Annotated in this window: 106 protein-coding genes (2 of these 106 running past the window's edge); 46 read left to right on the top strand and 60 right to left on the bottom strand. The window is 68.6% G+C overall.

What is annotated here, in order from left to right; genetic code table 11:
• From clpB to ubiG, 3 genes are all read right to left on the bottom strand, one after another.
• Window positions 1-1771, bottom strand: partial view of an ATP-dependent chaperone ClpB gene (gene clpB / locus BLO63_RS14965; protein WP_091442025.1) — the 5' portion only. 848 nt of this gene lie to the left of the window's left edge; the window shows 1771 of its 2619 coding nt (coding positions 1-1771); its start codon is at window positions 1769-1771; its stop codon lies off the left edge, out of view.
• 175 nt (window positions 1772-1946) lie between these two features.
• Window positions 1947-3233: an MFS transporter gene (locus BLO63_RS14960; protein ID WP_091442023.1), complete on the bottom strand. Its 1287-nt coding sequence runs from the start codon at window positions 3231-3233 to the stop codon at window positions 1947-1949.
• 93 nt (window positions 3234-3326) lie between these two features.
• On the bottom strand, window positions 3327-4076 hold the full coding sequence (gene ubiG / locus BLO63_RS14955) for a bifunctional 2-polyprenyl-6-hydroxyphenol methylase/3-demethylubiquinol 3-O-methyltransferase UbiG (protein ID WP_091442020.1): 750 nt from the start codon (window positions 4074-4076) through the stop codon (window positions 3327-3329).
• Window positions 4077-4234: 158 nt separating this feature from the next.
• Between ubiG and BLO63_RS14950 the strand changes: the two genes are divergently transcribed.
• From BLO63_RS14950 to BLO63_RS14930, 5 genes are all read left to right on the top strand, one after another.
• Window positions 4235-5485 (top strand): aspartate kinase, encoded by a 1251-nt coding sequence (locus BLO63_RS14950; protein ID WP_091442018.1) that lies wholly within the window; start codon window positions 4235-4237, stop codon window positions 5483-5485.
• Window positions 5486-5566: 81 nt separating this feature from the next.
• Window positions 5567-7834: a phosphoenolpyruvate--protein phosphotransferase gene (gene ptsP, locus BLO63_RS14945; protein ID WP_091442015.1), complete on the top strand. Its 2268-nt coding sequence runs from the start codon at window positions 5567-5569 to the stop codon at window positions 7832-7834.
• 10 nt (window positions 7835-7844) lie between these two features.
• Window positions 7845-8942, top strand: a complete 1098-nt coding sequence (gene prfA / locus BLO63_RS14940; protein ID WP_091442012.1) for a peptide chain release factor 1 — start codon at window positions 7845-7847, stop codon at window positions 8940-8942.
• Entirely contained in the window at window positions 8939-9790 is an 852-nt protein-coding gene (gene prmC, locus BLO63_RS14935; protein ID WP_091442009.1) for a peptide chain release factor N(5)-glutamine methyltransferase, read from the top strand. The genes prfA and prmC overlap by 4 nt, the downstream gene beginning before the upstream one ends.
• A gap of 588 nt (window positions 9791-10378) precedes the next feature.
• A complete protein-coding gene (locus tag BLO63_RS14930; RefSeq protein WP_091442008.1) occupies window positions 10379-11539 on the top strand; it encodes a DUF4167 domain-containing protein in 1161 nt (386 codons plus the stop codon).
• Window positions 11540-11646: 107 nt separating this feature from the next.
• Here the strand turns inward: BLO63_RS14930 and BLO63_RS14925 are convergent, their stop codons facing one another.
• A complete protein-coding gene (locus tag BLO63_RS14925) occupies window positions 11647-12480 on the bottom strand; it encodes an MOSC domain-containing protein (RefSeq protein ID WP_091442006.1) in 834 nt (277 codons plus the stop codon).
• Window positions 12481-12650: 170 nt separating this feature from the next.
• Between BLO63_RS14925 and thpR the strand changes: the two genes are divergently transcribed.
• The 5 genes from thpR (at window position 12651) to BLO63_RS14900 (ending at window position 15736) form a co-directional block, all read left to right on the top strand.
• A complete protein-coding gene (gene thpR / locus BLO63_RS14920) occupies window positions 12651-13184 on the top strand; it encodes an RNA 2',3'-cyclic phosphodiesterase (RefSeq protein ID WP_091442004.1) in 534 nt (177 codons plus the stop codon).
• 79 nt (window positions 13185-13263) lie between these two features.
• Complete coding sequence (locus BLO63_RS14915) at window positions 13264-13674, top strand: YkvA family protein (protein WP_091442000.1); 411 nt, start codon at window positions 13264-13266, stop codon at window positions 13672-13674.
• A gap of 216 nt (window positions 13675-13890) precedes the next feature.
• Window positions 13891-14409 (top strand): invasion associated locus B family protein, encoded by a 519-nt coding sequence (locus BLO63_RS14910; protein WP_244517885.1) that lies wholly within the window; start codon window positions 13891-13893, stop codon window positions 14407-14409.
• A gap of 115 nt (window positions 14410-14524) precedes the next feature.
• Window positions 14525-15298, top strand: coding sequence for a hydroxyacylglutathione hydrolase (gene gloB, locus BLO63_RS14905; RefSeq protein WP_091441996.1), 774 nt, complete (start codon window positions 14525-14527; stop codon window positions 15296-15298).
• A gap of 3 nt (window positions 15299-15301) precedes the next feature.
• Window positions 15302-15736, top strand: coding sequence for a cupin domain-containing protein (locus BLO63_RS14900; protein ID WP_091441994.1), 435 nt, complete (start codon window positions 15302-15304; stop codon window positions 15734-15736).
• 56 nt (window positions 15737-15792) lie between these two features.
• Here BLO63_RS14900 and yddG read toward each other — a convergent pair whose 3' ends face one another.
• Window positions 15793-16683 (bottom strand): aromatic amino acid exporter YddG, encoded by an 891-nt coding sequence (yddG, locus tag BLO63_RS14895; RefSeq protein WP_091441992.1) that lies wholly within the window; start codon window positions 16681-16683, stop codon window positions 15793-15795.
• Window positions 16684-16839: 156 nt separating this feature from the next.
• On the opposite strand from yddG, the gene BLO63_RS14890 reads away from it, so the two are divergent.
• Window positions 16840-17097: a PepSY domain-containing protein gene (locus tag BLO63_RS14890; RefSeq protein WP_091441990.1), complete on the top strand. Its 258-nt coding sequence runs from the start codon at window positions 16840-16842 to the stop codon at window positions 17095-17097.
• 68 nt (window positions 17098-17165) lie between these two features.
• Here the strand turns inward: BLO63_RS14890 and phbB are convergent, their stop codons facing one another.
• Entirely contained in the window at window positions 17166-17891 is a 726-nt protein-coding gene (gene phbB, locus BLO63_RS14885; RefSeq protein ID WP_091441988.1) for an acetoacetyl-CoA reductase, read from the bottom strand.
• Window positions 17892-18025: 134 nt separating this feature from the next.
• Complete coding sequence (locus tag BLO63_RS14880; protein ID WP_091441985.1) at window positions 18026-19204, bottom strand: acetyl-CoA C-acetyltransferase; 1179 nt, start codon at window positions 19202-19204, stop codon at window positions 18026-18028.
• A 281-nt stretch (window positions 19205-19485) separates the two neighbouring features.
• Between BLO63_RS14880 and phaR the strand changes: the two genes are divergently transcribed.
• Complete coding sequence (phaR, locus tag BLO63_RS14875) at window positions 19486-20070, top strand: polyhydroxyalkanoate synthesis repressor PhaR (RefSeq protein ID WP_091441983.1); 585 nt, start codon at window positions 19486-19488, stop codon at window positions 20068-20070.
• A 162-nt stretch (window positions 20071-20232) separates the two neighbouring features.
• Here phaR and BLO63_RS14870 read toward each other — a convergent pair whose 3' ends face one another.
• From BLO63_RS14870 to mtgA, 3 genes are all read right to left on the bottom strand, one after another.
• Window positions 20233-21450, bottom strand: coding sequence for an alpha/beta hydrolase (locus BLO63_RS14870; RefSeq protein WP_091441980.1), 1218 nt, complete (start codon window positions 21448-21450; stop codon window positions 20233-20235).
• A gap of 239 nt (window positions 21451-21689) precedes the next feature.
• Window positions 21690-21875 carry a 50S ribosomal protein L32 gene (gene rpmF / locus BLO63_RS14865; RefSeq protein ID WP_018387408.1) on the bottom strand — a complete coding sequence of 62 codons (186 nt, stop codon included), beginning with the start codon at window positions 21873-21875 and terminating at the stop codon, window positions 21690-21692.
• A 152-nt stretch (window positions 21876-22027) separates the two neighbouring features.
• The gene (gene mtgA, locus BLO63_RS14860; RefSeq protein WP_091441978.1) at window positions 22028-22705 is read right to left on the bottom strand and encodes a monofunctional biosynthetic peptidoglycan transglycosylase; all 678 of its coding nucleotides are present in this window, start codon (window positions 22703-22705) and stop codon (window positions 22028-22030) included.
• Window positions 22706-22849: 144 nt separating this feature from the next.
• Between mtgA and BLO63_RS14855 the strand changes: the two genes are divergently transcribed.
• Both BLO63_RS14855 and BLO63_RS14850 read left to right on the top strand, forming a co-directional pair.
• A complete protein-coding gene (locus BLO63_RS14855) occupies window positions 22850-23776 on the top strand; it encodes a polyprenyl synthetase family protein (RefSeq protein ID WP_091441975.1) in 927 nt (308 codons plus the stop codon).
• A 97-nt stretch (window positions 23777-23873) separates the two neighbouring features.
• Entirely contained in the window at window positions 23874-24149 is a 276-nt protein-coding gene (locus BLO63_RS14850) for a hypothetical protein (RefSeq protein ID WP_091441973.1), read from the top strand.
• 136 nt (window positions 24150-24285) lie between these two features.
• Here BLO63_RS14850 and leuB read toward each other — a convergent pair whose 3' ends face one another.
• From leuB to BLO63_RS14790, 12 genes are all read right to left on the bottom strand, one after another.
• Window positions 24286-25395 (bottom strand): 3-isopropylmalate dehydrogenase, encoded by a 1110-nt coding sequence (leuB, locus tag BLO63_RS14845; RefSeq protein ID WP_091441959.1) that lies wholly within the window; start codon window positions 25393-25395, stop codon window positions 24286-24288.
• Between the two features lie 368 nt (window positions 25396-25763).
• Complete coding sequence (locus tag BLO63_RS14840; RefSeq protein ID WP_091441957.1) at window positions 25764-27335, bottom strand: GMC family oxidoreductase; 1572 nt, start codon at window positions 27333-27335, stop codon at window positions 25764-25766.
• A 15-nt stretch (window positions 27336-27350) separates the two neighbouring features.
• Window positions 27351-27887: a Twin-arginine translocation pathway signal gene (locus tag BLO63_RS14835; protein ID WP_091441953.1), complete on the bottom strand. Its 537-nt coding sequence runs from the start codon at window positions 27885-27887 to the stop codon at window positions 27351-27353.
• Window positions 27888-27956: 69 nt separating this feature from the next.
• Window positions 27957-28352 carry a VOC family protein gene (locus tag BLO63_RS14830; protein WP_091441949.1) on the bottom strand — a complete coding sequence of 132 codons (396 nt, stop codon included), beginning with the start codon at window positions 28350-28352 and terminating at the stop codon, window positions 27957-27959.
• A 383-nt stretch (window positions 28353-28735) separates the two neighbouring features.
• On the bottom strand, window positions 28736-29077 hold the full coding sequence (locus tag BLO63_RS14820; RefSeq protein WP_018387416.1) for a ribbon-helix-helix domain-containing protein: 342 nt from the start codon (window positions 29075-29077) through the stop codon (window positions 28736-28738).
• A gap of 85 nt (window positions 29078-29162) precedes the next feature.
• The gene (locus BLO63_RS14815) at window positions 29163-29549 is read right to left on the bottom strand and encodes a RidA family protein (protein ID WP_091441943.1); all 387 of its coding nucleotides are present in this window, start codon (window positions 29547-29549) and stop codon (window positions 29163-29165) included.
• Between the two features lie 46 nt (window positions 29550-29595).
• Window positions 29596-30201, bottom strand: coding sequence for a 3-isopropylmalate dehydratase small subunit (leuD, locus tag BLO63_RS14810; RefSeq protein ID WP_091442129.1), 606 nt, complete (start codon window positions 30199-30201; stop codon window positions 29596-29598).
• Window positions 30202-30323: 122 nt separating this feature from the next.
• Window positions 30324-30884 (bottom strand): cytochrome b, encoded by a 561-nt coding sequence (locus tag BLO63_RS14805; RefSeq protein ID WP_091441940.1) that lies wholly within the window; start codon window positions 30882-30884, stop codon window positions 30324-30326.
• Window positions 30885-30955: 71 nt separating this feature from the next.
• Entirely contained in the window at window positions 30956-31372 is a 417-nt protein-coding gene (locus BLO63_RS14800; RefSeq protein ID WP_091441938.1) for a metallopeptidase family protein, read from the bottom strand.
• 4 nt (window positions 31373-31376) lie between these two features.
• Complete coding sequence (locus BLO63_RS21445; protein WP_280138061.1) at window positions 31377-31511, bottom strand: hypothetical protein; 135 nt, start codon at window positions 31509-31511, stop codon at window positions 31377-31379.
• Between the two features lie 22 nt (window positions 31512-31533).
• Complete coding sequence (gene leuC, locus BLO63_RS14795; protein WP_091441935.1) at window positions 31534-32955, bottom strand: 3-isopropylmalate dehydratase large subunit; 1422 nt, start codon at window positions 32953-32955, stop codon at window positions 31534-31536.
• A gap of 89 nt (window positions 32956-33044) precedes the next feature.
• Window positions 33045-33236, bottom strand: coding sequence for a hypothetical protein (locus BLO63_RS14790; protein WP_091441932.1), 192 nt, complete (start codon window positions 33234-33236; stop codon window positions 33045-33047).
• 234 nt (window positions 33237-33470) lie between these two features.
• Here BLO63_RS14790 and BLO63_RS14785 point away from each other — a divergent pair, with 234 nt between their 5' ends.
• Together BLO63_RS14785 and BLO63_RS14780 are read left to right on the top strand one after the other, a co-directional pair.
• Window positions 33471-33713, top strand: a complete 243-nt coding sequence (locus tag BLO63_RS14785) for a hypothetical protein (RefSeq protein ID WP_091441930.1) — start codon at window positions 33471-33473, stop codon at window positions 33711-33713.
• A 113-nt stretch (window positions 33714-33826) separates the two neighbouring features.
• Complete coding sequence (locus BLO63_RS14780) at window positions 33827-34582, top strand: M15 family metallopeptidase (RefSeq protein WP_091441927.1); 756 nt, start codon at window positions 33827-33829, stop codon at window positions 34580-34582.
• Between the two features lie 80 nt (window positions 34583-34662).
• On the opposite strand, the gene rplS is transcribed toward BLO63_RS14780, so the two are convergent.
• From rplS to ffh, 5 genes are all read right to left on the bottom strand, one after another.
• Complete coding sequence (gene rplS / locus BLO63_RS14775; RefSeq protein WP_091441925.1) at window positions 34663-35082, bottom strand: 50S ribosomal protein L19; 420 nt, start codon at window positions 35080-35082, stop codon at window positions 34663-34665.
• Between the two features lie 111 nt (window positions 35083-35193).
• Window positions 35194-35913, bottom strand: coding sequence for a tRNA (guanosine(37)-N1)-methyltransferase TrmD (gene trmD, locus BLO63_RS14770; RefSeq protein WP_091441922.1), 720 nt, complete (start codon window positions 35911-35913; stop codon window positions 35194-35196).
• 179 nt (window positions 35914-36092) lie between these two features.
• Window positions 36093-36635: a ribosome maturation factor RimM gene (gene rimM, locus BLO63_RS14765; protein WP_091442127.1), complete on the bottom strand. Its 543-nt coding sequence runs from the start codon at window positions 36633-36635 to the stop codon at window positions 36093-36095.
• Between the two features lie 212 nt (window positions 36636-36847).
• Entirely contained in the window at window positions 36848-37222 is a 375-nt protein-coding gene (rpsP, locus tag BLO63_RS14760; RefSeq protein ID WP_091441920.1) for a 30S ribosomal protein S16, read from the bottom strand.
• Between the two features lie 176 nt (window positions 37223-37398).
• Window positions 37399-38940: a signal recognition particle protein gene (ffh, locus tag BLO63_RS14755; protein ID WP_091441918.1), complete on the bottom strand. Its 1542-nt coding sequence runs from the start codon at window positions 38938-38940 to the stop codon at window positions 37399-37401.
• A gap of 260 nt (window positions 38941-39200) precedes the next feature.
• On the opposite strand from ffh, the gene BLO63_RS14750 reads away from it, so the two are divergent.
• The gene (locus BLO63_RS14750; protein WP_091441916.1) at window positions 39201-40718 is read left to right on the top strand and encodes a pyruvate kinase; all 1518 of its coding nucleotides are present in this window, start codon (window positions 39201-39203) and stop codon (window positions 40716-40718) included.
• A gap of 25 nt (window positions 40719-40743) precedes the next feature.
• Here BLO63_RS14750 and BLO63_RS14745 read toward each other — a convergent pair whose 3' ends face one another.
• Window positions 40744-41154, bottom strand: a complete 411-nt coding sequence (locus BLO63_RS14745; protein ID WP_091441914.1) for a DUF930 domain-containing protein — start codon at window positions 41152-41154, stop codon at window positions 40744-40746.
• Between the two features lie 135 nt (window positions 41155-41289).
• On the opposite strand from BLO63_RS14745, the gene BLO63_RS14740 reads away from it, so the two are divergent.
• Genes BLO63_RS14740 through BLO63_RS14730 form a run of 3 tightly spaced genes read left to right on the top strand, consistent with a single transcriptional unit; the run spans window position 41290 to window position 42819 of the window.
• Complete coding sequence (locus BLO63_RS14740) at window positions 41290-42024, top strand: heme ABC transporter permease (protein WP_091441911.1); 735 nt, start codon at window positions 41290-41292, stop codon at window positions 42022-42024.
• 10 nt (window positions 42025-42034) lie between these two features.
• Window positions 42035-42205 carry a heme exporter protein CcmD gene (gene ccmD, locus BLO63_RS14735; RefSeq protein WP_091441910.1) on the top strand — a complete coding sequence of 57 codons (171 nt, stop codon included), beginning with the start codon at window positions 42035-42037 and terminating at the stop codon, window positions 42203-42205.
• Entirely contained in the window at window positions 42202-42819 is a 618-nt protein-coding gene (locus BLO63_RS14730) for a DsbE family thiol:disulfide interchange protein (RefSeq protein ID WP_091441907.1), read from the top strand. Before ccmD ends, BLO63_RS14730 begins: the two co-directional genes overlap by 4 nt.
• Window positions 42820-43011: 192 nt before the next feature.
• Here the strand turns inward: BLO63_RS14730 and BLO63_RS14725 are convergent, their stop codons facing one another.
• Genes BLO63_RS14725 through BLO63_RS14710 form a run of 4 tightly spaced genes read right to left on the bottom strand, consistent with a single transcriptional unit; the run spans window position 43012 to window position 45544 of the window.
• Entirely contained in the window at window positions 43012-43503 is a 492-nt protein-coding gene (locus tag BLO63_RS14725; RefSeq protein WP_091441905.1) for a DUF1178 family protein, read from the bottom strand.
• Complete coding sequence (locus BLO63_RS14720; protein ID WP_091441902.1) at window positions 43500-44414, bottom strand: carbon-nitrogen hydrolase family protein; 915 nt, start codon at window positions 44412-44414, stop codon at window positions 43500-43502. Before BLO63_RS14720 ends, BLO63_RS14725 begins: the two co-directional genes overlap by 4 nt.
• Window positions 44415-44428: 14 nt before the next feature.
• Window positions 44429-44686 (bottom strand): glutaredoxin 3, encoded by a 258-nt coding sequence (grxC, locus tag BLO63_RS14715; protein WP_091441899.1) that lies wholly within the window; start codon window positions 44684-44686, stop codon window positions 44429-44431.
• A 48-nt stretch (window positions 44687-44734) separates the two neighbouring features.
• Entirely contained in the window at window positions 44735-45544 is an 810-nt protein-coding gene (locus BLO63_RS14710; protein WP_091442125.1) for a ComF family protein, read from the bottom strand.
• A 122-nt stretch (window positions 45545-45666) separates the two neighbouring features.
• Between BLO63_RS14710 and BLO63_RS14705 the strand changes: the two genes are divergently transcribed.
• Window positions 45667-46563 (top strand): methyltransferase domain-containing protein, encoded by an 897-nt coding sequence (locus BLO63_RS14705; RefSeq protein ID WP_091441896.1) that lies wholly within the window; start codon window positions 45667-45669, stop codon window positions 46561-46563.
• Window positions 46564-46670: 107 nt separating this feature from the next.
• On the opposite strand, the gene mutT is transcribed toward BLO63_RS14705, so the two are convergent.
• Both mutT and argJ read right to left on the bottom strand, forming a co-directional pair.
• On the bottom strand, window positions 46671-47081 hold the full coding sequence (gene mutT / locus BLO63_RS14700) for an 8-oxo-dGTP diphosphatase MutT (RefSeq protein ID WP_091441893.1): 411 nt from the start codon (window positions 47079-47081) through the stop codon (window positions 46671-46673).
• Window positions 47082-47100: 19 nt separating this feature from the next.
• Window positions 47101-48339, bottom strand: coding sequence for a bifunctional glutamate N-acetyltransferase/amino-acid acetyltransferase ArgJ (gene argJ / locus BLO63_RS14695; RefSeq protein WP_091441891.1), 1239 nt, complete (start codon window positions 48337-48339; stop codon window positions 47101-47103).
• Between the two features lie 1579 nt (window positions 48340-49918).
• Between argJ and BLO63_RS14690 the strand changes: the two genes are divergently transcribed.
• The 3 genes from BLO63_RS14690 to gmd all read left to right on the top strand — a co-directional run bounded on the left by BLO63_RS14690 (window position 49919) and on the right by gmd (window position 53442).
• On the top strand, window positions 49919-50440 hold the full coding sequence (locus BLO63_RS14690; protein WP_091441888.1) for a TetR/AcrR family transcriptional regulator: 522 nt from the start codon (window positions 49919-49921) through the stop codon (window positions 50438-50440).
• A gap of 599 nt (window positions 50441-51039) precedes the next feature.
• A complete protein-coding gene (locus BLO63_RS14685; protein WP_091441886.1) occupies window positions 51040-52218 on the top strand; it encodes a glycosyltransferase in 1179 nt (392 codons plus the stop codon).
• A gap of 207 nt (window positions 52219-52425) precedes the next feature.
• On the top strand, window positions 52426-53442 hold the full coding sequence (gmd, locus tag BLO63_RS14680) for a GDP-mannose 4,6-dehydratase (RefSeq protein ID WP_091441883.1): 1017 nt from the start codon (window positions 52426-52428) through the stop codon (window positions 53440-53442).
• Between the two features lie 297 nt (window positions 53443-53739).
• On the opposite strand, the gene BLO63_RS14675 is transcribed toward gmd, so the two are convergent.
• The gene (locus tag BLO63_RS14675; protein ID WP_091441880.1) at window positions 53740-54759 is read right to left on the bottom strand and encodes a peptidylprolyl isomerase; all 1020 of its coding nucleotides are present in this window, start codon (window positions 54757-54759) and stop codon (window positions 53740-53742) included.
• A gap of 425 nt (window positions 54760-55184) precedes the next feature.
• On the opposite strand from BLO63_RS14675, the gene secA reads away from it, so the two are divergent.
• Window positions 55185-57980, top strand: coding sequence for a preprotein translocase subunit SecA (gene secA / locus BLO63_RS14670; protein ID WP_091441878.1), 2796 nt, complete (start codon window positions 55185-55187; stop codon window positions 57978-57980).
• Between the two features lie 9 nt (window positions 57981-57989).
• Window positions 57990-58382: a nuclear transport factor 2 family protein gene (locus BLO63_RS14665; RefSeq protein WP_091441876.1), complete on the top strand. Its 393-nt coding sequence runs from the start codon at window positions 57990-57992 to the stop codon at window positions 58380-58382.
• 17 nt (window positions 58383-58399) lie between these two features.
• On the opposite strand, the gene BLO63_RS14660 is transcribed toward BLO63_RS14665, so the two are convergent.
• The 4 genes from BLO63_RS14660 to BLO63_RS21140 form a co-directional block, all read right to left on the bottom strand.
• Complete coding sequence (locus BLO63_RS14660) at window positions 58400-60040, bottom strand: L,D-transpeptidase family protein (protein ID WP_091441874.1); 1641 nt, start codon at window positions 60038-60040, stop codon at window positions 58400-58402.
• Window positions 60041-60198: 158 nt separating this feature from the next.
• On the bottom strand, window positions 60199-61152 hold the full coding sequence (locus BLO63_RS14655) for an acetyl-CoA carboxylase carboxyltransferase subunit alpha (RefSeq protein ID WP_091441872.1): 954 nt from the start codon (window positions 61150-61152) through the stop codon (window positions 60199-60201).
• A gap of 117 nt (window positions 61153-61269) precedes the next feature.
• A complete protein-coding gene (locus BLO63_RS14650; RefSeq protein WP_091441869.1) occupies window positions 61270-62253 on the bottom strand; it encodes a site-specific tyrosine recombinase XerD in 984 nt (327 codons plus the stop codon).
• The gene (locus tag BLO63_RS21140; protein WP_162841817.1) at window positions 62250-62393 is read right to left on the bottom strand and encodes a hypothetical protein; all 144 of its coding nucleotides are present in this window, start codon (window positions 62391-62393) and stop codon (window positions 62250-62252) included. Before BLO63_RS21140 ends, BLO63_RS14650 begins: the two co-directional genes overlap by 4 nt.
• Before the next feature lie 234 nt (window positions 62394-62627).
• Between BLO63_RS21140 and BLO63_RS14645 the strand changes: the two genes are divergently transcribed.
• The 3 genes from BLO63_RS14645 to BLO63_RS14635 are packed head-to-tail and all read left to right on the top strand — an operon-like array spanning window position 62628 to window position 65647.
• Window positions 62628-63218: a shikimate kinase gene (locus BLO63_RS14645; protein ID WP_091441867.1), complete on the top strand. Its 591-nt coding sequence runs from the start codon at window positions 62628-62630 to the stop codon at window positions 63216-63218.
• On the top strand, window positions 63215-64363 hold the full coding sequence (aroB, locus tag BLO63_RS14640) for a 3-dehydroquinate synthase (protein WP_091441865.1): 1149 nt from the start codon (window positions 63215-63217) through the stop codon (window positions 64361-64363). Before BLO63_RS14645 ends, aroB begins: the two co-directional genes overlap by 4 nt.
• 9 nt (window positions 64364-64372) lie before the next feature.
• Window positions 64373-65647 (top strand): HlyC/CorC family transporter, encoded by a 1275-nt coding sequence (locus tag BLO63_RS14635; protein ID WP_091441863.1) that lies wholly within the window; start codon window positions 64373-64375, stop codon window positions 65645-65647.
• Between the two features lie 134 nt (window positions 65648-65781).
• Here BLO63_RS14635 and BLO63_RS14630 read toward each other — a convergent pair whose 3' ends face one another.
• Window positions 65782-66093 carry a BolA family protein gene (locus tag BLO63_RS14630; RefSeq protein WP_244517884.1) on the bottom strand — a complete coding sequence of 104 codons (312 nt, stop codon included), beginning with the start codon at window positions 66091-66093 and terminating at the stop codon, window positions 65782-65784.
• A gap of 238 nt (window positions 66094-66331) precedes the next feature.
• Here BLO63_RS14630 and BLO63_RS14625 point away from each other — a divergent pair, with 238 nt between their 5' ends.
• From BLO63_RS14625 to cobT, 3 genes are all read left to right on the top strand, one after another.
• The gene (locus BLO63_RS14625; protein WP_018387457.1) at window positions 66332-66952 is read left to right on the top strand and encodes a J domain-containing protein; all 621 of its coding nucleotides are present in this window, start codon (window positions 66332-66334) and stop codon (window positions 66950-66952) included.
• A 53-nt stretch (window positions 66953-67005) separates the two neighbouring features.
• Window positions 67006-67992, top strand: a complete 987-nt coding sequence (gene cobS, locus BLO63_RS14620) for a cobaltochelatase subunit CobS (RefSeq protein ID WP_091441860.1) — start codon at window positions 67006-67008, stop codon at window positions 67990-67992.
• Window positions 67993-68069: 77 nt separating this feature from the next.
• Window positions 68070-70049, top strand: a complete 1980-nt coding sequence (gene cobT / locus BLO63_RS14615; protein ID WP_091441856.1) for a cobaltochelatase subunit CobT — start codon at window positions 68070-68072, stop codon at window positions 70047-70049.
• Window positions 70050-70518: 469 nt separating this feature from the next.
• On the opposite strand, the gene BLO63_RS14610 is transcribed toward cobT, so the two are convergent.
• From BLO63_RS14610 to hemC, 4 genes are all read right to left on the bottom strand, one after another.
• Window positions 70519-72111 (bottom strand): heme biosynthesis protein HemY, encoded by a 1593-nt coding sequence (locus tag BLO63_RS14610; RefSeq protein ID WP_091441853.1) that lies wholly within the window; start codon window positions 72109-72111, stop codon window positions 70519-70521.
• On the bottom strand, window positions 72108-73526 hold the full coding sequence (locus tag BLO63_RS14605; protein WP_091441852.1) for a COG4223 family protein: 1419 nt from the start codon (window positions 73524-73526) through the stop codon (window positions 72108-72110). The genes BLO63_RS14610 and BLO63_RS14605 overlap by 4 nt, the downstream gene beginning before the upstream one ends.
• 94 nt (window positions 73527-73620) lie before the next feature.
• A complete protein-coding gene (locus BLO63_RS14600; protein ID WP_244517883.1) occupies window positions 73621-74337 on the bottom strand; it encodes a uroporphyrinogen-III synthase in 717 nt (238 codons plus the stop codon).
• Entirely contained in the window at window positions 74334-75263 is a 930-nt protein-coding gene (gene hemC / locus BLO63_RS14595; RefSeq protein WP_091441849.1) for a hydroxymethylbilane synthase, read from the bottom strand. Before hemC ends, BLO63_RS14600 begins: the two co-directional genes overlap by 4 nt.
• A gap of 179 nt (window positions 75264-75442) precedes the next feature.
• Here hemC and tsaD point away from each other — a divergent pair, with 179 nt between their 5' ends.
• The 5 genes from tsaD (at window position 75443) to acs (ending at window position 80987) form a co-directional block, all read left to right on the top strand.
• A complete protein-coding gene (gene tsaD / locus BLO63_RS14590; protein WP_091441847.1) occupies window positions 75443-76621 on the top strand; it encodes a tRNA (adenosine(37)-N6)-threonylcarbamoyltransferase complex transferase subunit TsaD in 1179 nt (392 codons plus the stop codon).
• Window positions 76621-77610 (top strand): NAD(P)H-dependent glycerol-3-phosphate dehydrogenase, encoded by a 990-nt coding sequence (locus BLO63_RS14585; RefSeq protein WP_091441844.1) that lies wholly within the window; start codon window positions 76621-76623, stop codon window positions 77608-77610. Before tsaD ends, BLO63_RS14585 begins: the two co-directional genes overlap by 1 nt.
• A gap of 198 nt (window positions 77611-77808) precedes the next feature.
• Complete coding sequence (locus tag BLO63_RS14580; RefSeq protein ID WP_091441842.1) at window positions 77809-78228, top strand: EVE domain-containing protein; 420 nt, start codon at window positions 77809-77811, stop codon at window positions 78226-78228.
• Window positions 78225-78887: a class I SAM-dependent methyltransferase gene (locus BLO63_RS14575; protein ID WP_091441840.1), complete on the top strand. Its 663-nt coding sequence runs from the start codon at window positions 78225-78227 to the stop codon at window positions 78885-78887. The genes BLO63_RS14580 and BLO63_RS14575 overlap by 4 nt, the downstream gene beginning before the upstream one ends.
• A 141-nt stretch (window positions 78888-79028) precedes the next feature.
• On the top strand, window positions 79029-80987 hold the full coding sequence (gene acs / locus BLO63_RS14570; RefSeq protein ID WP_091441837.1) for an acetate--CoA ligase: 1959 nt from the start codon (window positions 79029-79031) through the stop codon (window positions 80985-80987).
• A 97-nt stretch (window positions 80988-81084) separates the two neighbouring features.
• On the opposite strand, the gene BLO63_RS14565 is transcribed toward acs, so the two are convergent.
• A complete protein-coding gene (locus BLO63_RS14565; RefSeq protein ID WP_091441834.1) occupies window positions 81085-85938 on the bottom strand; it encodes an NAD-glutamate dehydrogenase in 4854 nt (1617 codons plus the stop codon).
• Window positions 85939-86189: 251 nt separating this feature from the next.
• On the opposite strand from BLO63_RS14565, the gene BLO63_RS14560 reads away from it, so the two are divergent.
• A complete protein-coding gene (locus BLO63_RS14560) occupies window positions 86190-86900 on the top strand; it encodes an OmpW/AlkL family protein (RefSeq protein WP_280138060.1) in 711 nt (236 codons plus the stop codon).
• A gap of 67 nt (window positions 86901-86967) precedes the next feature.
• Here the strand turns inward: BLO63_RS14560 and purH are convergent, their stop codons facing one another.
• From purH to rsmB, 3 genes are all read right to left on the bottom strand, one after another.
• Window positions 86968-88569 carry a bifunctional phosphoribosylaminoimidazolecarboxamide formyltransferase/IMP cyclohydrolase gene (purH, locus tag BLO63_RS14555; protein WP_091441832.1) on the bottom strand — a complete coding sequence of 534 codons (1602 nt, stop codon included), beginning with the start codon at window positions 88567-88569 and terminating at the stop codon, window positions 86968-86970.
• A gap of 203 nt (window positions 88570-88772) precedes the next feature.
• The gene (locus BLO63_RS14550; RefSeq protein WP_091441830.1) at window positions 88773-90491 is read right to left on the bottom strand and encodes a heparinase II/III family protein; all 1719 of its coding nucleotides are present in this window, start codon (window positions 90489-90491) and stop codon (window positions 88773-88775) included.
• 122 nt (window positions 90492-90613) lie between these two features.
• Window positions 90614-91936 carry a 16S rRNA (cytosine(967)-C(5))-methyltransferase RsmB gene (gene rsmB, locus BLO63_RS14545; protein WP_091441825.1) on the bottom strand — a complete coding sequence of 441 codons (1323 nt, stop codon included), beginning with the start codon at window positions 91934-91936 and terminating at the stop codon, window positions 90614-90616.
• Window positions 91937-92119: 183 nt separating this feature from the next.
• Between rsmB and BLO63_RS14540 the strand changes: the two genes are divergently transcribed.
• Window positions 92120-93091 carry a glucokinase gene (locus tag BLO63_RS14540; RefSeq protein WP_091441821.1) on the top strand — a complete coding sequence of 324 codons (972 nt, stop codon included), beginning with the start codon at window positions 92120-92122 and terminating at the stop codon, window positions 93089-93091.
• Here BLO63_RS14540 and BLO63_RS14535 read toward each other — a convergent pair.
• From BLO63_RS14535 to BLO63_RS14525, 3 genes are all read right to left on the bottom strand, one after another.
• Window positions 93066-93896 (bottom strand): RluA family pseudouridine synthase, encoded by an 831-nt coding sequence (locus tag BLO63_RS14535; RefSeq protein ID WP_091441817.1) that lies wholly within the window; start codon window positions 93894-93896, stop codon window positions 93066-93068. The two genes, BLO63_RS14540 and BLO63_RS14535, sit on opposite strands and share 26 nt — an antisense overlap.
• 42 nt (window positions 93897-93938) lie before the next feature.
• A complete protein-coding gene (locus BLO63_RS14530; RefSeq protein ID WP_091441813.1) occupies window positions 93939-94721 on the bottom strand; it encodes a 3-hydroxybutyrate dehydrogenase in 783 nt (260 codons plus the stop codon).
• Between the two features lie 125 nt (window positions 94722-94846).
• Window positions 94847-95305 carry a hypothetical protein gene (locus BLO63_RS14525; RefSeq protein ID WP_091441810.1) on the bottom strand — a complete coding sequence of 153 codons (459 nt, stop codon included), beginning with the start codon at window positions 95303-95305 and terminating at the stop codon, window positions 94847-94849.
• Between the two features lie 223 nt (window positions 95306-95528).
• Here BLO63_RS14525 and BLO63_RS14520 point away from each other — a divergent pair, with 223 nt between their 5' ends.
• From BLO63_RS14520 to BLO63_RS14495, 6 genes are all read left to right on the top strand, one after another.
• Window positions 95529-96128 (top strand): Fur family transcriptional regulator, encoded by a 600-nt coding sequence (locus BLO63_RS14520; RefSeq protein WP_091441806.1) that lies wholly within the window; start codon window positions 95529-95531, stop codon window positions 96126-96128.
• A 79-nt stretch (window positions 96129-96207) separates the two neighbouring features.
• Complete coding sequence (gene ispG / locus BLO63_RS14515) at window positions 96208-97512, top strand: flavodoxin-dependent (E)-4-hydroxy-3-methylbut-2-enyl-diphosphate synthase (RefSeq protein WP_091441801.1); 1305 nt, start codon at window positions 96208-96210, stop codon at window positions 97510-97512.
• Between the two features lie 5 nt (window positions 97513-97517).
• Window positions 97518-97913, top strand: a complete 396-nt coding sequence (locus BLO63_RS14510) for a rhodanese-like domain-containing protein (RefSeq protein ID WP_091441796.1) — start codon at window positions 97518-97520, stop codon at window positions 97911-97913.
• A 274-nt stretch (window positions 97914-98187) separates the two neighbouring features.
• Window positions 98188-99225 (top strand): aspartate-semialdehyde dehydrogenase, encoded by a 1038-nt coding sequence (locus BLO63_RS14505; RefSeq protein ID WP_091441794.1) that lies wholly within the window; start codon window positions 98188-98190, stop codon window positions 99223-99225.
• A 148-nt stretch (window positions 99226-99373) separates the two neighbouring features.
• Window positions 99374-100000 carry a DUF1007 family protein gene (locus BLO63_RS14500; protein WP_244517882.1) on the top strand — a complete coding sequence of 209 codons (627 nt, stop codon included), beginning with the start codon at window positions 99374-99376 and terminating at the stop codon, window positions 99998-100000.
• Window positions 99991-100956 carry a nickel/cobalt transporter gene (locus BLO63_RS14495; protein ID WP_091441791.1) on the top strand — a complete coding sequence of 322 codons (966 nt, stop codon included), beginning with the start codon at window positions 99991-99993 and terminating at the stop codon, window positions 100954-100956. The genes BLO63_RS14500 and BLO63_RS14495 overlap by 10 nt, the downstream gene beginning before the upstream one ends.
• Before the next feature lie 16 nt (window positions 100957-100972).
• Here the strand turns inward: BLO63_RS14495 and BLO63_RS14490 are convergent, their stop codons facing one another.
• From BLO63_RS14490 to BLO63_RS14450, 9 genes are all read right to left on the bottom strand, one after another.
• Window positions 100973-101713 carry an acetoacetate decarboxylase gene (locus BLO63_RS14490; RefSeq protein ID WP_091441787.1) on the bottom strand — a complete coding sequence of 247 codons (741 nt, stop codon included), beginning with the start codon at window positions 101711-101713 and terminating at the stop codon, window positions 100973-100975.
• 102 nt (window positions 101714-101815) lie between these two features.
• Entirely contained in the window at window positions 101816-105262 is a 3447-nt protein-coding gene (locus BLO63_RS14485; protein WP_244517881.1) for an autotransporter domain-containing protein, read from the bottom strand.
• 160 nt (window positions 105263-105422) lie between these two features.
• Window positions 105423-106415: a WD40 repeat domain-containing protein gene (locus tag BLO63_RS14480; protein ID WP_091441786.1), complete on the bottom strand. Its 993-nt coding sequence runs from the start codon at window positions 106413-106415 to the stop codon at window positions 105423-105425.
• 81 nt (window positions 106416-106496) lie between these two features.
• A complete protein-coding gene (locus BLO63_RS14475) occupies window positions 106497-107261 on the bottom strand; it encodes an SDR family oxidoreductase (RefSeq protein WP_091441784.1) in 765 nt (254 codons plus the stop codon).
• A 40-nt stretch (window positions 107262-107301) separates the two neighbouring features.
• Complete coding sequence (locus BLO63_RS14470; protein ID WP_091441783.1) at window positions 107302-108276, bottom strand: CobW family GTP-binding protein; 975 nt, start codon at window positions 108274-108276, stop codon at window positions 107302-107304.
• A 136-nt stretch (window positions 108277-108412) separates the two neighbouring features.
• Window positions 108413-109405 (bottom strand): metal ABC transporter substrate-binding protein, encoded by a 993-nt coding sequence (locus tag BLO63_RS14465; protein WP_091441781.1) that lies wholly within the window; start codon window positions 109403-109405, stop codon window positions 108413-108415.
• A gap of 10 nt (window positions 109406-109415) precedes the next feature.
• Window positions 109416-110285 (bottom strand): metal ABC transporter permease, encoded by an 870-nt coding sequence (locus BLO63_RS14460; protein WP_205409338.1) that lies wholly within the window; start codon window positions 110283-110285, stop codon window positions 109416-109418.
• Entirely contained in the window at window positions 110282-111043 is a 762-nt protein-coding gene (gene aztA, locus BLO63_RS14455) for a zinc ABC transporter ATP-binding protein AztA (protein WP_091441779.1), read from the bottom strand. Before aztA ends, BLO63_RS14460 begins: the two co-directional genes overlap by 4 nt.
• Complete coding sequence (locus BLO63_RS14450; protein ID WP_091441777.1) at window positions 111043-111357, bottom strand: hypothetical protein; 315 nt, start codon at window positions 111355-111357, stop codon at window positions 111043-111045. Before BLO63_RS14450 ends, aztA begins: the two co-directional genes overlap by 1 nt.
• A gap of 242 nt (window positions 111358-111599) precedes the next feature.
• Between BLO63_RS14450 and ppa the strand changes: the two genes are divergently transcribed.
• Window positions 111600-112052, top strand: partial view of an inorganic diphosphatase gene (ppa, locus tag BLO63_RS14445; RefSeq protein ID WP_091441776.1) — the 5' portion only. 72 nt of this gene lie beyond the right edge of the window; the window shows 453 of its 525 coding nt (coding positions 1-453); the start codon lies at window positions 111600-111602; its stop codon lies beyond the right edge, outside the window.

Below are 112052 nucleotides of genomic sequence, written 5' to 3'. Positions count from 1 at the left end.
GCACCGCGGTCGAGACGGCCTCCACGGCCTCCTTCTGGCCCACCACGCGCTTGGAGAGCATGTCCTCCATGCGCAGCAGCTTGTCCTTCTCGCCTTCCAGCATCTTGTCGACGGGAACGCCGGTCCAGCGCGAGACGACGCCGGCGATGTGGTCGGGCGTCACCGCCTCCTCCATCATCGTGCCGGCCTTCACCTCGCCGGCCGCATCCTTGGCCTCGATGGTGGCGAGCTTCTTCTCCAGCGCGGGAATGGTGCCATAGGCGAGCTCGCCCGCCTTCTGGTACTCGCCCGAGCGCTGGGCGATTGCGAGGTCGGCGCGCGCCTTCTCAAGATCGCTCTTGATCTTCTGGGCGTCGCCGAGCTTCTCCTTCTCCGCCTTCCAGCGTGAGGTGATGGAGGCGGACTGCTCCTCCAGATTGGCGAGCTCCTTCTCCAGCTTCTTCAGCCGGTCCTTCGAACCGGTGTCGGTCTCCTTCTTCAGCGCCTCCTGCTCGATGCGCAGGCGCACGATCTCGCGGTCGATATTGTCCAGCTCCTCGGGCTTGGAATCGACCTGCATGCGCAGGCGCGAGGCCGCCTCGTCGACCAGATCGATCGCCTTGTCGGGCAGGAAACGGTCGGTGATGTAGCGGTTGGACAGCGTCGCCGCCGCCACCAGCGCCGAATCGGTGATCCGCACGCCGTGGTGCAACTCGTACTTCTCCTTGATGCCGCGCAGGATGGACACGGTGTCCTCCACCGTCGGCTCGGAGACGAAGACGGGCTGGAAGCGACGGGCCAGCGCCGCGTCCTTCTCCACATGCTTGCGGTACTCGTCGAGCGTGGTGGCGCCGACGCAGTGCAGCTCGCCGCGCGCCAGCGCCGGCTTCAGCAGGTTGGACGCATCCATCGCGCCATCGGTCTTGCCGGCGCCGACGAGGGTGTGCATCTCGTCGATGAACAGGATGATGCCGCCCTCGGCCGCCTCGACTTCCGAGAGCACGCTCTTCAGCCGCTCCTCGAACTCGCCGCGATACTTCGCGCCGGCGATCAGCGAGCCCATGTCGAGCGCCAAAAGGCTCTTATCCTTCAGGCTCTCGGGCACGTCGCCATCGACGATGCGCAGGGCGAGGCCCTCGACGATCGCGGTCTTGCCGACGCCGGGCTCGCCGATCAGCACCGGGTTGTTCTTGGTGCGGCGGGACAGGACCTGGATGGTGCGGCGGATTTCCTCGTCGCGGCCGATCACCGGGTCGAGCTTGCCCTCGCGCGCCGCCTCGGTGAGGTCGCGGGCATATTTCTTCAGCGCGTCATAGGCGTTCTCCGCCGTGGCGCTGTCGGCCGTGCGGCCCTTGCGCAGCGCCTCGATGGCGGTGTTGATCTTCTGCGGGGTGGCCCCGGCCTTGAGCAATATCTTGCCGGCCTCGCTGTCCTTCTCCAGCGCCAGCGCGAGCAGCAGCCGCTCGACGGTGACATAGCCGTCGCCGGCCTTCTTCGCCGCCTGCTCGGCCGCCTCGAACACGCGGGCGGTGCCCGGGGCGAGATAGACCTGGCCGGCGCCGGAACCCTGCACCTTGGGCAGCTTCTTCAGCGCCGCCTCGGTATCGGCCAGCACGATGCGGGGATCGCCGCCGCTGCGGGTGATCAGCCCGGCGCAGAGACCTTCCGGATCGTCGAGCAGAACCTTCAGCAGGTGCTCGGGGGTGAATTGCTGGTTGCCCTCTCGCAGGGCAAGCGACTGGGCGGACTGGACAAATCCGCGCGCGCGCTCGGTGTAGATTTCGAAATTCATTTCGCGTTGCCTCCTGGCCCCCCGTTCGCCCTGACGGCACGAACGGTCACTCGGGACGACGGCGCCCGTATCCCGGCCGCCGTAACGGACCCCGTTGCGGCGATCCGTCGGTCCTCATGTAGTGTGGCGGAACGGCAACGGAAGGGCGTTGCGGAGGATCAAAGGCGGATTTTCCTCAGCCCGTCGCCGGCGCCACCGTACCGGCGTCGTCCCGCCGGCCGGGCTCGGTGCCGCCCGGGCAGCCGCCGATCACATAGGCGCCGGCCGCCAGCAGCGCCACGCTGCCCAATACGAGGAAGGCGGCGCCATAGCCGACCTGCTGCGCCACCACGCCGCCAAGCAGGGTTGAGAGCGAGGCGCCGATGCCCTGCGCCGTCATCGCGAAGCCGAGGCCGAGATTGAACCGGCCCGATCCGGCGAGGATGCGGGCCACCAGGCCCGGCGTCGCCACGCCGAGCAGGCCGGCGCCGACGCCGTCGAGAACCTGCACCGGAATGAGCGCCCAGGCGGCGCCGTGATACACCGCCGCCGCCGCGATCACCCCGCGTATCGGCAGCGCCGCGAGGGCGAGCAGCAGCACGAGGCGATAGCCGCGCCGCGCGCCGAGCCAGGCGGCGACCAGCGCCATCGGGATCATCGTGCCCTGCGCCACCACGACCGTGGTCGCGGTGAGAGCGCTCGGGTCCGCCCCGGCGGTGGCGACCATGGCCTGGCCGAACAGCGGCAACATCGCCGCATTGCCGAGATGGAACAGGCCGAAGGTGATTGCCGCCGTGACCAGCGCCGGCTCGCGCAGCAGCCGGCCGATGCTCTCGCGGCCCTTACTCTCGCGGCCCTTGCCCGTACCGGCCGGCGCGGCACCCCCGCCGCGCGCCGCTTCATGGTCGATGGCATCGGCCGGGATCGCCAGCACCGACAGCGCGCCGAGCACCGCCATCGCGCCCAGCAGCGCGAACACCGCCGGCAGGCCGAACCACCAGCCGAGCACGCCGGCCAGCACGGCGGCGAGGATGTTGCCGGCATGGTTGAACGCCTCATTGCGCCCGAGCTGGCGGTCGAAGCCGGCCGGGCCGACAAGGCCGAGGGTGAGGCCGGCAATGGCCGGCAACAGCGCGGCGGCGGCGATGCCGTTCACCGCCTGCGCCACCGCCACGGCGGCGAATTGCGGTACGGCGAGGATGGTCAGCGAGGCCGCGAGGATCGCCACCGAACCGAACACGATGATCGCCCGCTTGGCCCGGCTCGCATCGACCAGCGCCCCCATCGGCATGGTCGCGAGCATGGCAACCAGCCCGCCCAGCGTCATGACCAGGCCGATCTCGGCCGGGCTCCAGGCCTTTTCCTGCAGAAACACGCCGAGGAACGGCCCGAGACCGTCGCGCACATCGGCGAGAAAGAGATTCAGCGCGGCAAGCGCGGCGAGCGGGGAGAGCAACGCGGCGGTGGACGGAGTGGCGCGCATGGGAGGGTTCCGGTACGGTGACATCGCACCGGCGCCCGCCCGCTCACCCGCCGGAAGCTCCGGCCGGGCCTCGCGCTCTGCCGGTAGGCGAGACTAGGCGGCCGCGCGCCGCTCCGCCAGCATCATGTAGTTGACCGAGAGGTCGCCGGAGCGCCGCCATTCATCCGCCAGCGGGTTAAAGACAACGCCCTCGCGCTCGATCACCCGCAGGCCGCCCGCTTCCAGCGCCGCCTGCAATTCCTCCGGCGTGACGAAGCGCTTCCAGTCATGGGTGCCCTTGGGGAGCCAGCCCAGCACATATTCGGCGCCGACAATGGCGAGGGCGAAGGAGCGCTTGGTGCGGTTCAGCGTTGCCGCCACGAACAGGCCGCCCGGCTTCACCATCTCCGCCGCGCGGGCGAGGAACAGGTCGACATCGGCGACGTGCTCCACCACTTCCATCGCCATCACGACATCGAATCGCTCGCCCGCATCGGCCAGCGCCTCGGCCGTGGTGGCGCGGTAGTCGACCGGAATATCGCTCTCTTCCGCATGCAGCGCGGCGATCCGCACATTGCGCTCGGCCGGGTCGATGCCGGTGACGCTGGCGCCCATGCGTGCCAATGGCTCGCTCAGCAGCCCGCCGCCGCAGCCGATATCGAGGATCCGCAAGCCCTCCAGGCAGCGCATGTCGCGCGGGTCGAGGCCGAAATGCGTCGCGATCTTCTCGCGCAGAAAGGCCAGCCGGACCGGGTTGAACTTGTGCAGCACCCGCATCTTGCCGCGCGGATTCCACCATTCGGCGGCGAGCGCGGCAAAGCGTTCCACTTCGCGGGGATCGACGGTGGTGGCGGTTGCGGTCATCGACGCCTCATCTTCGCCCGGCCGTGCCGAGAGGGATTCCAAGCTCGCGCGGCGCCGTTGCGGGCGCGGCGCGAGGTGGATATGTATACGCGCCTTTTGGGCCGGGAGCTCACATTCTCCCGCCCGGCCCCACAGAAGAACACGGTACGGTTTCCCGCATGGCACGTCTGGTGATGAAGTTCGGCGGCACCTCGGTCGCCAACATTGAGCGCATTCGCATCGTTGCGCGGCACGTCAAACGGGAAGTGGAGGCCGGCCACCAGGTCGCGGTCGTCGTTTCGGCCATGTCCGGCAAGACCAATGAGCTGGTCGCCTGGTGCCGCGAGGCCGCCGTGCTGCACGATGCGCGCGAATATGATTCCATCGTCGCCTCCGGTGAACAGGTGACGTCCGGCCTGCTGGCCATCGTGCTGCAGGACATGGGCATTCCCGCCCGCTCCTGGCTCGGCTGGCAGCTGCCGATCTCGACCGACGACGCCCATGGCGCGGCGCGCATTCTCGACGTGAATGGCGAGGAGATCATCAACCGCTTCGCCCAGGGAGAGGTGGCGGTCATCGCCGGCTTCCAGGGCATCCACCTGCCGAGCGGGCGCCTCACCACGCTCGGGCGCGGCGGCTCGGACACGTCAGCGGTGGCGATCGCCGCCGGCATCAAGGCTGACCGCTGCGACATCTACACCGATGTCGATGGCGTCTACACCACCGACCCGCGCATCGTGCCGAAGGCGCGCCGGCTGGAGAAGGTCGCCTTCGAGGAAATGCTGGAAATGGCCTCGCTCGGCGCCAAGGTGCTGCAGGTGCGCTCGGTCGAGCTGGCCATGGTACACAAGGTGCGCACCTTCGTGCGCTCCAGCTTCACCGATCCGGACGCACCGGAACTCAAGACCGCCGGCGACCCGCCCGGCACCCTGATTTGCGACGAGGAGGAAATCGTGGAGAGTGAAGTCGTCACCGGCATCGCCTTCGCCCGGGACGAAGCCCAGGTCAGCATCCGCCACGTGCCGGACCAGCCCGGCATCGCGGCGAACGTGTTCGTGCCGCTCGCGGAAGCGAACATCAATGTCGACATGATCGTCCAGAACATCTCGGCCGAGGGCTTCACCGACATCACCTTCACCGTGCCGACCGCCGATTTCGAGCGCGCCAAGGCCACGCTGGCCGGCGTGCGCGAGCAGATCGGCTTCCAGAGCATCGAAGGGGCGACGGATGTGGTGAAGGTGTCGATCATCGGCATCGGCATGCGCAGCCACGCCGGCGTCGCCGCCCGTGCCTTCAAGTCGCTTTCCGAGCGCGGGATCAACATCCGCGCCATCTCCACCTCCGAGATCAAGATCTCGGTGCTGATCGACGCCGCCTATACCGAGCTTGCCGTGCGAACGCTGCATTCGGTATACGGGCTCGACGCCTGATTTCAGGCAACGGCGCGGCGCAAGTCGCGCCGCCCTAAGTGACGCTCCGGGATAGCGGCTCCCGGAAACCGAGGACGGCCAATGCGTGGCGCGCTCGGCGGCCCGCGCGTGCTTTTGAGGCGTCTCCGCGAGGTCATGGCGGAGCCGGTGAGCGCGCAGGACCGCCTCGACAAGATCGTGGTACTGATCGCGGCCAACATGGTGGCCGAGGTGTGCTCGGTCTATGTGCTGCGCGTGGATGGCACGCTCGAGCTCTACGCCACCGAGGGCCTGAACCGCACCGCCGTGCATCTCACCGTGATGCGGATCGACGAAGGCCTCGTCGGTACGGTGGCCCGCGAGGCCGAGCCGATCAGCCTGTCCAATGCCCAGGCGCACCCGGCCTTCTCCTACCGGCCGGAAACGGGCGAGGAAATCTACCACTCCTTCCTCGGCGTGCCGATCCTGCGCGCCGGCAACACGCTCGGCGTGCTGGTCGTGCAGAACCGCGCCCACCGCTCCTATACCGAGGAGGAAATCGAGGCGCTGCAGACCACGGCCATGGTGCTGGCCGAGATCATCGCCTCGGGCGAACTCACCGCCATGGCACTGCCCGGCGCCGAGCCCGCCGCGCGCCGGCCGCTGCATCTCAAGGGCCTCGCGCTCTCCGAAGGCATCGGCCTCGGCCATGTGGTGCTGCATGAGCCGCGCATCGAAGTCACCAAGGTCATCGCCGACGACCTGCCGGCCGAGCTGAAGCGGCTCGACGGCGCGGTGGAGACCCTGCGCGCCTCGATCGACACCATGCTGGAGGATGAGGGCGTCGCCCGCGTCGGCGAGCACCGCGAAATCCTCGAAGCCTACCGCATGTTCGCGCATGACCGCGGCTGGATCGGCCGGATGCGCGAGGCCGTGATGACCGGCCTCACCGCCGAGGGCGCGGTGGAGCGCGTGCAGTCGGACACCCGCGCCCGCATGCTGCGCATGACCGACCCTTATCTGCGCGAGCGGATGCACGATCTCGACGATCTGGCCAACCGCCTGCTGCGCCAGCTCACCGGCCGCAGCGCCGGCTCGGACCATGAGCGGCTGCCGGACAATGCCGTCATCGTCGCCCGCAATATGAGCCCGGCGGCGCTGCTGGACTATGACCGCACCCGCATTCGCGGCCTGGTGCTGGAAGAAGGCGCGGCGACCAGCCATCTGACCATCGTCGCCCGGGCGCTCGGCATTTCCGCCGTCGGCCATATGGAGAACGTCGTCGGCCAGGTCGATGCCGGCGACGCGGTGATCGTCGACGGTGTCAGCGGCGAGGTGCATATCCGCCCGCCGGCCGATGTCGAGAGCGCCTATGCCGACAAGGTGCGCTTCCGCGCCAAGCGGCTGGAGCGCTACGCCGCGCTGCGCGACGTGCCGACCGTCACCAAGGACGGCACGCCGATCGAGCTGCATCTCAATGCCGGCCTGCTGGTCGACCTGCCGCACATCGCCGAGACCGGCGCCACCGGCATCGGCCTGTTCCGCACCGAACTGCAGTTCATGATCGCCTCCGCCTTCCCGCGCACCAATGAGCAGCTGAAGCTCTACCGCTCGGTGCTCGACGCCGCCGGAGACCGGCCGGTGGTGTTCCGCACCCTCGATATCGGCGGCGACAAGGTGCTGCCCTATATGCGGGCGATCGAGGAGGAGAACCCGGCGCTGGGCTGGCGCGCCATCCGCCTCGGCCTCGACCGGCCCGGCCTGCTGCGCAGCCAGATCCGCGCCCTGCTGCGCGCCGCCACCGGGCGCGAGCTGCGGCTCATCTTCCCGATGGTGTCGGCGGTGGAGGAATATGACCGCGCCCACCACATCGTCGAACGCGAGCTGACCCATCTGCGCCGGCACGGCCACGGCCTGCCCGAGCGCGTGCTGGTGGGGGTGATGCTGGAAGTGCCGGCGCTGCTGTTCCAGCTCGACCTGCTGTTCAGCCGGGTGGATTTCGCCTCGGTCGGCTCCAACGACCTGGTGCAGTTCCTCTATGCCGCCGATCGCGGCAATTCGCGCGTCGCCGACCGCTTCGACCCGCTGGCCCCGGCGGCGCTGCGGGCGCTGAAGATGATCATCGACAAGGCGGCCGAGTACGGCAAGCCGGTCACGCTGTGCGGCGAGCTGGCCTCGCGGCCGCTGGAAGCGCTGGCGCTGGCCGCCATCGGCTATCGCCGGCTCTCGGTCTCCCCGGCCTCCTATGGCCCGGTGAAGGCGATGCTGCTCGAACTCGATCTGCCCGCCGCTTCCGCCTTTGTCGAACCGCTGCTCGGCATTCGCGGCGAGGTGGCGTCGCTGCGCCCGCAGCTCGCCGCCTTCGCCGAGAAAGCCGGCCTGCCGCTGTGAGTGCCGCCGCGTGACCGCCCTGCCCGATGCCCGGCTCGACCAGCTTCTCGCGCGCCATGCCGAGATCGAGCACGCCCTCTCCGCCAGCCCGGAGGCGGAAACCTATGTCCGCCTGTCGCGGGAGTTCTCCGACCTCTCGCCGCTGGTCGAGAGCGTGAAGGCGCTGCGCCGCGCCGAACGCCAGCTCAAAGAGGCCCGCACCCTCGCCACCGAGGCTGCCGGCGACCGCGAGATGGCGGCGATGGCGCAGGAAGAGGCGGACACGCTGGAGGAAGAGGTGGACACCCTCTCCCACGCCGTGCGGCTCGCCTTGCTGCCCAAGGACGCGATGGATGAGCGCGGCGTCATCCTGGAAGTGCGCGCCGGCACCGGCGGCGACGAGGCGGCGCTGTTCGCCGGCGACCTGTTCCGCATGTATGAGCGCTTCGCCGCCCTGAACGGCTGGTCGGTCGAGGTGCTGTCGATGACCGAGGGCGCCGCCGGCGGCTTCAAGGAAATCGTCGCCGGCCTGCATGGCTCGGGCGCCTATGCCAAGCTGAAATTCGAATCCGGCGTCCACCGCGTGCAGCGCGTGCCGGATACCGAGGCCTCGGGCCGCATTCACACCTCCGCCGCCACCGTGGCGGTGCTTCCTGAGGTGGAGGAGGTGGACGTCGACATCAACGAATCCGATCTGCGCATCGACGTGTTCCGCGCCTCTGGCGCCGGCGGCCAGCACGTCAACAAGACCGAAAGCGCGGTGCGGATCACCCATATCCCCACCGGCACGGTGGTCGCGGTGCAGGACGAGCGCTCGCAGCACAAGAACAAGGCCCGCGCCATGGGCATGCTGCGCGCCAAGATCTACGAGGCCGAGCGCGAGCGGCGCGACAGCGCCCGCGCCAGCGAGCGCAAGGTGCAGGTGGGCTCCGGCGACCGCTCCGAGCGCATCCGCACCTATAATTTCCCGCAGGCGCGCGTCACCGACCACCGCATCGGCCTCACCTTGCACAAGCTGCCGGAAATTCTCGCCGGCGACGCGCTGGGCGAGCTAGTCGAGGCGCTGACCACCGAATATCAGGCGGCGCTGCTGGCCGAGGCCGAGAGCGCCGGCTGGGGCGAGCGGTGACCACCCGCACCGCCCTGCTGCGCGCCTTTGCCGCAGCCTTTGCGGAAAAGGGGCTGGAGGCGCCCGAGCGCGAGGCCCGGGCGCTGCTGCGGGCGAGCCTCGGCCTCAGCGATCTCGACCTGGTGACGCGCGGCGAGCAGGAGGTCGCGGCGGACGACGCGGCACGGCTGCGCGCCCTCGCCGAACGCCGCGCCGAGGGCGAGCCGCTGGCCCGGCTGACCGGACGGCGGGAATTCTGGAGCCTCGATTTCACCCTCGCCCCCGAGACGCTGGTGCCGCGCCCGGAGACGGAAACGCTGGTCGAGGCGGCGCTGGCGCTGTTCCCCGACCACGCCGCGCCGCTGCGGATTCTCGACCTCGGCGCCGGTAGCGGCGCCCTGCTGGCGGCGCTGCTGAGCGAATATCCCGCTGCCTTTGGTGTCGGCGTCGACCTGTCACCCGGCGCCGCCCGGCAGGCGCGCGAAAACCTTGCCGCGCTTGGCTTCTCGGAGCGTTCATCCGTGCTGGTGGGGCACTGGGGCGAGGCGCTTTCCGGCGGCTTCGATCTTGTGGTCTCCAATCCGCCTTATATTCCCAGCACGGATATCCCGGCGCTTGAGCGGGAGGTGCGCGAACACGACCCGCGTCTTGCGCTCGACGGCGGCCCGCAAGGGCTCGACGCCTACCGTGCCCTCGCCGACGCCCTGCCCGGCCTGCTGGTGCCCGGTGGCGGCGCCGTGCTGGAACTGGGCATCGGGCAGGAGGCGGATGTCGCCGCGCTGCTCGCTGCCGCCGGCCTGCCGGCCGATGGTCCGGCGCGGCGCGATCTGGCGGGGATCGCCCGCGCACTCGTCGCCCGCAAGCCTTGATATTGCGGGAGACGCCACAAAAAAGGGCTTGGAAGGCGATACCGAACCGATTAGTGTCGTTTGCAGGAATCGTCCTGAGACATCATCTGCCTTTTGGTGATTGGAACGCCGGCCGCTCAACGATCCGAGTTGCCGTGCTCGTCGCTGGCAGTGGCATTCGGGCCCTTGCGAAAGGCCTAGATGCAACCCGTTTCATAAGGGGCGAACGCTCCAAGAGTTTATCGGCGTGGCCTCGGTTACGCGATGAAACATGGGGTCGGCCGCAGCGCATTTTTTGCGCGCGCCGGGTCCGGGCCGGAGAAATGCGGTCAGGACGGATCGGCGTCGGCGTGGCCGGCGGCGAAGCATCTTCGAGATGCGCTCCCATGGAAGAAGCCCGATGGTCGAGGACGACCTGCGGCGCGACTGGGACCCGAGGGTTCCGGCCTGCGGCAGCTTTTCCTGACCGACGGCGAGATTTCCCGCCGTGCCGTTGCCGATGGCCTAGGCCGAAGGAGCGGGACTGCGGACACCGTGTCATTGACCCGCCTGTATGGCACCGAACGGGGGTTCCCCGTCCGGCTTTGTGGGGCACCAGAGACCAACTCGATGCGAAATAATAATCAGCAGAAGCGTACGCGCGGCCGCAACAACGGCAATCGGCGCAGCCAGAATCCGCTTACGCGCGTTTATGAGTCGAACGGCCCGGATGTGAAGGTGCGTGGCACGGCGCAGCACGTCGTGGAGAAATACCAGCAGCTTGCCCGCGATGCGCAGGCAACCGGCGACTATGTGGCGGCGGAGAACTATCTCCAGCACGCCGAGCATTATTACCGCATCATCGCCGCCGCGCAGGCGCAGTTCGGCGTGCAGGGGCAGCCCTACCAGCGCTCCGACGATGATGAGTTCGACGACGAGATGGACGAGGGTGGTTCGGACAACCAGCCGGTCTATCAGGCCCGCGAGCAGGCCCCGCGCGACAACGGCCAGCGTGACAACGGCCATCGTGACAACGGTCAGCGCGATGGAAACCAGCGCGACGGCGGCCCGCGTGAAGGCCAGCGCGATTTCTTCCGCGACCGCGACAACCGCCGCGACAATCGCGAGCGCGGGCAGGACCGCAACCAGGAGCGCGGCCCCGACCGCAATCAGGAGCGTGGTCCCGACCGTAACCAGGAGCAGCGTGGGCAGGAGCGGGCGCAAGATCGTGGTCAGGACCGTGGCCAAGATCGTGGCCCGGAGCGCGACCGCAGTGAACGTCCCGACCGCCCCGAGCGCGAGCCGCGCGAAGGCCGCTGGTCGCGCGAGAGCCGCCCCTATCGCGACAATCGCGCCCCCCGCGAGAATGGCGATGCCGGCTACCGCGAACCCGCCCAGCAGCCGCAGCCGCGCCTCGGGCCGGAAGTCGAGGCCGAGATCGGCCTGCCGGCCTTCATCACCCAGAGCGGCGGCACCGCCCCGGTGAGCCCCGCCGCCGCGCGCAAGACCGAGGCACCGGCGGACGCCGTCGAGCCCAAGGCCGTCGCTGCTCCGGCGCCGGTCGCCCCCGCGCCGGCCGCTCCGGTGGAGGCGCCGCCCGCCGCCGAGGCCCCTGCCCCGAAGACCCGCACCCGCGCCGCCAAGCCGGCCGCCGCCGTGGCGCCTGAAGAAGCCCCGGCCGACGACACCGAAGGCCGTGCCCCGCGCACGCGCCGGCGCCGCTACCGTCGCAGCGACACGGAAGGCGAAGGCGAAGGCTCCGAGCCCGCCGCGGCGGAAGTCGCGGAGTGACCGACGTCACCGCTCAAAGATGAAAAAGGCCCGGCTCAGCCGGGCCTTTTTTGTTGCGGGGTGGAGGGGACGGCCCAAGGCGGCCGAAACGGGCCTCGAATCGGGTCTCAGAGCGTGATCCGCACCGAATCGCCGTCGGCGATGAGCCCGCCCTGCTCGATCTCGGCGAAGATGCCGCAATCAGTATGGCCGAAGGTGCGCATCAGCGTGCCGGGCACATCCATGTCGCGCTTGGCCGTCACCGGGTCGACATTGGTGGCGGCGCAGCGGAAAATGCGCTGGGTGATCTTGAGCCGGACATGGCTGCCCACCTCGATCGTGTGGCCGACGAGATCGAACTCCTCCCACGGCTCCATGCCATCGAGATAGAGATTGCCGCGAAAGCGCAGCGGATCCACCGGCTGGCCGATAATGTCGCCGAGCGCCCGGCAGCTCGCCAGATTGATCAGCGAGACATAGCCCTCGGTGGTGTCGACGAAGCGGAACTCCGGCGGCGCCGCCAGAACGCGCGGCGCGCCGCGCAGCTCATAGCGGGAATAGCGCTGGAAGAACGCCTCGATCGCCTCCCGCCCTTCCGGCGTGTCGAGCTTGCCGCGTGCCACCTCGCTGCCGTCGAGCCGGATCACCAGCTCCGCCGTCGCGTCGTCGAAGCGGGCTTCGAGCGCGGCCAGGCGCTCATTGCGCATGAGCATCAGGAACTTGATCTTGGGCTGGAAGGCCGGGGCTTCGGGAATGAAGCCGGACGGGCCGTTCTCGATGGCGAAGAGCCGGTCGCCGGGGAAATATTTCCCCGCCATCAGCTCGACCAGCTCAAGCCGCTCCGGCGTCAGCCCCTTCACGGGGTAACGATAGATCGACTGCACGCTGGCGAAGGCGAGAGACCTCGCCGCGTCCTCGGCGGTGGTGAAAAGTTCAGCGTCGTCGGTCGATTCGCTCATCATGCCTCACCATATCGGCTCACGGCGCCGACGTCAGCCGCAGCGATAATCCGCGCCCGTGGCGGCACTGCGGACGGCCCGTGTTTTGCCTGTCGTATTTTTGGCTTTTCCTCGGTCTGCGAATCCGTCTCAATGCGGGACGGGTTCCCTTGCCGACACCATAGGAGGGGGTCATGCCGCGGCTTTTCACCGCCCTCGAAATCCCGAGCGAGGTCGCCGAGCATCTGTCGATGCTGCGCGGCGGCCTTCCCGGCGCACGCTGGATCAGCCCGGATTTCTACCACGTCACCCTGCGCTTCATCGGCGATGTCGACCATGTGGTCGCCCGGGACGCCGCCGCCGCGCTCGACGAGATCGAACGCTTCGGCTTCGACCTCACCCTCTCAGGCGTCGACCAGTTCGGCAACCACAAGCCGCACTCGATCTTTGCCGGTGTCCAGGCCAATCAGGCACTGAACGAGCTCCAGGCCGAGCATGAGCGGGCGATGAAGCGCATCGGCCTGCCGCCGGAAGGGCGCAATTTCCGCCCGCATGTCACGCTGGCCCGGCTGCGCGACGCCGCCCCCCGGCAGGTGGCGGATTATCTCGCTTTGCGCGGCTATTTCCGCAGCGCCACCTTCGAGGTCTCGCGCTTCGTCCTCTATTCCTCGCGCGATTCCGTCGGCGGCGGGCCCTATCGGGTGGAGGCCGCCTATCCGCTGATGTGACGGCGGCGATGTTGCGAAAGGCGGCGATGGAAACCATCTCAAGTGGGACGGGCTTGCCTGGACCCGTCGGGAGAAAGAGATGATCCACCGATCCGACCCTGCTTTCGACGCCGACACCCGAGACGTGGACGGCATCGGGATGGCGGACCATGACCGTCCCGGCGCCGGCACCGAGGAAGAGGCGCGGGTGCGCGCCCGCTTCTGGCCGAAACTGGCCGGCGCCCTGTCGCGCATTCCCTTCGCCGAGGACGCGGCGGCTGCCTATTACTGCGCGCTGGACAGCCAGACGCCGACACGGGTGCGGGGCCTGCTCTTCGGCACCCTCGCCTATTTTCTGCTGCCCACCGATGCGGTGCCGGACATCATCGTCGGCCTCGGCTTCACCGACGACGCGGCGGTGCTGGCGACGGCGCTCAACCTGCTCGCCAGCCATATCGGCGACGATCACCGTGCGGCGGCACGGGCGGCGCTGGCGCGGCTGCGTGCGTGATGACGATGCGGTAGGCCGGTGCGTTCGGGAGAAATCCGCCGCATGGCCGCGCCTGCCATCAATTCGCCGCCCCCCTTGCGCCAATTGAGCTTCAAACGGTTCCTATCGGAGCACCAAGGGTTCACAGCCGCGACTCCCGCGGATATCCCTGAGCGGCCGATACGGAGAATCACGCGGAGCCGCCCCGGCGGCCCGAGGATACGGAGGATGCAGACCATGGCTCGACGCACCGCGCGCGCCGCCCTCGCCGGCCTGGCAATGGCAATGATCGGGATCGGCGGCGCCAGTGCCCAGGGTGCGCCCAAGCTCGTCACCCAGTCGGGCGACTGGGGGGTCTATCTCGACACCAGCGGCAGCGGAAAGATCTGCTACGCGCTGTCGCAGCCCAAGACCCGCATGCCGGCAGGCCTCAAGCGCGATCCGGCCTATTTCTTCATCTCGACCCGCACCGCCGAGAATGTGAAGGGCGAGGTCAGCGTCGTCATGGGCTTCACCCTGAAGGAAGGCACTGACGCCACCCTGACCATCGGGCCGGCCAGTTTCGACCTCTATACCCGCGGCACTGGCGCCTGGGTGCGCAATGTCGCCGAGGAGGCGCGCCTGGTCGACGCCCTGCGCAAGGGCCGCGACGTGGTGGTGAAAAGCACCTCGGCGCGCGGTAATGTCACCACCGACACCTATTCCCTCAGCGGCATCTCGGCGGCGATCGACCGCGCCGCCCAGGAATGCCGCTGACCCCTCGCGAGCGCCCTTTCGATCCGGCGGTATCCATCGGATCGGAAAGGCCTCTAGACTGACGGCGACGGCTTTACGCCGCGCCGTTCCCCGAGCGCCCATTTTCGAGGTCATCATGCCTGCCGAACTGCGGCTCATCCCCTGCCTTGCCGACAATTACGCGGTGCTGCTGCGCGATCCGGTGACGGAGGCGACTGCTGTCATCGACGTGCCGGAAGTGGCGCCGGTGCTGGCCGCGCTGGAGCGCGAGGACTGGACGCTCACCCATATCCTCGTCACCCACCACCACACCGACCACATTGCCGGCGTCGAGGCGCTGAAGGAGCGCTTCGGCGCCACCGTCATCGGCCCGAAGGCGGAACGCGAGACCATTCCCGGCCTCGACTTCGCGGTGGTGGATGGCGACCCCGTCGCCGTCGGTGGGCTGGTCGGGCGGGTGATGGAGACGCCCGGCCATACCAAGGGGCACATCGTCTTCCTGTTCGAGGACGAGCGGCTGCTGTTCTCCGGCGACACGCTGTTCGTCATGGGCTGCGGCCGGCCCTTCGAGTGCGACCCGCCGGTGCTGTGGGAATCGCTCGCCCGCCTGCGCACCCTGCCGGACGATATCGCGGTCTATTGCGGGCACGAATACACCCTCTCCAATGCGCGCTTCGCCCTCAGCCTGGAGCCCGACAATGCGGCGGTCGCCGCCCGGGTCGAGGAGATCGAGGCGCTGCGGGCGGCGGGAAAGACCACCCTGCCCACCACCATCGGCGCGGAGAAGGCGACCAACCCCTTCATGCGCGCGGACGACCCCGAGCTGGCCGCCCGCATCGGCCTGCCCGGCGCCGAGCCGGGCGCGGTCTTCACCGAATTGCGCAGCCTCAAGAACAGCTTCCGGGGCTGACCCATGCAGCTGAACGGCCTTTCCGCCGAGGAGGTCATTGCCCGCCTCGCCCTCGCGCCGCACCCGGAGGGCGGGCATTACCGCGAGACCTTCCGCGACCCGCACCCGACGGCGGACGGGCGCGCCGCCTCCACCGCGATCTATTTCCTGCTCAGCGCTGGCGAGGTCTCGCACTGGCACCGCGTGGACGCCGTCGAGGCCTGGCACTGGTATGCCGGCGCGGCGCTGGAACTGCGGATGGCGCGGACCGATTCCGGTCCGGTGACGGCGCATCGTCTCGGCACGGGTGTCGGCGAGGAACCGCAGCGGATTGTCCCGCGCGCCGCCTGGCAGTCGGCGCGCAGCCTCGGCGACTGGACGCTGGTCGGCTGCACGGTGGCGCCCGGCTTCGACTTTGCTGGCTTTGAACTGGCGGCGCCCGGCTGGTCACCGGGCTGAACCGTCGCTGGGGCACGTTCTTGTCGCAAAAGTCGTCAACTTTTGCGGAACATGCCCTACCGCCGCGCCAGCAGTGTCGCCACGGCGGCCCCGCCGACGATGAGCGCGCAGGCAAGACCGAGCGACCAGCTCAGCGCAGCAAAGCCCGCCGCCACCAGCAGAAGGGTGGAGAGCACGGGCGCGGCGTAGGACATGACGCCGAGCAGGCGGATGTCACCGCGCTTCATGCCGATGTCCCAGGTGTAGAAAGCGATGCCGACCGGCCCGATGCCGAGCGCCAGCACCGCCAGCCACTCCCCGCCCCCGGACGGCCACACCGACGGCTCGAACGCCACATGGCAGAGCGCCGACAGCACGGCGGTGGCGAGGCAGAAGCCGGCGACGACCTCGGTCGGCACTTTGGCGAAATGCCGTGAGGCGACCGAATAGACCGCCCAGATCACCGCGCAGAGCGCCGCGGCGAGATAGCCGGGCACGAATTCCGGCGCGAAGCCGAAGCCGCCGGCGCGCGCGCCCAGCAGCACCACGGTGCCCGCCAACCCCATCAGCGCCCCGGCAATATGGGCCGGGCGCAGCCTTTCCCCCGGCAGGAAGGCCGACATCAGCACGATCAGCAGCGGCCAGAGATAGGCGATCAGCCCCGCCTCGGCCGGCGGCGCCAGCTTCAGCGCCGAAAAATAGAAGAAGTGATAGCCGAACAGCCCGCCCACCCCGTGCAGCCACACCGGCCAGGGCTGGCGCAGGACCGAGAGGCTGACGCCGCGAACCAAGGCCGTCGCCAGCCCCACCGCCCCGCCAATGGCAAAGGTCAGCGCCGTCAGCAGGAAGGGTGGCACCGCGCCGGTGGAGGAGGTCGCCAGCGCCAGCGTCGACCACAGCAGGATGGCGGTAAAGCCGATCAGCGTGGCGGTGCGGCGCGAGAGAGGGGCAGTCGCTTGGAGGGGCATGGGGACACGCGGTGGGACATCTGGATGGGCGCCCCTTATCGCCGGCCGGACGGCGCAAGCCAAGAGCGGCCCGGACCACAATCGCGCCGCGCGATGGAACCTGCGCGACGAGACCCTATTACCCTAAGGTCAGCTTCACCACCTCAGGAGTTCCGCATGAAGACGCCTTCCCGTTCCCTTCTGCCTGCCCTCGCTCTTGCCACGCTGTTCGCCGCGCCTGTTCTGGCCCAGACTCCGGCCATCGGCATCGACGACGCGCTGCGCATCGCCCGCGACAATGGCGTGGCCACTATCACCAAGATCGAGATGGACGACGGAAAATGGGAGGTCGAGGGCCGCAATGCGGCCCAGCAGCGGATCGAGATCGATATCGATCCGGCGAGCGGAAAGATCCTCAAGACCGAAACCGACTGATCGGCCTGGGACAGCGCCGCCGCCCGCGTCAGCAGCGGCGGTGGCGCCCCCTTCAGGCGACGCCTGGCTCAGGCGAGGTACTGGCCGCCATTGGCGGCGAGCGTCGAGCCGGTGATGAAGCCGGCGGCGTCATCAGCAAGGAACACCACGCAGCGCGCGATCTCTTCGGCCTCGCCCAGCCGACCGACCGGAATCTGCGGGATGATGTTCTTCTCCAGCACCTCCTTCGGCACCGCCAGCACCATTTCGGTGGCGATGTAGCCCGGGCAGATGGCGTTGACGGTGATGCCCTTGCCCGCGACTTCCTGCGCCAGCGCCTTGGTGAAGCCGATCTCGCCGGCCTTGGCCGCGGAATAATTGGTCTGGCCCATCTGGCCCTTCTGGCCATTGATCGACGAGATGTTGACGATGCGGCCGTAATTGCGCGCGCGCATGCCCTCGATCACGTTGCGGCACATGTTGAACACCGAGGACAGGTTGGTGTTGATCACCGCGTGCCAGTTCTCGGGCGACATCTTGTGCAGCATGCCGTCGCGGGTGATGCCGGCATTGTTAACAAGCACATCGACCGGGCCGAGCTTGGCCTCGACCTCGGCGATGCCGGCCTTGCAGGCCGCGAAGTCGGAGACGTCCCATTTGAAGGCGGGGATGCCGGTTTCCTCGGTGAACTTAGCGGCCGCCGCGTCATTGCCGGCATAATTGGCGGCGACGGAATAACCGGCCGACTTCAAGGCTTTGCAGATGGCCGCGCCGATGCCGCGCGTCCCCCCGGTGACCAATGCAACACGCGCCATGTATCCCCCCTCTGGCGTCCCTTCCCTAGGGAACTCTCGACGGTTTGTACGTCGATTCTTGATGGCGGCAAGGTCGTGAGCCCGCCTTGCCGCCGCGATGGGTCACAGTCCCTGCCGGCTGTGGCGGAAGCGCGTCAGTCGCGCTCCAGGCACATGGCGATGCCCATGCCGCCGCCGATGCACAGCGTGGCGAGCGCCTTCTTGGCGTCGCGCTTCTCCATCTCGTAGAGCAGCGTGGTGAGGATGCGGGCGCCCGAGGCGCCGATCGGGTGGCCGATGGCGATGGCGCCACCGTTCACATTCACCTTGCTCGTGTCCCAGCCGAGGTCCTTGTTGACCGCGCAGGCCTGCGCCGCGAACGCCTCGTTGGCCTCGATCAGGTCGAGATCGGCCGCGCTCCAGCCCGCCTTTTCCAGCGCGCGGCGCGAGGCGGGGATCGGGCCGGAGCCCATGATCGCCGGATCGACGCCCGCCTGCGCCCAGGAGACGATGCGCGCCAGCGGCTTCTTACCGGAAGCGGCGGCGCGGGAGGCCGACATCAGCACCACGGCGGCGGCGCCGTCATTGATGCCGGAGGCGTTGCCCGCCGTCACCGTGCCGTCCTTGGAGAAGGCCGGGCGCAGCCGGGTCATCGAATCGAGGGTGGCGCCGTGGCGGGGATATTCGTCGTCGCTGACGATGACCTCGCCCTTGCGCGAGGAAATGGTGACGGGGACGATCTCGTCCTTGAAGCGCCCGGCCTTCTGCGCCGCCTCCGCCTTGTTCTGCGAGGCCACGGCGAACTCGTCCTGCTGGTCGCGGGTGATCTGCCACTGGCGGGCGACATTCTCGGCGGTCGTGCCCATGTGATAGCCGTTGAAGGCATCCCACAGGCCGTCCTTGATCATCGTGTCGACCATCTCAAGGTTACCCATCTTGGTGCCGTTGCGCAGATGGGCGCAGTGCGGCGCCTGGCTCATCGATTCCTGGCCGCCGGCCACCACGACGTCGCTGTCGCCGTTGAGAATCGCCTGATAGCCGAGCGCGACGGCGCGCAGGCCGGAACCGCAGAGCTGGTTCACGCCCCAGGCCGGGCTTTCCACCGGAATACCGGCCGCCACCGAGGCCTGGCGCGCCGGGTTCTGGCCCGCGCCGGCGGTGAGGATCTGCCCCATGATGGTTTCGCTCACCTCGCCCGGCGCGACGCCGGCCCGCTCCAGCGCGGCCGCGATCGCGATCTTGCCCAGCTCATGGGCGGGCAGCGAGGAAAGCGCTCCGTTGAACGCGCCGACAGCCGTGCGCGCGGCGCCGACGATGACGATGCCGTCTTTCATGAATGACGTCCTCCGGTACGGTCCCGTTTTGCAGCGCGGCCTGGGGGCCTGCGCCGCACCTTCTCGATCAGGTGTGACAGCATCGTGGTGGCCTCCCGTGATCCATGTCAATGGCACGCGGATTTTCTTGACGTCAGGTCAGGCACGAGGCGCGCACCGCCTCTCATTCGACCTCTCGCCCGGCCCCGCGCGCGGCCGCAAGCCGCCACAATTCCTGTAGCCGGGCGCTGGGAAACGTCCTAGAGTTTTCAATGGGAAACGATCAAGGCGACTGGATCACAATGGCAAAATCCAACGAACCCGTCACCATCAAGAAATACGCGAACCGCCGCCTCTACAATACCGGCACGAGCACCTATGTGACGCTCGAAGACCTCGCGCAGATGGTCAAGAACGGCGAAGACTTCGTCGTCTACGATGCAAAGTCCTCCGACGACATCACCCACTCCGTGCTGACCCAGATCATCTTCGAGCAGGAAGGCAAGGGCCAGAATCTCCTGCCGATCAATTTCCTTCGCCAGATCATCCGTTTCTATGGCGACAGCATGCAGATGCTGGTGCCGCGCTATCTCGACATGACGATCGAGAACTTCAGCAAGGAACAGAACAGCCTGCGCGAGAACTTCACCAAGACGCTGGGCATTGGTGGCATTGGCGGGTTCGGCATACTGGACGAGCATGTCCGCCGGAACATGGAAATGTTCGACCGCACCTTCAAGATGTTCCTGCCGGGCGGTCGCGCCGAGGAGACCGCTGCCGCGCCGGCCGCCAGCCCGCAGCCGGACGATTTCGACGAGCTGCGCCGGCAGGTCGCGGACATGCAGAAGCGTCTCGATAAGCTGGGCGATGGCGGCAAGAAGGAGTGAAGGCGGGGCAGCCGCTTAGCCTTCACACCGTAAGGGCCGCGAGACGCGGGGCGATGCCCCGGCGCGTCCGCATGGCTGGCGAGTAGCGGCCCCTCGTCATCGTCAGGCGCCGTCGGGTCCCCTCCCGCGCCGCCTGGCGCAGAGCGCCGGCCCCTCACCACCTCATGGGCGGGCGACCGCACTCGCTCTCACGATCGAGGTTGCGGTATCGACCACCCGATCATTGTCATTGGCTTCGCCACCGCTCGATTGGGTGGCGTCGGGAAGCCCTGCCACGACCTGCGCCGCCCGCATCCGGTCGAGGCCGGAGAACTGGATTCCCGCCACCTCGACCGATGAGGCGCCGCTCGCCTGTGCGGCCCGCGCCAGCATGCCGCGCAGCTGCGGCGCCATTTCCGCCAGCTGGGCGAATTTGGCGTGGTTGAAGCCGTCGGTCGACTTCACATTGGACATGTCGATCACGACCGCGCCCAGCTCGACCAATTCGGTGTCGTGGGTGTAGGCGCCGAGGCGCGGCTTGTCGCCGGCGATGAAGTTGGAGAAGGCCAGCGCCTTGTCGTCGCGCGAGACGATGACGATGAAGGGTTTGGGCAGCTTGCCCATCCGCTTGAGCTGGCTCTTGAACACGTCCACATCGATATCAGGCGCGGCCAATACGATATTGCCGAGCTTGCTTAACGGCAAAGGGTTGCCGGAAATCTTGATCTGCCGCAGCGCCTCAACCGTTACCCAATTGCCCATGGAATGGGCCACGATCGTCACCTGATCGGCGCCGCTGGCGAAGACCAGCCGGATCGTCTCTTCCAGCCGGTCGCGGGCGGCGGTGGCGCTGTTATTGTCATAGACGTAATCGGCGATTTCGCCGCGCGAGGCCCAGGTGAACAGCACCGGCACGCCGGGCGCCTTGGAATCTTCCGCCATCTGGGTGAGGCGGTAGAGCGCCTCCGAGAACAGCGTGTTGTAGCCGTGCACGAAGATGACCGCCTGCCGCTTGCCGGCCGGGTACTTCGCGAGCTCGCTCTTGAGGTCGGCGTTGAACTGCGCCGGCGTGTCACGATAGACCGCCTCGCGTACCACCATGTCGGTGGCCGGGTTGGGGGGCGATTTCGTCGGCGCTTCCACCATGCCCGACTTGTGGGTCGGGGGGACGCTGATCTCGACCTTGGCGAAGCTCAGTTCCGGCGTCCGCTCGCCGCTGTAGAACACGCCGGGGCGCGGGTCGCGGGCGCGGGCGGACGCGACGAGGATCGTGTGCGTGCTGACGCTGACCGTGTCGACTTCAATGACCGAGAGAGCGTCGTCGCCCGGGCGGGAAGCGCAGCCAGCCAAGACAGGAGCCGCCAGGGCCGCCACGAACAGCCAGGCGAAACGCCGGCGCATTCCACGGCTTGCATCACGCAACACGGCAGGCTCCCAGGTTCACGGGCGGACGGTATCATCGTTCCGGCGGAGCGGTAAGCGCGGCGGACGCCCCACCACGAGGCGATTGCCCGCCATGGCTTCCGGAACTTTACCGCCGATGCGTTAATGCTTCAGCCATGCGCCAGGCTGCCTAACGCAGAAAAGCCGGCCCTCAGGGCCGGCTTCAGCAACGCGGGCAGACGGCCCGGCTGAGGCAATCAGGCCTCGGCCTTGACCTTCAGCACCTGACGGCCCTTGTACATGCCGGTCTTCAGGTCGAGGTGGTGCGGACGGCGCAGTTCGCCCGAATCCTTGTCCTCGATATAGGTCGGCTTGGCGAGGGCGTCGGCGGAACGGCGCATGCCGCGACGCGACGGGCTGGTTTTCTTCTTCGGAACTGCCATCGTCTTCTCCTGGTCCCGGCCTGGCTCACGCCCAGTCGGAAGGGCCGGCGCCGGATGGTGCGTAATTCGAGTGGCGGCTTATACAGACTCATGCGCGCGAGCGAAAGAGGCAGACGCAAATCTGTCGCACGCCCGTGCAGGACCCCGCCGCCTCACCTCGCCGACAGGCAGGCGGTCAGTTCGGCCCCCTCGCGCGGAATGCGGGCCTGAAGATTGCCGGCGAGCCGGTTCAGCCCGCGCCCGGGCTTGCCGGCATCGCGCCGGTGCGGGTTTGGCAGCATGACCGCGAGCAACGCCGCCTGCCGCGCCGAGAGGTCGCCGGCCGAGCGCCCGAACGCCCGCTGCGCCCCCGCCTCGACGCCGAACTGCCCGTCCGGCCCCCATTCGGCGATGTTGAGGTAGATCTCCAGCTGCCGCTGCTTCGACATGACCACGTTCAGATACAGCGCCAGCGGCAGTTCCAGCCCCTTGCGGATGACGCTGCGGCCGTTCCACAGGAACAGATTCTTGGCCAGCTGCATGGTGATGGTGGAGGCCCCGCGCGGCGCATTGAGCCCGTCCGATTCGTCGATCACCCCCTGCAGCTCCACCATGTCGACGCCCGAATGGGAGCAGAAGCGCGCATCCTCGGAGGCCAACACCGAGCGGATAAGATTGGGCGAGATGTCGTCGAAGGGCCGCCAGACGCGCTCCACCGGCTGGCCTGTGACCCAGCGCGCCAGCATCAGCGTCGAGGGCGCGGGCACCACATTATATAGAAGGCCGAGCACGAGCGGGGTCGCGATGACCACGAGCGCGATCTTCCAGGCCCAACTCCACAGAACACCCATGCACACTCCCCGGCGCCGACACTCTAGCCGTCTCGCTGGCGCCGGTCGACCAAGGGTTGCGGCTACGCAATGAGCCTCGCTTGACCGCGCCGCCCGGCTCGGGCACGCAACGCGCTACCCTTGTTGAGCGATCCCTCGGACCCGATGCCCTCCACCGAAAGCCGCCCGCCCCTTTCGCTCGCGCTCGCCGGCACCGGTGAGGCCGTCGCCGCCTATATCGACGGCGCCATCCGCGCGAGCGGTGCGCCCGGCGAACGGCTGGCGGCCGCGATGCGGCACGCCACGCTGGCGGGGGGCAAGCGGCTGCGCCCGTTCCTGGTGGTCGAATCGGCGGCGCTGTTCGGTGTCCCTGCCGCCCGGGCGATGCCGGCCGCGGCGGCGCTGGAGTGCATTCACTGCTACTCGCTGGTGCATGACGACCTGCCGGCGATGGACAATGACGACCTGCGACGCGGCCGGCCGACGGTGCACCGCGCTTATGACGAGGCCACCGCGATTCTCGCCGGCGACGGATTGCTGACCCTCGCCTTCGAGATTCTGGCCGGCGAGGCAATCGAGGAGGAGCCGGCGATTCGCCTCGCTTTGATCGCCAGCTTGGCGCGGGCGGCGGGCGTGGCGGGCATGATCGGCGGGCAGATGCTGGACCTCGCCGCCGAGGGCCGATTCGCCGAGGGGAAGCCGCTCGACCTGCCGGCGCAGGCGATCATCGACCTCCAGGCGATGAAGACCGGCGCCCTGCTGCGCCAGGCCTGCGAGGCCGGCGCCCTGCTCGGGCGGGCCAGCCCGACTGAGCGCGAGAGCCTCGACCGCTATGCCCGCGCCGTCGGACGCGCCTTCCAGATCGCCGACGACCTGCTCGATGTCGAGGGCGAAGCGAGCCTCGTCGGCAAGGCGGTGGGCAAGGACGCCGCCGCCGGCAAGGCGACGCTGGTCGGCACGCTCGGCATTGACGGCGCCCGTGCCGAGCTTTCGCGGCTGACCGGCGAGGCCGAGGCGGCGCTGGCCGGCTTCGGCAGCGCAGCCACACTTCTCGTAGAAGCGGCATATTTCGTCGCCGATCGGCGCAATTAGGACTTTCCTCATCTCGACGGAACGATAAGTTCCGGGCAATGTTGTTTGTGACGGGAATGTCCGCGCCGCGCGACGTGACCGTTTCGTGGAGGTTGAGATGCGTGTCGCCCTGTTCGCCCTTGCCGCTCTGGTCGCCGGCACCGCCGTCATCGCCACGGCGCCTGCCGATGCGCAGGAATCCAACCGCATCATCATCCGCAAGCTGCCGCCGCGCTCCTATCTCGATCCCGGCCCGGTGGTGAAGCCGGGCACCTCGCGCGACCTCAACTATGTCTATGTCGTCCAGCCGATGTACCCGCAATATGGCGATGACAGCGGCATCACCGGCATTCGCTGGCCGCTGCCGAGCCGTTTCGACCTGCCGGGCTACTGATTCGCCGCTTGCGGCCTCTCGCCTGACGACGCAAAGCCCGGCCCGTGCCGGGCTTTTTCATGGTTTTGCCAGTTCGCGACAGCAAAAAGCCCGGCCGAAGCCGGGCTTTTCGTGTTCTGAAGGCCGAAAGGACGGCTCAGGCCGCCTTGTCCAACTCGGCGAGGATGGCGTCGCCCATGCCTGATGTCCCGACGCGGGTCTTGCCCTCGGAATAGATGTCGGCGGTGCGGAAGCCGCCGGCGAGCACGCCCGCGATCGCCGCCTCGATGCGGTCGGCCGCCGCCAGCTCGCCGAAGGAATAACGCAGCGCCATGGCGAGCGAGCCGATCATCGCGATCGGATTGGCCACGCCCTTGCCGGCAATGTCAGGCGCGGCGCCATGCACGGGCTCATAGAGCGCGCGGCGGCGGCCGGAGACTTCCTCGATTCCGCCCAGCGAGGCGGAGGGCAGCATGCCGAGCGAGCCGGTGAGCATGGCCGCCACGTCGGAGAGAATATCGCCGAACAGGTTGTCGGTGACGATGACGTCGAACTGCTTGGGCGCGCGCACCAGCTGCATGCCGCAAGAATCGGCCAGCTGGTGCTCCAGCTCCACGTCCTCGTAATTCGAGCCGTGCACCTCGCTCACCACCTGCTTCCACAGCAGCCCGGTCTTCATCACATTGTGCTTCTCGGTGGAGACCACCTTGTTGCGGCGGGTGCGGGCGAGCTCGAAGGCGACGCGGGCGATGCGCTCGATCTCGTAGGATTCGTAGACCTGGGTGTCGATGGCCCGCTTCTGGCCGTCGCTGAGATCGGTGATGGTCTTCGGCTCGCCGAAATAGACGCCGCCCGTCAGCTCGCGCACGATCAGCACGTCGAGGCCCTCGACCAGCTCGCGCTTGAGGCTGGAAGCGTCGGCAAGGGCCGGGTAGCACATGGCCGGGCGCAGATTGGCGAAGAGCTGCAGGTCCTTGCGCAGCCGCAGCAGCCCCGCCTCAGGCCGGGCTTCATAAGGCACATGCGTCCATTTGGTACCGCCCACGGCGCCGAGCAGGATGGCATCGGCAGCGAACGCCTTGGCCATCGCCTCCTCGGAAATCGGCTGGCCGCAGGAATCATAGGCCGCGCCGCCGACGAGGTCCTCCTCGATGGCGAAGGAGGCAAGCCCGCGCCGGTCGAGCCAGTCGATGACCCGTTTCACCTCGGCCATCACTTCGGGGCCGATGCCGTCGCCGGGGAGAAGGAGAAGCTTGTGGGTCGCCATCAGGTCCCTCGCTTGCGCCGTTGAGGAAGCGTCATTGCCGGGCGAGCCGCCGGCGAGCGAGTGCTAAAGCCAGATGATTGCGGTGGCAAGACGTGTGGGGCGCGAAGAGGCGCCGGGTAGCCGGACATGCCGAGCGCGGCCCACACAAAACGAAACCGCCGGCAGCGAGCCGGCGGGGGAAGGTGGGGAGGATTGCAGGCGGGATCGCGGTTCGACGCACGGCGCAGACCGGCACCGTGGGACATGCGCCGTGGACGAGACCTCGCCCATGGTCGGGGGCGCCGCCGGCCCCCAGTCCTCCATCATCGGCCAGGACGAGCCGGGTCCCCGGGACGCGCCCAGGGACGAGGGAGAAGCCACCCGGCCGGTCAGATCGTCTTGCGCGTCATCTCCCCGGCGATGAAATCGGCCTGCCGCAGCGCCAAAGCGACGATGGTCAGCGTCGGGTTTTCCGCGCCGCCGGTGGTGAACTGGCTGCCATCGGCGATGAACAGGTTCGGGATGTCGTGGGTCTGCCCGTGCTTGTTCACCACGCCGTCGCGCGCCTTGGCGCTCATCCGGTTGGTGCCGAGATTATGCGTGGACGGATAAGGCGGCGTCGGCAGGGTGCGGGTGGCGCCGACCGAATCGTAGATCGCTGCACCCTGGGCATAGGCGTGGTTGCGCATGGCGACATCGTTCGGATGGTCGTCGAAATGCACATTGGCCACCGGCAGCCCGTACTGGTCCTTCACATCGGTGTTGAGGGTGACGCGGTTGGTCTCCTGCGGCATGTCCTCGCCGACGATCCACAGCCCGGCCATGTTGACATAGCCGTCCATCGCCGAGGCGAAGGAGCGGCCCCAGCCGCCCGGATCGAGGAAGGCGGCCATGAACGGCACGCCGATGGAGAGCGTCTCCATCTCATAGCCACCGGCGAAACCGCGTTTGGCATCAAAGCCCGCCTCGTCGCGCACGATGCCGGCCATGGTGGTGCCGCGATACATGTGCACCGGCTTCTCGAAGATGGCGTAGACCGAGCCGGTCATGTGGCGCATGTAGTTACGCCCCACCTGCCCCGAGGAATTGGCGAGCCCGTCCGGGAACATGTTGCTGGCGGAGTTGAGCAGCAGGCGCGGGCTCTCGATCGAATTGCCGGCCACCGCGACGATGCGCGCCTTCTGGCGCTGGGTCTTGCCGTCCTTATCGACATAGACGACGGCCGTGACCTTGCCGGTCTCATCATGCTCGATCTTCTGCACCATGCTCTGCGGGCGCACCTCCAGATTGCCGGTGGCCTCGCCACGCGGAATCTCGGCGATCAGCGTCGACCATTTCGCCCCCGACTTGCAGCCCTGGAAGCAGAAGCCGATCTGCTGGCAGGCGCCGCGATCGGCGCGCGGTTCGCTGTTGATCGCCATCCGGCCGGTCGAGACCTCCTTGTAGCCGATCTTTTTCGCCCCGGCCTCGAACACCTTGAAGTTGTTGTTGCCGGGCAGGCCGGGAATGCCGTTGGTGCGGGTCACGCCCATGCGGTCCTCGGCCTTGGCGTACCACGGCTCCAGCTCGGCCAGCGTGATCGGCCAGTCGAGCAGATTGGCGCCGTCGAGGTCGCCATAGGTGGTGCGGGTCTTGAACTCATGCTCCTGGAAGCGCAGCGAGGCGCCGGCCCAATGCACCGAGGAACCGCCCACCGCCTTGACGATCCAAGCGGGGAGATTGGGGAAGTTCTTGTGCACCCGCCACGAGCCGGAGGTGGTGCGCATGTCGGTCCAGGCGAGCTGGGAGAAGCTCTCCCACTCATTATTGACGAAGTCTTCCATGTTGTGGCGCTGGCCGGCCTCAAGGATCACCACCTTGATGCCCTTGAGCGCCAGCTCGGTGCCCAGCGTGCCGCCACCGGCGCCGGAGCCGACGACGACGACGACGGAATCATCATTCAGATCGAAGGGTGCGGACATGATGCGAGCCTCCCGTCACAGCCAGGCGATGTCGTTGAAGCCGCGGTCGATGTAACCGCCCTTGTCGGCCGAGGCGCCCTCATAGCCGAAGATCGGCCACACCTCCTCCTGGTTGTAGAGGCCGACCACCAGGCCGCCCCGCACCTTCTGGAAGAACGCGCTGTCCTCGATCTCGCGCAGCACCGCCACGCGCTGGTCCTCCCAGCCGACATCGGCATAGGCGACGCCGTATTTGGCCTTGGACAGCGTATCGAGGGTGATGACGCCGTCCTCGACAAGCACCTTCAGCGCGGGGTCCTTGGCGGCGTCGACCTCATAGGGCTTCATCGCGATGGCGTAGTAGCGGTCGGGAATGCGGTCATGCGGGTAGACGTCGCGCGCCATGACGATGAGCGTGCGCATGGTCTCCGGCTTGAGCGCGGTGACTTCCAGGCCCCAGGCCTCGCGCGGGTTGAGCACCGCCGCGCCGCTCACCATCAGCGCGCCGGCGGCGCCGATGCCCGCAAGCACGGCACGGCGTGACGGACCGCGCCTGTCGATCAGAGTTGCCATTGTAACCTCCCAGGCATTTTTATGTATTATTGACTTATCGCGCGCCGCTTGGCGTACCGGCGCGGTCGTTCAGCGGTAGCGTCCGTGCTTCTTCAGCACCTCGATCTTGTAGCCGTCAGGATCAGTGACGAAGAAGAACTTGGCCAGAAGCGCGCCCTCGTGGAAAAACTCCTTGATCGGATTGGGAGTGAGCCCTTCCTGCGTGAAGCGTGCATGTTCGGCGTCGAGATCATCCACCACGAAGGCGATGTGGCCATAGCCGTCACCCAGCGCGTAGGGCTCGGTGCGGTCGTGATTGATGGTCAGCTCGACCTCGAAATCGGCTTCCGCGTTGCGCAGATAGACCAGCGTGAAGCCGTCAAACGGCAGACGCTGCGCCACCTCCAGCCCGAAGGCGCGCGCGTAGAAATCAACCGAGCGCGCCTCGTCGCGCACGCGGATCATCGAGTGAATGGCCTTCGCCACCTGTTCCTCCGGCCTTGAACCTCACCAGGGCGAAACGCGTCGCCTGAAGGAGATGCTAGGCCTGCGCCGGGGCGGCAGGTGGTAGACCGCTAACACATCACCACGATGTGCATTGCCGGCGCGGCGGGGGGCGGCAGACGGGCGAGACAGTCAGGAGTTGCCGAAGTTCCCCGCGCTGGGCCCCGGCTCGGCTCTCCGGCTTCGCCTCCGCTGGTCCGGGGCACAATCCTGTTTCCCGGCCAAGCTGCGCGCAGCGCAGCGCCGAGCCGGAATCCCGCGCAAGACTCTTCGGCGATTGCCGTCTTCGGAAATGTCCGTCTTCAGCAGTTTTTCCTGCCACCCGAACGCGGCTTCTGCCCCGTTCGGTTGAAAAATGCCGGCCCCTACTCCGCCGCTTCGAGGTGAATCCGCGTGCTCTCGCACAGATACCGCCCGCGCGCCGCCACCGGGGCGACACCGGCCGGGCGCAGCTCGGCGAGAAAGATCAGGCAGGAGCAGCGCAGCAGCGAGGCGAAGTTGCGCACCTCGCCATGCAGTTCCAGCACCTCGTCATGCAGCTTGGTGACGAACTTGCCGACGCTCATGCCCTGATGGGCGGCGACCTCTTCCAGCACGGTCCAGAACGCCGCCTCCAGCCGGATCGAGGTGGAATGGCCACCGATCCGCACCGAGCGCGTCTGGCTCTCATAGGTCTCGGGCGCTTGGCCCGCGAAGATGTGGCACATGGGGGCGTCTCCCGGATGTTCTCGTTTTGAATGATTCCATCCCGAGACGGGGGCGCTGTAAAGCGAAAACGCTGGCAGCGCGCGCTCAGCCCTGCCGGCGCGCGGTCACTTCGATCTCGATCTTCATCTGCGGTTGCAGCAGCCCGGCGACGATGAGGGTGGCCGCCGGCCGCGCCTTGGCGAAATACTGGCCGAAGATCGGGAAGACGATGTCGGCATAGTCGGCCTGGGTCACGATGTAGCGCACGCGCACCACGTCATCGAGGCTGGCGCCCGCCTGCGCCAGCGCCGCCGCGATGTTGGCGAAACAGCCATGGGTCTGCGCCACGAGATCCTCGGGCAGCACCATGGCGGCGTAGTCATAGCCTGTCGTGCCGGAGACGAAGATATCCGCTCCGTCGACCACGGCGCGGGAATAGCCGGCCACCGCCTCGAAGGCGGAGCCGGAAGAGATGCGCCGGCGCTCGGTCATGGAAGCCTCCGCTCGGGCGCCGCCGCGCGTGGCGGCGCCGGCACGCTCACGCCCAGGGGCGGTCCTGGCTGAGCTTTTCCTCGTAAGACTTGATCTTGTCGGCCTTCACCTGGGTCAGGCCGATATCGTCGAGCCCGTTCAGCAGGCAGTGCTTGCGGAAGGCGTCAATCTCGAAGGAGATCGAGCCGCCATCCGGGCCGGTAATGGTCTGGCTTTCCAGATCGACGGTGATCTTGGCGTTGGCACCGCGTCCGGCGTCGTCGAACAGCGCCGCCAGCTGTTCCGGCGTCACCCGGATCGGCAGGATGCCGTTCTTGAAGCAGTTATTGTAGAAGATGTCGGCAAAGGACGTGGAGATCACGCAGCGAATGCCGAAGTCGAGCAGCGCCCAGGGCGCGTGCTCACGCGAGGAGCCGCAGCCGAAATTGTCGCCGGCGATCAGGATCTGCGCGCCCTTATAGGCCGGCTTGTTGAGCACGAAATCGGGGTTGTCCGACCCGTCCTCCTTGTAGCGGAGCTCGGAGAACAGCCCGACGCCCAGCCCGGTGCGTTTGATCGTCTTCAGATACTGCTTCGGAATGATCATGTCGGTGTCGACATTGACCAGATGCAGCGGCGCCGCGACGCCGGTCAGGATGGTGAACTTGTCCACGGCACTCTCCTCAAACTGCGGAAGCGGCGCGAACGCCGCCATCCCTTCGATGTCCCGCCTTCCCGGTGGTGTGCCCCGGCGGCGCACGGCGCGCAACCCGCCCGCGCAGATCGCGCCGGCGGTCAGCGGCCGGGCAGCATGCGGCGCAGCACGTCGTCCTTGAGGACGTGATGATGCACCAAAGCCGCCGCCGCGTGCAGCAGGGCCAGCACGACCAGCCCGTTCGCCAGAAGCTCGTGCACCTCCTTGACCTGACCGGCGGCTGTCCGGTCCACCCCCACCGGGGAGGGAATCGTGAACAGGCCGAAGAACGCCACCTCATTACCGCGCAGGAAGGCGAGATAGATGCCGACGAGAGGTGTCGCGACCAGCAGGACATAGAGCAGCACGTGAACCGCGGTCGAGGCCAGATGTGCCGGCCGCGACAAGGCCGCCGAAGGCGGCGGCACCGGTCCGACAACGCGCAGCACGAGCCGCAGCGCGACGAAACCGAGAATCGTCAGACCCACCGAGATATGGGTCGACCAGATGAGGTCGCGTCCGGCCGTTCCACGCTCGAAGAACGCTTCGAGATAGGTCACGCCATAGGTGACGATGATTGCGAACACCGTCAGCCAGTGCAGCGCCCGCAAAGGCTGGCTGTAGGCGTGCGCCACGGCCGGATGGGAAGCATGCGTTGTCATGACCCTTGCCCTTCGTCTCTCTCGTTTGGAGAGATTCTAAGCCGAGCCTTACGCCCTTGCCAGGCGGTCCGCTACCTATCCGCCTCCTCCTCGATCCGCTCCATGTCGTCGTCGGAGAGGCCGAAATGGTGGCCGATCTCGTGCACGAGGACATGGGTGACGATGTCGCCCAGCGTTTCCTCGTTCTCCGCCCAATAGTCGAGGATCGGGCGGCGATAGAGGAAGATCATGTTGGGCAGCACGCCGGCGACGGTCTCGTAACCCTGCGCCAGCCCGATGCCCTGGAACAGGCCGAGCAGGTCGAACGGGCTTTCCGCCTCCATCTCCTTCAGCACCTCGTCGGTCGGGAAATCCTCGACCCGGATGACGAGATTGCCGCACAGGGCGCGGAATTCGTCCGGCAGGCGGGCATAGGCCTCCTCGGCCATCGCCTCCATATCGCCCAGGCTCGGCGCGCCGCGCTTCAGCCAGTCGCCGCTCTCGCTCATCGGCTCACCTCAGATAGGTCGCGAACAGATAGGCGACGAGGCCGAGCGCCACCACGACGGCGAGGCCGCGCCCGAGGCGACGGCCCCACACTTCCATGGGGTCGTCGGGCGGCGGGTCCCAGAACGGATCGCCCCTCATCGCGCTGCCCCCGCGCCGAGGCTCAACCCGCCCGCGGCCAGGTGCGGACGTCGACGAAATGGCCGGCGATCGCCGCCGCCGCCGCCATGGCGGGGGAGACGAGATGGGTGCGGCCCTTGAAGCCCTGCCTTCCCTCGAAATTGCGGTTCGAGGTGGAGGCGCAGCGCTCCTCCGGGCCGAGCTTGTCGGCGTTCATGGCCAAGCACATGGAGCAGCCCGGCTCGCGCCAGTCGAAGCCGGCCGCCTTGAAGATGGCGTCCAGCCCCTCGGCCTCGGCCTGCAGCTTCACCAGCCCCGAGCCCGGCACGATCATGCCGGAGACGCCCTCGCGCACCTTGTGGCCGCGCACGATGGCGGCGGCGGCGCGCAGATCCTCGATGCGGGCATTGGTGCAGGAGCCGATGAACACCTTGTCGACCGGGATATCGATGATCTTGGTGCCGGCGACGAGGCCCATATAGGCCAGCGCCCGCTTCTTGGCGTCGCGCTTGTCCGGGTCGTCGATCAGGTCGGGATCGGGCACCCGCCCCTCGACCGAGATCACGTCCTCCGGGCTGGTGCCCCAGGAGACGATGGGCGGCAGCGCGGCGCCGTCGAGGCGGATTTCCTTGTCGAAGAACGCGCCCTCATCGGTGCGCAGCGTGTCCCAATAGCGCAGCGCCGCGTCCCAGTCGGCGCCCTTGGGCGCGCGGGGGCGGTCCTTCACATAGGCATAGGTGGTCTCGTCGGGGGCGACCATGCCGGCGCGCGCCCCGCCCTCGATAGACATGTTGCAGACCGTCATGCGGCCTTCCATCGACAGGGCGCGGAACACCTCGCCGGCATATTCGATGACATAGCCGGTGCCGCCGGCGGTGCCGGTGGCGCCGATGATGGCGAGCGTCACATCCTTGGCGGTCACGCCGTCGGGCAGCTTGCCGTCGACGCTGACCCGCATGTTCTTGCTCTTCTTCTGGATCAGCGTCTGGGTGGCGAGCACATGCTCGACCTCCGAGGTGCCGATGCCATGGGCGAGCGCGCCGAAGGCGCCATGGGTCGAGGTGTGGCTGTCGCCGCAGACAATGGTGGTGCCCGGCAGGGTGAAGCCCTGCTCCGGCCCGATGACGTGGACGATGCCCTGGCGCTTGTCGAGCTCGTTGAAATACTCGACGCCGAACTCGCGGGCGTTCTCGGCCAGCGTCTCCACCTGGATGCGGCTCTCGGGGTCGTCGATGCCGAAGCGGCGATCGGTGGTCGGCACGTTGTGGTCGACCACGGCGAGCGTCTTCGACGGCGCATGCACCCGGCGGCCGGCCACGCGCAGGCCCTCAAAGGCCTGCGGGCTGGTCACCTCATGCACCAGATGCCGGTCGATATAGAGGAGGCAGGTGCCGTCCTCCTGGCGGTCGATGATGTGGTCGTCGAAAATCTTGTCGTACAGGGTGCGGGGAGCGGACGTGCTCATCTGGGCGTCTCTTGGGAAGAGGAAAACAGGGGCGGGGCAGCAGCGCGGCCGGGAGCGCAAAGCCCGAAGGCTCCGGCTCCGGGCAGCGCTCAGCTAAGCCCGGCGACCGCGCAGGCGGTGAAGCGTCCGAAAAAGCGCGCCGGCAGGCGGACATGATCCGGCACGGCGGCGAAACCGATGGTGGTGGGCAGGCGGCGGCGTGCCTCCGGGCGCGCGGCACCGGGCGCCGACGCAGCCGTCGCGCCGCAGGTAACCGTCATCGGTGTGCCATGCGCCATCATGGAACCCTTCTAGCAAGTCTACGCGCGGCAAACAATCACCGCCGCCCCACGTCCCGCCCTCCGCTGCCGCACGACTGCGTGACGCGCAAACGCCCGGTATCGCGACTGGAATAATGTATTACATAGTAAAATCAGGATAAAATCAGCGCATGGACGTAACTTCCTGGTTTTTTACCTTTGATGTGGCGGCGCTTCATCCAGCGCGCTAAGCTGATTTGGCGAAGGGAGCTTACGATGCGCCTGTCCGACATCGCCTTGATCGCCGCAACATTTGCCACTTTCGCCGCCGTCGAGGCGGGGAACCGTACGGATGTGAAGCCGCAGGAGGTCGCGAAGGCCGAGCGCCGGCAACTCATTACCTGCCCCCTGCGCAAGCCGGACTTCGCCACCGTGATGCAGGCCGCCATGCTCGGCGACGGCACGATCCTGGTCGAGCAGCAGACCAATACCCGCGTGCTGCACATCAAGGATTGCTGAGCGCCCCTGCCCGGCGCTTCCCGTATAGAGGTGCGCCGTCGACGGTCCTCCTCTGGACAGGCCCGATCGCCGATGGCACATCCGCGGGCGTTGTCCCGATCAAGGTTCAGGCGATGCTCAGGACTGTCCTGCTGACACTCGCGCTCGTGGCGGCGCCGGCCGCCGTCCGCAGCGCCGATCTCCCCGTGGGCTTCGTCCGGCTGCGGGAGGTCGCCCCCACCATCCAGTACGACATACGCTATGCCGGCCCGCATAATTTCGTCGGCCGTCCCATCGCCGCCTATGCCGCGCCCGAATGCATCCTGACGCGGCAGGCGGCAGAGGCGCTGGCGGCAGCGGCGCGCGAACTGGCCGCGCAGGGGCTCGGCCTCAGGGTCTATGACTGCTACCGCCCGGCGCAGGCCGTCGCCGATTTCGTCGCCTGGGCCAGGGACCTTGGCGACGAGGCGATGAAGCCGGAATTCTATCCCCGCGTGCCCAAGACCGAATTGTTCGCGCGCGGCTACATCGCCGAGAAGTCCGGCCACAGCCGGGGCAGCACGGTCGATCTCGCCATCGTACGGCTCGACCAGAAGCCGGCGCCCCCCTGGGCGCCCGGCGAACCGCTCGCCGACTGCGCCCTGCCGATGGGCGAGCGCTTTGACGACGCCACGCTCGATTTCGGCACCGGCTATGATTGCTTCGATGTGCGCGCCCATCATGGCGCCGCCGGCATTCCGGCGGAGGCCACCACCAACCGGGAGACGCTTAAGACGCTGATGCAGCGCCACGGCTTCACGCCCTACGCCGAGGAATGGTGGCACTACACGCTGGCGGGCGAGCCGTTTCCCGGCACGTATTTCGACTTCCCGGTGACGGGCGGCCCCTGAGCCCGGCGGACAAAAGAAAAGGGCGGCCGAAGCCGCCCTGAACGTCGTCTGACAGTCCCGGCCGGAGCCGGGGCCGGAATTCACTCGGCGGCAGCGGCCGGGGTCGTCGCCGGGCCCTTCTTGCGGCTGCCGGCGTTCTTGTCCTGGCGCTCGGCGATACGGGCCGACTTGCCGCGACGGTCGCGCAGGTAATACAGCTTGGCGCGGCGGACCTTGCCGCGACGGACAACCTTCAGGCTGTCAATGTTCGGCGAATAGAGCGGGAACACGCGCTCGACGCCTTCACCATAGGAGATCTTGCGAACGGTGAAGCTCTCATTGATGCCGCCGCCATTGCGGGCGATCACGACGCCCTCATAGGCCTGCACGCGGGTGCGCTCGCCTTCCTTCACCTTCACATTGACGATGACGGTGTCGCCCGGCTGGAAGTCGGGGATGGCGCGCAGCTCGGCGAGCTTGGCGGCCTGCTCGATGTCGAGCTCGCGAATAATATCGACCATGTTATCACCTCAGGCAGGATCGGTCAGGGCATGTCAGAACCCGGCCGCCCGCATCTTGCTGTTGTCAGTTGGTAGTGACGGCGCGCCCTATACGCGAAAGCGGAGGGTTTGTCATTCCCCCTTCGTCGCAGGACCGTCATGCGCGGCGCGATAGGCCGCCCACAGGTCCGGCCGTCGCTCCCGTGTGGCGGCCTCCGCCTGCTCCCGCCGCCAGCGGGCGACCTTGGCATGGTCGCCGCTGGTGAGGACCGCCGGAATCTCCAGCCCCTCGAAGCTCTGCGGGCGGGTGTACTGGGGATATTCCAGCAGGCCGGCGGAAAAGCTCTCCTCGGTGCCCGATTCCGGGTGTCCCATCACCCCCGGCAGCAGCCGCACGCAGGCGTCGAGCAACACCAGCGCGCCGATCTCCCCGCCCGAGAGCACCACGTCGCCGACCGACACCTCCTCCAGCCCGCGCGCGGCAATGAGCCGGTCGTCCACCCCCTCGAAGCGGCCGCAGACGATGACCACGCCCTCCCCCGCGCTGAGCTCGCGCACGCGTTGCTGGGTCAGCGGCGCGCCGCGCGGGGTCATCAGCAGGCGCGGGCGGGTGTCGCCGGCCGGGGCGGCGGCATCCACCGCGCGGGCCAGCACGTCGACCCGCATCACCATGCCCGGCCCGCCGCCGGCCGGCGTGTCGTCGACCGATCGGTGGCGGTCGGTGGCGTGCGCGCGCGGGTCCACCGTCTCAAGTCCCCAGGCGCCCTGCGCCAGCGCCCGGCCGGCCAACGAGAGACCAAGCGGGCCGGGAAACATGTCGGGAAAGATGGTGACGAGGGAGGCGCGCCACATGGCAGGGGTTCCGATCCGGAGGCCAACGTCGTCAGGCCGTCATTCCGGACGGCCGTCAGGCCGATCCGGGAGCGCGCGCCGTTGAAGAGCGATCCCGGCTCTCGCTGCGCTCGGCCGGGATGACGAGATATTCCAAACCCGGACCGGAGGAGCCCTCCCCGACCCGTCCCGATCGCCCGTCAGCCCTGGTCCGCCTCCGGCGGCGGGGCTTCCTCGCGCGCCCATTCGCCGGGCTCGACGGTGAGGCGGCCGGCCTTGAGGTCGACGCTGGGCACCACCGCCTTGGTGAAGGGCAGCATGAGCGTTTTGCCCCCGGCTTCCGGGGCGATTTCGAGAATGTCGCCGGCGCCAAAATCATGCACCGCCACCACCTTGCCGAACGGCGCGCCCTCGCTTGTGAAGGCGGCCAGCCCGATCAGGTCGGCCTGGTAGAAATCATCTTCCTCGTCCGGCTCGGGCAGCAGGTCGCGGGCGACATAGACGCCCTGATTGGTCAGCGCCTCGGCCGCCTCGCGGCTGTCGACACCTTCCAGCCGGGCGACGAAATGGTCTTTCGCCGGCCGCAGCGTCTTGATGCGGAAGGTCCGCGTCCCCGCCTCGTCGGTCAGCGGCGCATAGTCCTGCAGCGCGGCCGGATCGGCGGCGAAGATGAACAGCCGCACCTCGCCGCGCACCCCATGCGGGGCGCCGATGCGGGCGAGCAGAACACGGTCATGGGGCATAGCGGTCTCGCGGCAGATCATCAAAGCGCCTGCGGCGCAGCCTTTCCTGGGTCCCGGATCGGCGCTCCGCCTGCGGCGTCGCTGGTCCGGGACACAGTCTCACATACCGTTTCCCGGACAAGACGCGCGCAGCGCGGCGCCGATCCGGGACCCAGCCTAAAAGCCGCCGAAGGCGTCGACCCTCAAGGGTCGACACCTACCGGGGCGGGGCCTCACTCGGCCGAGGGAGCCGCAGCGGCGGCGGCAGCGGCTTCGGCGGCCTTGGCGGCTTCGGCGGCGCGCTCCTGCGCCTTCTTGCCGGGGACGGCCTTCTCCGGGTTGTTGCGGGCGGCGCGCTTCACCAGCTCGAGGCTGTCGAGGAAGCGGGCGACGCGGTCGGTCGGCTGGGCGCCCTTGGCGAGCCAGGCCTTGGCCTTCTCGACGTCGAGGGTGAAGCGGTCGGCCGCATCCTTGGGCTTCAGCGGATCGAAGGTGCCGATCTTCTCGATGAAGCGGCCATCGCGCGGGGAGCGCGAATCGGCGACGACGATGCGGTAATAGGGACGCTTCTTGGCGCCGCCACGGGCGAGACGGATCTTGAGGGACATGTCTTTCTTCCTTTGGTGTCAGTTTCGTCGGTTGGTGTCTGTCGTCATCCCGGACGAAGAGAGCGCAGCGAACGCCGATCCGGGATCGTTTGGCGCCTGAGGCGCGGAGAACGATCCCGGATCGGCGCTTGAGGCGCCGTCCGGGATGACGGCAAGGGGGTCAGGTCATCGGGCCGTCACTTCTTCTTTCCCGGAAAGCCCGGCAGGCCCGGAAGCCCGCCCGGCTTGTTTCCCAGCCCCGGCAGCCCGCCGGGAAGGCCGGGCATGTTGCCGGGGAAATTCGGCGGCAGGCCGCCACCGCCGAGCCCACCGGGCATCTTCTCGGCCATCTGCTTCAGCTGGTCGGGACTCGGCATGCCGCCGCCGCCACCGAGGCCGAACATGGAGGCAAGGCCCGCCATCGGGCCGCGCTTGGCGCCGGGGGCGCCCATCGCCTTCATCATGTCCGCCATCTGGCGGTGCATCTTCATCAGCCGGTTGACGTCCTCGACCTTGGTGCCGGAGCCGCTGGCGATGCGCTTGCGACGGGAGCCGTCGAGCAACTTCGGGTTGCGCCGCTCCTTCTTGGTCATCGAATCGATGATGGCCTTCTGGCGCTTCAGCACCCCGTCATTCATGCCGGAGGCGGCCAGCTGGTTCTTCATCTTGCCGACGCCGGGCAGCATGCCCATCAGCCCGCCAAGGCCGCCGAGCTTTTCCATCTGGTCCAGCTGCATGCGCAGATCGTCGAGGTCGAACTGCCCCTTGCGCATGCGATCGGCCGCGGCCATCGCCTTTTCGGCGTCGATGTTCTCGACCGCCTTCTCGACCAGCGAGACGACATCGCCCATGCCGAGGATGCGGCCGGCGACGCGGCGGGGATCGAAATCCTCCAGCGCGTCCATCTTTTCGCCGGTGCCGAGCAGCTTGATCGGCTTGCCGGTAACGGCGCGCATGGAAAGGGCGGCACCGCCGCGCCCGTCGCCATCGGCGCGGGTCAGCACGATGCCGGTGAGGCCGACGCGCTCGTCGAACGCCTTGGCGGTGTTCACCGCGTCCTGGCCGGTGAGGCTGTCGGCAACGAGCAGCACTTCATGCGGCCTGGTCGCGGCCTTCACCTCGGCCACTTCCGCCATCAGCGCCTCGTCGAGGGTGACACGGCCGGCGGTGTCGAGCATCACCACGTCATAGCCACCGAGGCGGGCGGCTTCCATGGCGCGGCGGGCGATCTGCACGGCGGACTGGCCGGCAACGATCGGCAGGGTGGCGACGCCAACCTGCGTGCCGAGCATGGCCAGCTGCTCCATCGCCGCCGGGCGGCGGGTATCGAGCGAGGCCATCAGCACCTTGCGGTTGCCGCGCTCGGTCAGGCGCTTGGCGATCTTGGCGGTGGAGGTGGTCTTGCCCGAGCCCTGCAGGCCGACCATCAGCACCGGCACCGGCGGGGCCGCGTCGAGGTCGATCGGCTTGGCGTCGGAGCCCAGCATGGCGACGAGTTCGTCATTGACGATCTTCACCACCATCTGGCCGGGTGTGACCGACTTGATCACCTCGGCGCCGACGGCGCGGGTGCGCACCTTGTCGGTGAAGGAGCGCACCACGTCGAGCGCGACATCGGCCTCGATCAGGGCCCGGCGCACCTCGCGCATGGCCTCGTTCACGTCGGCCTCGGTGAGGGCGCCGCGTCGTTTCAGCCGGTCGAGTATGCCGCCAAGGCGGTCGGTCAATGAATCGAACATGCGTTCGCTCCGGTCCTTTTCCCACAGCTCACAGCGCAACGCCGAACGGCGCCCGAGGGCGCATGGCGCTGTCGGGCGTTGACCTCCGGCCTCAAGGGCCGGGCGGCGGATCGGCTCGCGGGGTCTGCGAGGATGTGGGGCTAGTAAGCGCCGCGCGCCAGTGAGTCAAGTTTTGACGGCCTTTTGCGGGAGACTACGGAGGTCACAGCCGCGTAACAGCGCCATTCTAGCGTGCCGCAGCCATGCGAGGAAACCCGGCCATGAACAGCGACACCGCGCCCCTCTCCGCCGCCAGCGACGACGTCGTCAGCGATGACAACGCCCTGTTCGAGACCCTGCTGTCCCTGCGGGCGGCGGTGGTCGAGGAGGCCGCCCCCCTGATCGAGCGCTTCCGCCGCGAGGCCCGACGCGCGGACGCGGCGCTCGACAATCTCGCGCATTATCTCGCCTTGCGCCGGCACGAGCTGCGCCCGCTGCAGCGCCAGCTGATGTGGCGCGGCCTGTCCTCGCTCGGCCGGCTGGAGAGCCGGGTGCTGCCGACGCTCGACGCGGTGCTGGTGGCGCTGGCCGCCCGCGCTGGCCGTCCCCTGCCCTTCCCGCCGCCGGAGCCCGCCGCCTTCTTCGCCGGCGAGGCCCGGCTGGAGGCGGCCAGTGCGGCAAGCCTCGGCCCGGAGCCGGAGGGGCGCTATACCCGCATCATGGTCACGCTGCCCGGCGAGGCCGGTGGCGATCCGGCCTTCGTGCTGGCGCTGGCGAAGGCCGGCATGGATGTCGCCCGCATCAACTGCGCCCATGACGACGCCGACACCTGGCGGGCCATGGCGCGGCATGTGCGCGCCGCGGCCGAGGCGGTCGGCCGCCCGATCGCGGTGCTGATGGACATTGCCGGGCCGAAGATCCGCACCGGCGCGGTGCTGCCGATGCGCAAGGACAAGCCGACCGGCCGGCTGCTGCCCGGCGACACGCTGCGCCTCGTCGCCGAGGGCGAGCCCCGCGTCGATGACGCCGCCCTGTTCAGCGCCGCCGTCTCGCTGCCGGAAATCGTCACCCGCCTCGGGCTCGGCCACCGCGTGCGCTATGACGACGGCAAGGTCGAGGCGGTGGTGGAGAGCGTGCACGAGGGCGAGGCGATCCTGCGCATCCTCCACACCCGTCCCGGCGGCACCAAGCTGAAGCCGGAAAAGGGCATCAACCTGCCCGACACCGCGCTCGGCCTCTCCCCGCTCACCGCCAAGGACGACGCCGACCTCGCCACCGTCATCGAATGCGCCGACGTCATCGGCTATTCCTTCGTCAGCCGGCCGGAAGATCTCGACCTGCTCGACGCCGCCATCGCCCGCCACGGCGCCGGGCGCGCGCGCCCGCTCGGCCTGATGGCCAAGATCGAGCGCCCCGAGGCGGTGCGGAACCTGCCGGACCTGATCGCCCGCGCCGCCCGCTTCGGCCATTTCAGCGTGATGATCGCCCGCGGCGACCTCGCCGCCGAGATCGGCTTCACCCGCCTCGCCGAAATGCAGGAGGAGCTTTTGTGGATCTGCGAGGCGGCCTCGGTGCCGGCGATCTGGGCGACGCAGGTGCTGGAGGATCTGGTGCGCGACGGCATTCCCTCGCGCGGCGAGATGACCGACGCCGCCATGGCCGCCCGCGCCGAATGCGTCATGCTGAACAAGGGGCCGGCGGTGGTGGAAGCGGTCCAGCTGCTCGACCGGCTGCTCGGCCGCATGGCCGACCATCTCGACAAGAAGACCCCGACCCTGCGGGCGCTGCATTCGTGGTAGCGGCAGGCGGGCCCTTGGGCGGCGCTCACTGTCCCACGAGGTAGTGGGCGCCCCATTCCGAGGTCGGGATCGCCGCGCCGAGCGTGTAGTGGAAGCGCGTCACATCAAGCCCCTCATGCGCGGTCTCGCACTCATAGGCCATGTGGTACCAGGTGCCGCCCGAGCGCACCGCCGCGCCCGGCGCGTTGATCTTCGCGCCCTTCACCACCGGATCGCGATAGGCATAGGCGACGAGTTCGTCGGGGTGCATGCCCTTCTGCCCGCGCTGGACCTCGCCCATGGCGCGGGTGTTGCACACCTGCTCGATCCGCTCCGAGGGCTCCAGCCGCATCATCTGGTCGTCGGCTGAACGCGCCTGCGCGGCGGTCAGCCCGCCGGCAGACAGGGCGACGAGCGCAAGGAGAAGAGTGGCGGGTGCGGCGGAGATGTGCGGCATAAGCGCTCGATTCCCTTATCGTCGTTGGTCCGCCGGTTGAATAGCGCAGATTTGGCCATGCTGTGGCTTCACATCCGCGTTCCGGCGCCAACGGGGCGTGTTGCCGAGAGTCATGCGGCAGATTAGAACCGCCCGATGGCGCTGATGGATTTTGCCAACCCCACCCGCTTCCTCGCCCTTTCCGGGCGCGTCCTGCCGTGGCTGACAGGCCTTGCGCTGGCGACGCTGGCGCTCGGCTTCTTCCTGGCCTTCCGCGCCCCGGAAGACTACCAGCAGGGCGAAACGGTGCGGATCATGTACATCCACGTGCCCTTCGCTTGGCTGGCGATGTTCGGCTATTCGCTGCTGGCGGCATCCGCCCTCGGCATCCTGGTCTGGCGCCACCCGCTGGCGGATGTGGCGCACAAGGCGATGGCGCCGATCGGCGCGGTGTTCGCCTTCCTCTGCCTGTTCACCGGCTCGCTCTGGGGGCGGCCGATGTGGGGCACCTACTGGGTCTGGGACGCGCGCCTCACCTCCATGCTGGTGCTGCTGCTACTCTATCTCGGCCTGCTGGCGCTGCGCTCGGCGATCGAGGACCCCAACCAGGCCGGACGTGCGGCGGCGGTGCTGTCGCTGGTCGGCTTCGTCAATGTGCCGATCGTCAAGTTCTCGGTCGACTGGTGGAACACCCTGCACCAGCCGGCCTCGGTGTTCCGCATGGACGGGCCGACCATTCATTCGAGCCTGCTCTGGCCGCTGATGATCTGCGCCGTCGGGTTCACCCTGTTGATGCTGGCGCTGCACATGGCGGCGATGCGCAACGAAATCTACCGCCGTCGCCTGCGCGTGCTGGAAGCGCGCGCCGCCGCCGAGGCGGCCTATGCGTGAGGCGTTCTGAATGTTCGGCGAGCACGGCTTCTTCATCATCGCCTGCTACGGCGTGAGCGCCCTGGCGCTCGGGGCGCTGGCGCTGTGGATCGTCGCCGACGGGCGCCTCGTGCGCCGCCGGCTGGAGGAACTGGAGGCACGCGGCGTGCGCCGCCGCTCGGCCGGGCGCGCCGACGCATGAACCAGATCTCCGACACCCCGCCTTCCGAGGACGCGCCGCCTCCCCGGCCCCGCCGTTCGCGGCTGCTCGTGCTGCTGCCGCTGGTCGCGTTCCTGGCGCTGGCGGCGCTGTTCTATGGACGGCTGTTCTCCGGCGATCCCTCGCGCGTGCCTTCGGCGCTGATCGGCCGGCAGGCGCCGGCGATCGACCTGCCGGCGCTGGAGGGGCTGGCGCGCGAGGGCCAGCCGGTGCCGGGCCTCACATCGGCCGCGCTCAAGGGCGAGGTGACGGTGCTCAACGTCTTCGCTTCCTGGTGCGTGCCGTGCCGCGACGAGCATCCCTTTCTGGTCGAGCTGTCGAAGATGCCGGGCTTCCGCCTCGTCGGCCTGAACTACAAGGACGACGCCGACAATGCCCGCCGGTTCCTTGGCCGCTTCGGCAACCCCTATGCGGCGGTGGGCGTCGACGCCAATGGCCGCACCGCCATCGACTGGGGCGTCTATGGCGTGCCGGAGACCTTCGTCATCGGCAAGGACGGGCGCATCGCCTACAAATATATCGGCCCCATCGACGCGCAGGGGTTGAAGGACCGCCTGCTGCCGCAGATCGAGAGCGCGCGGACGGCGGGTCCGTAGAGCGGCGCAGCGTCATCGCAGGCCCGTTTCCCGGACAAGCTGCACGCAGTGCGGCGCAGATCCGGGATCCAGCGAAGACTCGGCGACGCCGCTCAATCCACAGTGAAGCGCCTACGGCGGGCCTTTGCGCTGGACCCCGGCTCTGCGCTTCGCCTTCGGCTCCGCTGGGCCGGGAAACCGAGGCCCCTTCCCTCAGTTGCGCTCGTCCGGCAGCATCGGCAGCGGCAGCACCTCGATCTCGTCCTCGATCAGCGCCCGTACCTCGTCCGGGGTCGCCTCGCCGCGAATCGCGCGCTTTTCCTCGTCGCCCTCATGCATGCGCCGCGCACGCTTGGCGAATTCGTCGCCGACATCGACCGAATGGGCGACGACATGGGCCCGCACCGCGCGCAGCATGGCGCGCAGCTGCTGCTCCTTCTCCGAGACCAGCGCGACCGGCTGGGTCGCCGCCGGCGGGACGGCTTCGGGAGCCTCCATCGGCGCCATGTCGGCGGCCGGCTCGGCAGCGAATTTGCGCGCCGCGCGGCCGAGCGCCGGGGCCATCAACGCCTTGTCCACCTCAGGCGAGCCGCAGACCGGGCAGGTGACGAGGCCACGCCCGCGCTGGTCGTCATAGGCGGCGGAATCGCGGAACCAGCTCTCGAACTCGTGCTCCCTTGCGCAGCACAGCCGATAGAGAATCATGCCACGCCACCGGGAACGAGATGCAGCCGGCCATGATCGGCCGGGGCCACCAGTTCGAAGCGCCGCCCGTTCGACAGCGAGGGAATCCGCCCGCGCACCAGCGCCACCTGCGCCGGGTCGATCTCGGCACTGACGATGCCCGGCTCGGTGCCGCCTTCGGCCAGAATGGTGCCCCACGGGTCGATGATGAGGCTGTGGCCGAAGGTCTTGCGCCCGTTCTCATGCGTGCCGCCCTGCGCCGCCGCCAGCACATAGCACCCGGTCTCGATCGCCCGGGCGCGCAGCAGAATGTGCCAGTGAGCCTCGCCCGTCGACTGGGTGAAGGCGGCCGGCGCGGCGATCATCCCCGCCCCCGCCTCGGCCAGCGTCCGGAACAGCGCGGGAAAGCGCAGATCGTAGCAGATGGTGAAGCCGAGCCTGATCTGCGGCAGCTCCGCCACGATGGCCAGTTCGCCCGGCCGGTAGGCGGCCGATTCGCGGTAGACGTCGCCATTGGGCAGGTCGACATCGAACATGTGGATCTTGTCGTAGCAGGCGGCGATCGTCCCGTCCGGGGCGAGCAGATAGGAGCGGTTGGCGGCGCGATGCTCGCTCGCCCGCACCGCCAGCGAGCCGATATGCAGATGCACCTTCAATTCGGCCGCGAGCGCCCGGAAGGCGGCCAGCGCCGGGTCGTCCTCTTCCGCATGCAGCACACGGAACAGCGCCTCGCGGTTCTCCTCCATGGTGCCGGTCATTTCAGGCGTCTGGATGTAGCTCGCCCCCGCCGCCGCCGCCTCGCGGATCAGCGCCGAGGCCGCCGCGACATTGGCCGCGACGCTCTTTTCGGTCCGCATCTGGATGAGCGCCGCGCGAAACGGGCTGCCGAGCCGCGGGGTGCCGGGCGTGAGCGTATCGGAAGAGCCGGTCATGGTTTCACTCTCGTTCAGCTGGCAAGTAGCGCGTCCAGCTCGCCGGCCTCCTCAAGCGCGTAAAGGTCGTCGCAGCCGCCGACATGACGTCCGTCGATGAAGATCTGCGGCACGCTGGTGCGCCCATTGGCCCGGCTCGACATGGAGGAGCGCGCCACCGGGTCGCCGGTCACGTTGATCTCGGAGAAATCGACGCCCTTGCGCCCGAGCAGCTTCTTGGCCGCATGGCAATAGGGGCAGGTCGATGTGGTGTAAATCTCGATTTTCGCCATCGAAGGGTCCTAACCATCGACCGCTGCTGCGGCCGGTATCCTGGTCTCTTATGATAGGGGCGCGTCTGCCACGTCAGCAACCCGCGCGAACACCAGAACGTCCACCTGTCCCGCCCCGGCGCGCAGCAGCGCCTTGACGCAGGCGTCGATCGTCGCCCCGGTCGTGAGCACGTCATCGACCAGAACCAGCCGCCGGCCGCGCAGTTCCCCTTTTCCCATGTCGGGCACGGCGAAAGCGCCCTGAACATTGCGCGCCCGCGCCGCCCGGTCGAGCCCCACCTGCGGCACGGTCGCGCGCCGGCGCTCCAGCCAGCCCGCCCGCACCGGCAGGCCGGCCTCGCCGCCGATCACCCCGGCCAGCGCCGCCGACTGGTTGAACCGCCGCCGCCACAGCCGCAGCCGATGCAGCGGCACCGGCACCAGGGCCTGCGCGTCGGAAAGGATATCCGCCCCGGCACGGGCCATCATCCGCCCCATCGGCGGGGCGATGTCGAGCCGGTCGGCATATTTGAGCGCGTGGATCAGATTGCGCGCCACGTCGCCGAATTCCGCCACCGCCCGCGCCCTGCCATAGGCCGGCGGCGCCTCCCGCGCGGCGGGCGAAAGCAGCCGCCCCTCCCCAAACCCATAGGGCAGAGGCGTGCCCAGCCGGTCGCAAAAGGGCGCCGCGATGAAGGAAAGGCGGCCCCAGCATTGGCCGCACAGGCAGCCCGGCTCGTCCACCGCCGCCCGGCAGGCCATGCAGGCCGGCGGCAGCGCGACATCCACCAACCCGCGCAGCAGCCGGCGCCCCACGCCGCGCAGCTGCGTGGCCAGGGCGGGCGGTGGCGCCTCCGCCTCGCGGGCAGGCGCGTGCATCGGCTCCGGCTGCCATTCCATACCCGGATAGTAGCACGGCCGGCCCCGGCGCGCTGCTGGAGGGCCGCCCACCTTTGACCTCGCCGCGAGCCGGCCCTATGGCTCTCGCCGAGGAGCCCCTTATGACCGCTTCCCCGACGCCCACTTCGCCGATGAACGTGTTCGACCCCCAGGCGCTGGCGCAGCGCCGTAGGAGGGCGCGCGCGCTCGGCCCGGAAACCTTCCTGCTTGAGCGCGTGGCGGAAGACCTCGTCGACCGGCTGACAGCGGTGAAGCGCCCCTTCGGCACGGCCGCCGATCTCGGCACGCCGACGCCCGTGCTGCGCGAGGCGCTGGCGAGCACCGGCATGGTCGAGACCTATAAGGCCTTCGGCCCGGCCGAGCGGGCCGATGTCGACGTCGTCACCGACCCGGAAATCCTGCCCTTCGCCCCCGCCTCGCTCGATCTCGTCGTCTCCGCCCTCGCCCTGCAGAGCGTCAACGACCTGCCCGGCGTGCTGGCGCAGATCCGCCGCGCGCTGAAGCCGGACGGGCTGCTGCTCGCCGGCTTTCTCGGCGGCGGCACGCTTGCCGAGCTGCGCGAGGCCTTCGCCATCGCCGAGAGCGACACGCTGGGCGGCATCTCCCCGCGCGTCGCGCCCTTTGTCGATCTGCGCGACCTCGGCGGGCTGCTGCAGCGCGCGGGCCTCGCCCTCCCCGTCACCGATGTCGACCGCGTGGTGGTGCGCTATGGCGACCCGCTTTCCCTGCTGCACGATCTGCGCCGCATGGGCGCGACCAACCCGCTCGCCGACCGGCGCCGCGCGCCGCTGCTGAAGAAGACGCTGGTGCGGCTGTTCGAGGTCTATGCCGAGCGCTTCGCCGACCCGGACGGGCGCCTGCGCGCGACCTTCGAGATCGTCTGGATTTCAGGCTGGGCCCCGCATGAAAGCCAGCAGAAACCGCTGCGCCCCGGCTCCGCCAAGACCCGCCTTGCCGACGCGCTGAACGTGCCGGAGGGACGGCTGAAGGGGGAGTGAGGGCGCGCACCCGGCCGGAGCGCCACTTCGGGCGGGGTCGCTCCTTTCAGCCTACGCTCCCGGCACGGCCTTACGGCCGTCCGGGATGACGCCAACAACGGCAGAACTCAGCGCCCCGGACCCAGCAGGTCGAGCAACACCGGGATCAGCGGCTCGTCGGCCGGCGGCATCGGGTAATCGCGCAGCGCACCCAGCTTCACCCAGGCCAAGCGCTGGCCCTCGCGGCCCTGCGCCTGCCCTTCCCAGCGCCGGCAGACCCAGAGCGGCATCAGCAGCTGGAAATTCTCATAGGTGTGCGAGGCAAAGGAGAGCGGGGCGAGGCACGGCTCCTTCACCGTGATCCCCAGTTCCTCCGCCAGTTCGCGGATCAGGCACTCCTCCGGCCGCTCGCCCGGCTCGACCTTGCCGCCGGGAAACTCCCACAGCCCGGCCAGCGACTTGCCCGCCGGCCGCTCGGTCAGCAGCACGCGCCCATCCACATCGATGAGAGCGGCGGCGGCGACGAGGACGAGTTTCATGCCGTTCGCCCTTCGCAGCTCAGGAACGATAATCGCCATTGATGGCGACATATTCCTTGGTGAGGTCGCAGGTCATCACCCGGTCCGACCCCCGCCCGAGCCCGAGATCGACCGTGATGTCGATCACGTCGTTCTTCATGTAGGCGGAAACCTCGCCCTCGTCATAGGCGGGGTCACGCGCGCCTTCATGCGCCACGCGGATGGGCCCGAAGGAAATGGAGAGAAGGTCGCGCTCGGCCGGCTCGCCGGCCTTGCCCACCGCCATGACGATGCGGCCCCAATTGGCGTCCTCGCCGGCCACCGCTGTCTTCACCAGCGGCGAATTGGCGATCGACATGGCGATCCGCCGGGCGGAACGCTTCGAGGTCGCGCCCGTGACGTGGATATTCACCAGCTTGCGGGCACCTTCGCCATCGCGCGCCACCTGCTCGGCCAGATCCGCCAGCACGCCGGTGAGCGCCTTGCGGAAGCGGCCGAGGCGCGGGTCCTTCGCGTCATCGATGCGCGGCGCGCCCGAGGCGCCGGTGGCGAACAGCATCAGCGTGTCGGAGGTCGAAGTGTCGCCGTCGATGGTCACGGCGTTGAAGCTGTCCGTCACGCCCTTGGAGAGCAGGGCCTGCAGCGCGGGCGCGGCGATGGCGGCATCTGTGAAGACGAAGGACAGCATGGTCGCCATATCAGGCGCGATCATGCCGGCGCCCTTGGCGATGCCGGCGATGGTCACGTCGACACCGTCGATCTTCACCCTGGCGGTGGCGAGCTTGGGGAAGGTGTCGGTGGTCATGATCGCTTTGGCCGGCTCGATCCAGGGCAGTGGCGCCAGGCGGCGGGCGGTTTCTTCCAGCACACCCTCGAACTTGGAGGCGTCGAGCGGCTCGCCGATGACGCCTGTGGAGGCGAGGTAGATCTCCTCCTCCCGGCAGCCAAGCGCCTTGGCCGCGATCTTCGCCGTCAGCGCTGTCGATTCACGCCCCTTCGCACCGGTGAAGGCGTTGGCATTGCCGGAATTGACCACCAGCGCCCGCGCGGTGCCGTGGGGCAGATTGGCGCGGCACCACTCGACCGGCGCCGAGGGGCAACGGGAGCGGGTGAACACCCCCGCCACGCTGGTGCCGGGATCGAGGGTGAGCAGCAGCACGTCGGTGCGGCCCTTATAGCGGATGCCCGCCTCGGCGGTGGCGAAGCGCACCCCGGCCACGGGGCCAACATCGGGCGTCGTCTTGGGAGCGAGCGGGGAGACGGGAGCAGCGTGGGCCATCGGGGGAACTCGATCGCGGGAAAGGGCCGGACCGATGTGCCCGAGATGCGCAACATCCGCAAGACGACGGCGTGCCGAAGGCAGGGCCGGCCGCGCGCCGGAGCGGGCACGGGCGCGGCTCGTGCGAGCGTGCCTCTGCCATTTGCGGCGGGTCGTCTCCACGCCGCATGCGGGCTCTCCCACACACCTGCTCTGGCCGGCAAGGTGCCTGCTGACGCGCGCCCTCGGCCGACTGCGAGGTGCGGCCACGCCGGAGTCCTTTCAGCCTGCATGCCGTCACCGCTCACCAGAGGCGGCTGGGATTTTCGATCCGCCCTATCGGGACATCATGGTCGCTCTTCAGTCAGCGCGGCAGAGCTACCCCGACCTTCATGGCGGCTGCGTCCTCTCGGGCAGCCGCGCCGAGTATCTCTGAAAGGAGATCAGGAGATCGGCGGCGTCGGGGCACGGATAGCCGGACCCTTTCGACCGCTGCGTCATCTCAGGCGGGCACCGCCCCCATCGCCTGGCGAAGATCATCGGAATGGCTTCGTCGTCGCGCTGATGCCAGATTTTTACGACCGCCGCGTCGTCTCAGGCGGCACCGCCGCAAACCACCGCGAGGGAAACGGGGTGTCGACTTTCTCGGGCTCCAACGCCGGGCCGTCATGGCGCGCGGCGTCTCGGGCGGCACCGCCGCACATGAGCGGGAGGAGATCGTCAGTGGCCTCGCCCTCGCACTGACCGCCGGACCTTTACGGCTTTCTCGGACTCCGACGCCGGACCTTCCCGACGCTGCGTCCTCTCGGGCGGCACCGCCTAACATCTCGGGGACGAGGTCAGGGAGCCGGCTTCGCTGTCGCCACGATAACCGGACCCTTATGACCGCCACGTCCTCTCGGGCGACACCGCCCACATTACCTGAAAGAGATCAGGGAATCGGTCGGACAGCGGGTTTGGGGGCGGCGGGCCTTAGATGTTCGATACGAAGCGGTGAATGGCTCGAAGCGGCGACCTGCCGGCCCGCCCCATTGGCCGTGTCGCGTCGCCTCGGGTCGCCTGCTCTCGGAACATGCCGTCGAAATGGCGAGGCCGGTGCTGACGGCCCGGCCACCTGTTCCTCTCACCCGGCCGCCCCCCCGGATTCCGCCGAGAGTCTTTACCTTTGGCAGGGAACGGGCGAGAAGGGGACGTCGCTTGCGCAACTGATTCGGCGTGTCGTCGGCCAATCGCGAGAAGGTGTGCCGCCCCGGTCGAGGTTGGTCATGACATCGCTGGTGGCATCAAGGTGTCGTAGACGGTTCTTCAGCGATCCCTAAAAACGTCCGGCTGTCTAATGATTTAGAGCCGTTACGAAACGTTTCGTTTTATAATCCTGAACGTTTCGTTTCGTTTAAATCGGCCTGGCGGGTCGGCTCTCCGCCACCATGCAAGGCCGGTCTGTTGAACGCCGCCTGATCGTCTCGGCCTTCCACCTCTGTGGTTAATGAAGATGGTTAACGCAACCTTTCGGCAACGGTCCGTTGGCGCCCAGGGCGGCCCGGGCCGCCGCAGCTCGGCCGGACCTCGCCGAAGCAAGGCAGCGTCCGAGGCCATTCTGGTGGCGGCTGAGGCGGTGCTCGCAGAGGCGGGGTATGCCGGCTTCACCATCGAGCAGGTGGCGCGGCGCGCAGGCGCGGGCAAGCCCACCATCTATCGTTGGTGGAGCGGCAAGCCTGCGCTGTTGATCGAGATTTACGCCCGCCAGCCGCTCGACCTCTCAGGCACCGATACCGGGTCGCTGGAGGGCGATCTCGTCGCGGCGCTGGGTCGCCTGCTCGCATTCTGGCGCGATACGCCCGCCGGCGAAGCGTTCACCGCCCTGCTGGTGGAAGCCCAGCACGACCATGCGGCGCTGGAAATGCTCCGAGCCTTTCTCGCCGAGCGCAGTTTTCCGCTTGCTGAGCTGTTCGATCGCGCCGCGCGCCGGGGGGAATTGGCGACGGATTTCGATCTTGCCGCCGGCCTCGATCTCGTCAGCGGTTATGTCTGGGCGCGCCTGCTGACGCGACGGCTTGAGGACGACTCTCGTAGCCTCTCATCCGCCGCCCGGCTGATCGCCCGCGGGTGCCTCCGGCGCTGAACGCGCTCTGCTCACCCTCGATCCCGGCGACAGGGCCGACGATTCTGCTGCGTGATCCCGCCCGTGATCTCGCGCACCGGCACGGCAGAGGCCGTCTCACGGCGCCGCCAATGCCGGGCCACACCATTCTACAGCGACTCGCGCACGAAAGCCCGGCAACGAAAGCGGACGCGCCCACCTCCGCCTCGCCTAACCCGCGACGGCGACCACCGCACGGGTCACGGACGGCTCGCCCGGGCGGGCGAGGCGGAACGAAATCCCGCAAGGCAAGCGGATGCGCATTCGCGCCCTGCCCTCGCCTCGCACGTCCCGAGACGGCAGCCACAGCAACGGCCACGAAAGGTAATTAATGTACCGGTCGACATTGCGGTGGCGGCACGAAAGCCCCGCAAGCCCTTGCGCCACCTCGCCACCACGCGACCAGCGACGAACCAACCACCTCCTCGGGGTCCCTCTCCTCGCCGCCGCCACGATCGGCATGACCTGAAGGTCGATCAATCCTAGAGTTCGTTTCTGATCTCAACAGCGTGCGTGTTCCGCTGTAGGAATGACCGAGGCGCGGCCCGGGCGATCGGCGTCCTAAAGATGTCGGCGAAGCGATGAGGGTCTCCAACAAGATGATGACTCGTGGATGGCGGTCGCACTGCGGCTCGCGGGCGAACTGTCCGCCTGCGGTGGCAAATCCCGGCTGGCTTCGCCGCCTCACGCGCTGGAAACGACAGCCCGGGCTCGACATTGTCGGCTATCTTCTCTCCGAAATCGGGCTTGGAGAAGCCGCGCGGCTGATGGTGGCCGCGCTCGATGCGGGGGGCGTTCCCGCCGGGTTGATCAATGCTCCCCTCCCGGGGCGCATGTCGGAACCCGCCCTGGCGGAGCGGCTTGCCGCATCGTCCCAGCAGCACCGCACGGCGCTGACCATCTGCGGCGCGCCCGAACTCGGCATGTTCGCCAGCCGGACGTGCCACTGCCAGGTCAACATCGCCTACCCGTTCTGGGAACTGCCGAGCTTTCCCGCAACGTGGAAGCCGCTGCTCGACGGCTTCGACGCCTACTGGGCCCCGACAACCTTCATCCAGAACGCCCTCGAAAGCGCTCAGCACAAGACTGTCACCCTGGTTCCTCAGCCCATTCACCTGCCGGAAGAGCCCAGGCGTCAGGCCCTCCATGGCCCCCTGAAGTTTTACACGTTCTTCGACTTCGATTCCTACGCCTCGCGAAAGAACCCCTTCGGCGCCATCCGAGCATTTCGCGCGGCGTTTCCAACCGGCCGGGAAGATGCCCGGCTGCTCGTCAAGGCCCGCGGCAGGGACGCCGAAGCGGGGCGGCAGACGGAACTCGTCGCCCTTGCCCGGCAGGATCCACGCATCGAGATCATCGACAAGACCCTCACCCGCGAAGAAATGTCGACCTTGATGGATGAGTGCAACGTCTTCGTCTCCCTGCACCGCTCCGAAGGATTCGGACTTGGATGCGCCGAAGCCCTGGCACGCGGCAAAGGCGTGGTGGCCACCGACTTTGGTGGCACACGCGACTTCATCAATGAGCGGACCGGCTATCCCGTCGGCTTCACCAAGGTCACGTTGAAGGCTGACGATTACGTTGGCGCCGAGGGCAACTACTGGGCCGAGCCGAGCGTCGAGCACGCCGCCAGCATCATGCGGCGTCTCTATGATGACCCCGGGCAGGTCGGGGAGAGAGCGCTGGCAGGCTTCGCCCATCTCAAGGCACACAATTCGTTTGAATCGGTGGGGCGACTTATAAAAGAATCCCTTGCCTGACAAGAAATAGAAGTACGTCCCCGGCCATCCCTTCCGCAGATGAGGGAACGTGCCGACGTCGTGGAACGGCAATATGCGACATGTCTGGCGCGCAACGTGCAGATCGACGGCCGGCTTCAAGCACCACCAAACGCCTCGACAACCCGCATCCAACGGTATTTATGTAGCGACGACAGTGGGATTATTTAAACGCGCGTGGAGTCGAGAGTGAAGAAGGCGTTGATCACGGGGATCACCGGGCAGGATGGCAGCTATCTCGCCCGCCTGCTGCTCGACAAGGGGTATGATGTAACCGGCACTGTCCGCGCCAACTCGCAGGCCAAGACGACGCGTTTGCGCAAGCTGGGAGTGGCCGACGCCGTGCGGCTGGTTGACGTCGACCTCGGGGAGATCAACAGCATCAACCGCGCCATTCGCGGCACCACTTTTGACGAAGTGTACAATCTGGCGGCGCAGAGCTTTGTCGGGTCCTCGTGGGACCAGCCGATCTACGTCGCCGATGTGAATGGCCTGGGTGTCGCGCGCCTGCTGGATGCTCTGCGCACCTATTCGCCCCAGACCCGCTTCTATCAAGCGTCGACCTCGGAGATGTTCGGCCGCGCGAGGACGGTGCCGCAGACCGAGGAAACGCCTTTCCATCCCCGCTCGCCCTATGGTGTGGCCAAGGTGTATGGCCATTACATCACCGTGAACTACCGCGAATCCTTCGGGCTTCATGCCTCATCCGGCATTCTCTTCAATCACGAAAGCCCCGTGCGCGGCGCCGAGATGGTGACACGCAAGATCACATTGGCACTGGCCCGCTTCGCTCATGGCGATCAGGTGCCGGTGGAACTCGGCAATCTCGATGCGCGCCGCGACTGGGGCTATGCCGGCGATTACGTGGAAGGCATGTGGCGCATGCTGCAGCAGGAGGTGGCGGAAGACTATGTTCTGGCCACCGGGATCACGACGCCCATTCGGGATTTCGTGAATTTCGCAGCGGAGGCGCTCGGCCTTGACCTGGCGTGGTCCGGCACGGCGGAGGCCGAGCACGCCGTGGACCGTCGGAGCGGCAAGGTCGCGGTCAAGGTCAATCCGAGATTCTTCCGGCCGGCCGAAGTCGAGCTTCTTCTCGGCGACGCAACAAAGGCGCGCACCAGGCTGGGCTGGGAGCCCAAGGTCACGGTCCGCGAACTGGCGGAGATGATGGCCCGGTCGGATTATGACGACTGGCGCGCCTAAGGCGGTCACCAAAGGGCGCTTTTAGATGGCGCCCCAGCCCGTGCGGCGCTCTCTCACCTGAGGATCTGGGTTCGGTCGGACCTCGGCACGGCCGAGGCGTGCTGCGCGCCGGCAAGGCGGGCGGCAGCGTCTCGCCGTCTGCACATCATCGCCGGCGCCGGTCCCGCGCCAGGGCAAGGAAAAGCCCCGGACCTCACCGGCCCGGGGCTTTGTCTATTGCCGCGCCTGACGCGGCGCTTTAGGCGCGATCCGATCAGCCTGCGTTGCCGGCTGATCGGTGCGCGCTCCGGGTCCCGCTCACGGCGTCGGCTTGGCGGGGGTCGCGGCAGGCGGGGTGAGGAGGTCGCCGGGCTTCGGCGCCGCCGCGGTCTTCTCCACCTTGGCGGCGTCGCGGGTCTTCTGCACCACTTCGGCCTGCGCCTTCTGCGCCACGAACTGCTCGATCTGCGGCTTCACTTCCTCGAAGGTCGGCACCGGCCGCTCGCGCGTTTCCTCAAGCTTGATGACGTGCCAGCCGAACTGGGTCTTCACCGGCTTCGACACTTCGCCGGGCTTCAGCTCGAAGGCGACCTCGGCGAATTCCGGCACCATCTGCTCCTTGGTGAAGAAGCCGAGATCGCCGCCATCGGCCTTGCCCGAGGGATCCTCGGTCAGCTCGGTGGCGAGCTTGGCGAAGTCCGCGCCCTTCTTGAGCTGGGCCTCGACATCCTGCGCCTTCTTCTCGGCAGCGGCCTGGGCTTCCTTGTCGTTGGGGTCGGCGCGGAACAGGATGTGGCGGGCGCGCACTTCCTTCTCCGGCTTCTGCTGCGCCACCGCTTCCTGGTAGGTCTTCTGCATGGCCTCGTCGGTGAGGGCCGCCTTCGTGGCCTGGGTGAGAATGGCCTGCATCAGCACGCGCTTGCGGATGAATTCCATCTCGCGCTTGAAGGCGTCGGTCTCATAGAGCTTCTCGGCCTCGGCGGCCTGCGCCATGGCGTTGAGGTCGATAAGGAAGCCGAGAACATATTCGTCGCGCGCCGCGCCCTGGATCTGCTGGGGCAGGTTCGGGGCCAGTTCGGCGGCGGCGGCGGTCACGTCGCTGCGACGGATCGGCGTGCCGTTGACGGTGGCGAGCACGGGATCATCGCTCTGCGTGGCGGCGGTCGCCGGTGCGGTGGCGGTCGCCGGAGCAGCGTCCTGGGCGAGAGCCGGCAGCGCCGGAAGGAAGGCCGTGCCGATCAGGGCGGCGAGAAGACCGGCGCGCAGCGGGCTGGAGGTGACCCGGCCGGCGGGGCGATGGGCCGCCTTGGGCGCGGTGTGCGGGCTATGACGGGTCATGAAGCGTTCCTCGATTTTCGGTTGGCCGCTGCGGGGCCGCGAAAGCTGGCCCAGCCCGGTTCAGGTTGCAAGCGTGTAAGATCACCGACGCCAGATTTTTCGCCGCCGGAGCGCCGGGGAATGGACCGCCGGGGCGACGGCCTGCTGTGAAGCAAAGCTGTCGTCCGGCCCGCGATTGACAACCCCCAAACCCGTTCATAAGTGTGGCACGCGGTGCGGGTTCTCGCCGGCACTCGCGCTTATGTGACGCAAGAACCCGCAAGCCGTTCGCGGCGGCCCGGCCCTGAAGACCCATTTCGGCCGCAAATGGCGTCTCGATGAGGCTTCAGCCCGCGCTCTCGCGCCCGCAGCTTGCACAAGAGGATGCGGCGGCCCGTCACCGCCCGTCCGACACCTGCTCCTGGCGGACTCGGATTGGAAGTCTCATGTTCGGCGCTCTCGCGCGAAAGCTCTTCGGATCGGCCAATGACCGCCGCGTGCGCGGCTATCAGCCCAAGGTCGCGGCCATCAACGCGCTCGAACCGGAGCTGAAGGCGCTCTCCGACGAGGCGCTGCGCGCCCGCACCCTTACCTTCCGCGAGCAATTGGCCAACGGCGCCAGCCTGGACGACCTGCTGGTCCCCGCCTTCGCCACCGTGCGCGAGGCCTCCCGCCGAGCGCTGGGCCAGCGGCATTTCGACGTGCAGCTGATCGGCGGCATGGTGCTGCATGAGCGCGGCATCGCCGAGATGCGGACCGGCGAAGGCAAGACCCTGGTCGCCACCGCGCCGGTCTATCTCAACGCGCTGACCGGCAAGGGCGTCCACGTCGTCACCGTCAATGACTACCTCGCCAAGCGCGACGCCGAATGGATGGGGCGCGTCTATCGTTTCCTCGGCCTCACCACCGGCATCATCCATCACGGCCTCGACGACAATGAGCGCCGCGCGGCCTATGCCTGCGATGTCACCTACGCCACCAATAACGAGCTCGGCTTCGACTATCTGCGCGACAACATGAAGTACGAGCTGAACCAGATGGTGCAGCGCCCGCACTTCTACGCCGTGGTCGACGAGGTGGACTCGATTCTGGTCGACGAAGCCCGCACCCCGCTGATCATTTCCGGCCCGCTCGACGACCGTTCGGACTTCTACACCACCATCGACGCCTATATCCCCAAGCTCTCGAAGGAGGATTACGACGTCGACGAGAAGCAGCGCTCGGTCGCCCTGACCGAGGCCGGCATGGAAAAGGCCGAGAACCTGCTGCGCGACGCCGGCATCCTCAAGGGCGAGAGCCTGTACGACATCGAGAATGTCTCGGTCGTCCACCACGTCAACCAGGCCCTGCGCGCCCACACGCTGTTCCAGCGCGACAAGGACTACATCGTCCGCAACAACGAAGTCGTCATCATCGACGAGTTCACCGGCCGCATGATGCCCGGCCGGCGCTATTCGGAAGGGCTGCATCAGGCGCTGGAAGCCAAGGAGCGGGTGCAGGTCCAGCCCGAGAACCAGACGCTGGCCTCCATCACCTTCCAGAACTATTTCCGCATGTATGAGAAGCTGGCCGGCATGACCGGCACGGCCAATACCGAGGCGGCGGAGTTCCAGGATATCTACAATCTCGAAGTGATCGAGATTCCGACCAACCTGCCGGTGCAGCGCGTCGACGACGATGACGAGGTCTACCGGACGGCGGCCGAGAAATACAACGCCATCATCGACCTCATCACCGACTGCAAGAGCCGGGGCCAGCCGGTGCTGGTTGGCACCACCTCGATCGAGAAGTCGGAACTGCTGGCGGAGCTGCTGAAGAAGCGCGGCTTCAAGCAGAAGGATTTTTCCGACCCCGACGCCTTCCGCCCGCTCTATGACGGCGACCAGGGCACGGCGGACGACCAGGTGTTCGCGGTGCTCAATGCCCGCCACCACGAGCAGGAATCCTACATCGTCAGCCAGGCCGGCGTTCCCGGCGCCGTCACCATCGCCACCAACATGGCCGGCCGCGGCACCGACATCCAGCTCGGCGGCAATGCCGATATGCGCATCTCCCATGAACTCGGCGACATGCCGGAAGGCGAGCAGCGCGCCGCCGCCGAGGCCCGCATCCGCGAGGAGGTCGCCAAGCTGAAGGCGAAGGCGCTGGCCGCCGGCGGGCTTTACGTCATCGGCACCGAGCGCCATGAGAGCCGGCGCATCGACAACCAGCTGCGCGGCCGCTCCGGCCGCCAGGGCGACCCCGGCCATTCGCATTTCTTCCTGTCGCTGGAAGACGATCTGATGCGGATCTTCGGCTCGGACCGGCTCGACGGCATGCTGCAGAAGCTCGGCCTCAAGGAGGGCGAGGCGATCGTCCATCCCTGGATCAACCGGGCGCTGGAAAAGGCGCAGCAGAAGGTCGAGGCGCGCAATTACGACATCCGCAAGAACCTGCTGAAATACGACGACGTGATGAACGACCAGCGCAAGGTGGTGTTCGAGCAGCGCGTCGAGCTGATGCAGGACGAGGACGTCGCCGAGACGGTGGCCGAGATGCGCCACGGCATCATCGAAGACATCGTCGTCAAGCATGTTCCGCCCAGCGCCTATCCCGAGCAGTGGGACACGGACGGGCTGGCCGAAGCGCTGCAGCGCGTGCTCGGCCTCGACCTGCCGGTCAAGGAATGGGCGGCCGAGGAAGGCATCGCCGACGAGGAGATGCGCGAGCGGGTGCAGCGCCGGGCCGACGAGGCGATGGCGCTGAAGGCGGCCAAATACGGCCCCGACATCATGCGCTATGTCGAGAAGTCGATCCTTTTGCAGACGCTGGACCACCTCTGGCGCGAGCATCTGGTGACGCTCGATCATCTGCGCCAGGTCATCGGGCTGCGCGGCTATGCCCAGCGCGACCCGCTGAACGAGTACAAGTCGGAGGCTTTCCAGCTGTTCGAGGCCATGCTCGCCAATCTGCGCGAGGCCGTGACCGCCCAGCTGATGCGGGTCGAGGTGATGGCCGCGCCGCAGACCGACGACATGCCGCCCATGGCGCCGCACCATATCGACCCCGCCACCGGCGAGGACGAGTTCGCGCTCGCCGATGCCGAGATCGCCGCCGAGGCGACGCTCGCCCCGGCCGAGGATGCCGCCGCGCCGGTGCGCAACCCCGATGATCCCTCCACCTGGGGCCGGGTCGGGCGTAACGAGGCCTGCCCCTGCGGCTCCGGCCTCAAATACAAGCACTGCCACGGCAAGTTCGTCTAAGGCCTGGCAATGGATCAGAACGGCTCGGCGGCGGACGACCTGAAAAGCGTCGAAGCCGACGAGCGGCGCCTGTGCGCGGCCGCGCTCGCGGGCGACGTCGCCGCCCTCGACGACCTGCTGGCCGACGACCTGGTCTTCGTCAACCAGTTCGGCCATGTGCTGAGCAAGGAAGACGATCTCGACCTGCACCGCACCGGCGCCTTCCGGCTGGATGCGCTGGCCTTCTCGGGCTACCGGCTGAGCCGGGTCGCCCCGGGCGTGGTGCTGGCGGTGCTGCGCGCCGATGCCACCGGCACGGCGGGCGGCGCGCCCTTCGAGGCGACGTTGCGCTTCACCCGCGTGTGGCGGCACGAAGCGTCGGGCTGGCGGGTCGCCAGCATTCACAGCTCCCCGATCGCTTGAAACGGCGCACTGCGCTCTTACTGAACGGTGGAGAAGCTGCCCGGCGCCAGGATGCCGGCCGCGCCCGGCAGCGTCGGCACGGAGCCGGACACCGCCTCGCCGCTGGACGACGCCACCGAGGGCGAAGCCACGGCGGGCGCCGCAGGCGCCGCCGTCGCCTGGCGCGGCACCGGCGGACGCACGGGCGGCACCGGCACATCGGCGATCGGCTCAGCGGGCGCCGCTGCCGGCGGCGTGCTGCCGCCGAACCAGTTCTTCAGACTGTCGAGAAAGCCGCCATTGCTGCCGGGATCGAGCGAGGCGAGCTGCGGCAGCGCCGCGCGCTCCGGCGGCCGGGCCTGGGCATCGGCGGGGGCCGTAGTGGCGGGCGGACCGCCGGCCTGGGGCGCCGTGGCAGCCGCCTGCGGCGCGGCGGCGTCGGCCGGCTTGGTTTCCGCCGGCGCCAGGCCACTGAACAGGCTGAAGAACCCGCCCGAAGCCGGAGCGGCGGCGACCGCGGTGCGCGGGCCGCCCGGCGCATCATCGGGGCGCGGCGCCGGCAGCGGCACGGCGGCCAATTCCGTCACCGTATCGGCGGTGGCAAGCGCGATGCTCTCGGCCGGAGCCGGCTCGGTGGTCGAGACGCCATAGTCGCTGCCCGGCGGCTTCACCACCGGCGGCAGCGAGCCCGGGGCGGAAAGCTCGGGATTTTCCAGCTTGGCGAGGAACACCTTGTGCATCCCGCCATCCTTGCCCGTCTTGATCGGGGCGGCCGGCTGCAGCGCGCCGGCGCTGGCGATCCGGGTGCTGACCTCCTTCTGCCGGGCGGCGAGCGCCTCCTCCAGCCCTTCCGGCTGGGTGTAGTCCGGGCACGGGGCGGAGGCCTGCAGCTTCTGGCTGGGGTCGGTCGGCGTGGCGTTGAACACGTAGCGCTTGCCGCAATAATCCACCTTCGGCGGCGCCTTGGTCAGCTCGAACACGTCGCTGCCTTCCTTCAGCATCTTCCAGAAGGCGAGGTGCGGGTTGTTGCGGTGGCGCACCAGATTGTCGGTGGTCATGCGGAACGGGTAGGCCTGCACCTGGAACGAGCGCTGGCCGCCATAGAAGCTCTCGCGGCCCAGCGCGAAAATCTCCTGCACCTGCTCGTCGGTCATGGCGTAGCAGCCGCGCGAGGAGCAGTCGCCATGCACCATCAGATTGCTCCCCGAGCGGCCCCAGGCACGGTCATAGGCATTGGGAAAGCCGAGGTCGAAGGCGAGGTAATAGCTGGAATTGGCGTTCATCTGGCCCGGGGTGATGGTGTAGAAGCCCTCCGGCGCCTGCCGGTCGCCTTCCCGCACCTTCGGCCCCAATTCGCCGGACCAGCGGCAGATCGGATAGGTCTTCAGCAGCTCATAGTCGCCGCTAGTGGTTTCCTTCCAGACCTCCAGCTCGGATTCTTCCTTGAAGATCCGCACCACGATCGGGCTGGACTTGGTCATGTCCTTTTGCTGGATCAGCGCCAGCGTCTGCGGCGACAGGGTCTTGCTGGCCTTGGACATCGGCGAGGAACTGTCGCCGCCATTGCAGCCGGCCAGCACCAGCGCGGCACACCCGGCAAGCAGGGCCGCGCGCCAGCGCGCGCCGAACCCCCGGTCACGCACCTGGCGCGAGAGGCTCGAAAACCCTTGAACCTTCAACCCCGGAGACTCCCCCAAAGCGACGCGCCAGAGGCGCCTGCGCCAAAGCGTTATACCGCACCTGGGGCGGCCGCAATCCCGCCCCGCATTACCACCGACATCACCCTTTCGCGAGGGCGCCGGCACGTCCGCCCCTGCCGCAAACGAGCCTTTGGGGCTCAGAGATTGCGGCCGATGGCGAGGAATTTCTCGCGGCGCGCCTTGCGCAGCGCTGCCGGGTCCATTCCGTCCAGTTCGCCGAGCGCCGCCTCGATGGCGTCACCCGCCGCCTGCATCGCCGCCTCGGGGGCGCGGTGGGCGCCGCCGGGGGGCTCGGAGATCACGGAATCGATGACATGGAAGCGGAGCAGGTCCTGCGCCGTGATCTTCATGTTCATCGCGGCTTCCTGCGCCTTGGCGGTATCGCGCCAGAGAATCGAGGCCGCCCCTTCCGGCGAGATCACGCTGTAGATCGCATGCTCCAGCATCAGCACGCGGTTGGCCGTGGCGATGGCGATCGCGCCGCCCGAGCCACCCTCGCCGATGATGACGGCAACATTGGGGACGCCGAGCGAGAGGCAGGCATCGGTGGAGCGGGCAATCGCCTCGGCCTGACCACGCTCCTCGGCGTCGAGGCCGGGGAAGGCGCCGGCAGTGTCGACCAGCGAAATGACAGGCAGCGAGAAACGGTCGGCCAGCTCCATCAGGCGCACCGCCTTGCGGTAGCCCTCCGGCCGGGCCATGCCGAAATTGTGCTTGATGCGGGTCTCGGTGGTCGAGCCCTTCTCCTGCCCGATCAGGCAGACGGCACGGCCGCGAAAGCGCGCGAGGCCGCCGAGAATGGCGTAGTCGTCGCCGAACTTGCGGTCGCCGGCCAGCGGGTCGAACTCCTCGAACAGGCTGGCGGCATAGTCGGAGAAGTGCGGGCGCAGCGGGTGGCGCGCCACCTGCGTCTTCTGCGAGGGGGAGAGATTCGCGTAAAGCTGGAGCAGCGCGTCGCGCGCCTTGCCCTCCAGCCGGGCGATGTCGTCGCCAATGGCGACCGCGTCGCCCTGCGCCGCCATGGCGCGCAATTCTTCCAGCTTGGCCTCAAGTTCGGCCACGGGCTTCTCAAAATCGAGGTAGCTGCGCATTGGAAATGACTGAACCGGCTGACAAGGTAAGGGGGGCCACCCGGAAGGGAGACCCGCGAAGTTGCGCGGAAGCTGCCCCGAGAGGGTGGCGACGTCAAGGCAAGGCCGCAAATGCGCTTAATCGCCGCTGCCATCGCTGAGCGGATGCAGGTCGCGAACCAGGCTTTTCAACCGCTCGTCCAGCACATGGGTATAGATCTGGGTGGTCGAGATATCGGCATGGCCGAGCAGGGTCTGCACGATGCGCAGTTCCGCCCCATGCGCCAGAAGATGGCTGGCGAAGGCATGGCGCAGCACATGCGGCGAGAGCCGGGCCGGGTCGAGCCCCGCCGCCAGGGCGAGGTCCTTCAGGTCCAGCGCCACCTGCTGGCGGGTGATGTGGCCGCTGGCGGCACCGGAGGGAAACAGCCAGCGCGGGCGCTGTGGCGGGGCCGTGCCCTGCCCCCTTCCCGCCTTCCCGGCCATCGCCGTGTCCAGCGCCGCGCGATAGAGCCCCATCGCCGTCTTCGCCGGCTCGCCCAGCGGCACCAGCCGCTCCTTGTTGCCCTTGCCGCGCACGATGAGGGCATCGCCCTTCATCGTCGCGGCCGAGGCCGGCAGCGCCGCCAGCTCGGAAACGCGCAGGCCGGTGGCGTAGAGCAGTTCGATGAAACAGGCGGTGCGCGCCCGCCGCGCAGCCTCCGCAAAGCTCGACACCGCCTCGCCCGCCCGCGCATGGGCGGTGGCGATGAGGCGGCTCACCTCCTCCAGCGTCAGCACCTTGGGCAGCGGCCGGCTGCGGCGCGGTCCTTCCAGCACGGCGGCGGGATCATCGCCGCGATGGCCTTCGGCATAGAGGAAGCGGTGGAACTGGCGCACCGCCGAGAGCTTGCGCGCCACGCTGGCGCTGGCAAGACCGCGCGCGGAGAGGGCCGCGAGCCAGGCGCGAAGATCCTGGGTCGCCGCGCCTGCGGCATCCACGCCCTGCGTCGCCAGAAACCCCTCATAGTCCTCAAGGTCGCGCTGATAGGCGCCCAGCGTGTTCGCCCCGGCCCCGCGCTCGGCCGCCATCATGTCGAGAAAAAGCCGCGCCAGTCCGGGAGGCGGCACTGGCGCGTTCATTTGGCGAACCGATCCGCCGGCACCACGATGCTCATCTCGCGCATCTGCGGCTTCACCAGCGTGGCGAACGCCCACAGCGTGCCGTAGCCGATGCCGCCGAGAATGCCGAGGATGACGAGAAGACGGATGAGGCTCGGCATGGGGGAGCGGGGCCTTGCGCGATTCGATGGAGGGTGGCGCCGATCCTACGGCCTTTAGCAGGCCGGCGGAAACGCGCCCGACCCGGGCGATGTCGGTTTCACCCTGTCATTTCTGTCTGAACGGAGCGTTACACCGCCACCGTCGGGCCGGACAGCTTCCCATTGCGTTCCCCTCGCATTGCGTCACCCTTGCGCCAATGCTAGTCCGCGCTGCGTTTGAGCGAGCAGGGTGCGATGACGGCGGAACCCGAACAGGACGAGAAGGCGGCGCGCCTGCGCGAGCTTCAGGGCGGGCGTTCCATCGTGCTTGTCGGCATGATGGGCGCTGGCAAGTCCTCGGTCGGCAAGCGCCTCGCCCGCCGCCTCGCTTTGCCCTTCGCCGATGCCGACACCGAGATCGAGACGGCGGCGGGCATGACCATTCCCGAGATCTTCGCCCTGCGTGGCGAGCCCGCCTTCCGCGACGGCGAGAAGAAGGTGATCGCCCGCCTGCTGGAGGCCGGGCCGATGGTGCTCGCCACCGGCGGCGGCGCCTATATGAGCGAGGAGACGCGCACCGCTATCGCCGCCCGCGGCATCTGTGTCTGGCTCAAGGCCGAGCTCGATGTGCTGCTGCGCCGCGTGCGCCGGCGCGACGACCGGCCTCTGCTGAAGAACGATCCGGAAGGAACGCTGGCGCGGCTGATCGACCAGCGCTATCCGGTCTACGCGCTGGCGGATGTCACCGTCGTGTCGCATGACGTACCGCAGGACGTGATGGTCGATACGGTGATCGAGGCGCTCATCGCCCATCTCGCCGCGCCGGCTTCGGGAGACGAGACATGAACACGCCCGCCGCTTCCGAACCTCGCGCCGCCGCCGACCGCACGCAGCTGTGCGTCGGCCTCGGCGAGCGTTCCTATGACATCGTCATCGGCCCGGGCCTGCTGGCTGAGGCCGGGGCGCGCATCGCTGCGCTGCGGCCGGGCGCCCGGGTCGGCATCGTCACCGACCACAATGTCGCCGACCGCCATCTCGGCACGGTGGAGACAGCACTGCGCGCGGCCGGCCTGTCGCCCACCCCGGTGCTGGTTGCCCCCGGCGAGAAGTCGAAGTGCTTCGCCGTGTTCGAGGAAGTGGTCGACGCCCTGCTGGCCGCGCGGATCGAGCGCGGGGATCTTGTGCTGGCGCTGGGCGGCGGTGTGGTCGGCGATCTCGCCGGCTTTGCGGCGGCGGCGCTGCGGCGCGGGGTCGATTTCGTCCAGGCCCCAACCAGCCTGCTGGCGCAGGTCGATTCGTCTGTCGGCGGCAAGACCGGCATCAATTCCCGCCACGGCAAGAACCTCGTCGGCGCCTTCCACCAGCCGATCCTGGTGCTGGCCGATACCGGCGCGCTCGACACGTTGCCGCTGCGCGAATTCCGCTCCGGCTATGCCGAGGTCGCCAAATACGGGCTGATCGACAACGCACCCTTCTTCGCCTGGCTGGAGCGCAAATGGCAGGCCGTGTTCGGCGGCGGGCCCGAGCGCATCGAGGCCATCGCCACCAGCTGCGCCTCCAAGGCCGCCGTGGTCAGCCGCGACGAGAAGGAGACGGGCGATCGCGCCTTGCTCAATCTCGGCCACACCTTCGGCCACGCGCTGGAGGCGGGCGCCGGCTTCTCGCAGCGCCTGCTGCATGGCGAGGCGGTCGCCATCGGCATGGCGCAGGCCTTCCGCTTCTCGGCGGCACAGGGCCTGTGCGCGGAAGGCGACGCGGCGCGGGTGGAGGCGCATCTGCGCAGTGTCGGCCTGCCGACGCGCATCGCCGACATTCCCGGCACCCTGCCGGACACCGACGGGCTGATGGCACTGATCGGCCAGGACAAGAAGGTCTCGCGCGGCGCGCTCACCTTCATCCTCGCCCGCGGCATCGGCCAGAGCTACATCGCCCGCGACGTCGACCCTTCGCAGGTGCGGGCCTTCCTTGAGGTGGAACGCCAGTCCCGATAAGAAGGCGCCATGACCGCTTATGACTGGATTGCCTTCGGCGCTGTTATCATCTGCCTGCTGCTGTCCTGTTTCTTCTCGGGCAGCGAAACGGCACTGACCGCCTCCTCCAAGGCGCGGATGCACACGCTCGAAAAGAACGGTGATGCTCGCGCCGCGCTGGTGAACCGGATGATGGGGCAGCGCGAGCGCCTCATTGGCGGCATCCTGCTGGGTAACAATCTCGTCAACATCGCCGCCTCCTCACTGACCACAGGGCTACTGCTCGCCTGGTTCGGCACTGCCGGCATCGCCTATGCGACCGTAGGCATGACGATCATTGTCGTCATTTTCTCCGAAGTGCTGCCCAAGACCATCGCCATCAACCACCCCGACCGCGTCTCGCTGCGGGTGGCCAGGCCGATCCGCTTCATCGTCGGCCTGTTCGGGCCACTGACGCTGGCGATCGAGGCGCTGGTGCGTGCCCTGCTGCGCGCCATGGGCGTGCCGCTCGGCGCTACCACCAACGTTCTGTCCGCCTCGGACGAACTGCGCGGCACGGTCGACCTGCTGCACCGCGAGGGCAGCGTGGTGAAGGACGAGCGCGACATGCTCGGCGGCCTGCTCGACCTTGGCGAGCTGGAAGTCTCCGACATCATGGTCCACCGCACCAAGATGGCGAGCCTGAACGCCGATGAGCCACCCGAGCGGATCGTCCACGAGGTGCTCGCCTCCCCGCACACCCGCCTGCCGCTGTGGCGCGAGCGGCCGGACAACATCGTCGGCGTGCTGCACGCCAAGGACCTGCTGCGCGAACTGATCGCGGTCGGCAACGACACCTCGAAGCTCGATGTCGAGAAGATCGCGCGGACGCCGTGGTTCGTGCCCGACGTCACCTCCCTGCCCGACCAGCTCAAGGCGTTCCGCCGGCGCAAGCAGCACTTCGCCCTCGTCGTCGACGAGTATGGCGAGGTGATGGGGCTGGTGACGCTGGAGGACATTCTGGAGGAGATCGTCGGCGACATTTCCGACGAGCACGACAAGGCCTTCACCGGCGCCCGCCGCAACCCGGACGGGTCGGTCAGCGTCGAGGGCACGGTGGCGATCCGCGATCTCAACCGCGCCATGGGCTGGCACCTGCCGGATGAGGAGGCGACCACCATCGCCGGCCTGGTCATCCACGAGGCCCGCATCATCCCGGAGCCGGGGCAGGCCTTCATGTTCCACGGCTTCCGCTTCCAGGTGATGCGCAAGCAGCGCAACCGCATCACCCTTCTGCGCGTCGCCCCGCTGCGGCGGGTGGCATGACGGCGGCAACAGCCATCGCATAGGCCGTCTCGGGGCCCACCTTTGGGCGTGCATCGCCTTTGGGCCGAGACGAGACGATCGCGCCCGATCTGGTTTTCCGGCCGACCGCACCTATTTTAGCAGCGTTCCTCCGGCTATTCGCCGGGCGCCTTCGCCTCGATCGCGAGGGCGTGCAGGCCGCGCGCCATTTCATCGGCCAGCAGGCCATTCACCACGCGATGGCGCGCCAGCCGGCTCTGGCCGAGGAACGCCTGCGCGACAATCCGCACGCGAAGATGCGTCAACTGACCCGGACGATGCCCGCCATGGCCCTCATGCCGATGACTTTCATCCTCGAGCTCGAGCACGCTCGGCGACAATTCGGCCAGCGCCGCCCGCACGCGGGCCAGCGCCTGGGATACGGCGTCGTCGGAGGGCAGGGGCGGGCTTGGGATTTGCGTGCTCATGAACGATGCGGTACGCCCACGTCCTAGCGGCGTCAACATCCCCCGCCTGACCGGCGCCGACCCGATTGCACCGCAATCGGATCGGATATTCCCTTCGACCTCGCCCGGTACGGTGAGGAAACAACCGATCCTGCACACCGCGATCTGATCGGCCCAGCGCCCCGTATGTCTCTTCAGGGCGGTGACGAACCAGCGGTTTCTTGTATACCTGCTCCAGCAACAGCATAATCGTCGGACCATGAAGCTCGACTCCCCCCTCTTCGATCGCATCCGCGTGAAGCCCGACCGCGATCGCCGCCTGAAGGCGGAAGGCCCCGCTTGCGAGTGGGAGGGCTGCTGCAATCCCGCGACTCATCGCGCGCCGAAGGGCCGGCAGATGGAGGGGCAGTTCTGGCGCTTCTGCTTCGAGCATGCCCGCGCCTACAACCAGTCCTACAATTATTTCAACGGCATGGCCGACGATGCCGTCGCCGCCTATCAGAAGGACGCGGCCACCGGCCATCGGCCGACCTGGAAGATGGGCTCGAAGGGCGGGGCCGCCCGCGCCGCCGAGCACGCCAAGCGCCACGCGACGGAAAACATCGCCGACCCCTTCGGCATGTTCGGCGAGGTGGGCGGGCGCGCCCGTCCCGAGCCGGAGGCGCCGCGCGAGAGCCGGATGATCCGCAATGCCGAGCGCCGCGCCTTCGAATCCCTGGGGGTGGAGATTTCCGCCACGCCGGAGGAGATCAAGGCCCGTTTCAAGGTGCTGGTCAAAAAGTACCATCCCGACGCCAATGGCGGCGATATTTCGACCGAGGACCGTCTGCGCGACGTGATCCAATCGTATAATCATCTCAAGAACGCGGGCTTCTGCTAGGAAGCGCGTGTGCCAGACCAGCCCGCGCGCCGATGCGCGGCAACGGAGGAAGAATGACCGCCCCGCTCACGCAAGCGCCCGCGCTGCCGGACATGAAGCTCTCTGTTCGTCAGGTGTTCGGCATCGATGTCGATCTGGATGTGCCGGCCTACGCCGAACCGGACGCCCATGTGCCGGAAATCGATCCCGACTATCTGTTCGACCGGCCGACCACCCTCGCCATCCTCGCCGGCTTTGCCCATAACCGCCGGGTGATGGTCACGGGCTATCACGGCACCGGCAAATCCAGCCATATCGAGCAGGTCGCTGCCCGGCTCAACTGGCCCTGCGTGCGCATCAACCTCGACAGCCACATCAGCCGCATCGACCTGATCGGCAAGGACGCGATCGTGGTGCGCGATGGGCTTCAGGTCACCGAATTCCGCGACGGCATCCTGCCCTGGGCCTACCAGAACAACGTCGCCCTGGTGTTCGATGAGTACGACGCCGGCCGCCCGGACGTGATGTTCGTGATCCAGCGCGTGCTCGAATCCGCCGGTCGCCTGACGCTGCTGGACCAGAACCGGGTCATCCGCCCGCACGGCGCCTTCCGCCTGTTCTCGACCGCCAACACCATCGGCCTCGGCGACACCACCGGCCTTTATCACGGCACCCAGCAGATCAACCAGGCGCAGATGGACCGCTGGTCCATCGTCACCACGCTGAACTACCTGGCCCATGACAAGGAGGTCGACATCGTCGTCTCCAAGGCCAAGAACCTGCAGACGCCGGAAGGCCGCGACGTCGCCGCCCGCATGGTGCGCCTGGCCGATCTCACCCGGCAGGCCTTCATCAATGGCGACCTGTCGACCGTGATGAGCCCGCGCACGGTCATCACCTGGGCCGAGAACGCCGAGATCTTCCAGGAACTGGCCTTCTCGTTCCGCGTCACCTTCCTCAACAAGTGCGACGAGCTGGAGCGCCCGCTGGTGGCCGAGTTCTACCAGCGCTGCTTCGGCAAGGAACTGACCGAGTCGGCCATCAACGTCGTCATGTCCTGACGGCCATCCCCGGGACCGGCCGGCCGCCGGTCCCGCCTTCTCCATCGGGAGAAGGCTGCCCAGATTCAAGGCTTGCCATGTCCACGTCGAACCGCACCAGCCGCACCCCGCCCAAGGAAGCCCCGACCGAGCCGCTCAAGCGCGCCGTCACCGGCTGCCTGCGCGCCATTGCCGGCAATCGCGAGATCGACGTGACCTTCGGCTCGGAAAAGCCCGGCTTTGCCGACGGGCGCGCCCGCCTGCCCGAGCCGGCAAGGCGCATGTCGAAGCAGGACGCCGCCATCATGCGCGGCCATGCCGATTCCATGGCGCTGCGCATGGCCTGCCACGACCCCAAGGTGCATCAGCGGCTGGTGCCGATGGGCCAGGAGGCCCGCGCCGCATTTGAAGCCGCCGAGCAGACGCGCTGCGAATCGCTCGGCGCCCTGCGCATGGACGGCGTGGCGCTGAATCTCTCCGCCATGCTGGAGGACCGCTACCAGAAGGCCAATTACGCCAATCTGGCCGACCGCTCCGACGCGCCGCTGGAGCATGCGCTCTCGCTCATCCTGCGCGAGCGCATGACCGGCATGGCCCCGCCCGCCGCGGCGCGCGAAATGGTCAATCTGTGGCGTGGCTTCATCGAGGAGCACGGCGCTAGCGCACTCGACGAGCTTTCCGGCGCCGCCGACAACCAGGCCCGCTTCGCCGAGGCGATGCGCGACCTGCTCTCCTCGCTCGGCATGGGCGAGGACATCGCCCCCTTCGACGAGAACAACGACCCCTCCACCGAGGCCGATGACAGCCGCGACGACGACAACGGCAAGGGCAGCGATTCCGAGGAGGAAGACAACGCCGAGGGCCAGACCGAGGTCGACACCGACCTGTCCTCCGACCAGAACCCGGAGGAATCCGAGGAGCAGCAGGACCAGCCCAATTCCGAGCTTTCCGACGATGCCGAGCTGGGCGAATCCGACGATGCCTCCGAGCCCTGGAAGCCGGAGAACGCGGTGCCGGCCGAGCCGCGCCCGCCGGAATACCACCCCTTCACCCCGCGCTTCGACGAGACGGTGAACGCGGACGAGCTGTGCGACGCCGACGAGCTGGCGCGGCTGCGCGCTCATCTCGACAAGCAGCTGGTGCACCTGTCCGGCATCGTCGCCCGTCTCGCCAACCGGCTGCAGCGCAAGCTGATGGCGCAGCAGAACCGGGGCTGGGAGTTCGACCTCGAAGAAGGCATGCTCGACCCGGCGCGCCTGCACCGCATCATTCTGGACCCGATGCAGCCGCTCTCGTTCAAGCGCGAGCGCGACACCGATTTCCGCGACACCGTCGTCACCCTGCTGCTCGACAATTCCGGCTCGATGCGAGGGCGCCCGATCACCGTGGCGGCCGCCTGCGCCGATATTCTGGCGCGCACGCTGGAGCGCTGCGGCGTCAAGGTCGAGATTCTCGGCTTCACCACCAAGGCGTGGAAGGGCGGCCAGGCGCGCGAGGCGTGGCTCTCGGCCGGCAAGCCCGGCGCCCCCGGCCGGCTGAACGACCTGCGCCACATCATCTACAAATCCGCCGACGCCCCCTGGCGCCGCGCCCGGCGCAATCTCGGCCTGATGATGCGCGAGGGGCTGCTGAAGGAGAACATCGACGGCGAGGCGCTGGAATGGGCGCATAACCGCCTGCTGGCGCGCACGGAATCGCGCCGGATCCTGATGATGATCTCCGACGGCGCGCCGGTCGACGATTCCACCCTCTCGGTGAATCCCGGCAATTATCTGGAGCGGCATCTGCGCTGGATCATCCAGCAGATCGAGGACAAGTCCCCGGTCGAACTGATCGCCATCGGCATCGGTCATGACGTGACGCGCTACTACAAGCGCGCCGTCACCATTGTCGACGCCGAGGAACTGGGCGGCGCGATGACCGACAAGCTGGCGGAACTGTTCGGCGAGCAATCCGCGCGCGGCGGTGCCAAGGAGCAGAAGGGCCGCAGCGCCGCCGCCTTCGCGCCCGCAGCCAAGGCGGGCAAGCCTGCCGGCCGCCCCTCCCCCACCCCGCTCTCTACCCGCCGGGTGCATTGAGCCTAAAGGGACGGGGCTTCCGGAGAGGGCGCTCCGGCACGGCGTCTCGCCTGCCGTCATCCCGGCCGCAGCGCAGCGAAGAGCCGGGATCGCGCCGCGGAAGGTCGGGTAAACGATCCCGGATCGGCCTGCCGCCGTCCGGGAGGACGGCGTGGCGCTGTATCGGGCGCCGCCCCCTTGCATCGGCGGAAGGCCGCCCCATATAGGCTTCAACCCAGTCAGAACAGGGCTTCCGGCATGTTGGCACCTCGTCAGTGCCTCGCCGGATGTGGGCGGTCAGGACGGATGTACTCCGACCGCACCTGTACCCTCCGGCCGCTTGACGAGCGGCCGGCTTCTGACCGGGCACCTCTACGGGGAAATCAGCGCGCCGCATGGCGCGCTTTTTTTTGCGCTTTTCACGCAGGGCCAGCCCACACAGGCGAGCCTAGCAGGCTCGCCTGGCCTCAGGCGCCCGTGACGCTTAGCCTCACATATAGGGGCCGCGCGGCGCCGCGCCGGGCTCGTCGGCGAAGGGCGCGCCGGGGCCGGGATCGTCCGGCAGATGCGGCATCGCCACCACAGGCGTCGCCAAGGCGGCCGGCTGCGGCGAGACCTTCGTGCTCGCCTTCTCCGGCTCCGCCTTGCCCTCCGTCTCGGGAACGGCCGGCGCCAGGCTTGGCGAGGCACCTGCGGGGCTGAGATCGACCACCGGGCCCTCCGCCGCAGGCGGGCGGCTCTCGATGGCGGCGGCGATCGCCAGCTTCACCCGCTCCGCCTCGTTCTCCAGCATCGGCGTCGTCGCGAGGCCGGGCGGCAGCTTCCATTCATAGGCGTCGAGCCGGCCGCTGACCGGCGAGATCGGCCCCCAGGCCTCGGCCACCACGCCATCGGCCACCCAGGCGGGGTCGCGCTGGGCGCGCACGGCGCGGGCGGTCCATTCGCGGGCCTTGCCGACATCGCCATGCTCGCCCGCTTCCAGCTCCGCCATCAACAGGCAGGCGCGCTGGGTCGGCGCCACCAGCAGCGGCGCCAACGCCGTGCGGGCGACGTCGAAATCCTGCGCGTCGAGCGCGGCACGGGCCAGCGCCATGGCGCTTTCCGGATGGGCGGGCTGATGGGCGGTGAGCGTGCGCACGCGCTTCAGCCGCTCGCGTGAGGCATCGCCCGGCCGTAGGTGCAGATAGGCGTCGGCAAGGTCGGGATGCGGGGTCGCCGCATAGGCGGCCTCGATGATCTTCGCCGCCTTGCGTACATCGCCGGCGGCGCCCAGCAGGCGCCCGGCAATGTCGGCTGCCGGCACCAGCGTCGGGGCGAGGCGGGCGGCTTCCTGCGCCTTGTCGCGGGCGGTGGCGGGGTCGGAGAGTTCGAGAGCCTGCGCCTGCGCCGCCAGCAGCACGGCGCGCCGGCGCCGATGGGTCGCCCGGTCGAGCGCCCCATGCGCCGCCTCGCGCTCCAGCATCGCCAGCGCCCCGGCGAAATCGCCATTCAGGCAGCGCGCCTCGATCACCGCATCGGCGGCCCAGGCGAGGCCGGGCTCGTGCCGGGCGGCTTCTTCCGCCGCCTGCAGCGCCGCGCCCTGGTCGCCGCGCCGGCGCGCTTCCACATGCAGGCCGCGCAGGCCGAGCAGGCGCGTGCCGGCGGTTTCGGTCATCGAGCGGAACACCGCCTCGGCACCGGCGGCATCACCGGAAAGCTGCGCCGCCTGCGCCGCCAGCAGCTTGCTGAGCGGCTCCTCGCCGAGCAGGCGCTGGGCGTCATTGGCCGCCCGGCGCGCGCCCACCGCGTCGCCCGAGCCCACCGCGACGAGGCCGCGCGTGACCGCCGCCCAGCCGCGATTGCGGCGCCGGTTGCGCCAGGAATGGGCAATGGTGTCGGGCGAGCGCACGATCAGCCGCAGCAGCGTCCACAGCAGGATCGCCGCCGCCAGCAGCGCCAGCAGGGCGCTGGCCGCGACCAGAATGCTGGTCTCGACCTGCCAGCCCTGCCAGTCGATCACCACCGCACCGGGCCGGTCCGCCAGCCAGGCGATGCCGAAGGCCACAAGGGCGAGGACGAGCAGATAGACGACGAGCCGGATCACTGGCTTCCTCCCGCGAGAGTGGCGAGCACGCGCCGATGAAGCTCGGCAAGGGTGGCGAGCGCCGCCTGCCGGGCATCCAGCGCGGCGAGCACGGGCTGCGCGGCGGCGCGCTCGGCCTCGGGCAGCGCGGCGAGAGCCGCCCGCGCGGCCTCGAAATCACCCTGCGTCAGCGCCATCTCGGCCTTGGCGATGTCGGGCGAGGCCGAGACATCGTCGGAACGTCGAATGGTGACGAGCTTCTGCGCGCCCTGCAGCAGGGTGGCGACAATCCCCTCATCCGCCGGCGCGCCGGCCGCATCGGTCGCCGGGGCGGGCGCGGTGGCGGCGCGCAGCTGCGCGGCAAGCGCCGGGCCGGAGGCAAAGCCGGTGGCAGCGGAATCCTCAAGCGCCGCCAGCGGCACCGCGTCCTCGGCCAGCAGCGCCTGCGCCGCCTTCAGCTCGGTGGTGAAGGGGCGGCCGGAGACGACCGCCTCGCGCAGCGTGCCCAGGACGACGAGCTGCGCCGTGCCCTGTCCGCTGGCGCGCTGCGCGGCAGTGGCGGCCGCGAGCTTGGTCTCCAACGCGTCGAGGCGGGCGGTGGCGGCATTGAGAGCTTCGGGCGAGGCCGCCGGGGCCGGCGCGGGAAGCGCGCTCACCTTCTGCTCCAGCGCCTCGACCTGGCCCTTCACCGCCGCGACATCATCCGGCGAGGCGGCGGGCGCGGTGGCAGGGGCGGCCGGCAGGGCATCAACCTTGGAGCCGAGTGCGTTCAGCCCGCTTTCCAGCGCATCGAGCCGGGTCGCCAGCTCGGCGGGAGCATTGAGGCCGGCCGCCGGCGCCTCGCCGGAGCGGGCCTCCAGCAGTTCCAGCCGCTGGCGCAGGTCCAGCGCCCGCGCCTCAAGCTCGGTGATGGCGTCCACATTCTCCTCGGCGCCGTAGAAGGTCGACACCACGCCTAGCGCGAAGCCGCCGCCGATCAGGCCGGACAGCAGCGCGACGACAAGCGTGCCGAACAGGCCGAGCGGGCGCGTCGGGCGAGGCTCGGCGGGCGGCGGGACGGGATGAACGGGCGGCGGCACGTCGGCCGCCTCGCCTTTGCCGCTCCCATAGTCGCCAGTGGCATCGATCACCGGCACCTCGTCGGTCGCGGCGGCGGCATCGGGCTTCAGCGTCTCGGGGGGCATGTCGGGTGATGTATCCGGCTTGGGCGCGTCCGGCAGGGCGTCGCCTGCCGTCGAGACGTCGGGCTTTGAAGAGACGGGCTGAGAGGCGTCGGGCTTGGACGCGGGCACCACAGCCTCAGCGGTCGCCGCCTCGTCGGAAACGGGCGTCACTTCCCGGGCGGAAAGGTCGAGCGTCGGCGGCTTGCGGCGCGCGGGCTTGCCCCCGGCCTCAACCTTGTCCTCAGCACCCTTTTTCGGATCGTCTGTCGCCACGTCCTTACCTCTACCTTGATAAAGCGCCGGGCCGGCTCTTGTTCCGGGATAGACCGCCTATCCCCGCGCCGCAACCTCGGGAGACTGCGAGGGCCTACCCGTTCAGCAGATCGAACAGGTCCTCTTCCGTCGGCGCGGCGGCGACACGGGTCGGCCAGCCGGCAGCCGCCAGCGGCTTCGCCACATTGGCAGAAAAGCACAGATGCTCGACATGGCGGAAATAGGTCGCCACGCCGGCCTCCTGCGCGCGGGCCGCCAGGGTGGCGGCGGTGCGCGGCGAAAAATGGAAGGCCGCGTCAATCCGCCCGTCCCGCGCCGCCTCAATCGTCGCCGGCGCCAGCGCCTGCGCCGGGACGGTGCGATAGATCACAAAAAGTTCGGTGGAAATGCCGTCTCCCGCCAGTGCCGCGCCGAGGTCGACCGCCCGCTCTTCGCCGGCCACATAGAGCAGCCGGGCGCCGCGCGGCAGTCTGGCGCGCAGCAGTTCGGCCAGCGCCGCGCCATCGCCCCCGGCGACATGAACCGTGCCGAACGCTCCCGGCGCCGCCGCCGCCGTCCGCCGGCCGACGGCATAAAGCGGCAGCCCCGCCAGTGCCGGCAGCTCCGGGCGGCCACCCAGCAGCCGGGCGCCATTGACGCTGGTCAGCGCCACCGCATCGAAGGCTCCCGCCGGCAGGCGGGCCTCCACCGCCTCGACGGCGAGCATGGGATCAATGATCGCGCCATGCCCGGCGGCATCAAGCCGCGCGGCGGTGGCCTGCGCGTCCGGCTGTGGCCGTGTCACCAGCACCTGCATGTCGCGCCCGCTCAATGCGGCAGCAGTTCGGGCGGCACCAGGGCGCGCATCTCCTGCCCGGCGGCGATGCCGAGTTCCAGCGCGCGGTTGCGCGGACCATAGCGCACGATCTCGTAATAGCGCGCCCCATCCGGCGAAAGCACGGCGCCACGAAAGCGGATCTCCTCGCCGTCCACCTGCGCCAGCCCGGCGATCGGCGTGCGACAGGAGCCGTCGAGCTGGCCGAGATAGGCCCGCTCCACCCGCAGCGCCAGCCCCGTGGCCGGGCACACCACCGGCACCACCAGCGCGTCGACCGCAATGTCGCCGAAGCGGGTCTCGATCGCCACCGCCCCCTGCCCCACGGCGGGGAGAAAGTCCGTCGTCTCCAGCACCGAGCTCACCTTGTCGGCGAGGCCGAGGCGGCTGAGGCCAGCATAAGCGAGCAGCGTGCCGTCGAAATCGCCGTTTTCCACCTTGGCGAGGCGAGTGTGCACATTGCCGCGCAGCAGCGAGACATCGAGATCCGGCCGCAGCCGGCGCAATTGCGCCTCGCGCCGCAGCGAGGCGGTGCCCACCTTCGCGCCCGGCTTGAGGTCGCGCAGCGCCACGCCCTCGCGCAGGATCAGAGCGTCGCGCACATCCGCCCGCGGGAGATAGCCGACGAGATGCAGCCCGTCCGGCAGACGGGTCGGCATGTCCTTGGCCGAATGCACCGCGAGGTCGATGCGCCTGTCGAGCAGCGCCTCCTCCAGCTCCTTGGTGAACAGCCCCTTGCCGCCCGCCTCCGACAGCGCCCGATCGGTGATGGCGTCGCCGGTGGTGCGGATCACCTGCACCTCCACGGCCTCGTCCGGCCAGCGATGGGCCTTGAGCAGCGCGTCGCGCACCGCATGTGCCTGCCAGAGCGCCAGCGGGCTGCCGCGCGTGCCGAGCCGAAGTTTGGGAAGCGATTGCGTCATGCCGTCCTGCGGTGCTAGTGGGGTAAAATCCGGCAGCTGAGCTTCAGATGTCGGGTTTTTGGCCACAATATCAATATTTTGTGGGCCGATATGGCCGTATCATTGCGAAGCCGGATGATACGGTCGGGCCACAAGCGGTTCGGTGCCGGCTCAATTCACTGTCCAACCCCGTAAAGTCAATGCGCGATCTGCTCCTGCTCGGGATCGAGACCACCTGCGATGAAACCGCCGCCGCGGTGGTGCGTCGGCGCGCCGATGGCACCGGCACGATCCTGTCCAACATCGTCCATTCCCAGACCGAGGACCATGCCGAATATGGCGGCGTGGTGCCGGAGATCGCCGCCCGTGCCCATGTTGAGGTGCTCGACCATCTGATCGCCCGCGCCCTGCGCGCCGCCGGGCTCAGCCTCAACGAAATCGACGGCATCGCCGCCGCCGCCGGCCCGGGGCTGATCGGCGGCGTCATTGTCGGCCTCACCACCGCCAAGGCGCTGGCGCTGGCGGCGAAGAAGCCGCTGATCGCCGTCAATCATCTGGAAGCCCACGCGCTCACCGCGCGCCTCACCGACAAGGTGCCCTTCCCCTTCCTGCTGCTTCTGGTGTCGGGCGGCCATACCCAGCTGGTCGCCGTCACCGGCATCGGCGACTACACCAAGCTCGGCGGCACCATTGACGACGCCGTCGGCGAGGCGTTCGACAAGACCGCCAAGATGCTCGGCCTGCCCTATCCCGGCGGCCCGGCGGTGGAACGGGCGGCGCTGAAGGGCGACCCCGCCCGCTTCGCCCTGCCGCGCCCGCTGCATGGCAAGCCGGTGCCCGATTTCTCGCTCTCCGGCCTCAAGACCGCGGTACGGATCGAGGCGCTGAAGATCGCCCCGCTGAGCGAGGAGGACGTGAACGACCTGTGCGCCTCCTTCCAGGCGGCCATTGTCGACGTCCTTTCCGACCGGGTGCGCTGCGCCCTGCGGGTGATGCGCCAGCGGGGGCTGAAGCCTTCCGCGCTGGTGCTGGCCGGCGGCGTCGGCGCCAACCAGGCGGTGCGCCGGGCGCTGCACAAGGTGGCGGCCGATGGCGGCACCCGCCTCGCCGTGCCGCCGCCGGAACTGTGCACCGACAATGGCGCGATGATCGCCTGGGCCGGGGCGGAACGGCTGGCGCGCGGCCTTTATGACGGGCTCGACGTCTCCCCCCGCGCCCGCTGGCCGCTGGCCGAGGTGGAAGCGGCCGCTCTCGCGGTCGCCGGCCTCGCGGTGCCTCCCGCCGAGGATGCAGCCGCGAGCGAACCGGCGGCAGGGGTCGGCGCGGCGGCTGCCGTTCTTCCCGCCCCCTCCTTTGGCCCGGCCGGGACCGGCGGCTGATGTCCGCTCGCTATGCCTCCATCGGTGTGGTCGGCGCCGGCGCCTGGGGCACCGCCCTTGCCAATGCCAGCGCCCGCGCCGGGCGCGAGGTCGTGCTCTGGGGCCGCGACCGCGACCTCGTCGCGGCGATGGCGCGGACCCGCAGCAACCCGGCGCATCTACCGGGGGTGGTTCTCGCCGACACGGTGCGCCCGACCGCCGATCTTTCAGTGCTCGCGGGCATGGACGCGATTCTGCTCGTGGTGCCGGCGCAGGCGAGCCGCCCCGTCGCCGCTGAACTTGCCCCGCATCTGGCCGCCGGCACCCCTGTCGTCACCTGCGCCAAGGGCATCGAGCGCGGCACATCGCTGTTCATGACGCAGGTGCTGAGCGAGGCCTGCCCGCAGGCGGTTCCCGCCATCCTGTCCGGCCCCAGCTTCGCCGCCGATGTCGCGGCCGGCCTGCCGACCGCCGTCACCCTCGCCTGCCGCGATCTCGGCGTTGCCGAGGCGCTGGCCGCCGCGCTCGGCTCGTCCTCGTTCCGCCTTTACCACAGCGCCGATGTGCGCGGCGTCGAGATTGGCGGCGCGGCCAAGAACGTGCTCGCCATCGCCGCCGGCATCGTCGGCGGGCGGAAGCTGGGCGCCAGCGCCGGCGCGGCGCTGATCGCGCGCGGCTTCGCCGAACTGATGCGCTTCGGCAAGGCCTATGGTGCCAAGGCGGAGACGCTGACCGGCCTGTCGGGCCTTGGCGATCTCATCCTCACCTGCTCCACCGCGCAGTCGCGCAATTACGCGCTCGGCCTCAGCCTCGGCCAGGACGAGGGCCTGCACCCGCCCGGCAAGCTGGCGGAAGGCGCACTCACCGCCAGCGTGCTGGTGGCGATGGCGCAGGCGCGCGGCGTCGACATGCCGATCGCCCGCGCCGTCGAGGCGGTGCTGGCCGGGCGCAGCGATATCGAACAGGCGATCGGGTCGCTGCTGGCCCGCCCCCAGAAAGCGGAAGCGTGAGGCGATGTCGCGGCGGGATGGTAGCCAGTCAGGCACGCCGTCATCCTGAGGCGCGAGCGAAGCGAGCCTCGAAGGATGGGCATTGAGCGCTTCAGACCACTATCCTTCGAGGCCCGGCTGGCCGGGCACCTCAGGATGACGGCGGCGCGGTGAGACGGTAAGTGAATGGACCTCCCGGCGAGGTCACGAGGAGTGGAAATGGCGCACTGGCTCTACAAGTCCGAACCCTTCAAATGGTCCTGGGACCAGCAGGTCGCCGCCGCCGAGAAGGGCACGCATTGGGACGGGGTGCGCAACCACCTCGCCAAGCAGCAGCTTCTTGCCATGAAGCTGGGCGATCGCGGCTTCTTCTACCACTCGAACGAGGGCAAGGAGATTGTCGGCATCGTCGAGGTGATCAAGGAGGCCTATCCCGACCCGTCCGACGCTTCCGGCAAGTTCGTCATGGTCGATATCAAGGCGGTCGAGGCGCTGAAGAACCCGGTCTCGCTGGCCGCCGTCAAGGCCGAGCCGCGCCTCGCCGAGATGGCGCTGATGAAATTCTCCCGCCTGTCGGTGCAGCCCGTCACCGACGCCGAATGGGATATCGTGCTGGAGATGGCAGGCGGCACACGGTGACGCCGCGCGGCATCGCCGATCCCGACAGCTTCATCCGTACGGAGACGGCGCGCCTCGCCCCGCCGCTGGTTCCCGAGATCACCCTCCACCTCGCCACCGAATCGCTGCCGATCTGGCAGCGCACCGAGGAGGAACTGGGCGAGATCGGCCTGCCGCCGCCCTTCTGGGCCTTCGCCTGGGCCGGCGGGCAGGCGCTCGCCCGCTATATTCTCGACCATCCCGAGACCGTGCGCGGCAAGCGCGTGCTGGATTTCGCCTCGGGCTCCGGCCTGGTCGGCATCGCGGCGGCAAAGGCGGGCGCGGCGCATGTCGCCTGCGCCGACATCGACCCCTTCGCCCACGCCGCCATTGCGCTGAACGCCGCCCTCAACAAGGCCGATGCCGTGACGGTGCTGACCACGGATGTGGTGGGCACGGCGGGCAGCTGGGACGTGGTGCTCGCCGGCGATATTGCCTATGAGCGCGACCTCGCGGCAAGGGTGTTCGCCTGGTTGCAAGCGCTCTCCGCGCGGGGCGCCGATGTGTGGATCGGCGATCCCGGCCGCTCCTATTTGCCGCGCGACCGGCTGGAGAAGGTGGCGGACTATGCCGTGCCGGTGTCGCGCGAGCTGGAGGATTCCGAAATCAAGGCCACCAGCGTCTGGCGGCCGCGCCGGTAATCGACGCCGGCCCTCGCCCTCCGCTTGACTACCTACCGACCAAAGTCGCGCGCGGCGTCGGCTTGTCCAGCCGGGGCCGGCTCCCCATAATCCCGGCGAAGCAAGAGGCGCACAGCGCCAGCCTTAAGGGGGAGAAACGCCATGTCCGACAAGTTCTACGACGTGCCCGCGGAATGGGCCAAGCGCGCCTTCCTCGACGATCGCGGCTACCAGGCGAAGTACGAGGCCTCGCTGCGCGACCCGCAGGCCTTCTGGGCCGATGAGGGCAAGCGGATCGAGTGGTTCGAGCCATACACGGTGGTCAAGAACACCACGTTCGACCCCGGCCATGTCTCGATCAAATGGTTCGAGGACGGCGTGACGAATGTCGCCTGGAACTGCATCGACCGGCACCTGCCGACCCGCGCCGACCAGGTCGCCATCATCTGGGAAGGCGACGACCCGTCCGAGCACCGCCACATCACCTATCAGGAGCTGCATGACGAGGTCTGCCGCTTCGCCAATGTGCTGCGCAACCGCAATGTCGAGAAGGGCGACCGCGTCACCATCTACATGCCGATGATCCCCGAGGCGGCCTATGCGATGCTCGCCTGCGCCCGGCTCGGCGCCATTCATTCCGTGGTGTTCGGCGGCTTCTCCCCGGACAGCCTGGCCAGCCGCATTCGCGACTGCGATTCGCGCGTCGTCATCACCGCCGACGAGGGCCTGCGGGGCGGCCGCAAGGTGCCGCTGAAGGCCAATGTCGACGCCGCCATCGCCAAGGTCACCGAGTTTGAGGTCGATCACGTCGTGGTGGTGCGCCGCACCGGCGGCACGGTCAACATGAAGCCCGGCCGCGATGTCTGGTACCACGAGGCGGCCGAGCTGGTGACGAGCCATTGCCCGGCGACGCCGGTGAATGCCGAGCACCCGCTGTTCATCCTCTACACCTCGGGTTCGACCGGCCTGCCCAAGGGCGTGCTGCACACGACGGGCGGCTATCTCGTCTATGCCTCGATGACCCACCAGTATGTCTTCGACTATCACGACGGCGACATCTACTGGTGCACCGCCGATATCGGCTGGGTCACCGGCCACAGCTACATCGTCTATGGCCCGCTCGCCAACGGCGCCACCACGCTGATGTTCGAGGGCGTGCCGAACTACCCGACCAATTCCCGCTTCTGGGAGGTCATCGACAAGCACAAGGTCAACATCTTCTACACCGCCCCCACCGCCATCCGCGCGCTGATGCAGGGCGGCGATGCGCCGGTGACCAAGACCAGCCGCGCCTCGCTGCGCCTGCTCGGTTCGGTCGGTGAGCCGATCAACCCGGAAGCCTGGGAATGGTATTACCGGGTGGTCGGCGAGGAGCGCTGCCCCATCGTCGACACCTGGTGGCAGACCGAGACCGGTGGCATCCTCATCACCCCGCTGCCCGGCGCCACCAAGCTCAAGCCCGGCTCGGCCACCCGCCCCTTCTTCGGCATCATCCCGGAAGTGGTGGACGCGGAAGGCAACCCGCTCAGCGGCGCCTGCGAGGGCAATCTGGTCATCGCCGACTCCTGGCCCGGCCAGATGCGCACGGTCTATGGCGACCATGAGCGCTTCATGCAGACCTACTTCTCCACCTATCCCGGCAAGTACTTCACCGGCGATGGCTGCCGCCGCGATGCCGATGGCTATTACTGGATCACCGGCCGCGTCGACGACGTGATCAACGTCTCCGGCCACCGCATGGGCACCGCCGAGGTGGAAAGCGCGCTGGTGGCCCATCCGAAGGTGTCGGAGGCCGCCGTGGTCGGCTATCCCCACGACATCAAGGGCCAGGGCATCTATGCCTATGTAACCCTGATGGCCGGCATCGAGCCGACCGAGGAACTGCGCAAGGAGCTGGTGTCCTGGGTGCGGCAGGAGATCGGCCCGATCGCTTCGCCGGACCTGATCCAGTTCGCGCCCGGCCTGCCCAAGACCCGTTCCGGCAAGATCATGCGCCGCATTCTGCGCAAGATCGCCGAGGACGAGTTCGGCAATCTCGGCGACACCTCGACCCTCGCCGACCCGCATGTGGTGGACGACCTGATCTCCCACCGCCAGAACAAGAAGCACGCGGCGGTGTAGCCTCAGGCGGGTTTGGCACTACGCAAGATGATTGCGAGCCGGCCGCGCCATGCGCGGCCGGTCTTCGTTTGAGAGCGGCACGCCAGAAGCGTGGGTCCTACCCCCGCACCAGATCGCCGATCAGGCTGGCCGCCACGGAGAGCTTCGACACGCTGAGCCCGGAGCCGGCGATCTCGTGCACGCCGTTGCGCGCCCGCTCCACCACCTCGCCACGCGCCCGCGCCCAGCTCGACACCCCGGCGACGCCGGCGCCATGCTCCTCGATCACCTCGGCGGTGAGCCGGCGCACGGCGCTCTCGAAAGCCGCCAGCGCCCGCTCCAGCGCCAGCCGGTCGTAATAGTCGCTCACCGACAGGGTCCGCGCCGGGCCGAGGATGCGGTCGAGCCGGAACAGCAGCGCGACTGCGAAGAAGGTCACGGCGGCATCCGCCAGCGGCGCCCGGGTGCGGTCGGCGATCAGCACGATGTCGGTGGCACTTTCCACCGCCGGCAGGCGGGCGATGCGCCGCGCCAGCGTCTCGGGCACCCCGGCCTGCGTCCACTGGCTGATGCGGGCATCGTGCAGCACCCGCGCCTCCTCGGGCAGCAATTCGCGCACCGGCCCGGCCAGCACCTTTTCCACCGGGGCGATGCCGGCGGCGTAATGGCCGACCAGCTCGTCGAGATTGCGCCGGAGGTCGACATTGCGCAGGAACCAGATCGAGCGGTCGAGCAGCATGTCCTGGACGACGCCATAGAGATCGAGCTGCACCGCGCCCGCCACCAGACCGTCCAGCGCGTCGATCTCGCGGTTGAGGGCGGCGAGCCCGAAACCGTCACGCACCACGGCGAAGGCCTTGGCGATGCTGTCGATCCCCGCCCCGGTCTCGTCGGTCAGCCGGGCGACGAAGGCCGGGCCACCATGGTTGATCATGGCGTTCGACAGGCGGGTGGCGATGATGTCGCGCCGCAGCCGGTGGTGCTCGATCCCTTCCGGGAAATGCTCGCGCAGCTCGGCGGGGAAATAGGCCGCCAGCTCGCGCGCGAGATAGGGATCATCCGGCACGCCGGTCTCGAGGAGGTCGGCCTGGGCGGAAAGCTTGGCATAGGCCAGCAGCACCGCCATTTCCGGCCGGGTGAGCGCCTCGCCCCGGCCGCGCCGCTCATTCAGCTCGGTGTCGGAGGGCAGATATTCCACCGCGCGGTCGAGCAGCCCGCGCCCTTCCAGCCGCTGCATCAGCCGCTGCAGGAAGCCGAGATCGTCCAGCCCACGCATTTCGGCGAGCGAGAGCGCCAGCGTCTGCAGATAATTGTTGGCCAGCACCAGCGCCGCGACATCGCCGGTCATGCCGGCCAGCACCTGCGCCCGCGCCTGCGGGTCGAGCCGCCCCTCGCGCAAGGCGGGGGCCATGGCGATCTTGATGTTCACCTCGATATCGGAGGTGTTGACGCCAGCTGAATTGTCGATGGCGTCGGTGTTCAGCCGCACGCCGCGGCGCGCCGCCTCGATGCGCCCGCGCTGGGTGACGCCGAGATTGGCGCCCTCGCCGATCACCCGCGCACGCACCTGATTGCCGGTGATCCGCACGGCGTCATTGGCGCGGTCGCCCGCCTGCGCGTCGGTCTCGCTGGAGGCGCGGACATAGGTGCCGATGCCGCCGAACCACAACAGGTCCACCGGCGCCCGCAGGATCGCGCTGATCACTTCGGAGGGCGAAGCCGAGCTCTTGTCGAAGCCGAGCACCTCGCGCATCGCCAGGGTCAGCGGAATGCTCTTGGCGGTGCGCGGGAACACGCCGCCGCCGGGCGAGATCAGCGACTTGTCATAGTCCTGCCAGCTGGAGCGCGGCAGCGCGAACAGCCGCTGGCGCTCGCGGAACGAGGTTTCCGGATCCGGATTGGGATCGAGGAAGATGTCGCGATGGTCGAAGGCGGCGACGAGGCGGATCGTGTTCTCCAGGATCATGCCATTGCCGAACACGTCGCCCGACATGTCGCCGACGCCGGCCACGGTGAAGGGCGTGCGGCGGATATCGACATCCATCTCGCGGAAATGCCGGCGCACCGCCTCCCAGGCGCCGCGCGCGGTGATGCCCATTGCCTTGTGGTCGTAGCCGACCGAGCCGCCGGAGGCGAAGGCATCGCCCAGCCAGAAGCCGCGCTGCAGCGAGAGCGCGTTGGCGGTGTCGGAGAAGGTCGCCGTGCCCTTGTCGGCGGCGACCACGAGATAGGGGTCGTCCTCGTCGTGCTGCACCGTGTGCGCGGGATGGACGGTGCGGCCGTCCTCGATATTGTCGCTTACGTCGAGCAGGCTGGAAATGAACAGCTTGTAGGCCTCGACGCCCTCGGCCTGGATGGCCTCGCGCGGGCCGGCGGGCAGCTGCTGCGGCACGAAGCCGCCCTTGGCGCCCACCGGCACGATGACGGCGTTCTTCACCTGCTGCGCCTTGACGAGGCCCAGCACCTCGGTGCGGAAGTCCTGCGGCCGGTCGGACCAGCGCAGCCCCCCGCGCGCCACCCGGCCGAAGCGCAGATGGATGCCCTCGACGCGGGGCGACTGCACGAAGATCTCGAACAGCGGGCGCGGCTGCGGCAGCCCCTCGACCTCGGCGCTCAAGAACTTGATGGCGATGGTCGGCCGGTGGCCACCCTGCGGCCCGCGCTGGAAGAAATTGGTCCGCACCGCCGCGCTGATGAGGTTGGCGAAGCGGCGCAGGATGCGGTCCTCGTCGAGGCTCGGCACATCGGCCAGCGCGGCCTCGATCGCGGCGCGCAATTCCTCCTGCCGCTCGGCCCGGCGGTCATTGGCCTCCGGGTCGAAGCGGGCATGGAACAGCGCCACAAGCTTCTGGGCGAGGGCGGGATGAGCGTTCAGCGTCTGCCAGAGATAGTCCTGGCTGAACGGAATGCCGACCTGGCGGAGATAGCGCCCGAGCGCGCGCAGCAGCGCGATGTCGCGCCAGCCGAGAAGGGCGTTCAGCGCCAGCGCGTTGAAGCCGTCGCTCTCACCGCCGCGCAGCACCGCCATCAGCGTCGCGTGCAGCCGCGGCCCGAGCTTGTCGAGCGGGATGTCGCCGCCGCCGCGCCGCGACAGCAGCATGTCGTGCAGATAGACCGGGGCGCCGCCGGCGGGCTTGATGGTGAAGGTGCGCTCGTCAATGACGACGAAGCCCATCGATTCGAGCAGCGGCACCCGCTCGGAGAGCAGGCGCGGCACCTTGTAGCTGAACACCTTGAGCGAGACCCGCCCGCGCTCGCGCAGCGCCGAGGCGCGGAAATCCGCCGCCACCGGGCTCGCGTCACTCAGTTCCTCGATCAGGCGCAGATCGTCGATCGCCTCCGCCGGCGCCGAGCCCGCCTGATAGCCCGCCGGGAACGCCTTGGCGTAGCGCTCCATCAGCTCGCTCGCCTTGCTGGCCGGCACCGTCGCCGCCAGCGCCTCGGCAAAGCCGTCGCCCCAGGTGCGGATGATGGCGCCGATCGCCTCCTCCAGCGTGGCGCGATTGACCGTCGGCACCTCGCCGGGGCCGCGCTCGATGATGAAGTGGACGCGGATCAGCGGCCCTTCCAGGAACATAGGGCGGAAGGCGACGATCTGTCCGCCGAAGCTTCCCGCCAGCAGATGGCCGATCTTCTCGCGCACGTCGCTGTCGTAGCGCTCGCGCGGCACGAAGACGAGGATCGAGACGAAGCGGTCGAACCGCTCATTGAGCGCCAGTACCCGCACGCGCGGGTGCTCGTCGAGCTGGAGGATGGCGAGCGAGAACTGGTAGAGCGCGGTGGTGTCGATCTGGAACAAGTCGTCGCGCGGATAGGTTTCGAGCACCTTCACCAGCGCCCGGCCGGAATGGCTCTCGGGGGCGAAGCCGGCCCGCGCCAGCACGGTCGCCGCCTTGCGCCGCAACATCGGGATGGTGCGGACCGAACTCGTATAGGCGGTGGCGGTAAACAGCCCGGCGATGCACAGCCCGCCGACCACGCGGCCCTGCGCATCGTAGCGCTTGACCAGCACCACATCGATCCAGGCCCGCCGGTGCACATTGGAGACGGCGCGCGACTTGGTGACGATCAGCGGGCTGGGGTCGGCCAGCGCCTCGGCGAGATCGGTGCTGACGGTGCGCGGATCGCCGGTGGGGCGGAACAGGCGGAAGGCTTCATCCGCCATCAGTCCCAGCGCGTCTTCCATGCGCCGCTCGAACACGGTCGCCTTCGCGCCGGCGGGCGTACCGGTGGCCTGGTAATGGCGGCAGCCGAGAAAAGTGAAGCGCCCGGCCAGCAGCCATTCGAGGAAAGCGATCGCCTCTTCGCGGTCCTCGCGCGGCACCAGGGCGGGGGCGAGGGTGAGATTGGTGACGGCGGCGCGCACCTGCGCCATCATCGGCTGCCAGGCGCCCACCACTACGCGCACCTGGTTCAGCACCAGGGTGAGTTCCTCGATCAGCGCGGCGCGCCGGCCCTCATCCTCGATGCGCGGAACGTGGATCTGGATCAGGCTCTCGCGCCGCATGCGGGCGCCGGCCGGCGTCTCGCCGGGGACGAGGCCCGTCACCTGCCCGGCCGCGTCGCGGTCCACACCCATGATGGGATGCACCACGAAACTGGCCGTCAGCCCCTGGGCATTGAGCGCCCCCATGATCGAATCGAGCAGGAACGGCATGTCGTCATTGACGATCTCGATCACCGATACCCGGGCGAGCCGGTCGCCGCCCTCGGCGGCCTGGGGCTGTTCGATGCGGATGTCGGAACTGTCGCGCCGGCGGACCTTCAGATGGCCATAGGCGAGGCGCGCCAGACTGGCGAGTTCATGCGGGGTGTAGACACGCACATCCTCCGCCACCGCCCGACCGAACAAGCCATGGGCGAACCGGGCCGGCACATCGCCGTCGGTCGCCTGCAGGATAAGGTCCGCCTGCTCGACGAGCTGGCGCGCGACGCGCTCGTCTTCGCTGGCCAGGAACCCTTCGACGCCCATCATTTCCCCCTGCCGGATGCGGCGGGCCCCGCATGGGCGCCCGCGTACCGGCTTTAACTGATTGTTCTATTATACGTCTATTCTGGTCGCTGAAATGCCGCGACCGCCGTCGCTGCTGCTCCTGTTGCCTTCGGGTCACAGAAATACAAGAGTATCGCCGGTTTGATCTCGATCAAGCTCGCGCACGCCCTCTCCGCTCACCACTAGGCCCGAGCTCCGTACAGGAGCAACGGAAACAAGGGGTTTGGGGCATGGCATCCATCGGATCAACACTACATCGTCTTTCCGCTTCGGCGGCGGGTCTGGCGCTTCTCGGCACGGTGCTGGCCGCTGCGCCGGTGCTGGCCGCCGACATCGACAGCACGCCCCCGCTTGCCTACAAGGCCCCCGCTCCGGTGGTGGAGCAGAGCCCGTGGCAGATCCGCCTGCGCCTGCTCGGCGTCATCTCCGAGAATGACGGCTCGGTGCGCGGCGTGCCCGGCTCGAATCTCGATGTCTCCGATTCGGTGGTGCCGGAACTCGACATCACCTACTATTTCACCAAGAACTGGGCAGCCGAGCTGATCCTCGGCGTCACCCCGCACGACATCAACGGCGCGGGCTCGATTTCCAGCCTCAACAAGATCGGCGAAGTGTGGCTGCTGCCGCCCACCCTGACGCTGCAGTACCACTTCACCGATTTCGGCGCCTTCAAGCCCTATATCGGCGCCGGCATCAACTACACCTTCTTCTTCGACCAGAAGGCTTATTCCGCCGATTCGATCGACGTGAAGGACACGTTCGGCTGGGCGCTGCAGGCCGGCTTCGACTACATGCTCGACGAGCACTGGGGCTTCAACGTCGATGTGAAGAAGCTGTTCCTGAGGCCCGATTTCGACGTGGTGGTCGCCGGCCAGCCGCTCACCGGCAAGGCCAATCTCGACCCGTGGATCGTCGGCGTCGGCGTCACCTACCGTTTCTGAGGCGACGCACCTCACACGCAAAGGGCCGGCTCGCGCCGGCCCTTTTTCGTTTTGCCCCCGCCCGCGCTCAGTGCCGGAAGTGCCGCACGCCGGTAAACACCATGGCGATGCCGGCGGCGTCCGCCGCCGCGATCACGTCCGCGTCGCGGATCGAGCCGCCCGGCTGGATCACGGCGGTGGCCCCGGCCTCGATGGCGGTGATCAGCCCATCGGCGAAGGGGAAGAAGGCGTCGGAAGCCACCACGCTGCCACGCGTCAGCGGCTCGGCATTCCCGGCCGCTTCGGCTGCATCCCGCGCCTTGTGCGCGGCGATCCGCGCCGAATCGACCCGGCTCATCTGGCCGGCGCCGATGCCGACCGTGGCGAGGTCCCTAGCATAGACGATGGCGTTCGACTTCACATGCTTCACTACCCGGAAGGCGAAGGCGAGGTCGGCCAGTTCCTTCTCGGTCGGGGCGCGCTGCGTCACCACCTTCAGCGCCATGTCGCCCACGACAGCATTGTCGCGCGACTGCACGAGATAGCCGCCGGCCAGCGACTTCACCAGACGGCCGCCGCCGCGCGGGTCCGGCAAGCCGCCGGTGACGAGCAGGCGCAGATTCTTCTTGGTGGCGATGATGGCGGCGGCTTCCTCTGACGCGTCGGGGGCGACGATCACCTCGGTGAAGATGTCGACAATGGCGCGCGCGGCCTCGGCGTCCAGCGTGCGGTTCAGCGCGACGATGCCGCCAAAGGCCGAGGTCGGGTCGCAGGCCAGCGCCTTGCGATAGGCCTCGACCAGCGTCTCACCCTCGGCGACGCCGCAGGGATTGGCGTGCTTGACGATCACCACCGCCGGCGCGCGGGCGGGGTCGAACTCCGCCACCGCCTCGAAGGCGGCGTCGGTGTCGTTCAGGTTGTTGTAGGAGAGCGCCTTGCCCTGCAGCTGGCGGGCGGTGGCGACGCCGGGCCGCGCCGGGCCGCCGATATAGAAGGCCGCGCTCTGATGCGGGTTCTCGCCATAGCGCAGCGCCTCGGCGAGACGGCCGCCAAAGACCTGGCTTTGCGCCGCCGCCGCAGTGTTTTCCTTGGCCTCCACCTCGGCGAACCAGGCGGCGATGGCGCCGTCATAGGTAGCGGTGCGGGCATAGGCGAGCTGCGCCAGCGTGCGCCGGGTGGCCAGCGTGGTGCCGCCCTTCGCGTCAAGGTCGGCCAGCACGGTGGCATAGCTCGACGGGTCGACCACCACAGCCACATCGGCATGGTTCTTGGCGGCGGCTCGGATCATCGCCGGGCCGCCAATGTCGATGTTCTCGACGCAGTCATCATAGCCGGCGCCGCGCGCCACGGTGGCCTCGAACGGGTACAGATTCACCACGACGAGATCGATCGGCAGGATGCCGTGCTCGTCCATGGAGGCGCGGTGGCCTTCGTCGTCGCGAATGGCGAGAATGCCGCCATGCACGCCGGGGTGCAGCGTCTTCACCCGCCCGTCCATCATCTCCGGGAAGCCGGTGAGGTCGGACACGTCCGCCACCTCCAGCCCCGCCTCGGCCAGCGCCTTGCGCGTGCCGCCGGTCGACACCAGCGCGATGCCTTTGGCGGCCAGCGCCCGCGCGAAGGGCACGAGGCCGGTCTTGTCGGACACCGAGAGAAGGGCGCGGGCGATGGGGCGGATGTCAGCGGACATGAAAGCGGCCAGTGCGTTGGAACCAGGATGCCGCCGCCCTATCACGTCTGACCTCCCGGGTGAACCTTCGAGCCCCCGGGTCAGGCATGCGTCATCCTGAGGCGCGCGGCCGCGCGCCTCAGGATGACGGCACTTAAGGCGGCAACCTCGTCATGCCGAGGTGCCGCCGGAGGCGGCCTCGAAGCACGCGCGCCGCCCGCCCACTACCCCCGCAGCGCCCTGAGCTGGACGAAGGTCCATTCCACTCGCGGCGTCTGCCGGGCATTGCCTGTAATCACCAGCTGCTCGGTGCGGCGGGGGCCGGCATTGCTGCCGAGGAAGATGCTCTCCTCGATAACGACGGCACTGTCCGGAGCGGTGAACGCCCAGTCGTCGCCATCCGGCAGCCGCAGGATCACCGTCTGCCCGTCCGAGGCGCGGGAGGGCTCGACCGAGGGGTGCAGGTGGAAGCGCAGCGCGTAGCGGCCGGGCTGATCGGTGGAGAATTCCTCGCCCTGCGCCACCCGGAACAGGTCCTCGCCGTCGAGCCGCATGCCGTCGGCCGACAGCCGCCAGGAGCGCTGGTGGACCACGCCGAAGCGCTTGGCATAGCCGTCATGGCTGGCGCGCAGCACGTCGGCACCGCCGCGCTCGCTCCGGTCGACATGCAGATCCGCCGGGCCGCCGAGAACAGGCGCCCCGCACAGCCGCGTCAGCGGGCCGACGGAGAGAAAGCGGCAGGAGGAGCTGTCCTCGACCACCACGGTCGAATGCGCCGCCGTCTGCCGCGCCACCCCGCGCCATTCCTCCCGCCCGGCGGCGGGCAGGCCGCAATTGACCACGATGCGGTGCCGCCCGGCGGAAAGCTCGAAGGACAGGCACCCTGCATGCGCCTCCAGACTCAGCGGCAAAGGCGGCGGGGCGCCGGTGTCGGCGATCACCACCGTCGCGCCCGCCTCCATGCGCTGATAGCCGGAATAGGGCGCATTCGACACCGGGCGCCCGCGCGCATCGTCATAGGCGAGCACGGTGGCGAGCACGTCCGCCGGCGTCGGCCCCATGCCGTTGAACAGCGCGAAAGCGCCGTCGACATGCCGGAAGAAGCGCAGCATCGGCATCATCCGGTCGATGGCGTTCAACAGCGCCGGCGGCGGCGGCACATGGCGGGCGGCATAGCTCTGGCGCAGCGGCAGCAGGTCGAGCAGAACCTCGATCAGCATGCCGGGATTACGGCTGACATGGCCGCCATCGCCCAGCACCTGCCGGTCGAGCTCATCGATCAGCCGCTTCTGCGCCGCGCGCATCAGCCTTGTCTGGTCGGCCATGCACAGGCTGGCCAGCGACAAGGTGAGCGCGCAGGCCAGGCGCGCCCGCCCGTCCGGCGCGCTCGGCCCGACGCTCTTGATGTAGCGCACCTGCGCGGTGAGGCTGCGGATGAAGCGGCGGTGAAAGCCGGGATCGGCATCCTGCAGGATCAGCGGCGCCTGGGTGAGCCAGCTCGCCACCCGCCGCGCCGCGACTTCCGGCGACGAGGCCTGCGGCAGGCGATGGCCGCGCATGCCGATCCAGTCCCCCACCAGCGCGCGGGCATGGGCCCGGGCGATCGGCGAGGCGGCGGCCTGCAAATGCCGCAGCCAGCCGAAGGAATAGAGTTCGCGCGCCCATTCCGGCGAAGGCGGCACCATCTCGAACGGCGAGGCGCCGTCGGTCAGCACCAGCTTGCCGGCGAAGCTATAGCGGCCGGCATAGAATTCGCCGGCCCGCGCCGGGTCGCCGGTGCGCAGCTCATGCGGGGCGAACAGCAGCCGCGAGGGCAGCGGCACGGCGGTGGCGCGCCACGGAAACCACGGATGCGCCAGGGTGCGCGCCACCAGGCTGTTCCAGCCGGTCTCGATCGCGAACAGCGCCAGCCGGGCGCGATCGGCATAAATCTCGCGGGCCATCAGCGTCTCAGCCCCTCTCGAAGACGCCGGGAATCACCAGCACATGCATGGCGCGAGCTTAGCGGAGCGGGTCACGGCATCCAACCGGGGCGGGAAACCGTGCGGCGCTAGCGTGAAAACCCTCACCCCTTGCGCAGCCGCGCGGCGAAGAAGCCGTCGAGGCCGGCATAGCGGGGGTCCTCGTCCGGCAGATAGGTCGGCAGGGTGCGGACCTCGCCGGCGGCGTTGATCCACTCCGCCGGAATGCCGCACTCGCCGGGCGCGACGGGATCGCGCGAAAAATCGGGCCGCAGCGCCAGGAAGGCGGCGATCTGCCGCTCGCCCTCCTCCGGCTCCAGCGAGCAGGTGGAATAGACCAGCACCCCGCCCGGCTTCACCAGTTCGGCGGCGTTGGCGAGCAGGCGGGTCTGCAGCGAGGCGAGGCTGACAATGTCGGCCGGCGCCTTGGTCCACGCCACTTCCGGGTGGCGGCGTATGGTGCCGGTGGCCGAGCAGGGCGCATCGAGCAGCACACCGTCATACGGCCCGGCCTTGAGGCGGGTGGCGTCGGCCTCGATCACCTCGGCGGTGAGGTTGAGCCGGGCCAGATTGGCCTTCAGCCGGCGCAGGCGCGGGGCGGAACGGTCCACCGCGACCACCCGCGCCCCGGCGGCCGCCAGCTGCGCCGTCTTGCCGCCGGGCGCGGCGCAGAGGTCGGCAATGGTCATGCCGGCCGCCGGGTGAAGCAGCCGCGCCGGCAGCGCCGCCGCCGCGTCCTGCACCCACCATTCCCCCGCCTCGAAGCCCGCCAGCGCGGTGACGTTGCCGGCCTCGACCAGCCGGATCGAGCCGGTCGGCAGCAGCCGGCCGCCGAGTTTTTCGGCGAGAATTTCCGGGTTCTCCCGCGCGGTCAGGTCGAGCGGGGCCTCATGCGCCAGCGCCCGCGAGATCGCCTCGCCGGCCGCCGGGCCATAAGCGGCGGTCCAGCCTTCGACCATCCATTCCGGCTGGTCGGCGACATCGGGAAGGATCGCCTTCCCCTCGCGCGCAATCCGCCGCAGCACGGCATTGGCGAGGCCCTTGAAGCCGGCGGTGCTGGCCTGCTCGCCGACCAGCGTCACCGTGGTGCCCACCGCCGCATGGTCCGGCACATCCATGAACAGGATCTGCGCCGCGCCGACCAGAATCAGCATCTCGACCCGGCGCGCCTTCTCGGGAATTCCCCGCTCCATCAGCGTGCGTAGCAGCGCCCGCAGGCTCCCCTGCTTGCGCAGCGTCGTCGCTGCGATCATCCGCGCCAGCCCGCGATCGCGCTCATCCAGCTCGCGGGTCAGCCGTTCAAGGGTCTCTTCGAGCGGATGCCCGGTTTCCATGACGGACTGGACGGCATCGGCCGCGGCCCGGCGGGCGGCGAGGCCGGGCACATCGGCGGACGGGGATCGGGCAGGCGGGCGCGGTTCTTTCATCGCGATGGGACTAGGCCGAGCCACGCGGGAAGGCAACCTTATCGCACGGATCTGATTGGGCCAGGCATCCAAATGGCCGCTTGGGGGTTGTCGAAGCGGGTGAGATTAGGTCCTATCCCTCTTCGGCCCGCCCACCCGCCTTACCGGCCCGCCTCACCGCCTTGCGCCTGCAGCGAACGGAACATGCCCCACCAGATCCTCATCGCCGATATCGGCGGAACCTCCTCCCGTCTCGCCCTCGTCGGCACGGACGGCGTGCCCCGCGACATCCAGATCCACCGCAATGACGACTTTGGCGGTTTCAAGCAGATGATCGAGGCCGACCTCGCCCAGCGCGGCGAGGGCGCCCATGCCAGCGTCGGCGGCGCGGTGCTGGCGGTGGCCGGGCCGGCGGATGAAGAGGTCATCCGGCTCACCAACCGCGACTGGTCGTTTTCCAAGCGCGACATGCGCCGGCATTTCGGCTGGCAGAAATTCGCCGCGCTGAACGATTTCGAGGCGCTGGCGCTGGGCGTGCTCGCGCTCGCCCCGGACGACCTCGTCCCCGTGGGCGGCGGCCATGCCGAGCGCGATGCCCCCATCCTCGTCTGCGGCCCCGGCACCGGCTTCGGCACCGCCATGCTGGTCAAGACCGGCCGCAACCGCATGGTGCTGACCGGCGAAGGTGGCCGGGTGCGGCTGGGTGCGGCCGATTCGGAAGAGGCGCTGCTGCTCGGCCACATGGTGCGCGAGCTCGGCCCCGTCGTGGTGGAGCACGCGCTGTCCGGCTCGGGCCTTGCCCGCATCCACCGCATCCTGTCGGGCGTGAGCCTGTCGCCGGAGGAGGTGATAGCAGCGGCCCGGCGCGACGAGGACGCCGCCAGGCACAGCTGCCATGTGTTTCTGCGGCTGTTCGGCCGCATCACCGGCGATCTTGCGCTCATCACCAATGCGCGCGGCGGCGTCTATCTCGCCGGCGGCGTCTCGGTCGGCCTTGCCTCGCTGTTCGCCGGCTCCGCCTTCCGCGCCGCCTTCGAGGAGCATCCGCCCTTTGAAGGGCGTCTGGCCGAGATTCCGGTGCAGGTCATCACCCACCCCACCCCGGGGCTGATCGGCTGCGGCCAGTTCGGCGGCCGGATGGCCCGCACCCTCAAGCCCGGCCTGCGGGTGGTTTAGCGCCGGCACGCGGTGTGAAATCGGCGGCATCCGCCAGCGCCTCAAGCGCGGCGGGGTCGAACCCCGCCCGCTCCAGCGTCGCCCGCATATGGGCAGGCAGCGGCGCGCGCACATCGACGGGATCGCGGCCCTTCTTCTGCGGGATCACCGCCCGGCGCGAATGCAGGTGCAGGATCGGCCCGCCCGGCAGGCGCGAGGCGCCGCCATAGATGCTGTCGCCCAGGATCGGGTGTCCGATGGCGTCGAGATGCACCCGCAGCTGGTGGGTGCGCCCGGTGAGCGGGGAGAGCGCCAGCACCGCCAGCCCCTCGCCCTGCGCGATCATTGTCCACTCGGTGATGGCTTCCTGACCCCTCGGGTCGACCGCCATCCACCAGCCCCGCGTCGGCGAGCGCTTGGCGAGCTTCAGCTCGATCCGCCCGTGCGGCTCTCCCGGCACGCCGCGCACGACCGCCATATAGGTCTTGCCCACCGTGCCGTCGGCGAAGGCCTTGCCGAGATCGGCCAGCGCCTTGCGGTGGCGGCCCAGCACGAGGCAGCCTGATGTGTCCTTGTCGAGCCGGTGCGCCAGCTCGGGCGCATTGGGCAAGCCGAAGCGCAGCGCGTCGAGATGGTCGGCCAGCGTCTCGCCGCCCTTCGGCCCCTTGTGCACGGCAAGGCCTGGCGGCTTGTCGATCACCAGCATCATGCCGTCGCGGTGCAGCACGCGGGCGGCGATGTCGAACGGGGCGTTCGCGAGCGCCGCCCCTTCGGCAGGCGGGGCGGCGGCGGATAGGTCGTCGGAGGGGGTGACGGTCTGGCTCATCGCGCCGTCACACCATAAAGCCGGGCGCGCGTCGAGAGGCGGCTACTTCGCCACCCAGCCGCCATCCATCTGCTGCAGCGCGCCGGTGATCGAGCGGGCGCTGTCGCTGGCGAGGAACACCGCCAGCGCCGCCACCTCCTCGACGGTGACGAACTGCTTTGTCGGCTGCTCGGCCAGCAGCATGTCCTTCACCTCCTGCTCGGTCATGCCGCGCGCCTTCATGGTGTCGGGAATCTGCTTTTCCACCAGCGGCGTCCAGACATAGCCGGGGCAGATGGCGTTGACGGTGATGCCGAACGGCGCCGTCTCCAGCGCCACCGTCTTGGTCAGGCCGGCAATGCCGTGCTTGGCCGCGACATAGGCCGACTTGAACGGGGAAGCGACCAGCGCATGGGCGGAGGCGGTGTTGATGATGCGCCCCCATTTGCGCGCCTTCATGCCCGGCACGGCGGCCTTGATGGCGTGGAAGGCGGCGGAGAGGTTCAGCGCCAGAATGAGGTCCCATTTGTCGTCCGGGAACTCCTCCACCGGCGCCACATGCTGCATGCCGGCATTATTCACCAGGATGTCGACCGAGCCGAGTTCCTTTTCCGCATAGGCCACCAGCCCGGCGCAGGCCGCCGCCTTAGTGAGGTCGGCGTCGGAATAAAGCGCGCGGACGCCGAATTCGCTTTCGATACCGGCGCGCAACGCCTCGATCTCGGCCGCATCGCCGAAGCCGTTCAGCGTGACATTCACCCCTTCGGCGGCGAAGGCGCGGGCGATGGCGACGCCGATGCCGCTGGTCGAGCCGGTGACGACGGCGTTCTTACCCTTCAAGGACATGCACGGTACCTCATTCGACGAAAAGAGCGGCCAAAGACGAGCCGAAGGGACTCGCTCGCCGCAACTTAGGGCGGGGCGATGACGCGCGCATCACCGCCCCGCCGGGAAGATCGGCTGCGGCAGGATCACGGCTGCTTGAGGCAGACGGCGACCACTTCCTTCACCGGGTGCTCGCAGGCGACGACGGTCTTGCCACCATCATCGGCAAAGGACGCGATGTGCTGGAAGCCGCGCTCGGTATTGACGCAATAGCCCGAGACGATGACCTCGCCGCTTTCGCAGCTGCTGGTGCAGCCCGCCGACGGACAGGGCGCGCTGCGCACGGTGATGGACGACGAACCCGGCGCGCCGGGCGTGCCCGCCGTGCCGGCAGGCCCCTGCGGACCCGTGGGCCCGGCAGGGCCGGAAGGACCCGCAGGCCCGGCGGGACCCGTGGCGCCGGCAGGACCGGCCGGACCGGCGGGGCCCGCCACCCCGGCCTCGCCCTTGGCACCCGCCGGGCCGGCTGGCCCGGCCGGGCCTTCAAAACACGCCGCCAAGGGCAGAGCGAGCGCGGCGACGAAAAGGAATTTGAGAACCTGCATGATACCCCCACTAAGCTACCCAGCCACCTTATCCTGCTCCGGCTCCCGGAGCGTCACAAGGGCGCGGCGGCCGGAAAATGGCTGATGGCGACGAGACTTTTATGACCCGGTGGCGCCGCCCGCCGGCACCGGCCGGATTCCTTGTCACGGCGCCGGTCTCCTCGTCACTGAGCAATCGCTCCTCGTCATGGCGCCGTGACGGGTGAAGCGTTATATTCCCCCCATGTCGACCTCTTCCCCCCCGCCCGGCGGCCCGCACGGGCACGACCATGATGGCCACGACCACGATGGCCACGACCACGACCATGCCGCCTGCGTGGCCGGCGCGATCGCCCGCTTCGAGGAAAGCTGCGCCCGGAGCGGCGCACGGCTCACCCCGCTGCGCCGGCGCGTGCTGGAAGTGCTGGCCGACAGCCACACCCCGCTCGGCGCCTATGATCTGGTGGAGCGCCTCGGCGCCTCCGGCGAGAAGCCGGCGCCGATGTCGGTTTATCGGGCGCTGGATTTCCTGGTGAGCGAGGGGCTGGCGCACCGCATCGAGAGCCGCAACGCCTATCTGGTCTGCGGGCGCGAGCACGGCCCGGATGACGTGATCGTGTTCCTCATCTGCGAGAGCTGCGGCGTGACGGCGGAAGTCGCCTCGCACGCCATCGGCCGCGACCTCGCCTGGGCGACGCGGGCCGCCGGCTTTACCCCGCGCACCCCGGTCATCGAGATCGCCGGCACCTGCGCCCGCTGTCGCACCGCGGCCGGGGCCGAAGCCGCCGCGAGCGACGGGCGGGAGGTTGTCCACGCGCACACCCACGCCGAGGCGGCCCGTTGACGCCCCGCCCGCGCCGGCTTACCCCCTGCCGCACGCCGCGCTCCCAAAGCACGCCCCCAGTCCCCGGACGATGAACGCCATGGACGCCCTCTCCCCCGCCCCCGTCGTCGCCCCGGATCTGGAGGCCGCCGGCCCTGCCCCACGCCGCATGACGGTCGCCGTCAAGGTCGGCAGCGTCATGGTGGGCGGCGGCGCACCTGTCGTCGTGCAGTCGATGACCAATACCGATACCGCCGATGCCGAGGGCACCGCCCGGCAGATCGCCGCGCTCGCCCGCGCCGGCTCGGAGATCGTGCGGATCACGGTCGACCGCGACGAGGCCGCCGCCGCCGTGCCCGAGATCAAGGAGCGCCTGCTGAAGATGGGGCTCGACACCCCGATCGTCGGCGACTTCCACTATAATGGCCACCTGCTGCTGACCAAGTACCCGGACTGCGCGCAGGCGCTGGACAAATACCGGATCAATCCCGGCAATGTCGGCTTCGGGCAGAAGCGCGACCGTCATTTCGCGACCATCGTCGAACAGGCGATCAAATACGCCAAGCCGGTCCGCATCGGCGCCAATTGGGGCTCGCTCGACGACGATCTGCTCACCGCGCTGATGGACGACAACGCCAAGCTGCCGAACCCGGCGCCGGCCCGCGCCGTCACCCGCGAGGCGCTGGTGCGCTCGGCCCTGCTCTCGGCCGCGCTCGCCGAAGAGATCGGGCTGGCGAAGGACAAGATCATTCTGTCGGCCAAGGTCTCGGCGGTGCAGGACCTCATCACCGTCTATGCCGAACTCGCCCGCCGCGCCGACTATGCGCTGCATCTCGGCCTCACCGAGGCGGGCATGGGCTCGAAGGGCATCGTCGCCTCGTCCACCGCCATGGGCGTGCTGCTCCAGCAGGGCATTGGCGACACCATCCGCGTCTCGCTCACGCCCGAGCCGGGTGGCGACCGCACCCGCGAGGTGACGGTGGCGCAGGAAATGCTGCAGACCATGGGCCTGCGCACCTTCGTGCCGCTGGTCGCCGCCTGCCCCGGCTGCGGGCGCACCACCTCCACCACCTTCCAGGAACTCGCCTTCGAGGTGCAGGACTTCATCCGCACCTCCATGCCGGAATGGAAAAAGCACTACCCCGGCGTCGAGACTCTGAACGTCGCGGTCATGGGCTGCATCGTCAACGGCCCGGGCGAGAGCAAGCACGCCGATATCGGCATCTCGCTGCCCGGCACCGGCGAGTTCCCCACCGCCCCGGTCTATCTCGACGGCAAGAAGGCAATGACGCTGCGCGGCCCGAGCCTGCGCGAGGACTTCAAGAAGATCGTCGAGGATTATGTCGAGCGCCGTTTCGGCGTCTCGGGCAAGGCCCCGGCGCAGGGCGTCGACGCGGCGGAGTGAGGGCGATGAAGAAGGGCTACAAGCAGCTGCTCGCCGAGGCCGAGGCCGTGGTCACGGCCATTGAGGTGGCCGAGGCCGCGACCCTGCAGGGCGCGGAGGACGTGGTCTTCGTCGATCTGCGCGACCCGCGCGAACGCGAGCGCGAGGGTGCCATTCCAGGCGCCTTCTCCTGCCCGCGCGGCATGCTGGAATTCTGGATCGACCCGGAAAGCCCCTACGCCAAGCCGGTCTTCGCCGGGGACAAGCGCTTCGTCTTCTTCTGCGCCAGCGGCTGGCGCTCGGCGCTGGCGACAAAGACGGCGCAGGAGATGGGGCTGGAAAAGGTCAGCCACCTCAAGGGCGGCTTTACCGCGTGGAAAGCAGCCGGCGGCGCGGTGGAGACGCTGGCGGCGAAAGGGTGAACGGCGCGCGCGGTGTTCCCGATGGCCATCCTTCGAGGCTCGCTTCGCTCGCACCTCAGGATGACGAAGCTCTCACGGCCGCCGAAGCGGGGTTCTTGTCTTCCACCCACACACCGTCATCCTGAGGCGCCCGGCGCAGCCGGGCCTCGAAGGATAGTCATCTGCGATCACCCCGGCCTCCCCTCCTCCAACCCGTTGCCCTCTTGCGCCTTATCGCGTAAAAGCCCGCGCTCGCCCGAGCCTGTGAATGGCAGGGCCTTCAGGAGATCAGCACATGGGCTACAAGGTCGCCATCGTCGGTGCCACGGGTAATGTGGGCCGCGAAATGCTCGACATTCTCTCCGAGCGCGGGTTTCCCGCCGACGAGGTCGTCGCGCTCGCCTCTCGCCGCTCGGTCGGCACCGAGGTTTCCTTCGGCGACAAGACGCTCAAGTGCAAAGCCCTGGAAAATTACGACTTTTCCGACACCGACATCTGCCTGATGTCGGCCGGTGGCGACGTGTCCAAGGAATGGTCGCCGAAGATCGGCCGCCAGGGCTGCGTGGTGATCGATAATTCCTCCGCCTTCCGCTACGACAGCGACGTGCCGCTGATCGTGCCGGAGGTGAACGCCGATGCCATCACCGGCTTCAGCAAGAAGAACATCATCGCCAACCCGAACTGCTCGACCGCCCAGCTCGTCGTGGCCCTCAAGCCGCTGCACGATCTGGCGACGATCAAGCGCGTTGTCGTGGCGACCTATCAGTCCGTCTCCGGCGCCGGCAAGGACGCCATGGACGAACTGTTCGCGCAGACCCGCGCGGTGTTCGTCTCCGACCCGGTGGAAGCCAAGAAGTTCCCCAAGCGCATCGCCTTCAACGTCATTCCTCACATCGACGTCTTCATGGAAGACGGCTACACGAAGGAGGAATGGAAGGTGATGGTCGAGACCAAGAAGATCCTCGACCCGAAGATCAAGCTCACCTGCACCGCCGTGCGCGTGCCGGTGTTCATCTCGCATTCGGAAGCCGTCAACGTCGAATTCGAGAAGCCGATCTCGGCCGAGGAGGCGACGCAGGCCCTGCGCAACGCCCCCGGCGTGCTTATCATCGATAAGCGCGAGCCCGGTGGCTACATCACCCCCTATGAGGCCGCCGGCGAAGACGCCACCTATGTCTCGCGCATCCGCGAGGACGCGACGGTGGAGAACGGCCTCTCCTTCTGGTGCGTGTCGGACAATCTGCGCAAGGGCGCGGCGCTGAACGCGGTGCAGATCGCCGAAGTGCTGGTCAATCGCAAGCTGATCAAGCCGAAGGCGCAGAAGGCGGCCTGACGCCCCGCACGACCTTGTGAACCGATGGAGCGGCCGCCCTCGGGCGGCCGTTGCCGTTTGCAGCGCAATACGTCACCATTCCGCCGAACTCCCCCGCCACCACTCCGTCACCTTGGCGGCTTCGGAGAGGCCCGACGTGATTCAGCGATTGCTAGCGACCCTCTTCGTCCTCACGGCACTGACGGGCGCGGCCTCTGCCCACCCGCATGTGTGGGTCGAGGTGCATTCCGAACTCGACTACACCCCTACCGGCACGCTCGCCGGCGTGCGCCATCACTGGAAGTTCGACGAGGCGTTCTCGACCTATGCGCTGCAGGGGCTGGAGACGACGCCCGACGGCAAGCCGAGCGAGAAGACGCTGAAGGAACTGGCGCAGGTCAACATCGAGTCGCTGCACGAATTTGACTTCTTCACCTATGCCAAGCGCGGCAAGCAGGACATCAAGTTCCTGCCGCCCAAGGACTATTCCCTCACCTATGACGGCACGGCGCTGACGCTGCACTTCACCCTGCCCTTCGCCGAGCCCCCGGCGAAGAAGGGAGAGATGGCGCTCGACGTCTACGACCCCACCTATTTCGTCGCCTTCCAGCTCGCCGACACCAACCCGGTGAAGCTGGCCGGCAATGCCGGGGATTGCGCGCTGACGCTGCACCGCCCCGACCCGGCGGCGACGGGCAACTCGACCACCCTGTCGGAGGGCTTCTTCAACGCCCTCACCTCGGCCAGCGAGTTCGGCTCGCAATTCGCCAACCGCGTCACGGTGAAATGCTCGTGAGCCGGCGTCTTGCGCTGGCCGCACTCACGGTGGCCGCCGGCGCGCTGCTGCTGCATCCCGCCCTGGCGCAAAGCCCGTTCGGCGTCGGCGCCCCGGCGGCGCCGGCAAGCGGCGGGCTCGCCGGCTTCATCCTCGCCAAGCAGGCCGAGTTCTACCGGCTGCTCACGTCAGCCGTGCGGGCCTCGAAGCAGGACGGCCATGCGGTGTTCCTGCTCGGCGGCATCTCCTTCGCCTATGGCGTGTTCCACGCCGCCGGCCCCGGCCACGGCAAGGCGGTGATCTCGTCCTATCTGCTGGCCAATGAGGCGACGCTGAAGCGCGGCGTCGGCCTCGCCTTCGCCAGCGCCCTCGCCCAGGCATTGACCGCCATCCTGGTCGCCGGCCTCCTCGCCGCCGTCATCGGCACCACCGCCGCCACCATGAGCCGGGCCGTCAGCTTCATCGAGCTGGCCGCCTATGGCCTGATCGTCCTCATCGGCCTGCGGCTCGCCTGGTTGAAGGGCCGCGCGCTGCGCGCCGCCTGGCGCGGCACCCCCGCCCATATCCACGGGCCCGATTGCGGCTGCGGCGATGGCCACGCCCATATGCCGGTGCCGGACGACCTGCCGCGCAGCAATGGCTGGCGCGAATGGTGGGGGGCGGTGATGTCGGTCGGGCTGCGGCCCTGCTCGGGCGCCATTCTGGTGCTGGTCTTCGCGCTGGCGCAGGGCATCTTCTGGGTCGGCGCCGCCTCGGCCCTCCTGATGGGTGTCGGCACGGCGCTGACGGTGAGCGCCATCGCGGCGCTGGCGGTGTTCGCCAAGCACGCGGCGGTGCGGCTCGCCGCCAGCCGCTCCGGGCCGGCGGCGGCGGTAGCCTTGCGCGGCGTGGAATTCCTCGCCGCGCTGATGCTGGTCGCCTTCGGGCTGGCGCTGCTCTTCGGCTTCATGGCCACCGAGCGGCTGACGCTGGGGTGAAGGCTGCCCGGGCCGCTCAGTCCTTCAGATAGTCGTGCACCACCTTGCCGAGGCCGAGGGTGAGGTCGGTGCGGAAATGCGCCGCCGAGATCACCTCCAGCACCGGCAGCTTGGCGACATCGGCCAGCGCGTGGGGAAACAGCCCCAGCGCCCCCGGCCCGGTCCATGCCTCCTGCACCGTGATGTCTTCGAGATAATACTCGACCAGCTCGCACACCCGCGACGTGCCGTCGACATGGGGGATGATCTTGATCACCCAGTTCGGCGCCAGCAGCGACTGATGCAGGGCCGCCTTGTCGAGCGCCTCGAACTTGTAGCCCATGGTGGCGGAGGCGACGAGCACGCTGCCATAGTTCAGCGTGCCGACCAGCGTGTCGCTCTCCACTTTCAGGCTGGGCCGGGCGAGCTTCTTGGGAAAGCCCCACAGCTCGCGCCCGCCGGCGATCGGCGCCTCGTCGTCGAGATACATGGAGTGGACGTAGCCGCCCTTCACCCCGTTCAGCTCGACCGGGATCACCTGCCCGGTCTCCGTATAGTCGCCGAAGCCGGTCGAATCCGGCATGCGGATGAACTCATATTTGACGATCGGCTCGACCACCTTGAGCGGCTCGGGCACGACCTTCGCCAGCGCCGCCGCATCGGTGCGGTAGGTGATGACGAAGAATTCGCGGTTGAAGAACCGATACGGCCCCTTGGGATAGGAGGGGCTGGTGAGCGGCATGGAATAGGCGGTGCGGCGAACGTCGTCGATCTTCATCCGGGGCTCTCTCCTGCGATGGCTGAGCCTAACCGATTTGCGGCCGCTCGATAGGGGGCCAGCGGCCCGGACCCATGAGTTGGGCCCGGGCTGCCGACCGCCTCAGAAGCGGTAGGTGAAGCCGCCCTTGATCGCGTTGCTGTTCACGTCGCTGGCGTACTGCCCTTCATAGCCGACATTGAGGAGCACGTTGTCTCCCACCGCGATGTCGATGCCGGCGCCGAACAGGAAGCTGTCCTCGGCGATCGGCGCGCCGGCGACGGTGAAGGCGGTGCCGGTGGAGGCGAAGGCCATGCCGAGTTCCGGGGTGATGTCGCCATAGGCGTGGCGCCAGGCAAGGCTGGCATGCGGCGTCACCGTGCCCCCGCCCATCGCCAGCGTGGTGGCGACGCGCAGGCCGAGCGTCGAATAGGGCACGTCATAGGACAGGCCGGAGGAAGCAAGCCCGCTGGTGAAGGCACCCGTTTCGGTGAAGCTGTCGGTGTCGATCCAGCTCCACGCCATCTGGGCGAAGGGCTCGAAGGCGATGCCGCCGGCTTCCACCGCATAGGCCGCCTCGACGAAGATGTTGGCCGTCGAGCCGTCATAGGAGCCGAGCGGATTCTCGACCAGGCTGAGCATGGCGACGCTGCGGGTGGTGTCGATGCTGCTCCAGCCATAGCTGGCACCACCGCGCAGGCGGAAGGCATCGAAGCTCGCCCCCGCATAGGCGGCCAGGAGCACCGTGTCGGCATCGGCGCTGCTCAGCCGGTCATCGACATCGAGGCTCGCCGAGGCATAGCCGGCGGCGAGGCCGAAGGTGTAGTTGCCCGAGGTGACGTCGCCGCCGGCGAGGAAGCCGCCGAGCGAGGAATCGACATCGGCGGAATTGCCGGTGCCATTGGCCGAGTTCCACTGGCCGAAGCCCTGCGCCCAGGCGGCATAGACCGGGCCCACCGGCTCGGCGGGCACCGCCTTGACCGGGAACGGGCTCGCCGCTTCCGGCGCCTTCGCCGCATAGGCCGTCACCGGGCCGCCGGCGGCGAGCGCCGCCAGTGCCGGCGAGGTGCCGCCCACCGAGGTCTGGCGCAGGCGGGCGTTCAGCGTGTCGGCCACCAGCGTCGACTGGAAGTACAGCGTCGTGCCGACCGAGGCATGCACCTCGCCGGAGAGCAGGTCATAGCCGGCGCGGATCGCCTGTTCCTGGCCGGCGGTTCCGGCAAGCACGGTGGCCTGCAGCTTGCTGCCATCGGCGCGATCGAGGGCGCCGGCGACGCTGGCCTGGTTGGCGGTGCGCGCCAGGCTGGCGAGGGACACCTCATTGCGGGAAAGGGTGAGCGTCACCGAGGCGTCGTCGCGGCCGAGTTCGGCGTCGACGAAGAGGAAGCCGGGATCCTCAAGCGCGAACTGGCTCGACGGCGTGGTCGTCGTCGTGGCGGAGACGATCTCGTAGGCGGTGCCGGTATAGACCGGCCCGATCGCCGAAAGCACCACCGTGCCGCCATTGATCGTCAGCGTGTCGGTGACGATCTGGTCCGAGGTGAGCCCACTCAGCTCGACCTCGTAGAACGAGCCGGCGGCGAAGGTGGTGGTGCCCAGCACGGTGACGGTGCCGATGGAATTGCCGGGCGACACCGTGGCGCCAGCGCCGACGGTGAGATCCCCCACGGTCGCGTTGCCCGCGAGGACGGCGCCGTCACCCATATCGACCGAGGCCGAGGCCAGCGAACCGTTCAGCACCAGGGTGCCGTCGATCCCGACCTCGCCGTCGAAGGTCGAGCTGCCGGTGGCGATGAAGCTGGAGCCCTCGTCCACCAGCAGCGTGTTGAAGTCGCGATACTGCGCGTCGTCGCCGAGCAGCGCGAGATCGAACGTGCCGCTGCCACCGAGTTCGAGCGTGTTGTCGCCGTCATTGCCGAGGACGAGGCCGACGACTTCGCTGCCCGCGACATAGACGAACAGGTCGTCGCCGCCGCCCATATCGACCGCGACCTCGCTGTCGCTGCTGATGAGGCCGCTATTGACGATGATGTCGTCCTGTTTGCCGATCAGGGTGATCGCCGTGCCGTCCGAGCGGATGGTGCCCATATTGACGATCTCGGTCGCGAAGGGCGCCGCCCCCTGCGAGCTGTCGTCGATCAGGATGGCGCGGCCGACATCGTCGGAACCGTCGTTCGGGTAGTTGTCGAACGCCTCGATGACGGCGCCCGCATGGTTGATGATCGTGCCACCGCCGGCGGCGATGCCATCGGCCGTGTTCGGCGTGTCATCATTGGTCCCGGTGGCGCCGGTGCCCTGGATCAGGCCGTAATTGTTCAGCAGCAGCAGGCCGTCGACATCGACGCCGTCGCCATCGCCGTCCGGCACGCCATCGGCCTCGCCGTCATCGTCGATAAGGCCCGTCACCTCGCCGCGGATGGTGCCGTAATTGATGACGGTGGTCAGCGTATCGCCGGTGCTGTCGATGTTGATGCCCGAGCCGTTGCGGCCGACGATCAGCCCGCCCTCGTCGTTCTGCACCGTCACCTCGCCGTCGCCGGTGATGCCGTGCTTGGCGCCGATAATCTGGCCGGTCGCCTTATTGATCACCGTGCCGCCGGCCTCCTGGAAGTCGACGCCGTCACCGTCGCTGGTGAGGTCGGTCGACTGGATCAGGCCGTAATTGGTCACGACGGCCCCGGCGCCGGGGCGGATGCCGTCGGCGGTGGCCGATTGCAGCGTGCCGTAATTGGTGATGGCGATGACATTGCTGGCGGAGGTCAGGTCGGCAAAGTCGAGCGCCTGGCCGGCGCCGCCGTCGATCAGGCCGTGATTCTCGATGGTGATCTGCGCGCTCGAGGTGTCGGAGTCGGCCGCGAACTTGAAGCCGTCGTCGAGACCGAGGATCCGGCCGCCTTCCTCGTTGACGAGGGTGAACGAGACCAGCGTGTCGATGTTCTCGTCATTGTCGAACTTCAGGGCGCGGCTGTCCGCGTCGAGCGTCTGGATCGTGCCGGAATTGGTGAGCACGATCGTTCCCGCGCCGAAGCGGATGGCGTCGTTGTCCTCGGCGGTGATGGTGCCGCTATTGTCGATCTCGACAATGGCGCTTTCCGCCGTCGCCTTGTTGAGATCGAACACCTGGCCGCTGGTCGCGGTCATCGAACCCGTGTTGACCACGTAGAGGGCGCCATTGGCGAAGGCGCCGTTGATCCGCACCGTGTCGTCGCCCGAGGTGATGTCGCCGCTATTGGTCAGGGTGAGCGTGCCGCTCACATTGGACGCGGTGTCGAGCGCCCGGCCGGTGCTGGTGATCGTGCCCTCATTGCTCAGATCGACGCCGGTGCCGGTTGCCGGCGCGCTCCAGGTGATCGCCGTGCCCGTCACCGCAAGCGTGCCGCCCTCCGCGATGAGGCCGGTGTCGGTGCCGGAGACGCTCTGCGCCGTGGTCACGGTCGAACCGCTCGGCACCGTGAAGGATTCGGCACGAGCGCTGGAAAGCGGCGCAACGAGCAGGGCGCCAGCGGCAAGCAGGGCCGCAGGACTGGCGGAAGAGAGCAGGCGGTTCATGGCGGTCAGGTCCCCGGACATCTTGTTCTGATGTCCGCGCTAACGAGCGGGGATGACACGCGGGTGACGGTTCGACGACACGCGCCCGCTTGTCCGCCCGCCGGCGCAGTCGCCGGGCAGGCGTGGTGCGGGTGCAACAGCGGGTCGGACTAAGCCTCCGCCAACACGGTATTAAAGAACCTCAGAACGCGACAAGGCCGCCCGCGCCGCCTTCGGTGCCGATGGCGAGGGCGCCGCCATCGCCGCGCCACGCCAGGGCACTGACAGCGCCGCCACCGGGGGCGCGCATCAGGATTTCGGCGCCGTCGGAAATCCGCACCATCAGCACCAGCCCGTCCTCATAGCCGCAGGCGATCACCTCGTCGCGCGGATGGGCGGCAACCGCCGAAACCCGCACATCGCGCGGCGCCAGCATCGAGGGCTGCTTGCCCATCGGCCCCTCCTTGCTGGCGAAGGGCCAAAGGATCGCCTCGCTGGAGCCTGACGTGGCGAGGAACTTGCCACCTGTCGTGAACGCCATCGACGTGACGCGCGAGGGATAGCCGGTCATCCGCATATGGCCGCCATCGCTGAGGCGCCAGCCATGCAGCGCCGCTTCCTGCATGGTCGTCACCACGAAGCGCATGTCCGGGCTCCACATCACGCCGCGATGCGAGCCCTTCCATTCCAGCCGTTCCGGCTTGGCGACGGCGTTGGGAAACCAGAGCGAGACGCCGCCATAATGGGCGACGGCGAGGCGCGTGCCCTTGGGTGCGAAAGCGAGGCCGCCCACGGTCGAGGGCAGGTCCAGCGATTTCGCATCGCCCTTGATAGGCTGGAAATGCGCCGTCTTGCCGGCGGAGAAGGCGATCGCCCCGTCGGGCCCGGCCGCCACCTGGTCGATCCAGCGGCCCTTCTGCTCGAACAGCGCCTGCGTCGTTCCATCGGCGACTGTCGCCACCACGCGCCCGTCATCGCCGCCGGTGAGGATCCGCTTGTCGTCGCCGGCGACCGAGAGCACGGCGCCATTATGCGCCCGCACCCGGCTTTCCTCTTCGCCCACCAGCACGACCTCGCCCTCGCCCAGCACGAAGGCGGCCAGCGGGCCGAGGAAGCGCAGGCCGACCACGGCCCCGCCAAGGTCGACCGGGCGCAGCTTCGAGGTGAGGGAGGAGGGAGTGGAGGTATCGGCCATGGCGCTATCGGTGCTCGCAAAGGGCCAAAGGCTTAACCGATGCCGGCGACCACGTCACGCCCCACCGACAGGAACCGGCGATCAATGCGCGATCCAGCCGCCATCGACCACCAGCAGGTGCCCGACGATGAAGCGGGCCTTTTGCGAACACAGGAACAGCACGGCGGCGGTCAGTTCATCCGCCCGGCCCATCCGGCCGATCGGAAACAACCGGCCGGCCTCCTCGGGGCTGATGTTTTCGCGCTCCATCCACTGGTGAAACACGTCGCCCGGTGCGTCGATGCCGCAGGCGGCGATGGCGTTGACGCTGATGTTGTTCTTCGCGACCTCCAGCGCCACCGACTTGGTAAGGCCGTCCACCCCGCCCTTGGTAGCGGCATAGAGGCTCTCGGTGGCATTGCCGGTGAGGCTCCCGGTGATTGAGGACTGATTGACGATCGCACCGCCGCCATTCTTCAGCATCTGCCGGATTTCATATTTCAGGCAGTGGAAGACGCCGCGCAGATTGGTGTCGACATGCAGGTCGAAACTCTCGCCTGTCTCCTCGACGATCGGTGCGAAGCGGACGATGGCGGCATTGTTGACGGCGCAGTCGAGCCGGCCGAACCGCTCCACCGTTTTCGCCACCATCTCCTCCACCTCGCTCTCGACCCGCACGTCGGAGCGCAGGAACAGGCCCTGCGCGCCGACGGCTTTAATGAGCGTCAGCGTCTCGCGGCCACCGTCCGCGTCGATGTCGGTGATGACGACATGAGCGCCCTCGCGCGCGAAGGCGAGGGCCGTCACCCGCCCCAGCCCGCGCGCCGCGCCTGTCACCAGCGCGACGCGGCCCTCGAACTCTCCCATCCCCCGTCTCCGCTCACACCGGCCACATGGGCCGGGCGGTTCACGCCACGCAGCCCAGGAACCCCTTCTCCAGCGCCGCCGCGTCCAGCTGCCGGCCGATGAAGACGATGCGGCTCAGCTTCGGCTCGTCCGCCCGCCAGGGGCGCTGGTGGTCGCCGTCGAGGATCATGTGCACGCCCTGGAACACGAAGCGCTCCGGGTCGTCCTTGAAGGCGAGAATGCCCTTGGAACGCAGGATGTTCGGCCCTTCCGTCTGGGTCAGGTTCTGGATCCAGGGGAAGAACGTGTCGGGGTCGAGCGGCTTGTCCGACGAGAAGGAGTAGGAGCGCATGTCCTCGTCATGGAAATGCCGGTGGCCGCCTTCCAAAAAGTCCGGGTCGATCGCCTGGATGCGGTCGAGGTCGAACGCCCCCTGCCCCAGCACCTTGTCGATGGCGATCTCGGAACGCTGGGTGCGGTGGATGCGGGCAAACGGGTTGATGGCGCGGATGCGCATCTCCACGTCCTTCAGCTCGGTCTCCGTCACCAGGTCGGTCTTGTTGAGCAGGATCACGTCGGCGAAGGCGATCTGGCTCTTCGCCTCGGGCGCGTCCTTCAGCCGGTCCTTCAGCCATTTGGCGTCGGCCACCGTCACCACCGCGTCGAGCGAGGTCTTGGCGCCGACCGTCTCGTCGACGAAGAAGGTCTGGGCGACCGGGGCCGGGTCGGCAAGGCCCGTGGTCTCGATGATGATGCCGTCAAAGTCGTTCTTGCGGCGCAGCAGGCCGTCGATGATGCGGATGAGATCGCCGCGCACGGTGCAGCAGATGCAGCCATTGTTCATCTCGAACACTTCTTCATCGGCGCCGACCACGAGGTCATTGTCGATGCCGATCTCGCCGAACTCGTTGACGACGACGGCGTATTTCTTGCCGTGCGGCTCGGAGAGAATGCGGTTGAGCAGCGTCGTCTTGCCGGCGCCGAGATAGCCGGTGAGCACGGTGACGGGAATCTTGGTGGAAGCCACGTCGGGCATGGTGAACTCCAGTGGTCATCTCAAACGCATCATCCCGGACGCCGCTTGGCGGCGATCCGGGATCGCTTGTTCCGTTCAAATGTGCCGAGCACTCCCGGATCGGCCTGTGGCCGTCCGGGATGACGGCGGACCAGCGTCAGCTCGACAGGGCCGAGGAGAGCTGGGCGACATTGTTCTTCATCATGTCGATGTAGGTGCTCGCCGGGCCTTTGTCATCGGAGAGCGCGTCGGAAAACAGCTCGCCGCCGACCTTGGCCTTGGTCTCCTTGGCGATGCGCTTGACGAGGCGCGGATCGGAGATGTTCTCCATGAACACAGCCGGGATGTTCTCGGCCTTGATCTGGCGGATGATGCGGGCCACGTCCTTGGCGGAGGCCTCGGAGTCCGTGGAGACGCCCTGCGGCGCGATGAATTCGACGCCATAGGCGGCGCCGAAATAGCCGAAGGCATCATGCGAGGTGATAATGCGGCGCCGGCTATCCGGGATCGCCGCCATGGCCGCCTTGATCTCGGCGTCGAGCGCCCCGAGCTTGGCGGTATAGGCGGCCGCGTTCGCCTCATAGGCCGCCTTGCCGGCGGGATCGGCGGCGATCAGCGCGTCGCGAATATTAGCAACGTAGATCTGCGCATTGGCCACCGACTGCCAGGCATGCGGGTCGGTCCCGCCATGGACATGCCCGTCCTTCTCGGCATGGTCGTCGTGATCGTGGTCCTTGTGATCCTTGCCGTGGTCGTGGGCGGCGTGCTCGTCTTCATCCTCGTCGGCCATTTCGCGCGGCGTGATGCCCTTGGTGGCGACGACGATCTCGGCCTTGGTGCCGGACGCCTTCACCAGCCGATCGATCCAGCCCTCGAAACCGAGGCCGTTGACGAAGACGATCTGCGCGGCGGACACCTTCTTGGCGTCGCCGGGGGCCGGCTGGAACACATGCGCGTCGCCATTGGGGCCGACGAGGGTCGTGACCTCGACGCGATCGCCGCCGACTTCTTTCACGAAATCGCCGAGAATCGAGAAGGAAGCGACGACGGGAATCTTGGTGGTGGCCTCCTGGGCGGCGGCAGGGATCACGAAGGGGACGGCGACGGCCAGCGCAAGCGCGCCGGCAAGAGTAAGGCGGCGGGTGAGCATAGGGGGCTCCTCAGGCTTCGAGATGGCGTTGCGGCAGGAAGCGGGGCAGGAGCCCGCCGACCGGCCCGAACAGCACGGACAGCGCATAGGCGCCGCCGGCGACGAGGATGATGGCGGGCCCGGAGGGCACGCCGGAATGATAGGAAACCAGCAGCCCCAGCACGCCGGAGGCGCAGGCGATCAGCACCGAGACGCCGACCAGCGTCGTCAGCTCGCGGGTCCAGAACCGTCCGGCGGCGGCGGGCAGCATCATCAGCCCGACGGCGAGCAGCGTGCCCAGCGCATGGAAGCCGCCGACGAGGTTCATCACCACCAGCGCCAGGAAGATGAGATGGGTGGGCGCCCCCGCCCGGCTCACCGAGCGCAGGAAGCCGGGGTCGACGCTCTCCAGCACCAGCGGCCGCCAGGCCAGCGCCAGCGCCACCAGCGTCAGGCTGGAGATCGAGACGATGAGCAGCAGCGTCGCGTCGTCGAGCGCCAGCACGGTGCCGAACAGCACATGCAGCAGGTCGACATTGGAGCCGCGCAGCGACACCAGCAGCACGCCGAGCGCCAGAGAGACGAGGTAGAAGGCGGCCAGCGCCGCGTCCTCCTTCATCTGCGTCGCCCGCGCCACCGCGCCGGCGCCGAGCGCCACTGCAAACCCCGCCACCAGCCCGCCCACCGTCATGGCGAACAGGTTCAGCCCGGCGGCGAGGAAGCCGACCGCCGCACCGGGCAGGATCGCATGCGCCATGGCATCGCCGGCAAGGCTCATCCGGCGCAGCATCATCAGCACGCCGATCGGCCCCGCCCCGACGCCCAGCGCCAGCACGCCGACCAGTGCCCGGCGCATGAAATCAAATTCGGCGAAGGGGCCGATGAGCAGATCGTAGATCATGCCGCTCTCCTCGAAGCCGGGGCGCATGCGGGGGCATCCTCGTCCCAGGCCTCGCACATGCGCCGCGCCTCGGCGAGATTATGTGAGGTCAGCACCTCGCCGGTGGCGCCCCAGGCGACCGCCTCGCGGGCGAGCAGCAGCGTGCGGGGAAAATGCCCGCGCACCAGTTCGAAATCGTGCAGCACGGCGATGACGGTGCGGCCTTCCCCGTTCCAGCGCTTCACCAGCGCGGTCAGGTCGGTGATGGTGCCGGCATCGAGCGCGGTGAACGGCTCGTCGAGCAGCAACAGCCGCGCATCCTGCAGCAGCAGGCGGGCGAACAACGCCCGCTGCATCTGGCCGCCGGACAGGGTGCCGATGGGCCGCGCCTCGAAGCCTTCCAGCCCGACGGCGGCCAGCGCCTGCTCGATGCGCGCCCGGTCGGCACGGTTGATGCCGCCAAACAGCCCGGCGCGGCGCCACAGGCCCATGGAGACGAGGTCATAGACGTCGATGGGGAAGGAACGGTCGACCTCCGCCGCCTGCGGCAGATAGGCGATCTCCCGTGCCGGTACATGCCCCTCGATGCGGCCGGTCAGCGGCGTCAGCACGCCGGCAATGCCCTTGAGCAGCGTCGACTTGCCCGCGCCGTTCGGCCCGCAAATGGCGAGCATGTCGCCTTCAGGCACCTCGCCCTCAAGATGGTGCACCGCCGGGTGGCGGTCATAGCCGAGGGTGAGGTTGCGAAAGGCAAGGACGTTTCTCACGACATTTCCCATCACGCGCCCGCCCCGATCACCGCCAGCGCCATGGCCCAGAGCGCGACCGCCATCGGCAGGGCGATGGCGAGGCGCTGCAGGGCGGAGAGCCGCAGCAGCGAGAAGCCCGGGCGGGCCGAGGGATGCCGCTCACCGGCCTTGTGCGAGTGGTGGCGGGAGCCCGGTCGGGCCGGCGCATGAGGCAGATGGCCATCATCGTGCCCATGGCCCGGAGAATGAGCATGCCCGTGCCCGCCGGCGCCCGCCTTTCCACGCCCCTCCGGAGGGGCGGAAATGTGGGGGTGGTCGTGCAGGCGGACGGGGGCGACAGACATGCTCAAACTCCAGAGACGGAACTGATACTGTATATCGGTAACGGCCGTCCAGACAAAAGATACACTGTATCAAACGGCTGACGGAGCGTCATCGCCCTCCGCGCCGGGCGCCGGAGACCGCTTGCCCGTCGAAATGATGGGTCGACACGTCTCGACGGCGCGCCCGCATCGACCTATGAGAGGGCGCCTTTGTGCCCGCCGGCCTTGCCGGCCCGTCGACCTGGAGCCGTTGGAGCCCATTCATGGATATTTCGCGCATTTCGGTCGGGCCCAATCCGCCTGACGAAGTTCACGCCATCATCGAAATCCCGGCCGGCGGCGCGCCGGTGAAGTACGAGATCGACAAGGAATCGGGCGCGCTGTTCGTCGACCGCTTCCTGCACACGCCGATGTTCTACCCGGGCAATTACGGCTTCGTCCCGAACACGCTCGGCGATGACGGCGATCCGATCGACGTGATCGTGCTCTCGCCGATCCCGCTGCTGGCGGGCTGCGTCATCGCCTGCCGGCCGATCGGCGTGCTGATGATGACCGACGAGAAGGGCGGCGACGAGAAGATCCTCGCCGTGCCGGCGGACTCGGTCTACCCCTACCATTCCGCGGTGAAGAGCTACAAAGACCTGCCGCCGCTCATTATCGAGCAGATCGGCCACTTCTTCACCCATTACAAGGATCTGGAGAAGGGCAAGACGGTC

The organism is Ancylobacter rudongensis (genome assembly GCF_900100155.1).
Classification (GTDB): domain Bacteria; phylum Pseudomonadota; class Alphaproteobacteria; order Rhizobiales; family Xanthobacteraceae; genus Ancylobacter; species Ancylobacter rudongensis.
This window is presented reverse-complemented; position numbering and strand designations above follow the sequence as displayed.

Coding starts and splice junctions, on each gene's coding strand:
- BLO63_RS14960 (WP_091442023.1), bottom strand. CDS start 3,233: ATGCGCGCCACTCCGTCCACCGCCGCGTTGCTCTCCCCGCTCGCCGCG.
- ubiG (WP_091442020.1), bottom strand. CDS start 4,076: ATGACCGCAACCGCCACCACCGTCGATCCCCGCGAAGTGGAACGCTTT.
- BLO63_RS14950 (WP_091442018.1), top strand. CDS start 4,235: ATGGCACGTCTGGTGATGAAGTTCGGCGGCACCTCGGTCGCCAACATT.
- ptsP (WP_091442015.1), top strand. CDS start 5,567: ATGCGTGGCGCGCTCGGCGGCCCGCGCGTGCTTTTGAGGCGTCTCCGC.
- BLO63_RS14930 (WP_091442008.1), top strand. CDS start 10,379: ATGCGAAATAATAATCAGCAGAAGCGTACGCGCGGCCGCAACAACGGC.
- BLO63_RS14925 (WP_091442006.1), bottom strand. CDS start 12,480: ATGATGAGCGAATCGACCGACGACGCTGAACTTTTCACCACCGCCGAG.
- thpR (WP_091442004.1), top strand. CDS start 12,651: ATGCCGCGGCTTTTCACCGCCCTCGAAATCCCGAGCGAGGTCGCCGAG.
- BLO63_RS14915 (WP_091442000.1), top strand. CDS start 13,264: ATGATCCACCGATCCGACCCTGCTTTCGACGCCGACACCCGAGACGTG.
- BLO63_RS14910 (WP_244517885.1), top strand. CDS start 13,891: ATGGCTCGACGCACCGCGCGCGCCGCCCTCGCCGGCCTGGCAATGGCA.
- gloB (WP_091441996.1), top strand. CDS start 14,525: ATGCCTGCCGAACTGCGGCTCATCCCCTGCCTTGCCGACAATTACGCG.
- BLO63_RS14900 (WP_091441994.1), top strand. CDS start 15,302: ATGCAGCTGAACGGCCTTTCCGCCGAGGAGGTCATTGCCCGCCTCGCC.
- yddG (WP_091441992.1), bottom strand. CDS start 16,683: ATGCCCCTCCAAGCGACTGCCCCTCTCTCGCGCCGCACCGCCACGCTG.
- BLO63_RS14890 (WP_091441990.1), top strand. CDS start 16,840: ATGAAGACGCCTTCCCGTTCCCTTCTGCCTGCCCTCGCTCTTGCCACG.
- phbB (WP_091441988.1), bottom strand. CDS start 17,891: ATGGCGCGTGTTGCATTGGTCACCGGGGGGACGCGCGGCATCGGCGCG.
- BLO63_RS14880 (WP_091441985.1), bottom strand. CDS start 19,204: ATGAAAGACGGCATCGTCATCGTCGGCGCCGCGCGCACGGCTGTCGGC.
- phaR (WP_091441983.1), top strand. CDS start 19,486: ATGGCAAAATCCAACGAACCCGTCACCATCAAGAAATACGCGAACCGC.
- BLO63_RS14870 (WP_091441980.1), bottom strand. CDS start 21,450: ATGCGCCGGCGTTTCGCCTGGCTGTTCGTGGCGGCCCTGGCGGCTCCT.
- rpmF (WP_018387408.1), bottom strand. CDS start 21,875: ATGGCAGTTCCGAAGAAGAAAACCAGCCCGTCGCGTCGCGGCATGCGC.
- mtgA (WP_091441978.1), bottom strand. CDS start 22,705: ATGGGTGTTCTGTGGAGTTGGGCCTGGAAGATCGCGCTCGTGGTCATC.
- BLO63_RS14855 (WP_091441975.1), top strand. CDS start 22,850: ATGCCCTCCACCGAAAGCCGCCCGCCCCTTTCGCTCGCGCTCGCCGGC.
- BLO63_RS14850 (WP_091441973.1), top strand. CDS start 23,874: ATGCGTGTCGCCCTGTTCGCCCTTGCCGCTCTGGTCGCCGGCACCGCC.
- leuB (WP_091441959.1), bottom strand. CDS start 25,395: ATGGCGACCCACAAGCTTCTCCTTCTCCCCGGCGACGGCATCGGCCCC.
- BLO63_RS14840 (WP_091441957.1), bottom strand. CDS start 27,335: ATGTCCGCACCCTTCGATCTGAATGATGATTCCGTCGTCGTCGTCGTC.
- BLO63_RS14835 (WP_091441953.1), bottom strand. CDS start 27,887: ATGGCAACTCTGATCGACAGGCGCGGTCCGTCACGCCGTGCCGTGCTT.
- BLO63_RS14820 (WP_018387416.1), bottom strand. CDS start 29,077: ATGTGCCACATCTTCGCGGGCCAAGCGCCCGAGACCTATGAGAGCCAG.
- BLO63_RS14815 (WP_091441943.1), bottom strand. CDS start 29,549: ATGACCGAGCGCCGGCGCATCTCTTCCGGCTCCGCCTTCGAGGCGGTG.
- BLO63_RS14805 (WP_091441940.1), bottom strand. CDS start 30,884: ATGACAACGCATGCTTCCCATCCGGCCGTGGCGCACGCCTACAGCCAG.
- BLO63_RS14800 (WP_091441938.1), bottom strand. CDS start 31,372: ATGAGCGAGAGCGGCGACTGGCTGAAGCGCGGCGCGCCGAGCCTGGGC.
- BLO63_RS21445 (WP_280138061.1), bottom strand. CDS start 31,511: ATGAGGGGCGATCCGTTCTGGGACCCGCCGCCCGACGACCCCATGGAA.
- leuC (WP_091441935.1), bottom strand. CDS start 32,955: ATGAGCACGTCCGCTCCCCGCACCCTGTACGACAAGATTTTCGACGAC.
- BLO63_RS14790 (WP_091441932.1), bottom strand. CDS start 33,236: ATGATGGCGCATGGCACACCGATGACGGTTACCTGCGGCGCGACGGCT.
- BLO63_RS14785 (WP_091441930.1), top strand. CDS start 33,471: ATGCGCCTGTCCGACATCGCCTTGATCGCCGCAACATTTGCCACTTTC.
- BLO63_RS14780 (WP_091441927.1), top strand. CDS start 33,827: ATGCTCAGGACTGTCCTGCTGACACTCGCGCTCGTGGCGGCGCCGGCC.
- rplS (WP_091441925.1), bottom strand. CDS start 35,082: ATGGTCGATATTATTCGCGAGCTCGACATCGAGCAGGCCGCCAAGCTC.
- trmD (WP_091441922.1), bottom strand. CDS start 35,913: ATGTGGCGCGCCTCCCTCGTCACCATCTTTCCCGACATGTTTCCCGGC.
- rimM (WP_091442127.1), bottom strand. CDS start 36,635: ATGCCCCATGACCGTGTTCTGCTCGCCCGCATCGGCGCCCCGCATGGG.
- rpsP (WP_091441920.1), bottom strand. CDS start 37,222: ATGTCCCTCAAGATCCGTCTCGCCCGTGGCGGCGCCAAGAAGCGTCCC.
- ffh (WP_091441918.1), bottom strand. CDS start 38,940: ATGTTCGATTCATTGACCGACCGCCTTGGCGGCATACTCGACCGGCTG.
- BLO63_RS14750 (WP_091441916.1), top strand. CDS start 39,201: ATGAACAGCGACACCGCGCCCCTCTCCGCCGCCAGCGACGACGTCGTC.
- BLO63_RS14745 (WP_091441914.1), bottom strand. CDS start 41,154: ATGCCGCACATCTCCGCCGCACCCGCCACTCTTCTCCTTGCGCTCGTC.
- BLO63_RS14740 (WP_091441911.1), top strand. CDS start 41,290: ATGGCGCTGATGGATTTTGCCAACCCCACCCGCTTCCTCGCCCTTTCC.
- ccmD (WP_091441910.1), top strand. CDS start 42,035: ATGTTCGGCGAGCACGGCTTCTTCATCATCGCCTGCTACGGCGTGAGC.
- BLO63_RS14730 (WP_091441907.1), top strand. CDS start 42,202: ATGAACCAGATCTCCGACACCCCGCCTTCCGAGGACGCGCCGCCTCCC.
- BLO63_RS14725 (WP_091441905.1), bottom strand. CDS start 43,503: ATGATTCTCTATCGGCTGTGCTGCGCAAGGGAGCACGAGTTCGAGAGC.
- BLO63_RS14720 (WP_091441902.1), bottom strand. CDS start 44,414: ATGACCGGCTCTTCCGATACGCTCACGCCCGGCACCCCGCGGCTCGGC.
- grxC (WP_091441899.1), bottom strand. CDS start 44,686: ATGGCGAAAATCGAGATTTACACCACATCGACCTGCCCCTATTGCCAT.
- BLO63_RS14710 (WP_091442125.1), bottom strand. CDS start 45,544: ATGCACGCGCCTGCCCGCGAGGCGGAGGCGCCACCGCCCGCCCTGGCC.
- BLO63_RS14705 (WP_091441896.1), top strand. CDS start 45,667: ATGACCGCTTCCCCGACGCCCACTTCGCCGATGAACGTGTTCGACCCC.
- mutT (WP_091441893.1), bottom strand. CDS start 47,081: ATGAAACTCGTCCTCGTCGCCGCCGCCGCTCTCATCGATGTGGATGGG.
- argJ (WP_091441891.1), bottom strand. CDS start 48,339: ATGGCCCACGCTGCTCCCGTCTCCCCGCTCGCTCCCAAGACGACGCCC.
- BLO63_RS14685 (WP_091441886.1), top strand. CDS start 51,040: ATGAGGGTCTCCAACAAGATGATGACTCGTGGATGGCGGTCGCACTGC.
- BLO63_RS14675 (WP_091441880.1), bottom strand. CDS start 54,759: ATGACCCGTCATAGCCCGCACACCGCGCCCAAGGCGGCCCATCGCCCC.
- secA (WP_091441878.1), top strand. CDS start 55,185: ATGTTCGGCGCTCTCGCGCGAAAGCTCTTCGGATCGGCCAATGACCGC.
- BLO63_RS14665 (WP_091441876.1), top strand. CDS start 57,990: ATGGATCAGAACGGCTCGGCGGCGGACGACCTGAAAAGCGTCGAAGCC.
- BLO63_RS14655 (WP_091441872.1), bottom strand. CDS start 61,152: ATGCGCAGCTACCTCGATTTTGAGAAGCCCGTGGCCGAACTTGAGGCC.
- BLO63_RS14650 (WP_091441869.1), bottom strand. CDS start 62,253: ATGAACGCGCCAGTGCCGCCTCCCGGACTGGCGCGGCTTTTTCTCGAC.
- BLO63_RS21140 (WP_162841817.1), bottom strand. CDS start 62,393: ATGCCGAGCCTCATCCGTCTTCTCGTCATCCTCGGCATTCTCGGCGGC.
- BLO63_RS14645 (WP_091441867.1), top strand. CDS start 62,628: ATGACGGCGGAACCCGAACAGGACGAGAAGGCGGCGCGCCTGCGCGAG.
- aroB (WP_091441865.1), top strand. CDS start 63,215: ATGAACACGCCCGCCGCTTCCGAACCTCGCGCCGCCGCCGACCGCACG.
- BLO63_RS14635 (WP_091441863.1), top strand. CDS start 64,373: ATGACCGCTTATGACTGGATTGCCTTCGGCGCTGTTATCATCTGCCTG.
- BLO63_RS14630 (WP_244517884.1), bottom strand. CDS start 66,093: ATGAGCACGCAAATCCCAAGCCCGCCCCTGCCCTCCGACGACGCCGTA.
- BLO63_RS14625 (WP_018387457.1), top strand. CDS start 66,332: ATGAAGCTCGACTCCCCCCTCTTCGATCGCATCCGCGTGAAGCCCGAC.
- cobS (WP_091441860.1), top strand. CDS start 67,006: ATGACCGCCCCGCTCACGCAAGCGCCCGCGCTGCCGGACATGAAGCTC.
- cobT (WP_091441856.1), top strand. CDS start 68,070: ATGTCCACGTCGAACCGCACCAGCCGCACCCCGCCCAAGGAAGCCCCG.
- hemC (WP_091441849.1), bottom strand. CDS start 75,263: ATGACGCAATCGCTTCCCAAACTTCGGCTCGGCACGCGCGGCAGCCCG.
- tsaD (WP_091441847.1), top strand. CDS start 75,443: ATGCGCGATCTGCTCCTGCTCGGGATCGAGACCACCTGCGATGAAACC.
- BLO63_RS14585 (WP_091441844.1), top strand. CDS start 76,621: ATGTCCGCTCGCTATGCCTCCATCGGTGTGGTCGGCGCCGGCGCCTGG.
- BLO63_RS14580 (WP_091441842.1), top strand. CDS start 77,809: ATGGCGCACTGGCTCTACAAGTCCGAACCCTTCAAATGGTCCTGGGAC.
- acs (WP_091441837.1), top strand. CDS start 79,029: ATGTCCGACAAGTTCTACGACGTGCCCGCGGAATGGGCCAAGCGCGCC.
- BLO63_RS14565 (WP_091441834.1), bottom strand. CDS start 85,938: ATGGGCGTCGAAGGGTTCCTGGCCAGCGAAGACGAGCGCGTCGCGCGC.
- BLO63_RS14560 (WP_280138060.1), top strand. CDS start 86,190: ATGGCATCCATCGGATCAACACTACATCGTCTTTCCGCTTCGGCGGCG.
- purH (WP_091441832.1), bottom strand. CDS start 88,569: ATGTCCGCTGACATCCGCCCCATCGCCCGCGCCCTTCTCTCGGTGTCC.
- BLO63_RS14550 (WP_091441830.1), bottom strand. CDS start 90,491: ATGGCCCGCGAGATTTATGCCGATCGCGCCCGGCTGGCGCTGTTCGCG.
- rsmB (WP_091441825.1), bottom strand. CDS start 91,936: ATGAAAGAACCGCGCCCGCCTGCCCGATCCCCGTCCGCCGATGTGCCC.
- BLO63_RS14540 (WP_091441821.1), top strand. CDS start 92,120: ATGCCCCACCAGATCCTCATCGCCGATATCGGCGGAACCTCCTCCCGT.
- BLO63_RS14535 (WP_091441817.1), bottom strand. CDS start 93,896: ATGAGCCAGACCGTCACCCCCTCCGACGACCTATCCGCCGCCGCCCCG.
- BLO63_RS14530 (WP_091441813.1), bottom strand. CDS start 94,721: ATGTCCTTGAAGGGTAAGAACGCCGTCGTCACCGGCTCGACCAGCGGC.
- BLO63_RS14525 (WP_091441810.1), bottom strand. CDS start 95,305: ATGCAGGTTCTCAAATTCCTTTTCGTCGCCGCGCTCGCTCTGCCCTTG.
- BLO63_RS14520 (WP_091441806.1), top strand. CDS start 95,529: ATGTCGACCTCTTCCCCCCCGCCCGGCGGCCCGCACGGGCACGACCAT.
- ispG (WP_091441801.1), top strand. CDS start 96,208: ATGGACGCCCTCTCCCCCGCCCCCGTCGTCGCCCCGGATCTGGAGGCC.
- BLO63_RS14510 (WP_091441796.1), top strand. CDS start 97,518: ATGAAGAAGGGCTACAAGCAGCTGCTCGCCGAGGCCGAGGCCGTGGTC.
- BLO63_RS14505 (WP_091441794.1), top strand. CDS start 98,188: ATGGGCTACAAGGTCGCCATCGTCGGTGCCACGGGTAATGTGGGCCGC.
- BLO63_RS14495 (WP_091441791.1), top strand. CDS start 99,991: ATGCTCGTGAGCCGGCGTCTTGCGCTGGCCGCACTCACGGTGGCCGCC.
- BLO63_RS14490 (WP_091441787.1), bottom strand. CDS start 101,713: ATGAAGATCGACGACGTTCGCCGCACCGCCTATTCCATGCCGCTCACC.
- BLO63_RS14485 (WP_244517881.1), bottom strand. CDS start 105,262: ATGTCCGGGGACCTGACCGCCATGAACCGCCTGCTCTCTTCCGCCAGT.
- BLO63_RS14480 (WP_091441786.1), bottom strand. CDS start 106,415: ATGGCCGATACCTCCACTCCCTCCTCCCTCACCTCGAAGCTGCGCCCG.
- BLO63_RS14475 (WP_091441784.1), bottom strand. CDS start 107,261: ATGGGAGAGTTCGAGGGCCGCGTCGCGCTGGTGACAGGCGCGGCGCGC.
- BLO63_RS14470 (WP_091441783.1), bottom strand. CDS start 108,276: ATGCCCGACGTGGCTTCCACCAAGATTCCCGTCACCGTGCTCACCGGC.
- BLO63_RS14465 (WP_091441781.1), bottom strand. CDS start 109,405: ATGCTCACCCGCCGCCTTACTCTTGCCGGCGCGCTTGCGCTGGCCGTC.
- BLO63_RS14460 (WP_205409338.1), bottom strand. CDS start 110,285: ATGATCTACGATCTGCTCATCGGCCCCTTCGCCGAATTTGATTTCATG.
- aztA (WP_091441779.1), bottom strand. CDS start 111,043: ATGGGAAATGTCGTGAGAAACGTCCTTGCCTTTCGCAACCTCACCCTC.
- BLO63_RS14450 (WP_091441777.1), bottom strand. CDS start 111,357: ATGTCTGTCGCCCCCGTCCGCCTGCACGACCACCCCCACATTTCCGCC.